Source organism: Arenibacter flavimaris, from assembly GCF_030291335.1.
GTDB lineage: Bacteria > Bacteroidota > Bacteroidia > Flavobacteriales > Flavobacteriaceae > Arenibacter.
This window is the reverse complement of sequence record NZ_JASWIM010000009.1, coordinates 53,326-156,182: the sequence shown is the minus strand read 5'-3', so window position 1 is coordinate 156,182 and position 102,857 is coordinate 53,326. Positions and strand designations below refer to the sequence as shown.

Annotated in this window: 66 protein-coding genes and 2 pseudogenes; 23 read left to right on the top strand and 45 right to left on the bottom strand. The window is 41.2% G+C overall.

Annotated features, from left to right (window positions below; all coding sequences use genetic code 11):
- Positions 1 to 153 precede the first annotated feature (153 nt).
- From QSE00_RS09845 to QSE00_RS09715, 28 genes and pseudogenes are all read right to left on the bottom strand, one after another.
- Positions 154 to 954, bottom strand: coding sequence for a type 1 glutamine amidotransferase (locus QSE00_RS09845; protein WP_286105802.1), 801 nt, complete (start codon positions 952 to 954; stop codon positions 154 to 156).
- 2 nt (positions 955 to 956) lie between these two features.
- Positions 957 to 2,129, bottom strand: coding sequence for an iron-containing alcohol dehydrogenase (locus QSE00_RS09840; RefSeq protein ID WP_286105801.1), 1,173 nt, complete (start codon positions 2,127 to 2,129; stop codon positions 957 to 959).
- Positions 2,130 to 2,169: 40 nt separating this feature from the next.
- Positions 2,170 to 3,555, bottom strand: coding sequence for an aldehyde dehydrogenase family protein (locus QSE00_RS09835; protein ID WP_286105800.1), 1,386 nt, complete (start codon positions 3,553 to 3,555; stop codon positions 2,170 to 2,172).
- Between the two features lie 3 nt (positions 3,556 to 3,558).
- Positions 3,559 to 4,935, bottom strand: coding sequence for a glutamine synthetase family protein (locus QSE00_RS09830; RefSeq protein ID WP_286105799.1), 1,377 nt, complete (start codon positions 4,933 to 4,935; stop codon positions 3,559 to 3,561).
- 232 nt (positions 4,936 to 5,167) lie between these two features.
- Positions 5,168 to 6,658, bottom strand: a complete 1,491-nt coding sequence (locus tag QSE00_RS09825; protein WP_110357058.1) for an amino acid permease — start codon at positions 6,656 to 6,658, stop codon at positions 5,168 to 5,170.
- Positions 6,659 to 6,836: 178 nt separating this feature from the next.
- Entirely contained in the window at positions 6,837 to 8,417 is a 1,581-nt protein-coding gene (locus QSE00_RS09820) for a SusD/RagB family nutrient-binding outer membrane lipoprotein (protein ID WP_286105798.1), read from the bottom strand.
- Between the two features lie 11 nt (positions 8,418 to 8,428).
- Positions 8,429 to 11,890, bottom strand: coding sequence for a SusC/RagA family TonB-linked outer membrane protein (locus QSE00_RS09815; protein WP_286105797.1), 3,462 nt, complete (start codon positions 11,888 to 11,890; stop codon positions 8,429 to 8,431).
- Positions 11,891 to 12,122: 232 nt separating this feature from the next.
- Positions 12,123 to 13,265: a FecR family protein gene (locus tag QSE00_RS09810; protein WP_110357060.1), complete on the bottom strand. Its 1,143-nt coding sequence runs from the start codon at positions 13,263 to 13,265 to the stop codon at positions 12,123 to 12,125.
- A 63-nt stretch (positions 13,266 to 13,328) separates the two neighbouring features.
- Positions 13,329 to 13,913: an RNA polymerase sigma-70 factor gene (locus QSE00_RS09805; RefSeq protein WP_181422907.1), complete on the bottom strand. Its 585-nt coding sequence runs from the start codon at positions 13,911 to 13,913 to the stop codon at positions 13,329 to 13,331.
- A gap of 297 nt (positions 13,914 to 14,210) precedes the next feature.
- Positions 14,211 to 15,221, bottom strand: a complete 1,011-nt coding sequence (iolG, locus tag QSE00_RS09800) for an inositol 2-dehydrogenase (protein WP_286105796.1) — start codon at positions 15,219 to 15,221, stop codon at positions 14,211 to 14,213.
- A gap of 43 nt (positions 15,222 to 15,264) precedes the next feature.
- Positions 15,265 to 16,170, bottom strand: a complete 906-nt coding sequence (locus QSE00_RS09795) for a sugar phosphate isomerase/epimerase family protein (protein ID WP_286105795.1) — start codon at positions 16,168 to 16,170, stop codon at positions 15,265 to 15,267.
- Positions 16,171 to 16,182: 12 nt separating this feature from the next.
- Positions 16,183 to 17,658 (bottom strand): CoA-acylating methylmalonate-semialdehyde dehydrogenase, encoded by a 1,476-nt coding sequence (locus QSE00_RS09790; protein WP_286105794.1) that lies wholly within the window; start codon positions 17,656 to 17,658, stop codon positions 16,183 to 16,185.
- Positions 17,659 to 17,695: 37 nt separating this feature from the next.
- Complete coding sequence (locus QSE00_RS09785) at positions 17,696 to 19,294, bottom strand: solute:sodium symporter family transporter (RefSeq protein ID WP_258364877.1); 1,599 nt, start codon at positions 19,292 to 19,294, stop codon at positions 17,696 to 17,698.
- 19 nt (positions 19,295 to 19,313) lie between these two features.
- A complete protein-coding gene (gene iolD, locus QSE00_RS09780; RefSeq protein ID WP_110357064.1) occupies positions 19,314 to 21,173 on the bottom strand; it encodes a 3D-(3,5/4)-trihydroxycyclohexane-1,2-dione acylhydrolase (decyclizing) in 1,860 nt (619 codons plus the stop codon).
- 100 nt (positions 21,174 to 21,273) lie between these two features.
- The gene (gene iolC / locus QSE00_RS09775; protein WP_286105793.1) at positions 21,274 to 22,287 is read right to left on the bottom strand and encodes a 5-dehydro-2-deoxygluconokinase; all 1,014 of its coding nucleotides are present in this window, start codon (positions 22,285 to 22,287) and stop codon (positions 21,274 to 21,276) included.
- A 6-nt stretch (positions 22,288 to 22,293) separates the two neighbouring features.
- Positions 22,294 to 23,169 (bottom strand): 5-deoxy-glucuronate isomerase, encoded by an 876-nt coding sequence (gene iolB / locus QSE00_RS09770; protein ID WP_286105792.1) that lies wholly within the window; start codon positions 23,167 to 23,169, stop codon positions 22,294 to 22,296.
- Between the two features lie 10 nt (positions 23,170 to 23,179).
- A complete protein-coding gene (locus tag QSE00_RS09765; protein WP_286105791.1) occupies positions 23,180 to 24,121 on the bottom strand; it encodes a class II fructose-bisphosphate aldolase in 942 nt (313 codons plus the stop codon).
- 250 nt (positions 24,122 to 24,371) lie between these two features.
- Positions 24,372 to 26,012, bottom strand: coding sequence for an alkaline phosphatase PafA (gene pafA, locus QSE00_RS09760; protein ID WP_286105790.1), 1,641 nt, complete (start codon positions 26,010 to 26,012; stop codon positions 24,372 to 24,374).
- 37 nt (positions 26,013 to 26,049) lie between these two features.
- A complete protein-coding gene (locus QSE00_RS25355) occupies positions 26,050 to 26,997 on the bottom strand; it encodes a phytase (protein WP_459076837.1) in 948 nt (315 codons plus the stop codon).
- 72 nt (positions 26,998 to 27,069) lie between these two features.
- A pseudogene (locus QSE00_RS25350) lies at positions 27,070 to 28,101 on the bottom strand (phytase); the annotation flags it as partial.
- A 4-nt stretch (positions 28,102 to 28,105) separates the two neighbouring features.
- Positions 28,106 to 28,528, bottom strand: a complete 423-nt coding sequence (locus QSE00_RS09750; RefSeq protein ID WP_110357069.1) for a PepSY-like domain-containing protein — start codon at positions 28,526 to 28,528, stop codon at positions 28,106 to 28,108.
- Positions 28,529 to 28,582: 54 nt separating this feature from the next.
- Positions 28,583 to 29,827 carry a sensor histidine kinase gene (locus QSE00_RS09745; RefSeq protein WP_146216335.1) on the bottom strand — a complete coding sequence of 415 codons (1,245 nt, stop codon included), beginning with the start codon at positions 29,825 to 29,827 and terminating at the stop codon, positions 28,583 to 28,585.
- Positions 29,824 to 30,501, bottom strand: coding sequence for a response regulator transcription factor (locus QSE00_RS09740; RefSeq protein WP_286105789.1), 678 nt, complete (start codon positions 30,499 to 30,501; stop codon positions 29,824 to 29,826). The genes QSE00_RS09745 and QSE00_RS09740 overlap by 4 nt, the downstream gene beginning before the upstream one ends.
- Before the next feature lie 138 nt (positions 30,502 to 30,639).
- The gene (locus tag QSE00_RS09735; RefSeq protein ID WP_286105788.1) at positions 30,640 to 31,632 is read right to left on the bottom strand and encodes a purple acid phosphatase family protein; all 993 of its coding nucleotides are present in this window, start codon (positions 31,630 to 31,632) and stop codon (positions 30,640 to 30,642) included.
- Positions 31,633 to 31,664: 32 nt separating this feature from the next.
- Positions 31,665 to 34,430, bottom strand: a complete 2,766-nt coding sequence (locus QSE00_RS09730; protein ID WP_146216336.1) for a TonB-dependent receptor — start codon at positions 34,428 to 34,430, stop codon at positions 31,665 to 31,667.
- A 1,011-nt stretch (positions 34,431 to 35,441) separates the two neighbouring features.
- Positions 35,442 to 36,461: a LacI family DNA-binding transcriptional regulator gene (locus QSE00_RS09725; RefSeq protein WP_110358401.1), complete on the bottom strand. Its 1,020-nt coding sequence runs from the start codon at positions 36,459 to 36,461 to the stop codon at positions 35,442 to 35,444.
- Between the two features lie 330 nt (positions 36,462 to 36,791).
- The gene (locus QSE00_RS09720; protein ID WP_286105787.1) at positions 36,792 to 38,534 is read right to left on the bottom strand and encodes a RagB/SusD family nutrient uptake outer membrane protein; all 1,743 of its coding nucleotides are present in this window, start codon (positions 38,532 to 38,534) and stop codon (positions 36,792 to 36,794) included.
- An 18-nt stretch (positions 38,535 to 38,552) separates the two neighbouring features.
- Positions 38,553 to 41,525, bottom strand: coding sequence for a SusC/RagA family TonB-linked outer membrane protein (locus tag QSE00_RS09715; protein ID WP_286105786.1), 2,973 nt, complete (start codon positions 41,523 to 41,525; stop codon positions 38,553 to 38,555).
- A 686-nt stretch (positions 41,526 to 42,211) separates the two neighbouring features.
- Here QSE00_RS09715 and QSE00_RS09710 point away from each other — a divergent pair.
- Positions 42,212 to 43,744, top strand: a complete 1,533-nt coding sequence (locus tag QSE00_RS09710) for a tetratricopeptide repeat protein (RefSeq protein ID WP_286105785.1) — start codon at positions 42,212 to 42,214, stop codon at positions 43,742 to 43,744.
- A 320-nt stretch (positions 43,745 to 44,064) separates the two neighbouring features.
- Here the strand turns inward: QSE00_RS09710 and QSE00_RS09705 are convergent, their stop codons facing one another.
- Positions 44,065 to 44,565 carry a hypothetical protein gene (locus QSE00_RS09705; RefSeq protein ID WP_110358398.1) on the bottom strand — a complete coding sequence of 167 codons (501 nt, stop codon included), beginning with the start codon at positions 44,563 to 44,565 and terminating at the stop codon, positions 44,065 to 44,067.
- Positions 44,566 to 44,837: 272 nt separating this feature from the next.
- Here QSE00_RS09705 and QSE00_RS09700 point away from each other — a divergent pair, with 272 nt between their 5' ends.
- From QSE00_RS09700 to QSE00_RS09690, 3 genes are read left to right on the top strand one after another with little or no spacing between them, the layout of a single operon-like run.
- Entirely contained in the window at positions 44,838 to 45,962 is a 1,125-nt protein-coding gene (locus QSE00_RS09700) for a sialidase family protein (RefSeq protein WP_286105784.1), read from the top strand.
- 17 nt (positions 45,963 to 45,979) lie between these two features.
- Positions 45,980 to 46,861: a phytanoyl-CoA dioxygenase family protein gene (locus QSE00_RS09695; RefSeq protein WP_286105783.1), complete on the top strand. Its 882-nt coding sequence runs from the start codon at positions 45,980 to 45,982 to the stop codon at positions 46,859 to 46,861.
- Positions 46,862 to 46,911: 50 nt separating this feature from the next.
- The gene (locus QSE00_RS09690; protein ID WP_110358395.1) at positions 46,912 to 47,685 is read left to right on the top strand and encodes a creatininase family protein; all 774 of its coding nucleotides are present in this window, start codon (positions 46,912 to 46,914) and stop codon (positions 47,683 to 47,685) included.
- Between the two features lie 78 nt (positions 47,686 to 47,763).
- Here QSE00_RS09690 and QSE00_RS09685 read toward each other — a convergent pair whose 3' ends face one another.
- Both QSE00_RS09685 and QSE00_RS09680 read right to left on the bottom strand, forming a co-directional pair.
- On the bottom strand, positions 47,764 to 48,657 hold the full coding sequence (locus QSE00_RS09685) for a lysophospholipid acyltransferase family protein (RefSeq protein ID WP_110358394.1): 894 nt from the start codon (positions 48,655 to 48,657) through the stop codon (positions 47,764 to 47,766).
- A 63-nt stretch (positions 48,658 to 48,720) separates the two neighbouring features.
- Positions 48,721 to 49,251, bottom strand: coding sequence for a lipid-binding SYLF domain-containing protein (locus QSE00_RS09680; protein WP_110358405.1), 531 nt, complete (start codon positions 49,249 to 49,251; stop codon positions 48,721 to 48,723).
- 247 nt (positions 49,252 to 49,498) lie between these two features.
- On the opposite strand from QSE00_RS09680, the gene QSE00_RS09675 reads away from it, so the two are divergent.
- A complete protein-coding gene (locus tag QSE00_RS09675; RefSeq protein WP_286105782.1) occupies positions 49,499 to 49,684 on the top strand; it encodes a hypothetical protein in 186 nt (61 codons plus the stop codon).
- 31 nt (positions 49,685 to 49,715) lie between these two features.
- Entirely contained in the window at positions 49,716 to 50,159 is a 444-nt protein-coding gene (locus QSE00_RS09670) for a hypothetical protein (protein ID WP_110358392.1), read from the top strand.
- 391 nt (positions 50,160 to 50,550) lie between these two features.
- On the opposite strand, the gene QSE00_RS09665 is transcribed toward QSE00_RS09670, so the two are convergent.
- From QSE00_RS09665 to QSE00_RS09630, 8 genes are all read right to left on the bottom strand, one after another.
- Positions 50,551 to 51,447, bottom strand: coding sequence for an IS982 family transposase (locus tag QSE00_RS09665; protein WP_198319134.1), 897 nt, complete (start codon positions 51,445 to 51,447; stop codon positions 50,551 to 50,553).
- Between the two features lie 97 nt (positions 51,448 to 51,544).
- Positions 51,545 to 52,834 (bottom strand): sulfatase family protein, encoded by a 1,290-nt coding sequence (locus QSE00_RS09660; protein ID WP_286105781.1) that lies wholly within the window; start codon positions 52,832 to 52,834, stop codon positions 51,545 to 51,547.
- A 403-nt stretch (positions 52,835 to 53,237) separates the two neighbouring features.
- On the bottom strand, positions 53,238 to 54,041 hold the full coding sequence (locus QSE00_RS09655) for a 3-keto-disaccharide hydrolase (RefSeq protein ID WP_286105780.1): 804 nt from the start codon (positions 54,039 to 54,041) through the stop codon (positions 53,238 to 53,240).
- 3 nt (positions 54,042 to 54,044) lie between these two features.
- A complete protein-coding gene (locus QSE00_RS09650) occupies positions 54,045 to 55,217 on the bottom strand; it encodes an FG-GAP repeat domain-containing protein (protein WP_286105779.1) in 1,173 nt (390 codons plus the stop codon).
- Positions 55,218 to 55,276: 59 nt separating this feature from the next.
- Positions 55,277 to 57,958 (bottom strand): c-type cytochrome, encoded by a 2,682-nt coding sequence (locus QSE00_RS09645; protein ID WP_286105778.1) that lies wholly within the window; start codon positions 57,956 to 57,958, stop codon positions 55,277 to 55,279.
- A gap of 33 nt (positions 57,959 to 57,991) precedes the next feature.
- Positions 57,992 to 59,485, bottom strand: coding sequence for a RagB/SusD family nutrient uptake outer membrane protein (locus QSE00_RS09640; protein ID WP_286105777.1), 1,494 nt, complete (start codon positions 59,483 to 59,485; stop codon positions 57,992 to 57,994).
- A 58-nt stretch (positions 59,486 to 59,543) separates the two neighbouring features.
- A complete protein-coding gene (locus QSE00_RS09635; RefSeq protein WP_286105776.1) occupies positions 59,544 to 62,639 on the bottom strand; it encodes a SusC/RagA family TonB-linked outer membrane protein in 3,096 nt (1,031 codons plus the stop codon).
- A 382-nt stretch (positions 62,640 to 63,021) separates the two neighbouring features.
- A complete protein-coding gene (locus QSE00_RS09630) occupies positions 63,022 to 64,062 on the bottom strand; it encodes a GntR family transcriptional regulator (protein WP_110357361.1) in 1,041 nt (346 codons plus the stop codon).
- Positions 64,063 to 64,266: 204 nt separating this feature from the next.
- Between QSE00_RS09630 and QSE00_RS09625 the strand changes: the two genes are divergently transcribed.
- The 4 genes from QSE00_RS09625 (at position 64,267) to QSE00_RS09610 (ending at position 70,661) form a co-directional block, all read left to right on the top strand.
- Positions 64,267 to 66,387, top strand: a complete 2,121-nt coding sequence (locus QSE00_RS09625; protein WP_459076836.1) for a bifunctional aldolase/short-chain dehydrogenase — start codon at positions 64,267 to 64,269, stop codon at positions 66,385 to 66,387.
- An 84-nt stretch (positions 66,388 to 66,471) separates the two neighbouring features.
- Complete coding sequence (locus QSE00_RS09620; protein WP_286105775.1) at positions 66,472 to 67,752, top strand: TIM barrel protein; 1,281 nt, start codon at positions 66,472 to 66,474, stop codon at positions 67,750 to 67,752.
- A 9-nt stretch (positions 67,753 to 67,761) separates the two neighbouring features.
- On the top strand, positions 67,762 to 69,135 hold the full coding sequence (locus QSE00_RS09615; RefSeq protein ID WP_286105774.1) for an FGGY-family carbohydrate kinase: 1,374 nt from the start codon (positions 67,762 to 67,764) through the stop codon (positions 69,133 to 69,135).
- 113 nt (positions 69,136 to 69,248) lie between these two features.
- A complete protein-coding gene (locus QSE00_RS09610; RefSeq protein WP_286105773.1) occupies positions 69,249 to 70,661 on the top strand; it encodes a purine-cytosine permease family protein in 1,413 nt (470 codons plus the stop codon).
- A gap of 217 nt (positions 70,662 to 70,878) precedes the next feature.
- Here QSE00_RS09610 and QSE00_RS09605 read toward each other — a convergent pair whose 3' ends face one another.
- The 3 genes from QSE00_RS09605 to QSE00_RS09595 form a co-directional block, all read right to left on the bottom strand.
- Complete coding sequence (locus QSE00_RS09605; RefSeq protein ID WP_286105772.1) at positions 70,879 to 71,601, bottom strand: head GIN domain-containing protein; 723 nt, start codon at positions 71,599 to 71,601, stop codon at positions 70,879 to 70,881.
- A gap of 329 nt (positions 71,602 to 71,930) precedes the next feature.
- On the bottom strand, positions 71,931 to 73,382 hold the full coding sequence (locus QSE00_RS09600; RefSeq protein ID WP_286105771.1) for a SusD/RagB family nutrient-binding outer membrane lipoprotein: 1,452 nt from the start codon (positions 73,380 to 73,382) through the stop codon (positions 71,931 to 71,933).
- 11 nt (positions 73,383 to 73,393) lie between these two features.
- Complete coding sequence (locus QSE00_RS09595; RefSeq protein WP_286105770.1) at positions 73,394 to 76,471, bottom strand: SusC/RagA family TonB-linked outer membrane protein; 3,078 nt, start codon at positions 76,469 to 76,471, stop codon at positions 73,394 to 73,396.
- Between the two features lie 500 nt (positions 76,472 to 76,971).
- Between QSE00_RS09595 and QSE00_RS09590 the strand changes: the two genes are divergently transcribed.
- Positions 76,972 to 77,838: an AraC family transcriptional regulator gene (locus tag QSE00_RS09590; RefSeq protein ID WP_286105769.1), complete on the top strand. Its 867-nt coding sequence runs from the start codon at positions 76,972 to 76,974 to the stop codon at positions 77,836 to 77,838.
- Between the two features lie 96 nt (positions 77,839 to 77,934).
- On the opposite strand, the gene QSE00_RS09585 is transcribed toward QSE00_RS09590, so the two are convergent.
- Together QSE00_RS09585 and QSE00_RS09580 are read right to left on the bottom strand one after the other, a co-directional pair.
- Entirely contained in the window at positions 77,935 to 79,626 is a 1,692-nt protein-coding gene (locus QSE00_RS09585) for a DUF885 family protein (protein ID WP_286105768.1), read from the bottom strand.
- A gap of 138 nt (positions 79,627 to 79,764) precedes the next feature.
- The gene (locus tag QSE00_RS09580; protein WP_286105767.1) at positions 79,765 to 81,456 is read right to left on the bottom strand and encodes a DUF885 family protein; all 1,692 of its coding nucleotides are present in this window, start codon (positions 81,454 to 81,456) and stop codon (positions 79,765 to 79,767) included.
- Positions 81,457 to 82,491: 1,035 nt separating this feature from the next.
- On the opposite strand from QSE00_RS09580, the gene QSE00_RS09575 reads away from it, so the two are divergent.
- The 12 genes and pseudogenes from QSE00_RS09575 to QSE00_RS09520 all read left to right on the top strand — a co-directional run bounded on the left by QSE00_RS09575 (position 82,492) and on the right by QSE00_RS09520 (position 99,518).
- Complete coding sequence (locus tag QSE00_RS09575; protein WP_286105766.1) at positions 82,492 to 83,988, top strand: sodium-dependent transporter; 1,497 nt, start codon at positions 82,492 to 82,494, stop codon at positions 83,986 to 83,988.
- 20 nt (positions 83,989 to 84,008) lie between these two features.
- Complete coding sequence (locus QSE00_RS09570) at positions 84,009 to 86,621, top strand: WD40/YVTN/BNR-like repeat-containing protein (RefSeq protein ID WP_286105765.1); 2,613 nt, start codon at positions 84,009 to 84,011, stop codon at positions 86,619 to 86,621.
- A gap of 48 nt (positions 86,622 to 86,669) precedes the next feature.
- Complete coding sequence (locus tag QSE00_RS09565; protein WP_286105764.1) at positions 86,670 to 89,003, top strand: VPS10 domain-containing protein; 2,334 nt, start codon at positions 86,670 to 86,672, stop codon at positions 89,001 to 89,003.
- A 10-nt stretch (positions 89,004 to 89,013) separates the two neighbouring features.
- Positions 89,014 to 90,237, top strand: coding sequence for a M24 family metallopeptidase (locus tag QSE00_RS09560; RefSeq protein WP_286105763.1), 1,224 nt, complete (start codon positions 89,014 to 89,016; stop codon positions 90,235 to 90,237).
- 120 nt (positions 90,238 to 90,357) lie between these two features.
- A complete protein-coding gene (locus QSE00_RS09555) occupies positions 90,358 to 90,861 on the top strand; it encodes a Cif family virulence factor (protein WP_286105762.1) in 504 nt (167 codons plus the stop codon).
- Positions 90,862 to 91,132: 271 nt separating this feature from the next.
- The gene (locus QSE00_RS09550; RefSeq protein ID WP_286105761.1) at positions 91,133 to 92,365 is read left to right on the top strand and encodes an ROK family transcriptional regulator; all 1,233 of its coding nucleotides are present in this window, start codon (positions 91,133 to 91,135) and stop codon (positions 92,363 to 92,365) included.
- A gap of 78 nt (positions 92,366 to 92,443) precedes the next feature.
- Positions 92,444 to 93,586, top strand: coding sequence for an arylsulfatase (locus QSE00_RS09545; protein ID WP_353477452.1), 1,143 nt, complete (start codon positions 92,444 to 92,446; stop codon positions 93,584 to 93,586).
- Positions 93,534 to 93,824 (top strand): annotated as a pseudogene (locus QSE00_RS09540) (dihydrodipicolinate synthase family protein); the annotation flags it as partial. The gene QSE00_RS09545 and the pseudogene QSE00_RS09540, both read left to right, overlap by 53 nt.
- A gap of 429 nt (positions 93,825 to 94,253) precedes the next feature.
- Positions 94,254 to 94,568 (top strand): L-rhamnose mutarotase, encoded by a 315-nt coding sequence (gene rhaM / locus QSE00_RS09535; RefSeq protein WP_286105760.1) that lies wholly within the window; start codon positions 94,254 to 94,256, stop codon positions 94,566 to 94,568.
- 226 nt (positions 94,569 to 94,794) lie between these two features.
- Positions 94,795 to 95,811: an L-glyceraldehyde 3-phosphate reductase gene (mgrA, locus tag QSE00_RS09530; RefSeq protein WP_110356056.1), complete on the top strand. Its 1,017-nt coding sequence runs from the start codon at positions 94,795 to 94,797 to the stop codon at positions 95,809 to 95,811.
- Between the two features lie 279 nt (positions 95,812 to 96,090).
- Positions 96,091 to 96,759, top strand: a complete 669-nt coding sequence (locus QSE00_RS09525; RefSeq protein ID WP_110356055.1) for an FAD-binding oxidoreductase — start codon at positions 96,091 to 96,093, stop codon at positions 96,757 to 96,759.
- A 212-nt stretch (positions 96,760 to 96,971) separates the two neighbouring features.
- Positions 96,972 to 99,518, top strand: coding sequence for a phosphocholine-specific phospholipase C (locus QSE00_RS09520; protein WP_286105759.1), 2,547 nt, complete (start codon positions 96,972 to 96,974; stop codon positions 99,516 to 99,518).
- A 139-nt stretch (positions 99,519 to 99,657) separates the two neighbouring features.
- On the opposite strand, the gene katG is transcribed toward QSE00_RS09520, so the two are convergent.
- Positions 99,658 to 101,916 (bottom strand): catalase/peroxidase HPI, encoded by a 2,259-nt coding sequence (gene katG, locus QSE00_RS09515; protein ID WP_286105758.1) that lies wholly within the window; start codon positions 101,914 to 101,916, stop codon positions 99,658 to 99,660.
- Positions 101,917 to 102,857 lie beyond the last annotated feature (941 nt).

The window sequence follows — 102,857 nt, the reverse complement described above, 5'->3', positions numbered from 1 at the left end:
ATACGTAATTAGGATAATACCCCGTTTTTAGAGCTGGAGACTCATATTCGGGGTTTTGTTTTATCTAAAATACGAATTAATATGCTGAATATCAAGTATTTAATCTACCTCTGAAGGTGCCTATTAAAATCCATCCGTGTATAAAGATTCTTACTATTGTTTTCCTGCTATCAACTTTAACCAAGCCATTATTTCTTGGGTATGGAGTTGGTAATCGCTAATTTCGGGAGGAATTCCTTTCTGCTCCCTCAAGGATAAACAGAATTCCTGCACCTCCTCCAAAGAATTAAAAGCGTCACTTTTGACTAATTTTTCGGCCAAAAATGAACCGATCAAAGCCATATCCGAGCTACTAAATTCAGGGTGGTACTGCACCCCAAAAAACGATCCTTTTTTATAATCAAATGTCATTGCCTGTACCTTGGAGTGGGAATTACCGGCCAAAATAAGGGCGTTTTCGGGCACTTTTGTTACTTCATCATAGTGGATACATAGGGCTGAATACGTCCCCTTACGGTGGGAAGTCAACGGGTTTTGCCTTCCCAATGGTGTGAGGTCAATTGGCTTGGAAATACCAAACTCCAAACCGTTCTTACTTAACGCCACTTTGCCGCCAGCCACAACCGTGGCAACCTGCATCCCCCAACAACTACCATAAAACGGTACACCACTCTTAAAAACCTCCTCGGCAAAATTTAATTGTTGTTCAACATCAGGACTCTCATCCAAGACACTAAGGGAACTGCCTGTCCACAATACCCCATCATATTTTTTTATTTGTCCAGCTGTTGGCAATTCACTAGCCACATCCGCCGGAAAGGCAAAATCTGTCTGCGCCTTTGGAACCAACCCCCCCAACATTTCTTGGAACATAAGATGATAAGGCTTTATTCCAAAAGCTCCCCTTTCCAGGCGTGTTTGTTCGTTATTGCCTTCTACTATTAATAATCTCACGCTTACAGTCCATTTAAATCTCCAGACACAGCAGCCCTAAAAAGCTGCTCCAAATCTTTTGCGTTAACCGGTTTTGCATTGGAAGGTGTTGATGGATCTTTAAAGGCCATTTCCCCAATTTCCTTGGCATTATCAGTATCAATATCAATTTCCTTTAATGTATGTGGAATATTCAATTCTTTTCGCAGAGCGATTATATAATCGATAATAGCATCGGTACCCGAATTTTCCAGTCCGAGAACTTTGCTTAAATGCACCATTTTATCCTCAATTGCCGTCTTATTCTGTTTTAAGGCATAGGGCAATATTATGGCATTGAGCAAACCGTGTTGTTTATTGTAAATGGCTCCCAATTGATGGGCCACGGAATGCACCGAACCCAATCCCTTTTGAAAGGCGGTTGCCCCCATAGAGGCCGCAACCAGCATTTGTCCCCGGGCCTCCAAGTTTTTTCCATCTTTTACCGCCATTGGCAAATATTTGGCTATAATGCGAATAGCTTCTATAGCTATCCCTTCGGCCATTGGATGATATCCAGGAGCACAATAAGCCTCAATAGCATGTACCATGGCATCCACTCCCGTCCAAGCGGTGATATGAGGAGGTAAACCCAAAGTCAATTCAGGATCGGATATCACAATTGCTGGTAACATCTTAGGGTGAAAAATAATTTTCTTGGTATGCAATTTTTCATCCAAAATCACCGATGCCCTACCTACTTCAGATCCAGTACCTGCCGTAGTAGGGACCGCAATTATGGGTGCTATTCCGTCTAGGTCGGCATAACTCCAATTATCGCCCACATCTTCAAAATCCCAAAGCGATCTGGTCTGTCCGGACATAAATGCGATTGTCTTGGCCGCATCAATAGCAGAACCACCTCCAAAGGCTATAACCCCATCATGCTTATTTTTTTTAAAATGGGCCACGCCATCTACCACATTTTTTTCTGTAGGGTTTCCTTGTACATCACTGTATACCGTGAAATTTAGTCCGTCTGTTTTTAAAATGTTTACGGTATTTTCAACAATTTCCAATTTTACCAAGCCCTCGTCTGTAACAAATAAGGGGTTCTTTATTCCCAATTTTTTACATGCCTGTGAAATTTCATTTATTCTACCATTTCCAAACCAAATGGTGGTAGGATAATTCCAATTTGTATTTGCTAACTGCATTAATTCTTATTTTTTAAATTCAATAAATTGATCTATAGTTTTATTTGCCTTTTCGAAAATTAAACGACTTCACCCGTGTTACATGGTCGTAGCCAATTCTCGAGAGGGTAACGCCCTTGCCCGAATTTTTAACCCCTGTCCATGCCAGAGCCGGATCCAAATAATCGCAGCGGTTCATGAACACGGTTCCGGTTTCAATTCTCCTTCCCAAATCAATGGCCCTATCCATGTCCTTGCCCCATATGGAAGCGGTTAGTCCGTATTGGGAATCGTTCATAAGCCTCAAGGCTTCCTCATCGTTCTTTACTTTCATTATTCCAACTACAGGTCCAAAACTCTCCTCGCTCATTACATCCATACTATGATCCACATTGACCAACACATGCGGAGATAAATACGGGGTATCTTTTTTGGAAGCTGCGAATAGGGATTCCGACACCAAAGACTTGGCCCCCTTGCCCAATGCCTGCTCTATTTGCTTTCTTACGTAATTGGCGGCATCAGTCTTCACCATGGGTCCCAAATTGGTCCCCGTATCCAAAGGATTTCCCAATTTGTATTGCTTTGTTAAGGCTACAAATCCATCAATAAACTTATCGTACAAAGCCTCATGGACATAAATTCTTTCTATACCACAACAGGATTGACCACTATTAAAGAACGCCCCATCCACCAAATTTTCCACACTATTCTCCAAATTGGCATCGGCCATTACATAGGCAGGATCCTTCCCTCCCAGTTCCAGTCCACAGGGAATAAATTTATTGGTCAAAGAATTTTGAACGGCTATTCCTCCTTGTACCGATCCCGTAAAGTACACACCGTCTATCCGGCTATCGGCAATTAATTGGGCCGTATTTTTATGGTTTAAGTGGAGTATTTGAAAAACGCCCTTCGGAAGTCCGGCCTTGGCAGCTGCCTTCGCGTATCGCTCCGCCACCAGAGGCGTTTGAAAGGAATGCTTTAAAACAACCACGTTTCCTGCCATTAAAGCGGGAACAATAGCATTTACAGAGGTCAGGAAGGGATAGTTCCAAGGACTCAGCACACTCACTACGCCAATGGGAACACGTTCTACCCACCTTTTATCCGGATTGGCACTATCCTCTACTTTATAGTCGGTTAAAGCCTCTTCGGCTACACCGATCATATAATGGGCACGGTCTGCAAACCCTTTTATCTCGCCTGGGGATTGACCCAAAGGCCTACCCATTTGCCAGGTAATTTCGAGGGCTATGTCATTTATATCTTGGACAATGGCTTCTACGAATGATGTAATATACTTTGCTCGTTCTGCAATAGTTAAATCGGACCACGCTGAAAAAGCACTTTGGGCCTTGCTTAAGGCCTGCTCAATATCCTTGGGGCCATGTTCTTCGGCAGTATAATAAATAGTGCCGTCTATAGGTGATATGGTATTTATCATTTCTTATATTATTTCAAAATAGCGTTGTAATTGCCAGTCTGTTATGGCTCCAAGTTGTTGTTGATCCTCCCATAGTCGTGTATAGGCATAATGATCCACAAATATATCACCAAACAAGTCTCGTGCAATTTTTGAATTCTTAAATTTCTCGGCAGCATGGGATAAGGTCCTGGGCAACTGAAGTTCCTGGGAAAAATCTACATCATAGGCATTGCCGGCCACAGCTTTGGTGGGTTCAATTTTATTCTCTATACCCCATAATCCAGAGCCAATAGCGGCTGCAAGGGCCAAATAGGGATTAATATCGGCTGCCGAAACCCTGTATTCCACCCTTTGTGATTTTTCCGATCCCGGGATGGCCCTAAGTGCACAGGTTCTATTGTCCATGCCCCATGAGGCTGCCGTAGGGGCCCAAAAACCTGGAATGAGTCTTGTATAACTATTACAAGTAGAAGCAACCATGGCCAGTAATTCGGGCATTAATTTTTGTTGCCCTCCTAGAAACCACCGCATAACGTCTGACATTCCATGCTCCTTACCTTTGTCGTAAAAAGCCGAAGAACCATCCTTATTTTGTAATGAAATATGGATATGTCCGGATTGTCCTGGATAACTGGAAGACCATTTGGCCATAAATGAGGCCATTAGACTACGCTGCTGGGCCCATACCTTTACAAAGTTTTTAAACAACGCTCCATTATCGGCAGCCCTTAATGCCTCGGAATACTCAAGGGCCCCTTCGAGCACTCCGGCCCCGGTTTCGGTATGCAAACCTTCCAAAGGCATTCCCATTTCTTGGGAAAGCTCCATTATTTCGTGATAAAAACTGGCATGGGTAGAGCTTCGCAATATGGAATATCCAAAATTACCCGGCGTCATAGGTTCCAAATTATGATAGTTCTTATCGCGAATAGATTTAGGCGTTTCATTGAATAGAAAAAATTCGAATTCAAAAGATGCACTTGCCGTGTAGCCAATATTCCCCAATCTATCCAATGTTTTGCGCAGAATAGATCTGGGACAAACACTGGAAGCGCTACTCTCGGAAAAATCAACTAAAAATATTACGGATTTATAGTCTTCCGTAGGCAACATTCTCATACTTGAAGCATCTATAGTAGCGTTGGCATCCGTAAAACCATCTGCCCAACCCGTAAAGGAATCGTTCTTATATAAAACATCGTTGGAATCCCAACCAAAAATAACACTGCAAAATCCGAATCCCTTATCGAGGGCGGATAGGAATTTTTTGGAATTCACATATTTCCCTCGGAGCACCCCATCAACGTCGACCACGGCCAGCTTTATATTTTCAATTTGATGTTCGTTAATATAACTTCTGACCGATTCAGGTGTAATTTTAGAATCTTCCTTTTTCATAGGTTTATTTTATTTTTTTCAATGGGTCCTATGACAGCTACGTCATGGACAGTTTGGTTTAACTTAACTTTATTATGGTCGATTTTTCAACTTTTGTTCCAATGTCCTGTTTCAAAATACAGCAATTTTCACATAATGGGCATGTTGACAAAACCATGTTTCAAACCCACACATACTGACAAGGGCAGCTTCCATAAAAATATAGATTTATGCCCAGCTAAAACTATAAAATCTAGTTTTTTCCCTGTGCTTTTTTAAGGTCGTGCTCCAAGGCAAATTCTTCCTCTGGGGAGAGGATTAATCGGTGTCTCCCTTTAAGTCCAAAGTATAACAACCCTATTAACAAATAGCCCATAGAAATAAAAACTGCAGTTCTATAGGATTGGTCCTGTAACTGAAAATATATAATTACACTGGCCAGAAAAATGGTGACCCAGGCACCTGGCTTCCCAAAAGGACTAACATAGGGCCTTTCCAGATCGGGTTTATGTTTCCTCAACAATAAAAAGGAACCGCACTGTAGAATATAGGACAACATGGCGCTAAAAACAGCAATGTTCAACAAGGCCCCACCAATAAAGACCTCACTTTGGTTTCCAGCCAAAAGTTTGGTGATCATTAAAACCGTAAAACCAATTACTGACCCCAAAATTAAAGCGGTATAAGGTGTTTTTCTTTTACTGTGCGTAAGGGACAGCAAAACAGGAAAATAACCTGCCCTTGACAAGGAATAGATTTGTCTGCCGAAGGCAAAAATAATGGTATGGAATGATGCCAATAGACCAATGGAAGCTACCAAGGCCAAAAGCTTGGCTATATTATCCCCAAACAAAACCTTAAATCCGTCCAATAAGGGTTCTCCAGATTGCGAAAGGGCATAGGACCCCAAAGGTATTGAAGCATTTAGCCATAGGATTAAAAAAGCCGAAATGATCAAGGTAATAATCCCATAGGTGAGACCTTTGGGCATATCTTTCTTGGGATCAACGGATTCTTCAGCAGCCAAGGGCAATTGTTCAATGGCCAAGAACAGCCATACAGCAAAGGGCATCGCTTTGAGGGCTCCTTCCCAACCCAATGGGAAAAGGGAGCCTCCCCCTCCTGGCAAATGTTCGGCAGTACCATCGGCACCAGCCTTTATATCCAACGCATAGGTAGTAAAATCGGCACTACCAATGCTCGACACCCAAAAAATACCCAAACATCCCAATGCCAAAAAAGTAAGTGTAACGGTAAATTTAAAGGATAACTCTACTCCAACAATATTCAACAAGGTAAAGACGGTATAAAATCCGAACCACCAAAAAGGCAACAATTCCGGTGCCGTTTCAAAGATTCCCTGCATATAATTACTAAGAAAAAAAACGATTACGGCCGGGGTGAGTATAAATTCCAAATTCTCGACCAGGCCAGTAAAAAAACCGCCCCAAGGACCCATGGCCGATCTGGCAAAAGAATAGGCACCACCGGTATGCGGCAGGGCCGGAGACATTTCTGCAACGCTCTGTGTAAGTCCAATGTACATTACGGCTACAATACAGGTAGCAACGAACATTCCTCCCCATCCCCCTGATGCCAAGCCCAGGTTCCATCCGGAAAAATGCCCCGATATCACGGCCCCTACACCCAAAGCCCATAAGGACCAAACACCGGCATGGCGTTTAAGTTCACGGGATTCAAAATAGGATTTGTCCATTTTCTTGTACTTAACGCCTTTGCTCATAGCTCTTCTCTTGGTTTAGGTTTGATTATGTATTTCCAACTTAGGTAACTAATATACCATGAAATAAAAAAAATATCACCCTTTAAACTTGAAGGATTCATATTATTAATAAAAAGACCATGGGGAAGAATCCCCATGGTCCGTAAGATTCACAGTACTTATCTTATTGATTTCACATTTAATTATTACTGGCCACATCCCACCACAGTCTGGTGTTTAAGTCGTCTCCTCCCATACGGGTAACGGCCTGCTGATAATTGGCATTATTTGTTGATTTCACCGAATTGGGATACTGAAACCTTACGGGTACCTTTTTATCATTTACGGCATCCGGACCAGGTATTACTTCTGGCATTCCGGTACGCCTCCAATCGGACCAAGCTTCAAAACCTGTATAAAAGAGGGCTATCCATTTTTGTAAGGCTACTTTTTCCAGCTTTTCAGCGGCTGTACCTGTATAGGCCACTGTAGTCTGGGCAATATACGCATCCAGGTCAAAGGCTTGTAGGTCGGCAGCGATCTCGTTCCATCCACCGGCAACGATCCTATCCAAATAGTACGAAAAGGAGGCTCGGATACCATTTTCATAGTAAGTGGCGGCATCGCCAACGGTTATAAAATTTCTTTCCCTTGCCTCGGCCAGGATAAACTGGAGCTCTGAATAGTCCATTATAATGGTTTGGGAAGCGGTTGGTGAAGCAAGTTCCACATTACAGGCCCTACAGGCCATTAGAATTCCTATTCTAGAGATGAAGTTGGATCCCACCTCATCGGGGTTTCCAGTAGGGCTATACCCTAAGGCGGCCTCATCATCCAAGCCATTCGGCATGCCTACATAATCATCCAGATTATCAGAATAGATCCCTTTTCCGGAATTGGAAGTGGGTTGGGCAAAAACGATAAGCCTTCTATCATTTAGGTCCTTTAGCCTGGTTTCCAAGGTAAGGCTCAACCTAACCTCATCAAAACTACCAGATCGGGTATCGTATTTGGGTTGGGGGTTATCGGAATTCCATTGCAACAGGGCGGCATCCCCATTACTTTCAAATATGGGATAGGTTGTAGGGTCGCCCATAATCTCGGACATACCGGCTATGGCCTTGGCTTGGTCCACATCACTGATCCTCATTAAGAGACGAAGCCTTAGCGAGTTGGCAAACTTCCTCCATTTAAGTACATCCCCACCGTATAATATATCCCCTGATATATTTTGTGTACCTGTCAATGCGGTATTGGCAGCCTTCAGGTCGGCCAAAAGACCGTCGTATATTTCCTGCTGGGGCGTAAATTCGGGTGTAATATTATCATCGCTTATTCCCTTTACAGCATCCGTGTAGGGAACATCCCCATAGGAATCCGTTAAATAGGAATAAATCCATGACTTAACGATCAAGCCTACGCCGTAATAGTTTTGGCGATCCGGATTCTCTTGGGTATCACGAACAATATTCATGATATCACGCAGCCCGTCATAGGCATCGTTATAAGGATCGCTAGTTGGGGACCATTGGTAGATATCCCCAGAAGTAAATTGTAATCGTGCTCCATATTGAACGACCGTAAAGCCTTCCTCCCATCCTTGGTTTCCCCAATTATAGGCCATCTGTCTTAAAACCCCGGGCAAAAGCAGTTCCGAGGAAGCCTGCTCCGGAAAGTTGGGATTTTGATTTATTTCTTCAAAGTCTTCCGTACAACCCATAAAAGCTGCCAAAAGAAACATCATGAAAAAACCCTTTTTTGTTATATGTATGTTTTTCATCTTTTATGCTATTAAAAATCGATTTGTAAATTTAGCGTATATGTTCTGGTGCTGGGATAGGACATATTCTCTATACCGGGCTGCAGGGTACCACCAGCAACCGATACCGTTTCCGGATCAAAATGGGGGTTGTCCGTCCATAGTGCCAAATTCCTGCCTGTCAAGGACAATCTTGCCTTACTGATAGGAAGCTTGTCTATAATTTTATTGGAAAGGCTATAGCCCAATGTAACTTCGCGCAATTTGGTATAGGAAGCATCGTATTTGGCCGCCTCTACATTATCCCGCTCATAGTAACGGTTATTATAGGTTCTAACATCCACGTTTATTGTGTTGGGTGTATATACCCCTGGGGATGTCTCCAAAACCCCTTCAGCAACAATTCCTGTTTCCCTTCCTTCCAAGGTCTCTTTTAATTGCCCGGAAGTGGAACCTATGGTTTTGGTCCTGGACACTACTATTCCTCCCTGTCTAATATCGAACATAAATCCAAAATCCACGGACTTATATTTGAAGCTATTAAGTATCCCCAAGGTATAATCCGGGGCATAATCACCTTGGTACACCAAATCGTCCGTCCTAATGGGGATACCACTGTTATTTACGATCATTTGACCATAATACTCACTGTTCTCGTCTTCTACACGTTGAAATCCCCGTCCGTAAATAGCACTAATGGAGCCACCTTCCCTAGCTTGGATAAAAACGCTGTTCCTTTCGGTAAGCGTATAATCTATACCCCCCAGATCGGTAACCTCACTCCTATTCCTTGAATAGTTGAACATGGCATTCCAACTGAAATTCTCAGTCCTAACGGGCACAACGTTCAACATGGCCTCAAAACCATAATTCCTTACTTCTCCCGCGTTGATCAACTTACTGGTATATCCACTGGAGATATCCGTACTTATGGGTATGATCTGATTTTTGGTACGCCCATCATAATAGGTGGCATCCAAATTAAGCCTACTTTGAAACAAGCGGATATCGGCACCAATCTCATAAGATGATGTAATCTCCGGTTTCAAATTGGCATTGGGGATCAAGGAGGATTCCGTTAAAATTGGGTTATCCCCAAAAGGTGTTTCGTTGGTAAAGAAACTGGACAACTTATAGGGGTCCGTATCATTACCTACCTCGGCATAGGCCGCCCTTAATTTTGCAAAAGAGACAAAATCGGGCATTTTAAACATATCACTAGCTATGGCACTTAAAGTAACCGAAGGATAGAAATAGGAATTATTATCGGTAGGTAGGGTACTGGACCAATCGTTACGGCCAGTTACATCCAAAAAAAGTAAATTATCATAGGCGAACCTGGCAAAACCATAGAGACTGTTGATTCTCTTCTGTTCATTGTTGGTATATACCTCCAACGGTCTCCTCGTATTATTAAAGGAATATACGCCAGGGTTGATCAACTGGGGGGCAACGGTCTGGGTGTACTCCTGCTTCTGACGAAATTGATTTCCACCGGCCGATATATTCAGGTTCCACTTTTCATTAAAGGTTTTATCATAAGATAATAGGAAATCTGTATTGGATTCCTCAAAGAACACATTGTCTTCCCTATAATAACCTAGAGGGAAGCGCTGGGTACTAAACGCTCTTTTTTTGGTCCTGAGATCGCGATAAAAATCCCTTCCGGTCCTTACCATTAAGTTCCAATTATCATTGATCTCGTAATTGGCACTAATATTCCCGTATACCCTGTCCTTGTTCTGTGAATTGGTATTCTCATACACGTTGAAGAAAGGGTTGTCATGATAATTGTAATTATAGTTGAACTGTTGCAGGTCTTCCCTACCAGGCATCCAATAATCCCTCATACTGTTGGTGTTCAATTGCCTACCGTACCAAATAAAGAGATACATGATACTTTCCGTACCATAGCTTAGGGAAGGCCTATTGTCACTGTCGGATTTTACATAATTTACATTGGTATTGATCGTTAATTTGTCGGTCAGGTTTAGACCTGTATTCAAATTAAAAGTATTTCGCCTAAGGTCTGTATTGGGTACTATGCCCTCTTGGTCCAAATTTTGGTAGGAGAACCTTATATTGCCAAGGTCCCCGGATTTGGAAATGGCTATACTATTGGTCTTGGTGTACCCTGTATTAAAGAAGTCCATGGTATTGTCCGGCATGGACACCCATGGTGTTGGGGTAATTGGCGAATCGCTCACTAGATAGTCCCCTCCTCTTGTTCCATCCGCCCTGGGGGAATCAAACTGTGGGATCATCAGTCCGGTATCCAACCTGGGGCCCCAACTTTCGTCAACACCATCGGCGATACCGCTTCCACTTCCATCGACAAATGCAAACTGTTGGTTGTTGCCTTGGCCGTATTCGTTTTGCCAATCGGGCAATAACAAAACACTTTCCATGGTTATACCGGAATTAACGGAAACTCCCAATTGACCTTTTTTGCTATTCCCTTTCTTGGTCGTTATAATAATGGCCCCGTTTGCCGCCCTAGCTCCGTACAAAGCCGCTGCAGCCGGTCCTTTTAGAACGTTTATGGATTCTATATTCTCTGGGTTTATTTCCGAAGCCCCATTTCCATAATCCACATCCTGTGTTCCAGAACCGCTGGACCCTACAATTTCATTGCTAATAGGAGTACCATCCACAATGAACAAAGGGGAATTCCCATTAATGTTCAGCGAGGCATCGCCCCGTATGGATACTCTGGCAGAACCTCCCAATCCGGAAGGGCTGTTGGTAATCTGTAGACCGGCCACCTTTCCAGAAATGCCATTTAAAAGATTGGGTTCCCTAGCCCCGGATACCTGATCGCCATCGAGCTCCTGGGATGCATATCCTAGGGATTTCTTTTCCCTCTTAATGCCCAAGGCAGTTACTACCACTTCACTTAAACCCGTAGCACTCTCTTGCAAAGTAATAGAGACATTGGTCTGCCCATTTAGTGCCATTTCTTTACTGGTAAACCCTATATAGGAAACCACTAAAGAGGCGTTTGGCCCATTTACATCCAAGGAGAAATTACCGTCAAAATCGGACTGGGTACCATTGGTTGTTCCCTTTTCCAATACATTGGCTCCAGGCAAGGGACTACCATCACTGTCCAAAATAGTACCATTTACCTTAAAAGGCTGGTTCAAATCCACCTTTTTTTCTTCCTCTTTACTGGTGGAAGGGATATTTTTTTCAGGCTTGAGTACAATTTGTTTATCCAATACCTGATAGGCTATGTCCATATTGGAAAACATTCTATCAAGAATTTTGGTAACCAATTCTTTGTTAGCCTTCACAGAGACAATCTTTTTATAATCCACCTCCTTATCATTATACATGAATTTGAATTCTGTAAGCGACTCAATTCTGTTCAACACACTTTCAATACTTACATTTTCGAGGTTCAAGGTAACCTTGGCCTTTTGACCATAAGTTTCGTTTGCATGAATTTGAAAAAGCGAAACGACAAGTAACAGTGAGGTAGTAAGTTTCATTTTCAAATCATATTGTAGCCGAAAACGGGATTTCCTCCCCGGCTTGATCAGGTTTTTCATATTTTTGTAATGTTTTACGTGGTTAATTAATTTAATCACAGCTTATCGGGAAGTGTTGGCGCACTTTCCGATTTTTTTTTGCCTTTACACCTTGTAGTTAAAGTGTCCGAAAAAAAATTGTGATCTGTTTAAATTTTGAAAAGTCTAATTCATTGGCAGTTGGTTTGTTTTGTTAGTTGATAATTATTTGTCTGTTGTTGATTTTATAATCCATTTCGTAGGTGATATTGAACGTTTTAAATACTTGATCTATAGTTTCAACATCAAAACTTGCCGTAAACAATTCTTCATTGAGTTCAAGGTTATTGTTCACTATCTCTACATTATAATGCCGCTCCAATTTTTTTACAATGTTCTTAAAGGGCACATGTCTCAAAATAATTTTTCCATTAAGCCAATCGGTGTGCATAGCTACATCCGCTTCTTCCACCAAAATTTGATTATTGTATTTGTTCCATTCAGCTTTAAATCCAGGTTCCAATAAAGAAGCATTGGCAGAATCAAAAGTGTCCTTTTTATTATAAACTGAAACCGACCCCTCCAAAAGGGTCGTATTGACAAATTGATCTTCCGGATAGGAGGATAAATTAAATTTTGTCCCAAGCACACGTACATTAAGCTGGTTTGTATTTACTATAAATGCATTTACCGAGTCCTTGGTAACATTAAAAAATGCTTCCCCATCCAGAAAAACCTGTCTGTTCATCGCTTTTAAAAAATGTACTGGATACTTAAGGGATGTTCCGGAGTTAAGGGTTACCTGCGTACCATCGGAAAGCAATAAATCAAATCTTTTGCCATAAGGTACGGTGAGGGTATTATAAACCAATTCCTCTGTGAAACCACTATTGTTTTTATAGACCAATTGGGATCCTTGCTGTGCTCCTACCAAATTTCCTTCGGAATCCACAACTTTGGCCTTACCATTTTCCGAAATAACCTCTACGGTTCCATCATCCAATTGCAAGGTAATGGCATCCTCGGAAATTATTGGGGCAGAAGTGGAATCGATAATATTGTCCTTAAAAATATAGGTTACCCCTACAAGAAGTGAAAGAACAGCGGCGGATTTCAATATTGCCACTGGAATGCGACGTTTATTTTTGGGGCTAGGATTTTGGGTCTTGACAATACCGTGGTAGGAAGCATCCAAATCCCCATCCACATCATCCATGGTGGATGCCATATATTCGGCTTTGGCCTCAAAGTATCTTTTGGTATTTTGATCGGAAGAAACAATCCAATCCTGAACTTCCTTTTCCTCCTTTGAAGTAGCAGTACCCCTTAAGTATTTAGATATTTTTTGATCTAGCATCTTCCTGTGTTCTATTAAAAAGACGACTCAAAAAAGACTTACACCTAGTGCTGGATCATAATTTTATTGGGAAACAGAGATAAATTCCCTTAAATGAAGCCTCATATGCCTAAGGGCACTGGCTATATGGCTATCTACCGTTTTGTGTGAAATGCCCATCTGCTCTGCTATTTCACTATGCCTTAAACCTTCTAGTCGGCTCTTTTTAAAAATATTTTTACATTTTTTCGGCAACAAATCTATGCTCTGTACAATTTTGCTTTCCAATTCATTTTCAAGTAACAGGGAGGCAGTTTCATCCTGAATAAAATTATATTGGATTTCAGATTTTATGCGATAACTATTATCTATATAATTCCTTTTAACCCTTTCGTGCTTCAATTGGTCCAGGCACAAATTCTTGGTCATGGTATATAAGTAACCATTAATATTGGTCACTTCGCCCAAAGATTCTTTATTTTCCCATATTTTAAGGAATACGTTCTGTACTATACTTTCGGCTTCCTGTTGGTAGAGTAGATAGCCTTTTGCAATTTGCACCAGTTTTTTATAGTAGAGTCTGAACAAGGTCTCAAAAGCATATTTCTCTCCCTTTTCCAAAAGGGAAAGAAAAAGCTCATTGTTGATATTAGGCTGGCCTTTTTTCAACTTATTTGTGGGTTTTAATATTCGGATATTCGGCTGTATCAAATTACCAATTCGGAAAGCATCCACTTCCCATGAATTTGGCCTACCGATAGCCCTAAATTTTCCCCATCACCATCCTGGTCATTTTAAATTTATTAGGTAATGCCCTCCAGCCCGATTTTTTTTCCCAGTAGCATCCCAACCATTGATAAATACAAATTCACCACAATTTAACAAAAAATTATAATTTAACCAAGAATCAATTTTTTTTACTCTATATATAATTATCGATTTTAGAATTTCTTAGTTTTAAAGATATTAATGGCCTATTTCTGCAATTTTTACCGGCCTATTTTCCTTTAATGATTTTATGGCCGCCAAGCCTATTTGCAGTGAACGAAGCCCATCGGTACCATCTACGGCCATGGTCTTGCCGTTTTTTAAACTGGCTACATAACTGGCCATTTCGCATTTGTAGGCTGCCGCATACCTTTCCAGGAAGAAATGGAGGGGCAGTGATCCAACTATTCCCTGTTTGGTATACAGCCTATGTGAATCTTCATAATTGTTATCGGCCTGAGCCATTCCTTTGGAACCAAATACTTCTATTCTTTGGTCATAACCGTAGGCGGCTTCCCTGCTATTGTCTATTACGGCCATGGTACCGTCGGTATAGGTCAAGGTTACAATTGCCGTGTCTATATCCCCGGCCTCACCTATAGCGGGATCGACCAATACAGCTCCTTTGGCATATACTTCCACTACCTCCTTGCCCACCACAAATCTGGCCATATCAAAATCGTGAATGGTCATATCCAAAAAAAGGCCTCCGGATTGTTGTATATAACTTACCGGTGGTGCACCTGGATCCCTACTTGTAATCTTTACCAAGTGGGGCTCTCCAACAGCTCCTTCTTTTACGAGCTCATGAACCTTTCTAAACTCTTTATCGAACCTACGGTTAAAACCCAACATCAATTTAATATTGGTTTCTTTGACCACTTTTAAAACCTCTACCACTCTCTTAATGGATAGATCCAAAGGTTTCTCACAAAAAACATGGATTCCCGCTTTGGCGGCCATTTCCACATAATCGGCATGGGTATCGGTTGGGGAACAGATGACCACGGAATCGAAAGCGGCAATAGCCAATAGCGCTTCATAGGTATCGGTTATATGAGGTATGTTCTTTGCTTTTGCATATTCCCTACATTCTTCCATGGGGTCCATTACGGCTACCACTTCCACATCTTCCATCTGTAGTAAATTTTCCAAATGGATCTTTCCTATCCTGCCCAACCCTGCTACGGCGAATTTAACTTTTGTCATCGTTTTATATTTCTTAATGATAGTTTTCTCATTGTTTATTTAACTAAAGCCCCAAGGATTTTATATAATCCCTATTGGCCTGCGCACATATCTTTGGGTTTCCCATGCCGGGTAAAATATCCTGCTCCACTACGATCCAATCGTTGTACTTCATATCTTCCAACAATTTTACAATGGATTGAAAATCCACCGCACCTTTCCCCAGTTCACAAAACACCCCACGTTTAATGGCATCAAAATAATCCCCATTGGCCTCTTGGGAAGCCTGTGCCGCATCCGGACTGTAATCTTTAAAATGGACATGCCATATTCTATCCCCGTACTTTTTCAAGGCATTTGCCGGATCTCCTCCGCCAAATGCATAATGCCCCATATCCAAACACAGGCCCAACAATTTCGGGTCGGTCAATGCCATAAGCTTATCAATTTCCGCGGGAGTTTCTACATAACCTGCACAATGATGGTGGAACACCGTCTTAATACCATAGGCATCCTTCACGGCCTTGGCAATCCTTTCCGCACCACCGGCATATACTTTCCACTGTTCTTCAGTGAGGCCCATCGCGGGGGTAATCCTCCCTGCATTTTTGGTGCGTTCCGGTACGGAACCATTATCATCTGCCAATACAATAAAGGAATTTTTATAACCGGCATTGAACATAAGCTCCGCCACTTTAAGAGCCGAACTTACCCCGGCTTCATGACGGTCTGTCTTGGCCAAGGCTACGGGCACGAAGGCACCCAAAAGCTCCAAATGCCTTTTATCCAACTCTGCTTTCAAAAGACCGGGAGTAGTGGGCATATAGCCCCAATCTCCCAATTCCGTACCTATATATCCTGTTTCCTTAATTTCGTCCAGTACCTGTTCAAAACCTATCTCTTCAGATTTTTCTTCCAGGTCAAATTCCAAGGCGCCCCATGAACAGGGAGCATTTGCGATTTTCATCATGTTATGATCCAATTAAAATTTTCTTGACCAAATGTTCGGCCATCTTTCTATAATCACCTTGGTCTGTGTAAAGAACTCTATGGCATGTTTGCCCTGACCGTGCAGGTCGCCAAAGAAGCTATCCTTCCAACCACTAAAAGGGAATTGTGCCATGGGAGCCGCTACCCCTATATTGATCCCTATATTTCCGGCATCGGCCTCATTTCTAAACCTTCGCGCATTGGCACCGCTACCGGTAAACAAGCAAGCCATATTGCCGTAATTGCCTCCATTCACAAATTTCAGGGCATCCTCTATATTTTTCATGGATATCAAACTCATTACCGGACCAAAGATCTCTGTTTTGATCAATTCCTTGTCCAAGGCTACATCCTCCAAAATGGTAGGATTTAGGAAGTTTCCTTTTTCATAACCCGAAATTGAGGCATTTCGGCCATCCAAAAGCACTTTGGCACCTTCATCTATGCCCTTTTGTATCAAGCCGGTTATCCTTGCCTTGCTTTCCGGAGTAATTACAGGTCCCATATTTATTTCCCTATCCAGACCATATCCGGTAGTACGGGATTTAACGGTTTCATAAAGGGCCTCTTTAATCTGTCTTTTTTGATCATCAACCGTAATGATCGTAGAGGCGGCCAAACATCTTTGTCCCGCACATCCATAAACAGAATCCGCGATTATTCTGGTGGACATTTCTATATCCGCATCGGGTAGGATCACTACAGGATTTTTGGCACCGCCCTGTGCTTGGACCCTCTTGCCATTGGCTGTTCCTTTGGAGTATATATATCTGGCAACAGGGGTACTTCCTACAAAACTCACCGCCTTAACGGTCGGATGTTCCAAAATGGCATCCACAGAGTCCTTACCACCGTGCACTAGGCTAACAAGACCCTTTGGAATATCCAATTGATCAATAAACTCAAAAATCTTCATCATGGTTATGGGCACCTTCTCCGAAGGCTTTACCACAAAGGCATTGCCCGTGGCAATGGCATATGGCAGGAACCAAAAAACGATCATACTTGGAAAGTTGAACGGGGTTATACAAGCTGCCACGCCAATGGGCTGCCTTATCATCATCTCATCTATTCCCGTAGCAATATCCTCAATAACGTCGCCGGCCATTAGCATTGGTGTCCCACAGGCCACCTCGATATTTTCGATGGCCCTTTGTATTTCCCCCACAGATTCCCCATAGGTTTTCCCGGACTCCTTGGTAATGATCTCTGCCAGCACTTCGGTGTTCTCTTCCATAAGGGCCTTAAGGTGATAAAGTACTTGAACCCGTTTTATTACAGGTACTTTACTCCATTCCTTATAGGCCTTGGAGGCGGTTTCTACGGCCAAATCAACATCCTTCCGGGTATCTTTTCCATAAGGCACCTTGGCCAAAACTTCCTGTGTGGCCGGGTTTACAATGTCAATAGTCTCTTTAGAGGTACTTGGGGTCCAAACACCATCGATATAATTTTTTAGAATTTCCATTTTTTTGTTGTTTATAATTTTTTTGAACATAGCAATGCTACTGGTTGTTCCAGAGCAAAACATAGATTAGAATAGTAACAGCACACAACCCAATGGACATGGGAATGGTATACTTCCAAGTAGTCAGGTTTACGGCGCCAACATCGGTAATTTCGTACTTGTTCCTGTTGGGATAAAAATGGGATACCGAATACATAATAGCTACGTTCAGCAAGAATTCTATTCCCCATAAATGAACAAAATGAATACCGTGGCTGGTATAGCCCCAAGTCATGAAAATGTAAAAACAGAGCCCAAATATCAGGGCCACCTTAGCCCCGGTTGCCGAGACTTTTTTCATAAAGAAACCTGCCAATAAAATAGAAGCGATGGGAATGAAAAATATCCCGTTAAGTTCTTGCAGCAATTGATACAATCCGTCGGAGGCATTGGCTACCATAGGCGCGGCAAAAATTGCCATTACCGCTAAAATGGCGGAAGTAACCTTTCCTATCCTTACAAGTTTGGTATCACTGACATCTTTTGCAATATGTTTTTTATAAATATCCATACTGAACAGGGTAGCCACAGAATTCAATACCGAATTAAAGGTACTCAATACCGCCCCCATGATTACGGCTGCAAAAAAACCTATCAACCAAACGGGCAATACCTTTTTCACCAATTGTGGATACACAGTATCCTGTTGGTCAAAGTAAGTGTCCTGAAAATAATAGTAGCATATTACCCCGGGCAACACAATTATCAAGGGAATCAAGATCTTAAAAAGACCGGTTATCAGAAGTCCCTTTTGGGCCTCCTTCAGATTTTTTGCCCCTAAGGCCCTTTGTATGATCGTCTGGTTCATTCCCCAGAAATACAGCTGATTAATGATCAGGCCTGTAAACAAAACTTCAAAGGGCAATACAGAATCCCTTGCCCCTACCACATTGAATTTCTCGGGGGCATATTCGTATACCTTTACCAATCCGTCCCAGATATTGTTATCCCCTATGGCCATCAATGCCAATATTGGTATTAAAAGACCTCCCAACAGGAGTCCAAATCCATTAATGGTATCGGAATAGGCAACAGCCTTTAACCCCCCAAAGATGGCATATATAGACCCTATGACCCCAATAATGACCACTGTTATCCACAACCCCTCGGATTTACTGACCCCTAAGGTTTCCGAAACACCAAACAGACTTTCAATGCCTATAGCCCCGGAATACAAAACGATAGGGAGTAGGGTCACCACAAATGAAAATATAAGAATAGCGGCCACCATGGTCCTTGTCATTCCGTCAAATCTACTTTCCAAAAACTGGGGTATGGTGGTCAATCCCATTTTTAAATACTTGGGTACGAAAAAAATAGCTGCAATAACAAGGGCTATAGAGGAGGTAACTTCCCAGGCTATTACAATAAAACCGTTTACATAGGAATTACCGTTCATCCCGATAAGATGTTCCGAAGAAATATTGGTCAGCAACATAGAACCTGCAATGACGATCCCGGTTAGACTCCTACCTCCCAAGAAGTACCCATCGGACGATGTTAAATTGGTTTTCCTAAGACTGTACCACGTAAAAAAGGCAACTCCTCCGGTAAAAACCAAGAATGAAGTTAAAATAATGATGAGTTCGGAATTCATAAGATTGGTTGGTTATGGTCTATAAATAATATTTCTGGGTCTTCTTGTTCTCCCTATAGGTTTCCAAAGATTTTTTAACCTCATCCTTCTCGGATACTTCGGCAACCGCAACATCCCACCAGGCAAATCCAGGAACCGCTTTTTTACGGTCCACCTCAATGTATATTACCGTGGTCCTGTCTATAGTCTTGGCCTTTTTAAGGGCGGAATTCAACTCTTTGGCATTGGATGCTTTAATAACATGGGCCCCCATACTTGCAGCATTGGCCGCATAATCTATAGGCAACAGGCCTCCGTCCAATTGATCGGTCTCTTCATTTCTATACCTGTAATAGGTCCCGAACCCTTCACTACCAAGGGAACTGGATAAGCTTCCTATACTGGAATAGCCATCATTGTTCAAAAGAATAATGGTCATTTTCTGTTTTTCTTGGATCGAGGTTACAATCTCCTGGGACATCATTAGGTAGCTACCATCACCGACCATTACATATATCTCGCTATCCGGGCGGGCCATTTTGGCTCCTAGGCCACCTGCAATCTCATAGCCCATACAGGAATATCCATATTCCAGATGGAAGCCTTTGGGATTTCTGGTCCTCCATAATTTATGAAGGTCCCCAGGCAAGCTACCTGCGGCACAAATAACGATATCTTCTGGCTTGGAAAAGGAATTTACCGCTCCGATCACTTCTCCTTGAAATGCCGGCACCTCATTCTTTTCTGCATAGATATCCGCAACAAATTGATCCCAGCTTTTATTGAATTTTTCTACTTTTTCACGATAATCCGTGCTTACTTTAAAATTGGACAGTTCATTATCCAAAGTTTCCAATATGGCTTTGGCATCACCTACCAATGGCAGTGCACCATGCTTAAAGGAATCGAATTCAGTAATATTTATATTGATAAAACGCACATTGGGATCTTGAAATGCCGATTTGGAGATGGTCGTAAAATCACTATATCTGGTACCTACCCCTATGACCAGATCGGCTTCCCTTGCCATTTCAATGGCACCCGGTGTACCGGTTACCCCTGCTGCCCCCAAATTTTGCGGTTCGCTATAATCCAAGGATCCCTTCCCCGCAAAGGTTTCGGCAACGGGAACCCCCGTTCTATTGACCAATTTTTTCAATATTTTAGTGGCATCGCTATAAATAGTGCCACCTCCTGCTATGATGATAGGTCTTTTACTATCCTTTATTTGTTGTACCGCCCTGGACAAGAGTGTTTTATCGGGCATAGTCCTTCCTATATGCCATACGCGTTTCTGAAACATTTCCACAGGGAAATCGAAGGCTTCGGCCTGAACATCTTGTGGAATGCACAAGGTTACGGTACCCGTTTCGGCCTGTGAGGTCAAAACACGCATCACCTCGGGCAAGGCCGTAATCAACTGTTCCGGTCTATTGATCCTGTCCCAATATTTGGATACTGGTTTAAAACAATCATTGACGGATATATCCTGACTTATGTTCGATTCCAATTGCTGCAAAACCGGGGCAACCTGTCTGGTAGCAAAAATATCACCGGGAATTAGGAGGACAGGAATCCTATTAATGGTTGCCGCTGCCGCTCCGGTGAGCATATTGGTAGCTCCTGGCCCAATAGAGGATGTACAGACCAAGGTCTGCAACCTATTCTTTACTCGTGCAAAGGCCGCAGCCGTATGCACCATACCTTGTTCATTCCTGGCCACATAAAATGGAAAATCGAGATTTTGATGTAAAGCCTGTCCTATTCCCGCTACGTTTCCATGTCCCAAAATCCCCAGACAACCGGCAAAAAATTTGTTCTGAATACCATCGCGTTCTACATATTGGTTCTTTAGATATTCAATGGTGGCCTGGGCCACTGTAAGTCTTTTTGTTTTCATCTGTTCTTCTTTATTTGTTTTAATAGGTCAGATGGAATGCCCTGAGAACATATCGGTTGACTTGATAAAGCCGTTAATGGGCATTTCATTGCTTATTGAATTAAAATCCTCCCTTTTGATTGATAAAGTCCATGGATTCCTCCAGAGTGGGCATAAAGTTGGCACAACCTTTTTTAGTGACTACCTGGGCGCCACTGGCATTGCCCATTCGGCAAGCCTTTTGCAAATCCCATCCTTGAAGGATCCCATATAAAAAACCGCTGGCAAAGGCATCCCCTGCTCCCAGAACATTCAAAACCTCAACTGGAAACCCGGGAACATCCTCCCTGGATCCATCCTTTTGGTATATACTGGCTCCTTTTTCCCCACGCTTCACGATCAGGGTCTCTATGCCGGAAGATAGTAGTTGCTTAATAGATACATCTATGTCACCTTTGATTTCCGGGGCGGAAATCTGTTGTTCCTTTATAGTCACTTGGGAGGCATTGATCAGGGTGGCGGCCAGAATCTCCTCTTCCGTTCCAATGGCCATTTTAACCCTAGGCAAAATAGCCCTAACCGTCAGCCCAAAGGCCCTGTAATCGTGCCATTGGTCCGCCCTAAAATCCAAGTCGAGCACAACATCAACATCATTTCTATTGGCTATTTCAGTGGCGTAAAAAGTAGCACTCCTAGTGGGCTCTATATTAAGTGCGGTACCATTGATCAACAATATTTTATAGTCAGGAATATTGGCTTTGTCCACGTCATCTATATCTACATGGCTATCGGCCGCATTATCCCTGTAATAGACCAAGGGAAATTTATCCGGAGGTTCAATTCCCAACACTACCGCACTGCTCCTAGTCCCATTTTTTACGGGAATACAATGGGTGTTTACCCCTTCCCCATCCAGGAAGTTCAGGATAAACTCGCCAACCTTGTCATTGCCAACCGCGGTCAAAAGACTGGCATTGACACCCAATCTTGCACATCCCACGGCTATATTTAGGGGCGACCCCCCCACAAAGGCATCGAAGCCCTTTATATCATTGAAGGGAGCGCCAATATTCTGTGAATAAAGATCTATACTGGATCTTCCAAACGTGATTACATCAAATTTTTTATTGCTCATTTCCAATTATTGTTTATTCATTTCCGCGGTTACCAAGGGCAATCTTTTATCTTTCGAAGTCCATGAATTGTAGATCCATTCATGATCAGGATCTGTGGTATTGGCCAAACACTGATCGGTGCCGGCCAGAAAATTTAGATAGTAGCAATGAAATCCGTGTTCCGCTACTACGGGATGAAAACCTTTGGGTATCAGCACCACATCGTTATGTCTTGGCCTAACGATCTCGTCCAACGACCTATCCTTTGTATATACCTGCTGTATGGCGTAGGCCTCCGGCTTTTGAAACTTATAAAAATAGGTCTCCTCCTGAATTGGCTCCAAAACGGTTCCTTCTGCATCTACAAGGCGCTCATCATGTTTGTGGGCGGGAAAAGAACTCCAATTGCCAGAGGGAGTATATACTTCCCGCACTACTATTTTACTACAACCAAATCCTGGGGGTACCAGATCATTGAACTGCCGTGTGGCATTATCCCCTCCAAAAATTACCACGGGGGTATCCTCAGGGGTCACAAACTTGGCCGGAAAGTCCTCATCTACCTGGCACCAACCGTATCCAATATCCAAGGTATCGCTCAGGGCCGTCAATCTAAATTGGCTATTGCGCGATAGATACAAGGTATGTGCCACTCCACTAAAAACATCCTTTCGGCCATTTTTGGTTTCCCAATTGCCCTGATTACTTTCCACCTTGTAATTACCGCTCAAAAGCACTATCACCATTTCGTTGTCCTGGGTATCATATTCCCAGGTTTCACCCTTGGACATTATCCTGGCCTCAAAATTGAGGTATTTCCAATTGGCCGATTTAGTTGTGATCTGATGGTATATTCCTGTTTCTGATTTTGGCTTTATCTGCAAATGTGAGTTGTGTTCCATAATTTTTATCTTAAATGTTCATGTCGCTTACTTTCCCCGTGGCGCCCAAGAGATCAAACTTTTCCAGCATAAATTTTTCGTATTCTGCCATATAGGTCTTCCCTGGAATTACAGGATCGAAGAGTTGGGGCGTATCCCTAAAAAATTCCCTATGCACCCGTGTCCACAACAATCTGGTATCTGTGGCGATATTGATCTTGCACACCCCATAGGCAATAGACTTGACAATCTCCTTGGGCGAAACCCCGGAAGCGCCTTCGTTCAGGCTTCCCCCTGCCCTGTTGATCCGTGCTATTTCCTCCAAATTAACGGCAGAGCCACCATGTAATACTATCGGAAATTTTGGCAACCTCCTTTGGATCTCCTCCAAAATTTTAAACTGAATACCACTGCCTCCAGAAAATTTGTAGGCCCCATGACTGGTACCTACGGCGACCGCCAAACTATCACACTCTGTTAATTCCACAAATTCCTGTACTTCTGACGGCTGGGTGTATTTGGCATATTTTTCGTCTATGGACAGATCATCTTCCACCCCGCTCAGCACTCCAAGTTCGGCCTCAACAAATATGTTTTTTTTATGAGCTTCCTCCACCACTGCCTTAGTTCTTTTCACATTATCCTTAAAACTATCATGGGAAGCATCGATCATTATAGATGTATAATCATTGGATCGTATCGCGTCAAAAGCATGTTCCTCGTTCCCATGGTCCATATGTACGGCATACACCGCTTTGGGATATATTTTGGATGCCGCATTGATCATGGCAATAAGCATGGCAGGATGGGCGTAGTTCCTTGCCGCTGGCGTTATTTGGACAATAAAAGGGGCCTTGGCCCTTGCTCCCGCACTAAAGAGTCCGAGAACCTGTTCCATGGTAAAAACATTGACGGCTGCAATGGCATATTTTCCATAACAGTGTTCAAAAAATATCTTTGGTGATAGGTGCATAAATATTTGAGTATTAAAAGTACCAAAGCATCAAGCTACTATAAATAAACGATAAAAATTACCCTTTAGAAAACAATTAATACCAAAAAAACATGCAAAGGTTTGCATTATATGCAAAATTACCTTACCAAAGGGTATTGGATTGGCAATAGCCGTCCTGAAGAGGTTAAGGACAAATACATTAAGAAAAAGCCTTTAAGCCAAACTGAATGCAATTACTCTTTAAAGCAACCAATAAATCAGCTTTTACCTACTCTTTAAACAACTCCTCGATAGGTATACCAATACAGGCACTTGGAAATTTTATTCCCAACAACATAGATATGGTTGGAGCTATATCCGTAATACTATATTTTCTTGTTGAGGAGCCTTTGGGAATATTATTTCCATACCATAACAAGGGCACATGGGTATCATAGCTATAACCCGTGCCATGCTCGGTACCATATTTCCTTTCCTTGGCCCAGGAAGGATTAAACAATACAACAATATCGCCAGATCGTTTCATATGAAAACCCCGCTGTACCATGCCTTTCTCGTCCGATGTATATTCCAGCTTTTCAAGATCATTGCGTAGCAATACCTGAAAAACACTCTCTATTTTATAAAGTTCCTTTTTACTCTCTTCCAAAACAACATTGAAATCAAGTTGATTGGACGCTATCTTCCTCATATCCAAAAACAATTGCCCATTGGACATATTTTCAACCAAACCTTCCACCTTGAAAACTGTCTCCAATCCTTTGTTTACTTTAGCTACTATGTTTTCCGAACTGTAATATCCTGCAGGTACTTTATTATTTATTAGATATTGGGGTACGTCGGTGGCAGCATGATCTGCAGTTAAAAAGAAGGTGTAGTTTCCTTCGCCCACTTGTGCATCCAATTTACGTAATAAGGAAGCAATATCTTGATCCAATCTTAAATAGGTATCCTCTATTTCAATAGAATTTGGACCAAAGGCATGGCCAATTTTATCAGTACTTGAAAAACTTATCGCCAAAAAATCGGTTTCCGCTCCCTGACCCATTTTTTCGCTTACCAGGGCTTCACCGGCCAACATAGCCAATATTGTATTTCCAAATGGAGTTTCTTGAAAAATGTCGAATTTATCTTCATCGGATAGTTTTCTGAATTCATAAGGGAAAGAGGCGTTGTTTTTATGATGAAAAACTTTTTCATAGGCTTGCTCATCAATAGTGCTCTCAGTATAGCTACCTATGGGCCGTATAGTTTTCCAACCATTTTTCAACAATGATTTTACATACCCTTTCTTATTGAATTTTTCAACCCATGCCGGAAGTTCTTGTTTGTAATAAGTACTTGATATAAAGTTTCCAGTTTGAGCATCATACCAATATGATCCATCTGACATATGTCCGCCCGGTAAAATGGCACCTCTATCCTTTAAAGAAATGCTTATTACCTTCGACTTACCATCATTTGACAATTGCAATTCATCCGTAATTGTTGTCGACAACATTTTTTGCGGCGAACGTTGCCCACTAGACCCTTCCCCTCCTATCGTTTGTGTGCTATAATCGTCTACATTATTAATTTCCTTTTTTAAAGTTCTATCATACCATTCATTTGCAATGATACCATGGTACTTTGGGGTAGTACCTGTATAAACTGATGCATGACCTGGGGCTGTTTTAGTGGGAATGTAATTGTAATGTGTATTTCTACATACAAATCCACCATTCATTAAGCGTTTAAAGCCATCATCGGAAAATTTATCTTGAAATCTATTTAGATACTCTGCTCTCATTTGATCAACAATAACACCAACAACAAGTTTTGTTTTTGCTTGAGGTTGTTGCGAAAAGCTGTTTACTGAATAGAGGCAACATAATACTATGAATAAGGTATGTTTAGTTAGTCCATGCATGTTTAAATGAGGTTTAATATTATTTAAATGTAATTGATTATTTTAAATCGTCTCCAGCTATATCGCGCCAGTCGTATATATGAAATGTTTTATCTGTAGACATTGCAACAAACATTCCTTTGGGGAATTCATCCCCCAAACTAACGGAAGTTACTTCTGAACCATCGCTTTCAAGTGTCATTAATTCTACGGATTTAATATACTTGTGATTATGTGGGTTCCCTTCAGAACCTTCTCTAGAAAATATATTAAAGGTATTTTGTTGTTGGTCAGATATTAAAATATAGCCCGTTCCATTGTCCTTCTTATAAATGCTAATGCCTTCAATATCCCTACCAAATTCCTTTGTTCCAAATAAGGCCAATTCTTCATCTCCTTTGGCAGGATCTGCATGGTATTTACGAATCCCGAAATTTTCGTCCGAACAATACACATAACCTAATTCATTATCTACCGCAATGGCTTCAATTTCTTTTATTCCACTGTAGTTGCCAAAATCCCTGATTTTAGTAAGCTTCACTTTCCCTTTACCGTCATTATCTATACGGTACTGACATAGATAACCCTTTGAGGGTCCATCTTTAGGCCCTACAATAGCATATAATATTCCATCTTTGGGATTCTTGAACAAAGCAACTCCCATTGGATCTTTCTTTTCTCTGTCCTCAAAAACAGCCAATCCACCACCATCAATGGGCTTCATATCGGGCACACTAAAAATCCGTAGTTGATTTTTGCTCCTTTCCGTCGTTACAGCAATATCTATAGATTTACCATTTAAATTGTATCCATAAGCAATATCTACGTTGTTTGGCCTTTGAAGATCTGTAACACCTTTATCTTTAATGATTTTTCCCTGCAAATCAAAAACGTATAAACCACCACCATCTTCTTTGTCGGTGCCAATTATTAAGCTTTGGGAAGGATCGTTTTTATTTACCCAAATAGCAGGATCATCTGTATCAAAAACTACTTTTGCCGTTATATACTTAGGTTTTATAGCGTTTTTGGTATGCTGGGGCAGACCATCGGGTGCAATTATTAAATCGTCACCAGCAATATCTTCCCAAGCATATAGCTGAAAGGTTTTATCATCTGACATAGCCACGAACATTCCCTTGGGAAACAAATCGCCCAAGGATGCATTTGTAACCTCGGAGCCATCACTCTCCATAGTTGAAACATCAATAGATTTTACCAATACATGATGGTGTGGATTATCTGCTTTTCCTTCCCTAGAGAATAATTGAAATTTATTGGCTTGTTGATCGGAAACAATTATATAACCTGTGCCAATATCCGTTGTATAAATACTTATCCCCTCATGGTCTCCAGTAAAACCTTCTGTCGCGAAAAGTGCCAACTCCTCATTGCCCTTGTCCGTATCAGCATAATATTTACGTACCCCTACTCCTTCATCGGAATAATAAACATAACCCAATTCATCATCAACTACTATGGCTTCAATTTCCTTTTTTCCACTATATTTTCCAAAAGCCCGTACTTTTTCGGCAATAATATTTCCGTTTTCATCTCCCTTTAATTCGTATTGCCAAATATACCCATCCAGTGGCCCAGACTTTCTTCCAACAAAGGCATATACCTTGTCTTCCGGATTTTTATATAATGAAACCCCCATAGGGTCCCTTTGCCCTTCACCTTCAAAAACTTCAATGCCCCCATTGTCCAAAGGTGTCATTTCTGGAAGCCTAAATATTCTTATTTTATTGGTAAGGCGTTCCGTAACAACCGCAATGGAAAATTCTTCCTCACCCAGTTCAAACTCTTCAATGTCCACATTGTTTGGGCGCTTTAAACCTCTTACCGTTTTATCCTCAAGGATATTACCTTTTAAATCGTAGACATACAAGGCGCCGTCCTCATTTTTATCCGTTCCCAGTATTAAACTTTGGGAGGGATCCTCCTCATTTACCCAAATGGCTGCATCATCTGTATCATGTTTTACAGCCTGCGTAGTGATTTTTGGTTTTATCGCGTTCTCTGAAATAGTTGGTTTTGACTCACAAGCACTAATCAACATAGCGCATATTAAACTTAAGAGACTGGCTGCTGGGTTTGTTATCCTCATAATGTTAAATCTTTTTTCTTAAAATTTTTCCTGAATCGTTAAAAAGTATATCGTAAATTTTATCTCCTTTTTTAAGATCTATTTCATAAAATATCTGGTCATCCGCTGTTTTCACCAACTCGATATCTATAATTGAGTAATCACTTAATTTTTCAGCTATCGTATTGGATATGGCTACTGGAAGTTCACTTTTACCTATTTCCAATTCAGTTTCAAGCCAGTTCCCCGCTTTATCAAAATAAGAGGTGTAATTGAAGCCGTCCAGGGTGTAATGCAACCTGTATAGTTCTCTTTTCAGACTCCATTCAATATTGTGAGCTGAAGGCTCGAGTTCCAAGAATTTAAGTTGAACCTCTCTTGGAACGGTTTCCTTGTTACATGAACAAACCATAAACCCTATAAATACTATTAAAATTACTTGCTTCATATTTTATGTTTAGTAAACTTATGGGTTAATTCTGTAGAGAATCTGTCTATAATATTAAAAGTTCAAGTCAAAATTATGTAGTCCATTTTCATAGCTATACTTTAGCTGAATATTATATGCTAAACAAATTTTATTTATTATGGATAGCCCTAAGCCCAATGAATTTTTGTTTGATCTATTAAACCTTCTAAATTGATAGGTATCTATTTTGGATTGATTTCCGCTATTTGAAAACCTAATACAATTTTGCAATGTAATTATGTGTATTTTACCATTTGCAGTATTATGTTTAATGGCATTTCGTATCAAATTTGACACTAAAATCTCTATAAGGTTGGGATTAATATCAAAGTATATTTGTTGTTCTAATTCCGTTTCTATCATTAGCCCATTAAGCTCAATGACTTCTATATAGTGCTGAACTTGGCTCTTTACCACTTCCGTTATATCTATTTTCTCTGAATTATCATAAGCACCAGATTCAATTTTAGCCAACAAGGTTAGGCCGTGGTTTATTTTTGATAACCGCAAGCAACTATTATAAATTGATTTTAGAGGCTTCAACTCAACATCCGTTAGCTTTTCAGACTGCAAAAGAATTTCGCATTTGTTACGAATTATGGCCAAAGGGGTCTGGATCTCATGTGCGGCATTCTCGGTAAACTCTTTAAGATTAAGGTAATCATAATGAATTTTTTCAATCATAATATTCAACATATTATTGAGCTGATTGAATTCTTGCGTATTCGTCTTGCTGAAGTCTATAGATTGTGTACTTCCAAGTTCATAATTCTTTAAAGTGATAAGTGTTTCCTTAAAAGGCCTCCATAAACCTCTTGAAATAAAAAGGTTACCCAATATAAGAAAGGCTAGCAACCCTAAAAAAACCATTAACATTGGTTTTAATATCTCTACCACCAAAAGGTTCGATTCTATTAACGATTTGAAGATGGAGATGTCATAATAAGCTGTTCCTATTTTGCGAATGACATTTAATTTTCGGTAGGAATGGAATTCATCATCAATAATATCATAGACTATGGTGTCCGTGAACATTAAATTATCTATTTCTTCCTGGTTCGTTGAAATCTTAATTATTTGCTCATAGTTGTTCAAGGCTTCAATAGGAATATCATTGACTAATTGTGTAGTGGCAATTTCTTCCCTGTTTACTAGAAAATCATTGATATCGTTATCAATAACATTATTAAAATTAATGAGGATAATAAAACCGGCAACGGCAAAAAAAAGCAACGAAGCCATGGCATAATAAAGCGATGTTTTAACTAATAATTTCAAACTTTTTGGAATTTGTACCCCACGCCATAAATGGTAGAGAGATAATCGTTACCGCCTGCATTGACAATTTTTTTTCTTAAGTTTTTTATATGACCATAAATAAAATCGAAAGAATCGAACATATCCGTATCATCGCCCCATAAATGCTCCACTATTGATTCCTTGGTTATGACCCTGTTCTCATTACTTATAAAATAAAGTAACATTTGATACTCTTTTTGGGTCAGGGTAATGTTTTTATTGTTTACTACAACTTCATGAGAGACTGTATTTATTTTAATGTCTCCAAAGTCTATAGTATTGTTGCCGTGAAACTGTTTTCTTCTAATTATCGATTTTATTCTGGCATTCAGCTCGTTAAAATCGAAAGGTTTTGTAAGATAATCGTCTGCTCCTATATTTAAGGCAGAAATTTTGTCATCTATGGCACCATGGGCACTTAAAACAATGACTCCAGTATTTTTATTTATTTTTTTTAGATATTCCAAAACTTCAAGCCCGCTGCCATCTGGAAGACCAATATCCAAAATAATGGCGTCATATTCATGCATATATACCTTTTCTTTGGCCAATGACGCTGTGGATACCGCCTCGCATAGAAAGTTTTCCCCTTTAAGGAATTCGATTAAGTCATCCTGAACTTCTTGTTCGTCCTCTATAATTAATAATTTCATGCTAGTTTGTTACCTCTTATTTTATATAATGTTGATTAGAAAAGTATGAAATAATTCCACCCTTATGAATAATAGGTAAAGAAAAAAAAGGTTAGATATCCATCTAACCTCTTGGTCACTGACAAAACTAATTAAACTTCACTCCTTTTTTATTTCCGTGGTATAGATTACATTGCCTTTATAGTTGATGACTTGCACCAACATTCGACTTTTGGTTATAGAAACCGCCATAAACCCCTGAACAGAAGCGGCAAACTTTGATATGCCATCTATCATACCCGTTTTTCTAACTTCTGAACCTGCTCCTGAAATAAAATGATGGGTCTTTCCTTGCGGTTTAATATATTGTAAATCGTGCTCATGTCCTGCAAAATAAACATCTGCATTGCTTCTCTTTAGAATTGGTTGCAGTGAATTTCTTATTTGTTCCGTGTCCTCTATCCGTTTTCCTCCAGAATATAATGGATGATGGCCCGAAAAAATTGTCCAATCTGCTTTTGGCTTTGAGGTAATGATACTATCTATCCATTTTATCTGTTGAGTAGAATCCTGGGTCTTAACATTAACATAGGCCTCTTCCGAATAATATTTCTTTTCGAACGGACAGGTATCCAAAAATAAAAAATCAACATTCAACCCAGTGTCTTCATCATTAAAACTATAGTCATAATATCGTGATGGCATATTCCACCGTTGGCTTTTATAGGTGTATTCTATTTGGGCCTGAGGGTTCCCCCTATAATCGTGATTGCCCAACACTACATGCCACGGAATTTCAAGATGGTATCCTTTATAAATATTTTCAAAGGAAGCCACCCAGTTGGGGTCGTCTATACTTGCCACACCATTAGGGTAAAAATTATCGCCCAAGGCTATAACAAATTCCGAATCTAGGGCCTCTGCAACCTCATCCATTCTATCAGCCACATGTTGTTGGTTATAATAGCCTTTTCGTCCCCAATCCCCAATCACTAGGAAATGTAAAGCATCCTCCAAAACCACTAGACTATCTGTTACTTTATAGTTGTCGACCAAAGGCATCTCATTCCTATCTACCTTTGTGGCGCTACAACTATAACCAAAAAGGAATAGTAGAAATATCGCGGTAAGCTTATTCCAAATGTTTTTCATAGAATATAAATTAAAAATGGCGGAGAATATTTTTAGAAATTAAACCTTATACCCAACCTGCCCCAAGACCCATATCTTGTCCTAAAACTGGGAGTGTTTTTGGTATTGTAAAATTCCCTTTCGTCCTCATCAGTTAGGTTTACCAACTCCAGAAAAGCTGTCAGTTTATTTTTACTAAATGATTGGCTCATGGAAAAATCCCACTGATGTCTACTTTCCACATTAATTATATCCCCACCATCAAACTCACTGATATAAGATCCATTATAATTAAATGACAATCTTGCCTTGAACCCACCAATATTGTAAGCTAGAGCTGCATTACCAATATTATCCGCTTGCCCTGGCAGGTCTATCTCGCTTAAATCTGCCCCTTGTGCAAAATTGGCAACATTGGCTTCAGATGCCGTATGCGTATAATTTAAATATACCACGAGGCCCTTAAGTACGCCGGGCAAAAAGCTTAAATTCTGTTGATATCCTATTTCAAAACCTACTAAGGAGGCATCATCCCCATTCACGGATTGGGTAACCTCTATGTCCGGTATGCCCCTAAAGGTCTGATCTGTAGTTTGCTGATAAATGAAATCATTTAATTTTTTATAAAAAACGCCTCCGGACAGTAGTCCTAGAGTACCAAAATAGTGCTCCCCATAAATATCGAGGTTCGTAGCCCTTACCGGTTTAAGGTCTGGATTAAAAATTGATGCTTCTTCACCGTTAAAAGTTGCTCCTTGAACAAGATCTTGGAAATTAGGTCTGGAATAGGATTTGGTTATGGAAGCACGCAAAATGTCGTTATCGCTTATGTTGTATTTAAGATGAAACATGGGCAAAAGAAAACCATAATCATTGGTCCCACTTACCGGCACAGCTTCTTCGGTCTCTTCGTCCCATTGTCCGGAAGCATAATCAAAATTGGTTTTTTCGTACCTTACCCCGGCTAGGAGCATAAGTCTGTTCAATTGTATTTTGCCCTGTACATAACCGGCAAACACATTTTCTGTTGCCTTGTATTCCTGTAAGGCCTTTTCTTCGGCCGCCTTTGCAAAATCCCCCTCAAAGTCCCCTTTATTACTGTTGAAGTAAGAATTGAATTCATTTCTGTCCGTGAAAGGGCCTACATCCTGATTAAATTCACCATCCATAAACCCAGAATACACATGATTATCCGCAAAATCACTCAAGAAAAGGTCATCATCTCCCTCATACCCATAACTTTCAAATTTGTCCACAATAAAACGTTTGTCCTTGAACCTAAGCTTACCTCCAATTTTCAGCTCGCCTTGCCTTTCAGAAATATTTAAAGGAAAAGCTGCATTTATTTTAGCGGTAGTGTTGTGGTCTTTAGCAGTTGTAACCTCATTTTCCCACTCATCCAATGCTAAAAGGGCCGCATTGCCTACCTGGGCATTTTGCCCATCGTAGGTGAAGCTATTGAGCTTTGGACTATAACGATCGGCGATGTCAAGGCTCCATGTAACATCCTCCGCGTTTTCAAACACCGATTTTTCGTTTGCCTCCGTTTTCTGAAATGCCTCGGAATAGGCTACTTCATAATCCAAAATTACCTTTGACCCAGAGTAATTCCCCCCAAGATTAAAGCTGTACACCCCCTGATTCTCTGGACGATATTTGAGTTCCTTGGAAACCCCATATTCCAAGACATCATCGTCCTCCTCGGATTCCAATTTAAGTCTTCTTCTTTGCTCAACTTCCCTTAATTCACTGTACAAAGTCCTAAAATAAATCTGACTTTTTCCATTAAATTTATAATCCAATGTTGCATTGGCCCCAATGCGTTTTCTAGAGACCTCATAACTGGTAATTTCCACCTCATCCAACCCTTCAGGATTGTCCTTATCCCAACCATCAAATGAATATCTCTCCGAAAATTTTTCGCTAGGCGCGTAACTACCCCCAACTATAAAACCAAACTTATCGTTGTTGGTTCGTTTGCTCAAGGTAACATTCCCTTGAGCAGTTGTCTTCTCCGAAGAATTATTATACTCTCCGCCCAAGGAACCTGAAACCTCCAATTGCTTTTTGTAGGCTGTTGGGGTTTTTAGGTTGACAGAACCTCCAACTGCATCTCCATCCATATCCGGAGTAATGGATTTTGTTATTTCTATTGACGCCAACTGATTGGAAGGTATGGCATCCAAAGCAACAAATCGGGAATCGCCCTCAGGAGAAGGAATTTGTTCTCCATTTATACTAATATTGGTAAACTGTGGAGCCAATCCGCGTACCAATATAAAGCGTCCATCACCTTCATCGCGCTGAAGATTCACCCCAGTTACCCTTTGTAGGGATTCCGCTGAATTCTGATCAGGGAATTTTCCCATTTGATCTGAAGAAACAACATTTTTAAGGTTATCGGCTGACTTTTGCTGGTTTAGTGCCTTAATTTGTCCGTCCAAGGAACCTGCCAAGATTATTTCGTTTAATTGGGTCGCTTCCATTTCGAGTTCAAAATTGACCACCTTGGTTTCCCCTGCTTTAACTTCAACGCTTATAGTCTTAGTTTTTTCCCCTATATAACTAACTTCCAATTCAAAATTACCAGAATTAACAGCAAGGGAATACTCACCATCAAAATTTGTGGTTGTGCCAATATAAGAGCCTACTATTTTTATATTTGCACCTGGCAGTGGATTTTGTGATTCCAGATCTTTTACCGTGCCCCTAATTAATCCCTTGTTCTGAGACTGGGAATAAGCAAAATGGGAAGAACAAAAAATACCGGTCAACAATAGAATTAAAAATATCTTATTTTTACAGTACTTAGATTTCATTTTTGTTGATTTTAGTTGGTTGATATTTAGAATATAAAAATAGGTTTCAATTCTGTTTAAAATCTGTACTGCCAATATTAATAAGTTATTGTTAACTATATTTTGCCGACAAGTAATGTTTTTGTAAACAAAAGGGGGATATATTTGGGTCTTGACCAATTGTTGTGTTTATACAAATATTGTTGGTAGCCTAATTAGGAAGAATTCCGTGTTTTTGACTCCTCTGAACTGGGCCCTCAATGGGTAATGATTTATCGACACTATGTTAGAGTAGACATAATAAAGAACCGGCCTATTTCATAGAGCATTTCACCCAAGTGAAAGCGGCCTGGACGCCGGGGCCGTGGAAAGTGCGTAGATTTAAAGAAATTTAAAATCAGCTTGGCCATGGCTACAGCTGGCTCCTCCTAACCAAGGTACATCTTACCTTGGTTATTCGGCCCTGGTCGTTTTTTATTCATCGGCTGGTCTATTGATTTTTAATGGTATTCATGAATGCTGCGCATTTGGGCGATGCAAAAAATGAACAGGACACAAACTTGAGATAGTAAACTATATCTTTTTTAATTCACACACAACTTTTAGGATTGATCCATATAGGATCAGGAACAATTGTTGTGTTTATGCAAAAATTGTGGTCGGTCTATGAAGGAAGAATGCTACATTTTTCAATCCCTTCCGTATTCTCCTCCTTTGGTCGGAGAATCCACCTTCCCTTAACCAAGGGAAGGAGCTTTTTACTTACCGCATAACGCGATGGTCTGGATATTAAAGCAGATGTTGGATACTTGACTGGACTTACCTTGAATTTTAACTAAAATGCGATCCAGTTTCTAGATTCTATACTCTCGGCTATCCTTCTTTGAATCTTGACCAATTGCTGCGTTTTCCCTGCCAATTCACACACAACTTTTGAGATTGATCCGTGAAGTGCCCCATAAAACCATATTATCGATTATTTTATGAAGGTTACCTCCCTAGTAAGTGTCTGTATTTCTTATAAGCATCAAATCAATTGGAAGAAGCCCTGATAACCAGTTCCGGTTTAAAGACTTCCTTTCTAAACTCCAAAATGTTATTCTTGTTCTTTAAATGACTCAATAAAATTCTGGCAGAGAGCATTCCCATACTGTAAACCGGTTGCCAAACAGTGGATAAGGCAGGGGTGATAAATAAAGAATGGGGTTCATCATCAAATCCCAAAACGGAGACGTCTTCCGGAATTTTCAAACCCATTTTTTTGGCGATATGCATGGCCGAAATGGCAATATTATCGTTGTAGGCGAAGATTGCATTGGGACGCTCCTTGAGTTCCAATATTTTTTTTGTGGCCTTTGCGCCATCTTTATGTGAAAACCCCGGCACATGAACAATATAATCCTCATTTATAGGGATTCCATTCTTCTCAAGAGCATCCAGATACCCCTGAAGCCTTTGTTCGGTGGTACTTAGGTTTAAAGGGCCTCCAAGGTGTGCTATGTTTTTACAGCCAGTACCAATGAGATATTCAACGGCCTGAAAAGCTCCAAAATAATCATCCACCAACACCTTGTCCGCCTCCAATCCTGGACAATCCCTATCAAAAACCACTACGGGAATACCACTCTTTTGAAGCCTGCGGAAATGATCGAAATTCTTGGTCTCGGATGAAGGTGCTACCAGGACCCCATCTATCTGGATTTTGGACAACCTCTTTACAATGGTCATCTCTTCTTCGTAAGATTCATTGGACAGGCAAATCATAATATTGTATTCCGAGTCAACAATTACATCCTGAATACCGGTAATTATTGCCGAAAAAAAGTGTCCCGTAATTTCTGGTACAATGACCCCAATAGTATTGGATTTTTTTTGCAAAAGATTTAAGGCCAAGAGATTTGGTTGATAGTCCAATGCTTCTGCCAATGCCTTTACTGCATCCTTGGTTTCTTTTTTAATAGCTGGGTGATCGTTCAAGGCCCTGGAAACAGTTGAGGGTGCTATATTAAGCTCACGTGCTATGTCTTTAATGGTAACGCGTCCCTTCTTCATAATAAGCCTCTATTTACAATCCTTACTTCCCTTATCATATTCACATTGATTATAAAATGTAGCCACGGCGGGCTCCAACCTACAAAAATCACCATTAAAAGTACAAATTATGGAATTGAACATTTTAGACAAAATACAATAAAAAATTTACACGGACCAGATATGTGGAACACAAGATGAATAAAGTGGAAAGATAGATGAAAGTACCGTTAAAAGGGAAATTGCCCCCGGATTTTTGTCACCAATTACAACCGCATCCAAATGCCACAAAAGATTGGGGCGGACAATTAATTGTCCGCCCCATATTAAAATCAGATCTATTATATTTTATTAATAACCTGGGTTCTGCTGAAGGAAACCATCAATACCCGAAGCTGCATCAACTGCACTTTGTGGTATAGGAAACAATCGCTTGTTTACATCGGAATCCGTCTTTTCGGTCCAAGAATCCTCGTATTTACCAAAACGTATTTGGTCGCCCCTTCTAAAGCCTTCCCAATACAATTCAAAACCACGTTCACGGAACATAACATCCAAATCAATAGAATTTAAAGCCTCAGGGGTTTGATCTGGGCGCGATGTCCTGGATGCCCTCACAAGGTTCACATCCGCCAAGGCTCCTCCAGTATCGTTTTTCCTCAATTTTGCTTCTGCGCGCATCAAGTAAATTTCCCCTAAACGCATCATTACAAGATCTATACTGCTAAAATTATTGGCGTTGTTGGAAGTTCTACTAAATTGGTATTTGGCAACTCTATATCCAGTGTTGTGCAACGAACCTTCATTGGTAAAATCAATTTGCTCGGTATGATTAACATAACCTACATCCCTGTCCGGGCCATTTCCTTTAATTTGTTTAACAGGATAGATTCTTACCCCATCATCACAGGTAATAAAGGAACCGCCAGAATCCTTTCTTGGCCCCCATTGTACCCCTCGTAAAATACCTCTGTTCATTTCATAAGTAGCTACATCGGCACAATAATAATGATCTTCATCATTCAAAGGCGAAAGCCCTGTTAAATCCATTAACTCTGCTGGAATCTGTTGGTTTTGCTGATAGAATCTGGCGTCTGCCTCAGCAGGATCCACATCATCATAGGCTTCTACCCAAGTCTGATAGAAATCCGAGGTTATCGCTGGGCCATCTGTACCGTCAGAGCTAGGATATTCCAATCTCCCCCATACCGATCCGGCAATAGACCAATAAGACCAACGGCTTTCCTCATTTTTCAACACCCCTCGTTGATCCAAGGCAAATATGAGCTCGGAGTTACTATTGTTATCGTCATTGAAAAGATCGAAGTATTCCGGCGACAATGCAAAGTCCCCTGAATTGATAATATTATTTGTGTATTCTATAACCTTATCCATATCCGCATCCGTAAAGTTTGGCGTTCCGTATGGATCTCTATACACAGCGGCATTCAAATGAATTCTGGCCAATAACCCCCAAACTGCAGCTTGGGTCATTCTTCCCGGTCCTTTGTCCTTGTTAATGACATCTACCACAGACAATAATTCATTTTGTATATAATCTATGGCGTCCTGAGTCCTTAAGACCTCTGAAAGTTCATTGGATGCTTCCTTTTTTAAGACCATACCCCAACTATCCAGCATCAACATGTTCAAGTAGGCCCTAAGCGCTTTCATTTCGTATAAGGCGCCCGCTGCTTCCACATTGCCTTCATCTGCCAAGGGCGTCAACACCTCAATGGCCGCCAATGTTCTGGAAATATTGGTAGTCAGCTCATTCCAGCTACTGGAAATCAAATCATTACTCGGAGTGTAGGTATGCGAATGTGTGGCTAAGAATTTACCACCGTCAAACCAGTCGGTTCCCCCTCTGTAGGGAAGAATAGCCTCATCCGAGGAAATAAGCTGAAGTCCATAGTAATTGGTATGTCTCCAGGTCCATGAAACATAGCCGTAGGCAGGTGCAATTGCTCCACTAATTACTTCGGCCTGGGCACCCGTTAGGGTTTCATCGAATAATTCCTCTTCTAAGTCTGTACAGTTCCAGTTCAACAAGGAACAATACACCAATATTGTAATTATGAGTTTATTTTTCATTACTAAGCATTTTTTTTATTAGAATGATACGTTTAAGCCAAAAAGCAATGTTCTTGGAGATGGATAAGTAAATCGGTCTATCCCAAAAGTTTGAATACCGTCTATAGTACTTCCTGTGTTGATCTCGGGATCAAATCCGGAATAATCAGTAAGTACAAATAAGTTCTGGCCCGTTAATGTAAATCGGACATTGCTTATCAAATCTCCCAAGCCCAGGTCTTGCGGTTTTAAGTTATACCCTAAGGTGGCATTGTTTAAGCGGAGGAAACTACCATCTTCTAAATAGCGTGTGGACACTTCATTGGAGTTGCTGTTGTCCTCGTTGGAGAATTCCACAGCAAAATCGGTAGCGTTCAAGTTTCTGCTCAACTGCCCTCTTGAGAAAAGGGACATAGCCGTGTGGTTATATATCTTATTGCCCGAGACACCATTAAAGTTAAGTCCTAAATCAAAATCTTTATAATTGAATTTGAAATAGAAGGCATAGATGACATCCGGCAGGGCGCTTCCCACTACGATACGGTCGTTATCCAAAATCTCACCATCTCCGTTAACATCCCTGTATTGATTTAGGCCATCGGCTCCAATACCCATAAATTCCTTCATATAGAAAGCACCCACAGGTTCGTTGTTCAGGTATCCATTAATAGTGGCCCCAGTTTGCCCAGCTCCTTGGGCAGCACCGGTAGTAATCACTTCAAATTGGGAGTTTTCAACTTTATTATCCGTAAAACTCATATTACCTCCCAAATTAAACATAAAGTCCTGCCCAAGTAATATTCTATAATCCAAGGCAAATTCAATTCCTGAATTGATAATTTCCATATCAGGAATATTGGTCCAAATTTTTGGGGTAGGCTGTATTGGATCTATTCTATTGGCCAACAGTACTACATCACTGGTAACTTTGTGAAAATAATCCAAGGTACCTGTCAACTTACTATTGAAGAGACCAAAATCCAATCCAATGTTGGTTTGGGTAGAAACTTCCCATTTAAGATCAGGGTTGGCCGTTCTGGCGGGAACCGTACCAAAAGGATAGTCATCTATAGTACTGGCATTGGGATCAAGAGGATAGGTATCATTATCTGCCTTACTGTCTATGTAACTTGCTAGACTAACCTTATTATCAATCCCTTCCTGATTACCTGTTTGACCCCAACTGGCACGGAGCTTTAAATTATTGACAATATCACTTTCGGCCAATATATCTTCCTTACTAATATTCCAGCCCAAGGCAACAGATGGAAAATATCCGTATTTATTGTTGGCACCAAATTTTGAGGAACCGTCGGCACGCATGGTGGCCGTTAAAAGATATTTGTCCGCATACCCATAATTAAGTCTACCAAAGAAAGACTGAAGTTCATTCTTATAGGCATAGCTGTTAAGGCTGGTAGGATTCTCTTGACTACTGATCTGATCCTGAAATTTAGGATCTATATCATTGGTAGCAAACCCTCTAAGATCAAATCGTTTTTGCTGAACATAAATTTCTTGATAGGAATGCCCTGCAAGAAAGGTAAAATTATGTACGTCCTCATTATAAGTATAGGTTAAGGTATTCTCTATCAAGGAGTTCCTATTGTTGGTATAATATGAGCTAAGAGTGCCCTCTACCAAACTCTCCAATATGGGATACGGATTTGTCTGTACATCCCTATCGGTTGCCGAGTAATCTACTCCGAGATTGGCCCTATACGTCAGCCCATCGAAAATTTCCAAAGAAGGGGCGATATTCGCCAAGATACGGTTGCTATTGGAAACATCGCTATAAATCTTGTTACGGACAATAGGATTTAATCTGTCATCGAACAAAGTAGGCTCTCCGTTCGTATAAACAGGTATCGTAGGGTTCAATTGAAGCATATCCACCGTCATGTCACCAATATTCGGTCTATCATTCACAGTTCTTGAAGCCGTTAGATTTAAATCAACATTAAAACGTCCGTCCAATGCTTTCTGGGTCAGATTGACCCTTCCAGAGTATCGTTTTAAGGAACTGGTATTAAAAATCCCTTTTTGATCATCTACCCCAGTGGAGACATAATAGGAAAATTTATCTGCAGCCCCACCGCTCATGGCAAAGTTAACATTCTTTGAAATGGCAGTTCTAGTCAATTCATCCTGCCAATCCGTAGCAGCACCGCCATCCAACAAAACTCCTCCTACTGCAGGAACCTGCTGTCTAAATTCATCGGCACTGAAGACGTCCATTTTATTGGCCAAAGTGGCCATTGCTGTAGAAACGGATAAATTCATTTCAGATTTACCATCCCTTCCTTTCTTAGTAGTAATAACGATAACTCCATTGGCCGCACGTGCTCCGTAAATGGCAGCAGCCGAAGCATCCTTAAGAACATCCATTGAGGCAATATCCTGAGGGTTGATAAAGTTTAGTGGATTTGAGGCCACGCCGGTACCACTATTATCTATTACAAAACCATCTATAACAAAGAGTGGTGTAGTTCCTGATCGCAAACTTCCCAATCCACGGATAATAATGTTCTGTGATGCCCCTGGCTCCCCACTAACGGAAGTTACATTCACACCGGAGACTTTACCTTGCAATAGCTGTCCAGGGTTGGCCACTACGCCTTTATTAAAATCTTCACTTTTAACGGAAGCTATAGATCCGGTTACATCGGACTTCTTTTGAACGCCGTAACCAACTACGACCACCTCGTCCAATAAAGATGAGTCTTCCTGCAAAGCTACACTCACATTGGTCTGCCCGTTTAAAGGAATCTCATTGGTCGCATATCCCAAAAAAGACACCGCAAGTACTGCGTTTGCATCCGACACTTGTATGGTAAAATTCCCATCGAAATCGGTCGTTGTTCCATTCTTCGTTCCCTTTTCCAGCACTGTGGCACCTGGCAAAGGAACGTTCTGTTCATCGGACACCGTACCGCTAACCTTGGTCTGCGCCCATGACGTTGCTGAAATGCCCATCATAATGGCAAACATCAAAAATTTCAGTTTCTTCATATTTTTATGGTTTAAATTAGTTTTGTCATAACCAAATTAACACTTAATTAACGATATCGGAATTATTAGACTCTAAATTGCAATGCAAAGGTTTGCATATCGGGGGTTGGGCAGAAATTTCTTACAGTAAGGTGTCCCTAATCCAAATACAATTTACCTGATTGAAGGACAGACCGATTTTAAAACGAGACTCCAAAAATAAATTAAGATCAGAATCCCTTATTTTTAATAAAAACCATGCTCCTTACATCCCAAAAAAAAAAAGAACACAAGGGCCCATTGCCAAAGACCTACAATTACACTACCGATTAATTAACACTTGGTTGTTCAGGGCAAAACTATATAAATACAGTTACGAAAATGAGCCGATTTTATGATTTTACCTTAGCTTGACGTTTTAATAACAATGGCCTGGATTTGCTGCACGAACTCTTTATTGAATAACATATAGAGGTATAGGAAAGCATTGGATTTGCATAATAATCACTGCTGAAATCTATACTTTTTACCACTATATAGTTCATTCTACAGTATTTACAGTAACGATTTCTTAAGCATCAGCTTGGGAGTAATTCTTAGGCAGCAAACTGTATTCGCTTTATTGGTACGTTTGCGGGAAGCTAAAAAAACACCTGTAACAATCAGTGAATTATCGCATCTTTAAAATGAATGCCAGTACCAAAACAATGAGAACAATAATTATAGTAATCTTAGTTCTTTTTCAAGTATGCTTTGCAAAAGGACAGACATCGTTAAAAAAAATAAACCTGAAAAACGGAGAGTATAATGTAGGTTTTAAGCATTATGGAACAATCGATAGCACAAGACTTTATCAAATTGAAAATGACTTTAATAATCAACTCATATATAGGCCGATTCCAATTAGTATTTGGTATCCAACCATTAAAAAAAATAGCAATTCCAATCATCTAACAGTTTTGGAGTATTTGGAGGTTTTAAAAGAAGAGGAAGAATCGAAAAACCTGCCAAACGAATTACTGTTGGCTTGGTTTCCTGAATTAGGGGATACTCCTCAAAATAGAGTCCATTTGTCCGAAACCGTAAATGCTTTGTGGAATGCCCATTTTTTAGAAGGAAAATTTCCGGTCGTAGTTTATGCACCAAGCTATCAAGCCTCGTCAATTGAAAATTTTGCATTATTCGAATATTTGGCAAGTAATGGCTACGTAGTGATATCCAGCCCTTCAAGAGGAACAGAAACAAGATGGTTGGAAGGAGGAACGGCAAAAGATATGGAAACACAATCTAGAGATATAGAATTTCTTTTAAAAGAAATTCATAAATACGAATTTATAGACTTCGATAGAATAGCACTTATGGGTTATAGTTTTGGCGGACTATCCAATGTTTTAACGGTTATGAAGAATAAAAAAATAAGTGCATTGGTGAGCTTGGATGGAACTGAAAGATATAATTACCCTCTACTAAATAAATCACCTTACTTTAACTTAGATAGATTTAATATTCCCTATATTCATTTTGCTCAAAAAGATATTCCAGAAGAGGTTCTTAGCAGTGATAATATACCTGCCGAATTAAATTATAAATTCCAGCTGTACGATTCCATACACTTTGGCAATGTCTACAGTTATAAATTCCACGACTTAACACATTCCCATTTTGGCACTATTGGTGTTTTATTTTCATACAGAGATAAAAGACAGGATAAAAGTGATGATAAAATTATGGCCTCCTACAAACTTCTATCACAACACACCCTGCAATTTTTAAACGCTATTTTGAAAAATGAGGAGAGCGCAAAGGAATTCATTGAAAATAGCCCCGATAAAAATGGTATTTCGAAAACCCTGGTTTCGAAAAAAATGAAAAAATCACTTACAAAAGAGTTTGATCATAATGATTTCAAGGAATTGGCACTCAATCAGGGGCATCGGGATTTGATCCCTTTATATGAAAAAACAGTAGCGAAACATCCATCACTTAAACTTGAAGAAGGTATGCTGAACAAGCTCGGTATTCAATTATCATTTAACGCCGGAAAGATGGAGCAAGGTATAAAAGTATTTTTATTAGCTGTACATATCTATCCAAAATCGGCGAACTTATACGATAGTTTGGCCCTAGCTTATCTTTATAATCAAGATGATAAAAATGCCATTGCCAACTTCAAGAAATCATTGGAGTTAAATCCCGAAAATCAACATGCAATTGATAAACTTAAACAATTGACGGAATAATGCCAGCCACTAACAACACCTAGATGAAATGTAGATTTCAGGGCCAAATTCCATGGTCTGGCCATATTTATCAAGTCGCTAAACCAAAAATCACCCATTAGGGAAATATTCAATTTTAACTTTGGACAAAAAAAGAAAAATCAAAAAGCACCCGTACCTAAAAGGCACCTATGGGCGGGCAATAAGCTTTAGGTTTATGCTCAGAGGGAAACTGGTAACACTAACTTAACCATAGTGTATAGCCCATATTACTATGAAGGGGCCAATTTTCGTGCAATTAAAGCAACCATTCCCTTTGGGCTGTCATTGAAGATAAGTCTTTAAAAATCGAAAGTATAGAGTACCCCAAGGGTAAGGGTAGACCAAGTAGCACCGTCCAATTCGATACCGGTATAGGAAAAATTAACTTCCGTTTGGGCCCCCATTAAATAACCTATAGTTGGCCTATAGTACAAACCACCATCATTCCCCTCGTTAATTCCGATAGCCTGACCAACGTCGCCCCCAATAGAGAACGAATTGGATGTCCAAAATCTAACGGAAGCTGCCAGTGGCATAAATTGAATATTGGGCAGATCCTCTGCAAACAGGTCCCTATCGTATTTTTCAGGAAATCCATTTACAAACCCCACCATTAGCCCTAGATCTATAATTTCACTTAATCCCCATCTATATCCAAGGTCCACTCCCGCGACAAGACTAAGTTCTTCCTGGAATTCATTTAAAGGCAGACCGCCATGGATTCCCAGTTTCATGCCTTTTTGGGCAAACAAGCCCAATCCTAGGAGAGCAAAAACAAAGGTTATAAGCACTTTTTTCATAATTGTTGGTTTTTATTGGTTGGTATAAATCTAGAATCTTCCCTAGATCAGACCTCATTTTTGTTGTAAAAGCTGCAAAAATGGTTGTGGAAAAACCTATTTGTAATCAACCTCAAATAAATTTGCCCCCATTTAGAACCATCAATCGGCTTATAAAAGTCACAAAAACCGGGATGCAATAACCAAATTAGCAAATGTGATATTTTCAAAATATCTTTAAGGGATTAATTATTCGTCCAATTAGTTTGGCAATAAACCAAGTGATCCCTTTCATGAAAGTAATAACCACTATATTATATCTTTTTGTTGTTGCCTCTTTATATGGGCAGAACAGTAATTTCCATATTGCAGAGGGAGTTATAACTTCCCTGGATTTGTTTAACTCCTCCAATGACCCCAAGGTCTCCTGCTACCGAATTCCCGCGTTGGCCACCGCTCCCAACGGCGACCTGATTGTAGCTATTGATGAACGGGTACCTTCTTGTGCCGATTTGAAAGGGAACAAGGATATCAACATTGTAATTCGAAGAAGCAAAGACAATGGCAAAACCTGGTCGGATATCGAAAAAATAGTGGATTTCCCACTAGGAAAATCAGCCTCCGACCCCTCTATGATCGTGGACAATATTACCAAGGAAATATTTATGTTTTATAACTTTATGGATTTGGACAATGAGGAGGACGTATATTACCTACATGTTATAAAAAGTAAGGACAACGGAAAGACGTGGAGCATGCCGGAAGATATTACCCCACAAATTGCGAAACAGGAATGGCACAACGATTTTAAGTTTATCACTTCAGGTCGTGGCATACAGACCCGATCGGGTGTACTACTCCACTGCATGGTAAACCTAAATAGCGGGTTACGTGTTTTTGGCAGCAATGACCATGGTAAAACTTGGTTTTTTAGAGATTCCCCGCTTTTCCCTGCAGATGAATCAAAAATCGTGGAACTTGCCGATGGCAGCTGGATGGTAAATTCAAGGTCCAATAACACTGGTATTCGTCATATCCACATGTCCCAGGACCAAGGCTACTCCTGGACAACAAGGGAGGAACCTCTTTTGATCGACCCTGGGTGTAACGCCAGTATTATTCGTTTTACTGACAAGGCAGATGGTTTTAACAAAAATAGATTGTTGTTCTCCAATGCCAAAAGTGATAAAGATCGTGTTAACATGACTGTTAGAATAAGTTATGACGAGGGCAAAACCTGGTCCGAAGGAAAAACAATTTATGAGGGCGATTCAGCTTATTCATCAATGACCATATTGGACAATGGTGATATTGGTCTGTTTTTTGAAAAGGACGACCATACCGAAAATGCCTTTGTAAGCTTTTCATTGAAATGGTTGACCGATGGAAAAGATGCATACAAAAAACCTAATAAATAACATTTAATACCACATTTATGTCAGTAATAAAAGATTTGGCAGATAGGCATAGTCCTGTCTCGGATATGTTTCAACAGCCCAAAACAGTTGAGGAATGGGAACAATACAAATTATCAGATGAACAGCTGGCCCACTTTCACGAATTTGGCTATGTTTCCGGCATAAAACTTTTGGAGGAATGGCAGGTAGATTTGTTAAACCAGGAATTGGCAGAAATAATGGACCCAAATCATACTGCACATGATTTATTTTATGAATTTCACAGTAATGAATCCCAAGACCCAAATTCTGTCTTGTTCCATTCCCTGGGACATTGGCGTATAACTCCAGGGTTTCACGATGTATTGTGGAATCCAGCTTTTACAATGGCCGCACATCAATTATTGGAAAATAAATCCGTTAGGTTTTGGCACGACCAATTATTCTGCAAACCGGCACTCCACGGTGGCGTAGTGGCCTGGCATCAGGACTACTCCTATTGGACAAGAACCATAGCCATGCAACATCTTACCTGCTGGACGGGCCTGGATGATGCCACCACAGAAAACGGCTGCCTGCATTACATCTCCAAAAGCCATAAATGGGGCCTTCTGGATGCGCCGTCATTGGCCGGTGATATGGACGGACTAATGAAATATCTTAGCCCGGAACAAAAAGAGCAATTTAAGCCAACCCCTATCGAATTAAAAAAGGGGCATGCCACCTTTCATCACCCCTTAATGGTACATGGCTCCTATGAAAACAAGTCGGAAAGAAGCAGACGGGCATTTGTACTTAATGTATTTGCCGATGGTACGGTTAGCAATACGGACGATGAACTTTTGGCAGGAGTTCCCAGAGTACCCAAAGGCAATAAAATGGAAGGTAAATTCTTTCCAAAACTATATTCCGGAAAATAACGCTATATGTTCAATGATAAAATGCCCATCAAACCTTTAGCAATCAAATTATGAAGTCTAGCCCACGACCCTACGTTTTGGCAGAAACAAATTGGAAAAATGTAAAGACACAGGAGTACACCGTGGCCGTACTGCCATGGGGTGCTACTGAGGCCCACAATTACCACTTGCCATATGCCACGGATAACATTTTGGCAGAAAACGCTGCCATTACTTCGGCAGAAAAAGCTTGGTCACTAGGTGCCAAGACTATTGTTCTACCCACTATTCCTTTTGGTGTAAATACGGGTCAAATGGATGTTGATCTGTGTATAAACATGAATCCCAGTACTCAAATGGCCGTGTTAAAAGATTTGGTTCAAGTCCTGGAGGCCAATAATATTCGCAAATTGGTCATTGTAAACGGACACGGAGGTAATAATTTCAAGCAAATTATTAGAGAACTGAGCTTAAGATACCCCACTGTCTTTGTTTGCTCCCTAAATTGGTGGCAGGCTGCCAAGGCGGGCGACTATTTTGATGAGCCTGGTGATCATGCCGGGGAATTGGAAACAGCCGTTGCAATGCACCTAACCCCAAATTTGGTCTTGCCTTTGGACCAAGCTGGTGATGGAGATGCCAAAACTTTCAAAATAAAAGGTTTAAAGGAAGGATGGGTATCTGCGCAGCGAAAATGGACCACAGTAACCAAAGATACTGGTGTGGGAAATCCAAAAATGGCCACATCTAAAAATGGAAAGCAATTTTTTATGGCGGTCACCGATGCTATTTCTGAATTCTTTTATGAATTACACCATACGGACGTAAATGATATGTATGAATAATGAAAAATTAATTTTAAAACAGTAATACTTTATTCCAAAGAACACAGCCATTAAGGGACCATCCTATTTAGTAACATGTTACAATGTATCCACAATGGGAAAGTCCTCCTTTTTTAATTTCCACCGCCTATGGCTCCACAACCACAACTCGGGAGCACTGATAATGGCCTGCTCCAATTGTTGGGCATATTTTTCCAATATCTCAAAATTGTTCCTAATCTGTGGGTGATCCTCGATGATCCTGAATTCCAATTCGTAATATCCCCTTTTCAATTTTTTGAAGAATGGGAATAGGACGACCTGATCTGTTTTCTTGGCAATCTTATCGGCACCAACAAAAAAGGCAGTTTCCTGATTTAGAAAATTATACCAATATTTGGAACTCTTTTTAGTTGGACTTTGATCGCCGATCATACAATTTAAGGTAAGTACTTTCTTCTGATGATTATCTATAATCGTCCTAAATCCCTTGTCCGATTCCACACAATTTACCCCAAACCTTTCCCGCATATTTTTGAACAGTTCTTCAAAATATTTGTTTTTAATCGGTTTGTAAAATGTATTGGAACTATAGGGAAATATCAAGGGCAGGAACACCAACCATTCCCAATTGCCCTGGTGACCTGTGTACATTAGAATACTTCGGTCCTCATTCACATATTGCTGGATGAGTTCCGGATTCTTAATGAGCAACCGTTTGTTTATGGTCTTCTCCCCTATCGTCAACCTTTTAAAGGATTCCAAAACAATATCACAGAAATGCCTGTAAAAATCTTTGGCTATCCGTTTTATTTCATCATCACTTTTAGTGGGAAAGGAATTCCTTAAATTACTGAACACCACCTTTTTTCGGTAACCCACTAAATGGTACACCACAAAATACATAAAGTCCGAGACCATATATAAAGCCCACATCGGAAGTAGGGAAATGGCATAAAATGGAAGAAATTTAATTCTTGAGAGGTATTTCATCCTGTTTTTGATTTAAGTATTCCAAAAAACAACATGTAATTATAAAATACTTTGGTTAGTGCATTAAAATGAGTGAAAACTAAATTTCTGTCCTCCCACAGAAGCATCGGCCATAAGACCCGCCTTGGGCAACACGAACACTGCCACTCCTTCCTTGTATTTAGCGTTAAGGCCAATACCCGATTTTAGGGCTACTGCCGATACCTCGGCGGCAAAACTAAAATTTCCCTGTTTAAATTCGTTTAAAGCATTATTGTCCTCAAAAAAAATAACTTCAATAATCGCTTGCCCACCAGCTTGTAAACCAACATTCAATTTTTTGAGTCCGGCCATCCCCACAACCTCACCGCCCTCATAAACGGCTCCGTTGCCGGAGGCTGCCCCAACAACAAACCCTCCTTTACCGACATTTGGAAAGATTACATATCCTGCAGAGTTGTCAAAAAAGGTCTGAAGACCGGATTGTGCCTTTAACAAGGTTTTTTTAGCCTTGGAAGCATCACTTATAATTTGTTTCTCCTTTCTTGTCTGCGATGTTACTGAAACCGAGACCATCAGGGCCAATAGTACAGGAATTAATTTCAATATCTTCATTTTATTGGATTCGATAAACATTTGTACGTCAAAATTAAAAATAGTTACACATTCAGGTTAAATCCAAAACGGTAAGAATTTGTTAATACTGCCTTATATTATCTTAAATAATTGATTTTAAATTACTTAACAACAAATCGAAATTCACTTAGGAGCATAAAAGTGCTGGATATTTTATTCATTTCCTCAGTACCACTAACAAACTGACAGTCATAACCCTGCCATGACATGGCCAATAGGGAGGCTAATGGACAAGTATGAAAAAAAGTTAAGAACAATAGCTGAAAATGACCAATATCATTTAGCTACGCATCTCAATTTCCTAATTTTAGGGTTCAATTATAAATATTGGCAACTACCGACCATTTTTCATTATTTGCCCCATTTTGGTCTTTCCAAAAGGCCTAAAGAAATTGGGGGAATAGAATTTTGAGCATCAAACAATTAATATAAAATACAAAACTATGAGCGCTGCAATTAATAAAAACAAAATGATCGAATGGCTGGATCCCAATGAAATGCACGAGGCTAGTCTAAAATGGATGTCGGAATTAAAATTTATCAGGGACGAACAACTGTTCCTAAATGATTTGGTAAAATCCTATACTTCGCAGTTGACAGATTCGGCCGTTTTCAAGGAAAGTAAAGAAATCATTGGTGCCATCACCAGTGCCGAAAAAGAGGTAATCGCACTCATGAAAAAAGTCCAAGCCCATGAAAACCAATTGGAAATTATGTTGGATCAAATAGATCAGTTAAAAATGGAACAGGCATATACGGAAACTCATTGGGAATTGAATTCCGAAATGGCTAAATACTCTAACCAATACAGGGAACTTAAGTCGCGCCTTTTTAAACTGGTGACCAAAGTCATGAAAAAGGATAAAGGAAATAGGTTGCTGAACTAAATAGGGACCAAATAAAACACCCATTATTTTTTTAATCCTTTTGTGGGACCCTTATAGCAAGTGTCAATTTCATACTTGACATAATTTCTTTCCCTACCTCTGCCCAAACATTGTTAAAACACCTCTTACCTGAGTTTTAACAATGTTTGGGAATGTTTTTCAATTTATTTAAGAAGTTTTGGAGCAACCTTTGTACATATAAAATATCTAAGTAAAAAAATCGTTAATAGTTGATCTACTTGTTAGACAATCTGAAATCATTATATGTTATGGAAATAGTAGCTCCTATTGTAAAGCTCATAGACAATAACCCCTTCATCTCTATTGTGTTTTGTCTGCTTATAGCCTTAGCACTAATTACCTATAAAATAACGTGAGTTCGATATAAGGACTATCCAATTCTTTGAAGGTTGTCTATATTGATGTTTGGTTTTGTTGGGTAAAAGGCATATGCAATGAGTCCGGAAACCATATTTGTGATGAAGTTTCCAAAGCTTCTGTGCCTGGTGTGCTCGATTTGGCACTGGTTTTTCAGGATATCGTTGACGCTCTCCACAACGGCCCTTTTTCTGAGCAGTATTTTGTCATATAGGTGCATCAGGGTATTCTTCATGTTCTTTTTTATTTTGGTCACCAGATGGATCCCGTCCACAAATAGTTCTTCGAACAGATCCTTTCCGATATACCCCCTATCGGCGAATATCTTCCCGAACACCTTGTTGTGGAAAGTCTTGTCCTTGAGGGGCTGGCGGTCGTCCACATTGCCCTTGGTAATGAGAAAATCGATGATCTGCCCCCTTTCGTTGATAATGATATGGAGCTTGAATCCAAAGAACCACCCCATGCTGCCCCTGCCCTTTTCCGCTATTCCCTTGAATACCCTGTTCTGTTTTTCCCTTTTGCTATGGCATACCTTTATCAAGGTGGAATCCATAAAGGATATTCCCGAACATTGGCCCAAACAGCACATTTGAAGGAACAGTACCATAGGGACCACGGCCTTTTGCTGCAGCTCCACAAAACGGTTGTACGATACAGTGTCGGGAAAATCCTCCCGCATATGCTTACAGACATGGTCGAGATAAAAGTGCTTGAGGCAACGGTATCCCTTTTGGTGGAACAGTACCATAATGGTGATCACTTCGCTCTGGGACATTTTAGGGGCCCTGTTGCGTCTTTTTATTCCTGAGCCATCATCGATCCCGTTCCTGTCAAGAACTTGGTCCAATTCTATGCAAAAATCGTCGATAAGACAAAAAATTTCCGTAATTTTATCGGTAGAAATCATAAGCAGATAATTGGTTAAATATTTGAATGTCAATAACTTAAATATACCAATTTTCTGCTTTTCCTGCAATATAAAACACCCATTTCTTAAGTCGAACTCACGTTAAATTATAGAGCTCCTCATAGGATTGATCATTCACGTATCGGAAGTATTTCCAATCTTTGGTCCGTACCCCTTCACTGGGGGGAATGTTTTGAAACTCCCATAGATGTTCTATCAAAATAGTATCCCTCTCAAAATCTGTTTTGGGATTTCTAATGATGGGCATGAGACTTTTGCCCTGCCATCCCTCGGGTTGTTCCAATCCTGCCAAATCTAGAATGGTGGATGGTACATCAATGTTCAAGGCCAGGGCATCGTTGTCTTTTTGTTTTTTTATACGAGGGTCGAACACAATTAGGGGCACCCGTATGGAATTATCATATAGCAGCCATTTACCGGCAAGCTGACGTTCTCCCAGGAAATAACCATTATCGCCCATTAAAATGATTACGGTGTTTTTGTCCAGCCCTTTCTTCCTTAGCTCCTCCCTGATCTTGGCAATCTCACGGTCTATACCCGAAATCATCCTGTAATAGCCTTTTACGCTATGTTGGTATTTTTCGGGAGTATCGTAACGCCATGTCCACCGTAAGCGGTTAAACCCGTCCTGTACAAATTTTGGTTGCGCTTCAAAGTATTTGTTTTCGCCTAGGTCTGGTCCGGGCATATCCATGTTCCGAAGCAATCCATCGGACTCCTGTTGCCAAAAGTATTGGTCCTTGGCAGCGTCATGGGCATGGGGGGCACTGAAACTCAAGGAGAGACAAAATGGGGTGTCGGTATCGGCGTCCGCGATAAAATCTATTGCCTGTTGACCGGTATATCTTGTAAGGTGCACTGTGTCTTTGCCCAAAGTTTTGTAGTAATACCCACGCCTGTCCTTATACTTGTTGTTGCGGTCATAGGACTCATAAGTATCAAACTGCTTGTCAAGATCGTTATACCGTACACCGTACTTGCCATAAAAGCCCGTATTGTAACCATTTTGTTTCAGGATGGTAGGGTAGGAGTCGGCCATATAGGACTCACGGATGTTTCCTGTCTGAAAATTGAAGTTATGGGTACGTTCATATAGGCCGGTAAGTATACTGGCCCTACTGGCTGCACAGATAGGGGTGGTTACAATGGCATTTTTAAAATAAGTGCCTTCTTGGGCCAATTTATCCATTTCCGGAGTGGAAATAAGTTTGTTTCCGGCATAACCCAGGGCATCAAAACGTTGGTCATCCGTTAAAATAAAGATGATGTTCGGTTTTTCAGCTTGCTGTGCTTGTGTTGTTTTTTGTGCTGATAATGGAAGAGCGCAAACTGAGAGAAGTATTGCAACAATTATTTTTGTTTTCATCAATCCCTGATTTTTGTTACTAAATGATAGCAATAAAGTGCCTATTGTTATTGGATCCACCAATTGTGATTTTACCGTTCCTTCATCTAAAGTGAAAGTAGTTTCCAATGGATAGGAAGTGGTACTCCAGTTTAAAGGTACAAAGTAAAATTGCTTTTGAAACGGACCTTATCAAACATAAGCTTTATATGCCCATAACCTATCCTGTGCTGTCCTGTCCGTAATGAAAATATTTTTTGGTTGGAGGGTGGAGTGGGGCAGAGGAGGTCTTTTGGATGATAAAAAAAAGGGAAGAAAATTTTAATTTTCTTCCCTTTTCAATTGTTTCATTTTCAAGTTTATAAAAGGATCCAACAATGGTTGGTAAGACCGCGATCTTCTTGAAAAGAAGAAAACTCAAATACTATAAATTCTTCAATCTTATATTTCTATATTCCACCTTCATTGGTGGTCCTACATGCACCTGTACTCCCAAATACCCTGCAGATTTCCTGTTGACTGTATCATCATCGATTACCTCGCTCATTAGAATGCCATTGATGAAATGCTGTAGTTTGTTTCCCTTAATGATTAGGTGGGCTTCGTTCCAGTCTTCACTCTTGATTTTTGTTTTTAGTTCGTCGGAATCGCCTAGGGATTCAATAACCTCACGGCTCTGCCAAGAATTATTTGCCACATTGGCACGTAAAGACCCGGGAGCATCGGGGTTTTCTTGTGAAGTGATAATAGCCTTTTCACCACGATAGGCCAAGGTGGCGCGTTTTTTTTCTTCATAGTTCTGCCCGGTATATCTGATCTTCCCATCTATATCGGCCTGGTAGCCCCGTAAGGCATAGGGAATAGTGTCTATTTTTTCACTGCGATAATTGATACCGCTGTTTCCCGCTTCGGCGATACGGAACTCCAATTTTAATTCAAAATCACTGGGCTGACCGTCTTTCCAAATAATAAAGGTATTGTTCTTAAGCAAGGTGGTGGGGGTTACCTCTCCCACAAGATTGCCGTTCTCTACCTTCCAATAGTTGGGGTCCCCTTCCCAGTTATCCAGTGTCTTGCCATCAAAAATCTGTACAAATCCATCTTGATCCGTTGTGGCCACAGCCACCTCCTCTTGCGATTTGTTTTCTTTTTTCTCCTTACAGGACTGTAAGCCAACAATTGCAAACAGCACTAATATATGTGGCTTAAATATTCTTTTCAAATTCATGTTTTATTGTTTTATTGGTTTGTTGTAATAAATGTATAGGCCATCCTTTCCGGCCACGATAATATCTTTCATTCCGTTATTGTCCACATCGGAAACGCTAAAGTAGACTCCGGTTCCCTTTCCTTTACCATAGGTTCCATAATCAATCAGTTGTTTACTAAAAGTCTCCCCGTTCCACTTGAAATAGTACAGTCCAAGATCATCGTTGGAGCCAGGGTCATGTCCGTTATGGGCACGGTATCGCTTACCGGTTACTAGTTCATTTTCCCCATCTTGGTCAATATCTGCCCATTCCATACTGTGGTACTGCGAATTATAAGGGTCAATGGCATGCTTTATCCATTGGGTTTTTTGTTTCTTGGTCGCGGGTATTTGTTCGTACCAAAATAGGCCGTAATCATGTCCTTGGCCAACAATAAGGTCCGAAAGGCCATCCTTGTTCACGTCGGTAACTATGATAGGAACACTTGCCTCCACAAATTCAAATTCATGATGCATTTTCCATTCCCCTGCAAAGGTATCCTCGGGTGCTTCCAACCAACCCTTTGCTACTATAATATCGGTGCGTCCGTCGCCGTTTATATCACCAAAACCAAGGCCATGTCCATGTGCACCAAAAATGGGGTGTTTGCTGAATCTTCCTATACCTTTTTTGTTGCCATCCAATTGCAATCTATAAATAACCAAGGAGTCATTGGGAGTATTGGGAATGATTTCCGTGATACCGTCACCATCCAAATCCCAGGAACGGCTACTTTCAATATTACCCGCTTCGCCTATTAAGTGTTCCTGCCAAGCACCCCTACCACCAGGGTTTTGTTTCCAAATCAATTGTTTCCCAAACCAGCCGCCGGTGATGAAGTCCGTAAGGCCATCCCCATTCACATCCAATGGAATAGTGGAAAAATCATCATAATATTCCCCATATCTTTTTGCCGAACCCAAATAATGTTTTGTTCTAAAATCGGGTCCCTTATACCAATAGCCACCTGAAACAATATCGACAAGGTTGTCGTTGTCCACGTCGAACACGCCTACCGTTTCGTAACTTTCTGAAGCAATTTGCTGCTTGATAAATTTTAAGGGTTTTACCTGTGCCATTAGGAAAGCACCCATAAGAAAAAAGACGGCGTTTATGAAAAACGCTGCACCGTTTGTGCTAACCGGAGTTAACATAAACGGTGCAGGTCTTTTTAACCTGAATTGGCCAGTTCCTTTAATTGATCGGGCCATACTTAATTGTTGGCTTCCTTATCCGCATATATGGGATTTTCTGGATTTCCACCAGCAACCAAATAGGCCAATAGGTCCTTAACTTCTTCTTCATTAAGTCTATTGATGGTTCCTGGAGGCATCCAGGAAATGGTAGACAACTTGGTGTCTACCACTTGGTCTTTAGGAATCTCACGGGTTTGATCGGGTGCATAAGGATTTTGCGAGACGATATAATTTTGCTCGGTCTCGTTCATCAATCGTCCAGCAATCGATTTTCCATCCTTCAAGGTGTACACCGTGGTGTTGTATTGGTCCGAAATTACATCGTTCGGTTCAATAATGGCTTTGAGTATGTCCTGAGGTGAAAAACGGGTCCCCAATTGTGTTAGGTCCGGCCCAATATTCTCTCCTTCTCCCTGCATGGAATGACATGTGATGCAGGTGGTAGCTGCAAACATGCTTTTGCCGTACTCGTAATCCCTTCCCTTTAGGCCATCGGCCAATAAGGGTTCTATATCCTCTACTTTCCAATTGTGGCGTGGACCTTTGGGCTGTACGGTTGTAACGGCCAAATCGTTGCCTGAGCTGGATAATAGCTCGGCCCCGGACATTTTATCGTAAAATTCAAACTGGTCCTTAGGTACATGGGTCAGGGCTTTTTTCCTGGCCTTGTCTATAAAACCAATATAGCTTCTACCTGCCTTAAAAGAAAAGGCTTTGTTGAACCATTTGAAATATTTTTCACGAAGTTCTGGAGTCCATCCCTTGTCCACATCCTCGAGTACCAACCCGTAATAGGTGTGTTGGGCAGGAGGCATATTTTTCAGCGTAAGGGCTATATCCATTCCATATTGCGGATTTCTCAAGATCAGATCGGAAGCCTCTGTGGCCGTATTGGCCATGACATCCAAATTTTCCTCTGTTTTGGATTCCAATAACGCCAATGTTTTGCTTGCCACGGTTGGATCGTCCAAGTATGCCAGTGTTTTACTGAGCATTTGGTTCAATACATCCGTTGTTGCCGGATAATGTGGCGAAAGATACTTGATCACCTTGTTCTTCACGGATGATCCCGGAACCCCAAAACGGGATAAAGTTAGTTCAAAGGCACGTAACTGGGCCACCTGTTGTTGAGAGCTTAGCTTGGAGTAATCTACCCCTAAAAGGGCATTGAGCATCTGGTCTTGCTGCGATTTGTTACCGTGTCTGGCCAAGGCGATAATACCTTGCGCCAAGGCAACAGGATCCTTTTCCGAAAGGGCCTTGGCCTGCCATTCCTTAACGGGTTGGTGCTCTACGGCAATACGGGCCGCATATTGTATAAACCGGTCCGCATTGTTTAAATAGGGCCATGCAAAGTCCACCGCGCCACTCTTTGGGCCTGTATGGTATTCTTCCAACTGTCGTCTTATCTTGTTTCCTTCGGTGAGTTCGGATGCCTTGTTGGCAGCTGCTACGTCCTCATTACCGGTATAGTGTACCCTGTAAAGGTCAGAATCCAATCTACGTCCTCCGGTCATGAAATACATGGCACCATCCGGACCTATAACGCCATCGGTCAATGGCAGCGGGATTCCGGATAAAAACTCTTCCCTTTCTCCATCATAGGAAGACCCATTGGCCTTAAGATGAATGGCATAGATAATGCCAAAACTCCAGTCGAAGGCATAAATACTCTTCTGATATTTTTCCGGGAATTTAGCTCCCCTTCCGTAGACCACATTGGTAGGAGATCCCTGCCCAATATTTACAATGGCCGGAAGGTTGTCCGGATATGCCGGGGACCATTTTCCATTCCCCGTTCTCCAACCAAATTCGCTACCGCTGGTAACATGGCAGATACGGGTGGGGCGGTACCAGGGCATGCCCAAATCCCATTCCATATCGGAATCGTAGACAAACATATCCCCTTCATCGTTAAAGTCCAGGTCAAATGGATTCCTGAAACCGGCACTGATCAATTCCCACTGCTTACCTTCCGGGTCAATTTTTGCTATCCAACCCCCTGGGGCACCACGGTCATTGGCATGGCCTCGGGGATCCTTGATCTGGGGAAAGAGATTGTCGTCTTGCCAAACATTGGGCAGGCGATAGTTGTCCATTTCCGGAAGATCGGTATGGTTCCCAGCAATTACGTAAAGGGATTCCCCATCAGGGCTCAGTACTATACTATGAGGACCATGTTCTCCCGCACCGTTCAATGCCTTTAACTGTGTAATCTTGTCATATTGGTCATCGTTGTCCGTATCCTGCAAACGATATAGCCCACTGCTCTTTTCAAATTCGTCATCACCACGATGGTTCACCATGACATATAGACTGTTAAAAGCATAGAGCAATCCTTGGGCATAACCCATTTGGATTATCGAATCGGCCACGGCCTCCCCGGTTTGTATTTTAAGTTTTTCAATCTTCGGTGTTAGTACATCCGATCCAATGGCGGGGAGCTCCAGGCGATATAAGGCACCGTATTGATCGGCAGTGATCAGTCGGTCTTTATTGTCAAAGGCCATGGCCACCCAAGAGCCCTGGTCGTTATCGGCGGGACTGTACAGGTGTTCCGCCTCAAAGCCAGGTTGTAATTTAAGTTTGGCCAATTTTGGGTCGAGCTCTTGGCCACCTGCAGTCTCCATTTTCTTGGTATTTTCACAGGAAACGGTCAAAAGCATTGAAAAAATAAGTGCGGCAAATAGTTTGGTCATTATTGTTGGATTTTAATTTTGTGCCTAATATAATTAGAAATTAGGATTTAACGACGATTCTGAGGCAGGAAGTGCATACCGTTCGGAAATATTTGTGAAGACATTTCCTCTTGGTGCTACCCCTGCAGGATAATAATAATCAACCGGATTGGCCTTTATTTTATTTCCATGGGCGGTTATCACGTCTATGGCGCGACCTGTTCTTACCAAATCGAACCACCTTTTGTTCTCGAAAGCAAGTTCTACCCTGCGCTCATTAAAGATGGCTTCTCCCAAGTCCCCGGAGTAATCCCCTAATCCAGCACGATCACGTACCATTTTTAAATAGGTGTCCGCGCCGGCCTTATTTTGTTCCTCAAGCGATTCGGCCAATAATAGCAATACTTCCGAATAGCGATACACTGGCCAGTTCATACCGTGGTTTCCATTTAAGGCGTGTGGCTCCACATACTTTTTAATGATTGGATAAACACCATTTTCCCAAAAACTTTCGCTGGCGGTAATGTACATGATGGAGGCATCCTTTCTGAAATCCCCATCCTCATAGGCTTCAATGATATCCGGCGTGGGTATATTGTTGCCTTCCCCGTTAAGTGGTTGGGGATTGGAGGTTCCAGTTACCAAACCAACTTCGGCGGCAGTAAGTGGCCTTGGAAGAAAGTTGTATAAAAAACTACCATTCAGTCCGTCCGCACCTTCCCGATATTGGATTTCAAAGACCGACTCCATGTTGTTCTTGTTGTCGCTATTCCCGGAAAAGGCATCTTCATAATTGGGCATAAGCATATATTCTTCACTGTCTACCACTGCTTGTAGCACTGTTTCAGCCTCGCCCCATTGCTTGCGCACCACATAAACATTTCCTAAAAGTGTTTGAGCGGCACCGGAGGTTACCCTACCGGGCTGTTGCTCTGATTTAAGGGGGAGTAGGGGAATGGCCGCTTTGGCATCCTCAATAATCTGTCCATAAAGCTCATCTTCCGAAGCAAGTGGTAAAGCTGCCCCTTCACGGTCTACTACAGGCTCAAGATGCAAAGGTACCCTACCAAACAACTGTGCCAGGTCAAAATATGAATAGGCCCTCAAAAATAGTGCTTGCCCTTTTACGTTCGCTTTGGCGGCTGCATCAAATTCAGCATCATCTATGGTTGCCAAAATTTGGTTGGCCCGAGCTATAACTTCGTAATAACCAACATAAACATTGTTTACATGGTTGTTGGCAGTAATACCTCCATCGCTTGGTATGGAGTGGTCTGCAATATCCTCTTGGTTATCCGTAGCACCAAAGGCGGTGTTACGTGCAAAATAGGTATTGTCCGAGTGCATTTCGGCCAAATAGGGTTTGGAAGCATTGTTAATGCTACGCAGGGGTACATAGGTTCCATTGATGGCCTGTGTAAAATCCTCTTCCGTCTTAAAGAAAGTAGGTACACTTAACGAATCTTCTGGAAAAATCGTTAATTCCTCGTCACAACTGCTTGCTAGAAAACCTAGCAATACTGCGGTAAAATAGAATATTTTTTTCATTTTTTCATTTTTAAAATTTGTCGAAAGTGAAATATTTTTAGACGTCATAGTTTTCGATTTAGAAGTTTAAATTTAAACCTAAACTAAATATACGTGGAACCGGATATCCTGAAATATCTACCCCTGAGGCAAGGTTTCCACCATCTCCTTCTCCATTGTTCTGCACACTGATCTCAGGGTTGGGCCCACCCCAATACTTGGTAAATATATGCACGTTTTGGATGGAACCATATACGCGGGCAGATTTGAAATACTTGTCCATTTTCGGGATGGTATACCCTAAGGTAATATTTCGAATATTGAAGTAGGAGGCATCTGCCACAAAGCGGTCATTGATCCAATCCCTTTCTATACCGGTAACATTACCACCGCCTACAGTTGTTCCATAAAAGCCCCTACCGGGATTGTCAACGGATCTAAACCTGTATTTTACGTCTTTTAATAAATTGAATACCCCATCCAAGTTGGTTGTACTGTAGAGATGTCTAACCAACAGTTCATTGCCATAGGATCCAGTACCCACTACGGAAAAATCGAGGTTCCCGTAAGTGATGGTATTGGTAATACCGTAATTGAAATCAGGAAAGGGACTGCCCATAATGGCACGGTCGTCAAAATCCCCTCCATTTGTGATGATTCCATCACCATTAACATCCAATAATTTAATACTACCTACAGTGGAACGTCCAGGTACTTGGGGAGAGTTGTCTAAGTCTTGTTGGTTTAAATATACCCCATCGGATAAATGTCCGTAGAATTGACCAAAAGGTTTTCCTACCTGGGTAATATGCCATCCGCCCGGGCCATAGACCCTGTCAATTCCATCCGCCAAAGCTACTACCTCGTTTCTGTTGAACGATATATTGGCGTTGGTAGTCCATTGAAATTTACCGGTGGTATTAACGGTATTTATGCCAAATTCATGCCCCCAGAACTTTATCTCACCAATGTTATCACTGAAGTTGGTAAAACCAGATTCCCTTGGAACTTGCACATTGTATAGCAAATTGGTGGTGTTCTTGGTATAATAATCATATACGAGGGACACCCTGTCATTAAATAGGCTTAGATCCAATCCAATATCGAACTGTTTGGTGGTTTCCCACCCCAAATTGGAATTGGAGAGCGAGTTTACAGCCGACCCTGGTGCAAAATCATTGCTAAAAACCGCGTTCACAGTGTTGTCTATCAAGGCGTATTGGGTATAGTTACCTATATTGTTGTTCCCGGTAACACCATAACTTGCGCGCAGTTTAAGAAGTGAAATGGATTCCACATTTTCCAGAAAGGCCTCGTCCGAAGCAATCCAACCCGCAGAAACCGATGGAAAGGTACCCCATCTGTTATCGGATCCAAATCTGGAGGACCCATCACTACGGATAGAGCCTGTCAACAAATATTTTCCTTTGTAGTTATAGGTAAGCCTGGAAAGAAAGGAGACTAAACTCCATTCCTGTACCTGATCATACGTTCCATTTCTATTAATGTTTGCAGCTCCCTGGATATTGGGCAATCTATCATCTGCGAAATCACTGGCCTGGACCCTATTGCGGTCCAATCGATATTTCTGATAGGTAAAACCACCTAGGATGGAGAAAGTATGATCACCTACACTTTTGTTATAATTGACCGTGTTTTCGTTCAACCATGAAAAGGTTGTCTTTTTGTCCCAAACCGCCTCATTGTTGGTAGGAATAGGGCGATTGATGGCATAGGTGGCGTTGGTTGGACTGAAGTATTCATACTGCTCATTGTACAATTCAGCATTTAAACTGGATTTAATACTAAGCCCTTTTATAGGTTCGTATTCAATATAGGCATTGGACAAAAGATTGACCTCCTTGGTTCCGTCCTTAATCCTTTCGGCAGAATTGAGCCAGTTGGCATAGGAAAAGATGTTACCCGTATTTGCCGGAAAGCGATTGAATTCCGTTCTGGTCCCATCCTCATTGTAGATAGGCATAATGGGCCAGGTGTGCAAGGCGTTGAAAAGGAGTCCCGTTCCCCTGCTGCCATCTGTTCTTGGAATATTGTCCAAAATATAATTGGGGGCTATATTTACTCCAATCCGGACCTTATCCGATAGGCTGTAATCCAAATTTGCCCGTAATGAATATCGTTTGTAATCTGAACTTAGGACCACACCTTCCTGATCAAAGAAGCCTAGCACCACAGAGGTTCTCAATTTCTCCTTGTTGGAAGTGATGGTAAGGTTGTAATTGGTCATGGGGGCCGTTCTTAGCATTGCATCGTACCAATCATTGGTCTGGCCCTCATATTGTGAAGGGTTCTGGAAAATATCCGGCACTGGGCTGCCCTGATCTTCATAGTACTCTTTTTTAAATTGGGCGAATTCCACAGCATCCATCATTTCTATCCTTCCCCTATCGGGCACATTTTGCATACCTGTGGAAACATTGAAACTGATACTGGTTTCACCAGGTTTTCCATTTTTGGTAGTAATCAAGACAACACCATTGGCCGCCCTGGACCCATAAAGGGAAGTGGATGCGGCATCCTTTAAAATAGAGATGTCCTGGATTTCATCCGGATTAATATTGTTGATTCCACCAGAAATCGGGAATCCATCAACTACATACAGTGGATCGCTTCCTCCGGAAACCGATAGTTGCCCACGTATACGAACCGACATGCCCTGCCCGGGTTTACCTGTGCTCTGGTTAATCTGGACCCCAGGAATCCTACCCTGTATTTTTTGGGTAATTTGGGAGACTGGAATATCGGCCAGTTCATCTGCCTGTATGGTAGACACCGAGCCTGTTACCTGTCTTTTAATTTGAGTACCATAGCCCACAACAACTACTTCGTCTAGAGCAGCGGCATCCTCGGCCATGGTTACGTTCAATTGGCTTTTTCCGTTAATAGGAATTTCTTGGGCGGTAAAACCTATGTAAGTGAAGACCAAAGTGCTGTTCGCACTGGGGGCTACAATACTGTAGTTACCATCAAAATCTGTTACGGTCCCTGTGGTGGTACCCTTTACAACCACATTTACTCCAGGCAAGCCCTGTGAATCGTCTGCAGATACTACTGTACCGCTTACCGTTACATTTTGTGCCTGCATTCCGATGCCAAACAGCAGAGTTAATAGGAATAGGAATTTCCGGAAAATCCTGTAAATTCTTTTTTTCATAATCTCGTAGTTTTTAGGTTAGTTAATTGTTAAACCCTCGAAAATTTAACAAAAATTTTGAGGTACTATCAAATTTAAAGGAGCAGTTCAATTTAACTGTCCTGTACTATGCTGCTTTAAGATGATTAATTTTGTAGTCGGCAAATAATATATAAATGTAGGTATATTTTGTACAGAATACATGGTTTTTTCTGACAATGTAGGTGGTATTTATGGGATATGGACTGGTAGAACTGGTGTTGGTGTAGGGGGTTGAAAATCAGTTTCTTCAACTTTTGATCTTGTTACGAAACGGTTACTGTGGGATTGATCCGATCCATAATCCAATTAAAGTTGGTTTGGGAAGGGATCTTAAGGGTGGTATTTTAAGTTGCTGTGGACCCTAAATGGAATTTCTGTCTATAAAATTAAATGGGTTTTTAATCTTTCCCTTTTCCTTGTTCAAAATCATACGGGATGCAGTCTCGCCCATTGCCTTAAAATCTGTGGAAATAACGGTAATGCCGAGCAACTCCTTAAGCGGGGTGTCGTTATAGGAGATCACCCCTATTTCAAGGCCCAAAATAAACTCCTTATCACGGATCTGATTTACCAAACTTACCAGGTCGGTTTCTTCAATGGTAATAAATAGGTCGCCCTTTTTAAGGACTATGTCATCAAAAATTTCGTTTAGGACTTCGAAATCTATTTTGTGTTCCACGCAAAATTTACGAAAGCCTTGTAAAATTCTCCTGGGATAGGGGTAAACCGCATTTTCTGGATAGACCAGTATCATTTTTCCATATCGCGATATCTTGGCCAATCCCTCCTTTAAGGCATTATAGATATCATTCTCAAAATCTTGGTATATTTCAATGGTATCCCCTGGAATTTCAAGATTGTTATTGTCCATCAAAATAAGTTTATTCTTGGGGATCCTATTGATGGCCTTAATGGCCTCATCCGTATAATTTATGTGTTTTAGGTCATCCGTCTTAAAATGGGGCATGATGATGTAATAATCATAAGCGTTGATATTTTTCTCTATTAAACTCACAAAAAGGGAGTTGTCGCAATGGTAAATATGTAGGTCGGTATGGGAATTGCCCCCTATGGTATTTATAAACGAATTGTAAATACGCATTTTATAGGCGCTCAACTTATTGATGAGAAAAAGAATGCTGACTTTGGATATGAGTTTAGTCCTAGTGATGTAATATCCTTTTCCCCTAATGGAGGTAATTATCTTACGTTCCTTGAGTATTTGATAGGCTTTTTCAACAGTGTCCCGAGAAAGTATGAACTCTTCGCTCAAGCTATTGATGGAAGGGATTTTGTCGTCGATCTTTAGATTTCCATTGGAAATATTATTGATTATGGAATCTACAATCTGCCTATATTTAGGGATTCTAGAATTGTCATCGATCTTTATGTATTGAAACATATCCATAAAACAGCAAATTTACGGCTAAGATTAACACGTTTAAGGCAAATTTGGTAATTATTGCGCTATAAACTTAATATTATTGGCAAACTTTAGCTCATTTGGTGGGCACAATAATGAAAAACTAAAAAAAAATCACAGGATGCAGTACAGTACAGGATGCAAACAGGAGGACTCTGTAATACTTTAGCGAATATATAATTTATGAAGCTATTAAAAATGAATGATTCCGCAAAGAATTTTAAATATGTTAATTATCTCTGGGAAGAGAGCAAGGCAGAGGCGCTAGGTGATGATCAGGTAGAACTGTTTCTTTACAGGTCGAATATTTTAGGGGCCGATCTTCGAATTACCAATTATGGAGGGGGAAACACCAGTTGTAAGACCATTGAAAAGGATCCATTGACCAATGAAGAGGTAGAAGTAATGTGGATCAAGGGTTCCGGAGGGGATATAGGTACCTTGAACAAGGCAGGTATCGCCGGACTGTATACAGAACGATTGAGAAACCTGAAAAACGTTTATGGAGGGCTTGCGGATGAGGACCGGATGGTAGGGCTGTTTGAACATTGTATCTACGATCTGGAAAGTAAGGCTCCGTCCATAGATACCCCTTTGCACGGCCTACTTCCCTTTAAACATATAGATCATTTGCATCCCGATGCTTTAATAGCGGTAGCTGCGGCCAAGGATAGTGAAAAGGTCACCAAAGAGATCTGGGGAGATACCATGGGATGGGTGCCATGGCAAAGGCCAGGATTTGATCTAGGGCTGCAATTGGAAAAATGTTTGAACGACAATCCCGGTATTAGGGGAATTGTTTTGGGCAGTCATGGACTTTTCACCTGGGGGGATACCTCTTATGAATGTTATATGAACAGCTTGGAGGTCATAGAAACGGCCTCTGCGTATATTGCCAAGAAAATAGAAGAGAAGGGCAGCGTTTTTGGAGGACAGAAAGTTAAAAGTCTGCCGCAAAAGGAACGAGCCGAAAAGGCCTCTCAAATAATGCCGCTGCTCCGAGGACTTTGTTCTTCCGAAAATAGGATGATAGGACATTTTACGGACAGTGATGTGGTGTTGGAGTATATCAATAGCAAGGATTTGGCGCGTTTGGCCCCAATGGGCACTTCCTGTCCCGATCACTTTCTAAGAACAAAAATACAGCCCTTGGTATTGGGTCTGGATCCCGAGGAGAATCTGGACGATATTAAAGCTGTATTGAAAAAATTGGAACCGGCCTTTGAGGCCTACAGACAAGAGTATAAAGACTATTATGAAACCTGTAAAAGGGACAATAGTCCGGCAATGCGCGACCCCAACCCAGTGATTATCATCTACCCGGGTATCGGGATGTTCAGTTTTGCAAAGAACAAACAGACCACTAGGGTGGCCAGTGAGTTCTACATCAATGCAATTAACGTAATGAAGGGCGCTGAGGCCATAACGGAGTATACATCTTTGCCCAGACAGGAAGCCTTCGATATTGAATATTGGTTGCTGGAGGAGGCCAAATTACAGCGTATGCCGAAAGAACAGCCATTATCCAGAAAAGTAGCCTTGGTTACCGGAGCAGGTGGTGGTATAGGCAAGGCCATTGCCGATAAATTGGCAATGGAAGGTGCCAATGTGGTATTGACGGACATAGCCGAAGACCGATTGCAAGAGGCCGTAGGCACTTATAGACCGGATACGGCCAGTTATGCCGTTTGCGATGTTACCAAAAGTGAATCTATCCAGGAAGCATATAAGAAAGCATGTTTGGAGTTTGGAGGGGTGGACATAGTGGTACATAGCGCGGGACTTGCCATTTCCAAGCCTTTGGAGGAGACTACCGAAAAGGATTGGGACATTTTACAGAATGTTTTGGTGAAAGGGCAGTTTGAACTTGCCAAACAGGCCGTTGCCATATTGCGCAAACAAGGTTTGGGAGGAGATTTTATTAGTATTGCCAGCAAGAACGGTCTTGTGGCAGGTCCGAACAATGTGGGCTACGGAACCGCCAAGGCGGCACAGCAACATATGGCCCGCTTGTTGGCCGCCGAACTGGCCGCGGATAAGATCCGTGTCAACACCGTGAACCCTGATGGGGTCATCGTGGGCAGTAAGATATGGGAAGGCGATTGGGCCGAAGGAAGGGCCAAGGCCTACGGAATTACAGTGGACGAACTTCCGGCACATTACGCCAAAAGAAATTTATTGAACGAGATTATTTATCCAAAGGATATTGCCAACGGTGTTTTTGCCTGTGTTGCCATTTTGGATAAGACCACGGGCAATATAATAAATGTTGATGGAGGTATGGCCAACGCATTTGTAAGATAATTAGTAAGTTAGTTGAGTTAGTTTTTTAGGGCCTGTCAGGTAATGTACTAATTCCTGACAGGTCTAACTCTAATTGGAAATATTATGGGATTGGATAAAGCAAGAATACAGGAAAGGAACCAAAAGGATTTAAGTGCACACCGGGAAAAGTTCGATTTTTTGTCGAATGTCCTGGTAAAGGACGGTTGTAATGTACCCGATATCATCAATAAATTGGCCGAATTCCAAGTGGCAATTCCCAGTTGGGCCCTAGGCGCAGGTGGAACCAGATTTGGTAGGTTTTCCTTTCAGGGGGAACCGTCCAGTCTGGAACAAAAAATAGAGGACGTTGGTATTTTGCACGCCCTTACCCAAACGGCCGGTGCCATCTCCCTGCACATTCCCTGGGACATACCACAGGATTATGAAGCCATAAAGCAGTTGGCGGCCTCGCACAATATCGTTTTTGATGCGGTAAACTCCAACACCTTTCAGGATCAAAATAATGCCAAGGAAAGTTATAGGTTCGGTTCGTTGAGCAATAGGGAAAAGGCCATCAGGGACCAGGCGGTCCAGCACAATTTGGAGGTCATCGAAATAGGCAACAGGCTGGGTTCCAAAAGTCTTACGGTCTGGTTGGCCGATGGGTCCAATTTTCCGGGACAGAACAATTTTCAGCAGGCATTGCAAAATACCCAGGATAGTCTTAAGCACATCTACGGTGCCTTGCCGGAGGACTGGAAGCTGTTCATTGAATACAAGCCCTATGAGCCAAACTTCTACAGTACGGTAATCCAGGATTGGGGAACTTCGTTTATGTTGGCCAACGAATGTGGGGAAAAGGCGTATACCCTGGTAGATCTGGGGCACCATTTGCCCAATACCAATATTGAACAGATCGTAGCCACCCTGATGATGAAGGGCAAACTGGGCGGATTTCACTTTAATGACAGTAAATACGGGGACGATGATATTACCGTAGGGAGCATAAAACCTTACGCGCTCTTTTTAATTTTTAACGAATTGGTGTACGGGATGGAGAATAACCCCCAAAATCCATACCCGGCATGGATGATCGATGCCAGCCATAACATCAAAGATCCCCTGGAGGATTTGATCCAGTCCCTGGAAGCCATCCAGGAAGCTTATGCCAAGGCGCTTTTAATAGATCAGGCCCAATTGAGGACGGCACAAATGGAGAACGACGTAGTTCGCTGCCAGGAGATTCTTCAGAATGCCTATCGCACGGATGTAAGGCCTTTGTTGCAGGAGGCTAGGCGCAAGGGTGGGGGAGCCCTCTCTCCCTTGGATGCCTATCGTTCGCTTGAGGTCAGGGAAAATTTGATCAGGGTAAGGGGCAGGAACAGCAAAGCTTCGGGATTATAAAACCATCCAATGAAAGAGAAGGTAACGGCAGTATTTGATATAGGCAAGACCAATAAAAAATTCTTTCTATTCGATCAGGATTTTCAGGAAGTGTACAGGGAATATACGCGATTTGAGAATATTTATGATGAGGATGGCTACCCTACAGAAGATCTGGAGCAATTAAAAAAATGGCTGAAGGAGGTGTTTGACAGGATTTTGGAGGCTCAAAAATACGATATAACTTCCATCAACTTTTCAACCTATGGTGCCAGTTTGGTACACTTGGACGAAAATGATGAGGTGCTAACACCACTTTATAATTATACCAAGGAGATTCCTCAGGAAATTATAACCTCATTTTATAAAAAATATGGATCCGAACGGGATTTTGCCATAGCTACAGGTTCCCCGGTTTCAGGATTATTGAATTCTGGGATTCAACTGTACTGGCTGAAGTATACAAAATCCGAAATTTTTAAAAGAATAAAATATTCCTTGCACTTGCCCCAATATATAAGTTTTGTCTTTACGGGTATTCCTGTATGTGAATATACCAGTATAGGCTGCCATACGGCATTATGGGATTATACCAAAAAGGATTATCACCATTGGGTCTATAATGAGGGGATAAACAAAATATTGCCACGGATAGTTTCTACCGAGACCAGTATTAATATGAACTATAATGGCAAACGTATTAAGATTGGTGTAGGGATACATGATAGCTCTGCCGCACTACTGCCCTATATCCGCAGTGTAAGAAAAAAGTTCATATTGGTATCCACAGGGACCTGGAGTATAGCCATGAACCCATTTTCGGAAGAAGTGCTGACAGATTCTGATATTGATAAAAAATGCATCAATTATATGAGGATCAACGGTAAGGCGGTCAAGGCTTCAAGCTTGTTCCTTGGCAATGAATATAAGGAACAAGTTAAAAGACTTTCCGAGCATTTTAAGGTTTCCAACGAATACCATAAAACCACTCGGTTCAACCATGACATCTATTTGGAGATTGTCAGGGATTTTGAATATATGTACCGATGGGTTAGTTTTAGTGATGAAAGAATGCCAGAGTCCACTAGAATTCCTTACGACCAGTTTGAACATGCCTATCACCAATTAATGGTGGAGTTGGTGTTGTTACAGGTAGAGAGTATAAAAATGGTGAATGGGAAAGATAACATCGAGAAGTTATATATTGATGGAGGTTTTTCGGATAACGACGTTTATATTCAACTTATATCTCACTATCTAAGAAACATGAAACTAAGTACCACGGATTCCTCCCTGGGATCTGCCCTTGGTGCGGCACTGTGTATATCGGATGTAAGACTGAACTCCAAATTCCTTAAAAAGAATTATGCATTAAAGAAACATGTGCCATTCATTATACAATAATCATGAATACCAAACCATAAAAAAAATGAACGTGCCCAGTTTTAGACCCTAAGCGACCAATAATAATTAAATGTTTAGCTGTACACTATAACCCAAAATAATAACCAACCATTATGAGCCAATTCAACATAGAAGAAGAGATAGAAGATATAGCAGGTGGGGAATTTGAACGTGTACCCGTGCCCACCTCCAAATTAAAAAGCTGGAAGAGTTTTCTTGGGATGTATGCCGGGGAACACGCTGCAGGTACCGAATTTGTAATTGGCCCTTTGTTTTTGACAACGGGGGTAAGTGCCTTTGATCTAATTGTTGGCCTGCTATTAGGGAATTTATTGGCTGTGTTAAGCTGGCGGTTCCTAACGGCGGAAATTGCCGTAAAATATAGATTGACCTTGTATTATCAACTAGAAAAGATCTGCGGAAAAAATTTGGTTACCGGCTATAATTTGGCCAATGGAGTGCTCTTTTGTTTTTTGGCAGGTTCCATGATTACGGTTTCGGCCACTGCGGTGGGGATTCCCTTTAATATGGAAATGCCCAAGCTTACCGATACCATGCCCAACGGCATGACCTGGGTTATTATTGTTATTGCCCTTGGAGTAGTAATCTCATTGATAGCATCCAAAGGCTATGAAACCGTATCCAAAGCGGCCAACTGGATGTCCCCTGTAATAGTGTTGGCCTTTTTGGCCTGTGGCATTGTGGCTCTTAATCAATTGGGGGTAGGCAGTCTATCGGAATTTTGGAATATATGGGGCGAAGGTTCGGAACCTTTTCCCGGACAGATCAAATATACCTTCTGGCATGTTGTTATTTGGTCCTGGTTTGCCAATGCGGCCATGCACGTAGGAATGTCCGATTTATCGGTATTCCGATTTGCCAAAAAGGCAAGTAGTGGATGGACCACGGCAGCGGGAATGTATGTAGGACATTATATGGCCTGGATAGCGGCAGCACTGTTGTATGCCGTTTATTTAAAATCACCGGAAGCCCAAGGACTTCTTTCAAACGGGGAGGCACCCACGGTAGCCCCGGGACCTTTGGCGTACAATGCCATAGGTATCTTTGGAATAATTGCCGTGGTTTTGGCCGGGTGGACCACTGCCAACCCAACAATATATAGGGCAGGATTGGCCTTTCAGGCCATAGTACCCAAATTATCCACTTTTTGGGTTACCATAATTGCCGGGACCTTGGCCACAGTAGCTGGTCTATTTCCGGCCTTTGCCATGAAATTACTTGGCTTTGTAGCCCTATATGGTTTTATTTTGGCGCCTTTCGGTGCTATAATAGTGTTCGAACATTTTTTCCATAAGCAGGCGGGTATCGTTAAGAATTACGCCGAGGTGGCAAATTTAAAATTTAATAAGGCGGTGTTTTTCGCATGGGCCATCAGCTTTGGATTGTTCTATTTCATATCCGTTCAATTCGATGTATTCCTATCCTTTGTTACCTTGCCGGCCTGGCTCCTTTGTGGTGTGCTGTTTTTGGTATTTAGCAAAAGGATTCAAAAGAGTTCAAAATAGGTTATAGGGGAGTCCCAATAACTTGGAGTGTGGTCTTTGTTATAAGGAAACACATGTAATCCCCCTGATAAAGGGCATTAGCTAGCCATTGGATTTATTGACTATAACAATTTTAAAGGCCAAACTAATCGGTTCCGGGACACTTGGTGTAGGTAGGCCATATACAAAAACACCCTTGGTTAAGTGTGCTATTTGGCACACTTAACCAAGGGTTCTACTATGGTTTCTTAATTATTTCCGAAGCTCCCGATAGTTTTAATTTATTGATAACGGGACTTCCCTTATATCTTAATTTACTGGCACCTGATGCGTCGATATCGATGGTTTCGGTTACCGAAAGATAGGCATCACTTGCTCCGGATAATCGGATGTCCAATGCCTTGGACACTAGGTCGTAATTCTTAAGTGTGCTGGCCCCAGATAGGGAAGCCTCCAATTTGTCAACTTGCCCAAAAATGTCTATATGTGCGGCCCCCCCTGCTTCCAGTTCCAAATGCTCCAAATCCAACTCCCCGGTAAATTCGGAAGCTCCCGTAAGTTCAATGGAGACGTCGGACGCTACCAATTCAGAATCCAGGATTACTTTGGAAGCACCTGATAATTCAAAATCTGTAATCCTTTTGGTAACAATGTATGCATTCAAGGTTGGATTTCCCCTTATACTTGTGTGGTTCTTCACCTTAATGCGCAGGGTGCCTCCAACCATTTCAACTATGATCTTATCATGTAGATTTTCATTGGCCTCAATTTCTATTTTTTCTTCCGTATCTGAAAATTGGACATAGGTGCGAAACGCATCCGAGACATCCAAAGCGGAATACCCCGTTAAATTTACCTCCCTAGTGGTAATATCTCCCCTTACCCTAATAATTTCATGGTCACAGGATGAAATAAGACAGCATAATAAAATAAGACTTATGTAAAAAGATTTTGTTTTCATTTACTCAAGATTTTATGATTGATGTTTTAAAGACAACGGAACTGTCAAAAGGTTGCATTTTTTTAAATATTTATTTCTTCCATCCCAATGGAATTCCGAACTATAGTTATGCTCTAAATAGAAAAATATTGGAACAATTGTTCCAGTGGGCCATTCATTGGTTAGAACTATCCACTTCATGTTGATGCTGTTCCTTACTTTGGAATCAATTTTACCAATTTAGGGAGGTGACCATATAAAAAAAATCAAGGCAATGCGTTAACATTGCCTTGAAAGTAATTTTAAGATAACCGGTCAAAAAACAAATTGTTCTTTGGCAGATGTGCCCATTAAGGCTTGTTGTCCCATGTGGTGCCTTTACTGAACCAATCTGACTGGCCAATTGCTTTCACATTCGGGTTCTTTTCAATTTCATCCAGTGGATAAGGGAATCTTCTTGGAAAGGTTACGGTATTATATACATTTTCAATCATATAGTCAAAGTCAAATTCTGGATACCCGGTCCTGATAAAATCGAAATAGGATTCGTTGGTCCTAAAAACGTTGGAAATGTATTTTTGTTCTATAATTAACTTCTGGGCATCTTCTTCATTGGTTGGCATAGTCAAGGAAGGTTGTGCCAGAAAGGTAGCAATATCTACTTCGCTTACCCCTACATAGGTCATTTCGGCACTGGCGCCATTTTTCATGGCAGTCTCTGCCAAAGCCCATTCCCCTTTTAAGGCATATGCCTCGGCTTTAAGAAATTGTGTCTCCGAATATAACATGATATAATCTGGATAGGATTTGGACAGATAGGTAAATTTATAATGACTGGGGGTTTTGCCGGTCTCCACTGGGGGTCCTGCCCTATGCCCTACAAAACCAGTGGGGTCCTCCTCGGAGAAAGTGAACATAATCTCTCTTCTTGGGTCGTTATAGAAGTTCATTTTATCTATCAGAAAGTTTCCTGGGGTTAAGCCAAATCCCCCAGAATAGGCCCTGTTCATATAATCATTTATAATATTGGCATTTGCCAGGTCATCCAAATGTTGCCAAGCTACAATATCATCATTTGAAGTCATACCGTTTTCTAGATAGGACAATACCAAATCTGCCTGTGCTGTTTTGGTAGTATTGGGTGAATAAGCAAGTCGCATTGCTTGTCGTGCCATTAAGGAATAGGCAAACTTGGACCATTTGGAAATATCGCCCTGTAGCATATAATCGTCAGTGCCTGGTGATTTTTCCCCGGCACTGCCTTGGAATAGACCAATAGCTTCATTCAAAAGGCCATTGGCATGGGCATATAACTCTTCTTGTGACGCCAAGGTTGGTTGAAGTTCCTCCAAGCCCAATAGTGCATCGTCAAGGGGGGCCATGTCATAGACATCTGCAATATAGAACCAATGGGATGCTGCAATAACACCTGCAATTCCCTGATAATGGTTATTGCCATTTTCCTTGGCTTTGTCGTAAAGTTGCATAGCGTGCTTTAGGGAACCTGCGTATGAATTCCACACTTCATTGCCAAAACCTGGGCCAATGTTCATATCGGCCGAAGTAGATCCTTCAATGGCATGCCAAGATAACCATGAGGGAAATCCGCTCCAAGTTTCAAATTTGGCATTCATAGTCGTAAACCATTCGGCCTCAACGCCTATAAGCATGATATCTTCAGTAATTGCGGGTCCGTCTGTAATACTGTTCGGGTCAATATCCACATCTATCCAGTTATCACAGCTTGTAGTAAAGAGTGCGGAGACAAATATTAAAATAAGACATTTGTATAAACTTTTCATGTTATGTGTTTTTAGAATTTAGCAGTCAATGTAAGTGAATAGGTTTTAGTGGTTGGAAGACTATACCCCAGATATCCATTGCCATTATTAATGCCATCAGTATTTATTTCAGGATCGGCACCCTCAAAGTCGTCGTTGAATTTTCTCCATAGGTTTCTGCCGGAAAAGGCAACCTCCAGCCCCTGTAAAAAGGTTTTTGAAAGAAATTCATGGGGTATTTTATAGGACAGTTGTACCTCCCTTAATTTAATATAGTCCTTAGGCATTATGTTCTCTTCCATAACCCCTTGGGTCACTGTTTGATAATAGAGGTCATACCTGGTGGGTTGTGCCGTTTCATTGGTTATCACCACCTGTTGGTTTGCAAAATCGTAGTGTCCCATAACCCCGTCAAATGTGGTCATATTATTGGCGGGTCTATTTTCTTGATGCTTGGCCATGCCATAATAGGTAAGGTAATGATCGTTAAGATTAAACAGATAGCCACCCTTGCTTACATCAAGTTGGGCGGTCAATGCAAAATTTTTGTATTTGACGGTATTCCTTAAACTACCCATCCAATCTGGAGATGTTTTACCAAAAACCTTGTTTTGGGTATTGTCGGCCATTGGTCGGCCGAATCCAGTACCAGCAGTATCATCTAGTACCAATCTACCTTGGTCATCACGTAAAAAACCGGTGCCATAAAGAACGGGATAGGGTTGTCCTACAATGGCCGTTCCATAGGAGCCTAGATCAATAGGTTCGTCATTGGTGCCAAGTTTGTCTACCATGGAATCGTCCGTGGACCAGTTTATGCTAATATCCCATGAAAAATTTTCTGTTGAAACAGGCGTTCCATATACTCCTACTTCAAACCCCTTATGGGTGATACCTCCAATGTTCACATCACCATAGGTATATCCTGTAGAAGGAAGAAATTGTTCACTGAGAATCTGATTCTCGCTCCAGTTGTGATAATAGGAGAAATCGATACCTAATCTGTCCATAAAAAATTTCAGCTCGGCCCCGAGTTCAACCTCACTTTTAAACTCATTGCTTAGTCCCTCATTCGGAATTTTATTGGTTGACAGATAGCTCCTTTGTCCGTTAAATGGCCATGTTACCCCATTTACGGTACCACCTCCACTGCCTGCTTCGGCCAATACCGTATTTCTTGCATACGCCGATGCAGGAGATCCCACTTTGGCATAACTAGCCCTAATTTTACCAAATGAGAGTGTATTATTTTTGGGCAGTAACTCGCTAAAGACAAAACCTAAGCTATGACTGGGGTAAAAGAAGCTGTTGGCCACACTGGAGGCCCAATCATTTCTTCCAGTTACCGTGTAATATAAATATCTTTTAAACCCAATCATCACCTGACCGAACAAAGAATAGGATCTATAAGTGTTTTTAAAATCAAAGGCTTCATAACTACTTACATTGGTGCTGTTATAGATTCCCGGAATAATCAAGCCGTTACCATCATATTCCGCTCCCCTCCATTTGTTTTCAACTATATTATGTCCTACCAGTGCATTTAGGCTGAAATCGCCAAAATTGTCGTCATAGGTAAGGGTTTCTGTGGATTCCAAATCCCTATTAAAATGCTCCCAGGAACTATAGCTACCTTCAACCGACGAATAACCACCTTTGTTCGAGGATGATTCGTTGCGGGCACTTGTTGTACTTATTCCCGTTACGGATCTAAACTTTAATTTTGGAATAATTTCGTATTCGATCGTGATCGTGGATGCAAAGCGATCCCTGATATTGTTCTCGCCAGAATTATCAAGAACCCACAGATACGGATCTCGAGATCCACCCCGATATGAACGCAACTTACCGGTTTCATCATATATTGGATATGGATTCCAAGTATTGGGGCCGGCCAGTACGGTATTCATAAACGATGAATTGTCACTACTCTCCGCCAAGCGATTGGCATTCTGCTTGGAATACATGATATTGGACGATATGGTCAGTTTAGGGGTAAACCTAAAGGAAGTATTGGCATTTAACGTATTTCGCTTAAAATCCAGTGGGTCAAGAATCCCATTATTGCTTAGATTGCCATAACTTACAAAATATGATGCATCCGCGGTTCCTCCCGAAACACTTAAATTGGTCTCATTGGTAATACCGGTTTTGAATACGTCCCATCGGTCATAATATTGGGCTTCTGGCGTTTCCGCTATTTTTGGACCCCAGCTTGTAGAGGTAAATGAAGTTACCCCATCTATGTAGGTCCAATCACCGGCACCTGCGTCCCAATACCCTTGTGACCATTTTTTTTGTAATGGAATCTCATGTATTTCATCAAAACTGGTGGAATTGGAAAGGGTAATTACCGGTTTGGAGTTGAACGATCCCGACTTTAAAGTAATAAGGATAACTCCGTTGGCGGCTTGGCTGCCATAAAGTGCGGAGGCCGCTGCACCTTTAAGTACGCTTAAGTTTTCTATGGCATTGGGGTCGATGTCGGCCAATCCGGAAGATCCGCTTCCATTGGCAGCATCGAAAGGTACGCCATTGACCACAATTAGTGGCTGGTTGCTGCCGGTAATGGATGAACCGCCACGTATAACAATTCTGGTACCACTGCCAGGTTGGCTAGAGGTACTGGATATATTTACTCCCGGAACTTTTCCGCTTAAGGAGTTTACAAAGTTGTTGGTGGCTTTTACCGCGGCAATCTCTTCGGCATCAACTTGGGCAGTAGCATAACCTAGGGCCCTTTTGTCACTCTTGATACCTAAAGCGGTTACTACGACCTCGTCCAACTCCGATACATCTTCCTGTAACACTATGGAGATCTCGGTCTGATTGCCCACTGCTACTTCTTGGGTGGCAAATCCGAGGTAGGAAAATACCAAAACATCCCCAGAAGAAGCCCGCAAGGTAAAGTTTCCATCAAAATCCGCAGAGGTTCCTGTAGTTGTGCCTTTAATGATAATACTGACTCCGGGAATGGGTTGGTCCAAATTGTCGGTTACCGTACCTGTAATCTGCTTGTCCTGGGCAATAACGTTATTAATTACAAAGAGCAGGCCTGCCCAGAAAAGGAGTCTTTGTGTAAATGTCTTTCTTTTCAGTTTTGTATTCATGGTCATTACGGTTTGATTAAATTATTACAGGTGTTTCCTTTTCACCTGTTACCAAGACCAAGTTAATTATAAAGTGAACTATTCCTAAGGGAATTTACTTAACACAGTAAAATATGCAAATAATTTGTTAAAATACAATCATAATTATGTATGTATAGCGGAATTTCATTAAAGAATCTCCATTTTAAAACATTTTAAATGTCGTCATTATCCCAATTAACGAGTTTTAATCAAAAAGGAAAGTTAGGATTGTATGGAGTCAGGACCTTATAACCATTGACCTGTAAGTTGAGTTGATGATTTCTTGGCGATGTAGGAAAAAAGATTTATCAGGGTTGGACCAATTCGTTAAAAATAGTTTGCCAACTGGTGCAGCTGTGAAATTCCAAAGGGTCCATTACATTTTTTTATGGAATTATGTTAATATACGCTAGATATTGGGTAACATTATTTAGTGCTTTCTATTCAATTTTTTTTACTTTAGGGTAAACTTATTATATATGAAAGTGTTTCCATATCAAATTCTTAGGTCAAAGGATGAGAATATTTTTGTTAAGATAGATAGGGGTGATATTTTTTATGATAAGCTACATCAACACGAGGAAATACAGATTGCCCAGATTGTCAAGGGAGAAGGGCAACTGTTGATGTCGGAGACAGTTAGCTCTTATCGCCCAGGAGATATATTTGTTATAGGCGGGAATAGTCCCCATCTTTTTCAGAGTTTGGAACGGCAGGAGGATTCTTCCCACATGATTTCGGTGTTTTTTACCAAAAAGAGTTTTGGGGATAATTTTTTCAATATTTCCCAACTCCAACAAATTGGGAACTTTTTTGAAAAATCCAAAGCGGGTTTCAAACTAAAAAGGAGGACGCCCACTGTTGACAAAATAATGCAACGAATGCCTGAGGTAGATAAATTTTCGCAGTTTCTACTTTTTCTAAAACTTTTAAAGATATTAAGTAGTTCCGAGTCCGAGTTGCTAACGGATTATGTGTATGGTCAAAATATCTCAACCAATGACAGTAATCGTTTAAAGGTGATAATCGATTATGTTATGGACAATTTTCACAATGATATTACCCTTGAAAAAATCGCTGATCTGGCTTGTATAACCCCTAATGCCTTCTGTCATTTTTTTAAACAGCGGACCGACAAGACATTTTTTCAATTTTTGATCGAAATAAGAATAGAGCATGCCTGTCACTTAATCATTAAGGACCATGATCTGACCATGGCGGATATATCTGCAAGGTCGGGCTTTAAATCAATTTCAAATTTCAACCGTAAATTCAAGGAATTAAAAGGAATGACCCCTTCTCAATACTACCGGAAGAAGAATAGGACCATGGCTGGATCATATTAAAACCTCAATATCCACTGGACTCCCATAGTGGCCACATATGGCTGGGGCAAAGAGCCAATAGTATGTGGGTATTTTGACCTCCCTTCCTTTCCAACATTATTTGAAGTCTGTAGAGAATTTCCATTTAGTTTTATATCCCTTGGAAACAGGGAGATCTAAAAGTAGATTTCGCAACATTTCTATGGGCATTTTGTTTTCGTGCATTACCCGGTCATGGAATTCCTTTTCGGTCCACCCCTTAGCCAGTATTTCGTTCCTAAGGGCGTAAAACTGAAGTCCCCCCATCATATAGGCCAATTGGTATAGGGGTGGATAGGTGGAAGTAAATGATCTGCGTACCTCGGCCTCGGCATTGGCATATTCATGCCCTACCTCGTTGACCAGCATGTCTATACATTGTTGGGGCGTCATTTCCTCCATATGAAATTTTAAGGAAAAAATGATACGGGCACATCGATGTATCCTCCAAAATAGTGTTCCCATTTTTTGTTCCGGGGTCTGGGGGAACTCCTTGTTCCATAGTATAATTTCCCAATATAATGCCCATCCCTCGGACCAAAATGGCGTACCAAAGGCACCTCTATAATTCTTATATCTAGAATTCATGAAGAATTGCAGGTTATGGCCCGGTAGAAGTTCATGTTGTACGGTGGAAAAGGAGAAATTGGGATTGTTGCCGCGCATACTCATCAACTTTTCTTCTTGTGGCATTCCTTGGGTAGGATAGGAAATAATAATATCCCTGCCCCCTAAAAAAAAGGGACTGATCTTTTGTCGCTCTGGGGACATCATTTTCATTCCCCAATTTTCCTTGGCCATTTCAGGAAGGGTAATAAGGTCGCGCTCCTCTATAAACGCGATGGACTTATCATAAAGTTCCATAATGGCTTCCGGTTGTTTTCCAGCTGGCACATAGGTGTTTTTAACATGCTCCAAAGCGGCTTTCCAATCCTTGCCATAGCCCAATTCCTCGGAAGCTTTGATCATTTCGGCCTTGCACCAGTCAAATTGTCTTTGGGCCGTTTTAAGAAGGTCGTCCGGGGTATAGGGGATAAACTCTAGTTTGAGGTTCTCTATTAGGGCTTCTTTGCCAATTGGTTGCCCAATAATACCACTGCCATCGTCCTTTATACTATTGTTGGAGTAGTTTTGCCTTAAAAATTCCTCATAGGTGTCCAGCTTTTCCTCTAGGCCAGCGTAGGGCACCTTCATCCACCAGGTAAATTCCGGGTCATATCCATTATAAAAGAAATAAGCCTCCTTTAATCCCTCACGGAGCGATGCAATACTCTTCGCAGCCTTTTCGGCCTGTTTCCAATCTATAAAGGGACTTTCTTTTAATGCAGTTATTTTTTTGTCTATATTCTTTTCCGCCTGGTTAAAAACATCCGCCAGTTTATTCGATTCCGGTTGTTTGCCCCGCCTTCTTTCCTTTATAAAAGTATAGAGGTCGTCAGCGAAATGGGTTACATGGGCTATTTCCTTAAACGCATTGTAATCCAATGAAAGTAAGTAGCTTTCCTTGGCTATCAAGTTTTTTAAAAGGACATAATCTATTTTTCCCTGTTGGGAAAGGGCCTTGAAATCAACCTCTTCAATTTTTTTGTCCCAATCTTTGTAAAAGGCAGTGAACCTTGTATAAAACTCCTGGGACTCCTCCATGCCATAGGTTCTTTTTAAAGTATAAGTGTCTGCCCTGAAAGTATTGATTAAATCGATAAGTTCGCTAGCGCTGGCCGAGGCAGCTCCACAAAACAGAAACACTAATAAAATCCATTTTTTTCTCATTTCTTATGGGTTAAATTGAGGGCCACGGCCCGGTTGAAACTCTTTTTCTTTTTTAAAATAAAATCGCTTACCAAGTTTTGGTTACTATGCCAATGGATATGTTTATGTTATCCATTTATTTTTTTATGCATTTGATAATTATTTAAACTCTGTTGAAAATTTCCAGTTGGTTTTATAATTTTCGTATACTGGAATTTCCAATAGCAGGTTTCGAAGTAATTCTACAGGTATCCTACCTTCCTGCATTACCCTATCGTGGAATTCTTTTTCGGTCCATCCCTTGGCCAATATTTCATTCCTTAATGCATAAAATTGCAGTCCGCCCATCATATAGGCCAATTGGTACAACGGTGGGTATCTGGTAGTGAACGATCTTCTTACCTCGGCCTCCGCATTTGCATATTCATGTCCTACCTCATTGACCAATAAATCTATACATTCTTGAGGCGTTAATTCTCCCAAGTGGTATTTAAGGGAGAATATGATACGCGCACATCGATGTATTCTCCAAAAAAGGGAGCCTATTTTTTGCTCGGGGGTTTGCGGAAACCCTTTGTTCCAAAGTATAATTTCCCAGTACAAAGCCCAACCCTCTACCCAAAATGGGGTGCTAAAGGCATTGCGGTAGTTCTTCTGCCGGGTGGTCATGAAAAACTGTAGATTATGCCCGGGCAATAGCTCATGCTGTACGGTGGGAAAGGAAAAATTGGGGTTGTTGCCCCTCATACTCATTAACTTGTCATCATGGGACATGCCTTCGGTGGGATAGGAAATACTAATCTCCGTACCTCCGGTAAAAAAGGGATTTACTTTTTGCCGCTCTGGGGTCATCATAATCATGCCCCAGTTTTCCTTGGCCATTTCCGGTAAGGTTATGAGGTTTCTGTCTTCAATAAATTTTATGGATTTATTGTATAATTCCATTATGGCCTCAGGTTGTTTCCCTGGGGGTACATAGGTGTTTTTTACATGTTCCAAAGCAGCTTTCCAATCCTTGCCATATCCCAACTCTTCGGAAGCTTTTATCATTTCGGCCTTACACCATTCGAATTGTTTTTCGGCTGTTTTTATCAGTTGCTCTGGGGTATAGGGAATGAATTCCAGTTTAAGGTTTTCTATCAAGGCATCCTTGCCTATTGGTTGTCCAATGATACCGCTACCGTCATCTTTTACACTGTTTTCCGAGTAATTTTGGCGTAAAAATTCCTCATAACTGATTAATTTTTCTTCGAGCTTGGCATAGGGCATTTTCATCCACCAAGTAAATTCAGGGTCATAGTCATAGTAAAAGCTATATGCTTCTTTTAGTCCTTTTCGTAGTGATGCAATACTCTTGGCAGCCTTTTCTGCCTGCATCCAGCCTTTAAAAGGAATTTTCTTTAAAGTGGACATCTTATTGTCTATCGTTTTTCCAGCCAAGGTAAAAACATCTGCCAGTTCATTGGATATGGGCCGTTTTCCCCTCCTTCTCTCCTTTATAAATTTATAAATGCCGTCTGCAAAATCCGTTACATGGGCTATTTCCTTAAACGCATTGTAATCCAAAGAAAACAAGTAACTATCCTTCTTTATTAGGTTTTTTATAAGTACGTAATCAATTTTACCCTGTGGGGAAAGGGCTTGGAAGTCGATACCTTCAACTTTCCCTTTCCAGTCTTTGTAGAAGGTGGTAAACCGTGAATAATATTCTTGGGACTCCTCCATGCTGTAGGTCCTTTGCAAAGCTCTGGTATCTGCCTTGTAAGTATTTACCAAATCGATAAGTTCACTGGCCCTGGTTTGGGATATTCCGCCAAATAGCATTATTATAAAGATAACCTTGATTTTCATTTTAATTAGTTGTTTAGTTAATATTAAGGCCAATCGCGAGCCTTTTGGAAATTATGTGTTTATTATTTAGTATCGAACGACCTAACCGATAGGAATGTTGAAAAGGCAACATTTCCCTGTTCCTTGGTAACTTTTTATAGGCAATTATAGCTAATAATTGAAAATCTCAATTGTCCTTGATGGTAAAATTGACATTTAGCGCCCATACATCAATTATACTCTTAAAACTTCCCAGTAATCCTGCTGCCTAAAAATACCACCTTCCCGTCTTCCCCGATATTTCCAATTTCCCTTTTATAAAGAAGGCAATGTTATATTACATTGGTTGGCACTATAAAAATTGATAAACAAGTAGGGAAATAATCTAATTGGAATTTCCTTTTGAATCCTGTCTAAAAGAATCGTTGTGTAAGGTTTTTAAGTTTACAGCAACCAGAATTACAGTACTATGTAGACAAAATTAACTCCGATGGCTTAAAAGTTGTTAGTGGATTTTCATGAATATTGGTACTATTTTACGCTATGTTAAGCAGTTTTGTGTAGAGGAACCATTGAATTTAGTAGTTTTAAAAATAGGAATTTTTTTGGGTATTCTAAATACTGTAGGATTGAATGGTATTTTGTACAATACCATAAACGTGGGTTTGGAGTTAGCCCCCGTTATTACCGGTTAGGTTGTTATAGATTGGTTAAGGCCTGATTTTCCGTAGGTAAAATGAACCAAGGGTTATGGTTTGGTAAGGGTTGTCTGCCGTGGCTCGGTCATAACCATAGTTGGAATATATGTACCGGTTGGTATGGTTTAGGGAAAACGAAGGGAAGTGTTATCCAGCAATCTCCCACTTAATAATAATAGGTTGCTGAAAACAAATTAACCTTCCGGATTGGAGGACATTGCAAAATATTGAAAAGTGTATAGGAGCCAAACAGCTACTGTATTGGAATCGTTCCAATAAAGAAAGGCAATTGGCTCTATCCATATCCCACAAAAGTGTATTGTGGATATAGCGGCAAAAGTGTTAATTAGTATTTTTTATGGCAGGATCCAAAAAAAGTGAACAAAGATTTTCAACCCGTTGGGGGTTCTTATTAAGTGCCTTGGGAATAGCTATCGGAACGGGCAACATCTGGCGCTTTCCCAGAATAGTGGCCCAGAATGGAAGTGATGAAGGAGGAGGGGCCTTTATCTTGGTCTGGGTGTTATTTCTTTTTCTATGGAGTGTTCCGTTGATTATTGGGGAATACGCCGTAGGCATAAATAGTAGGAAGGGGGTAATTGGATCGGTAATGGTTACCGCGGGCAAGAAATTTGCCTGGATAGGATCTTTTATGACCTTTGTGGCGACGGCCATAACTTTTTTTTATTCGGTAATTGTGGGTTGGTGCGTATTTTATTTTATTCACACCCTCTTTAATGAATTGCCAACTTCTACTGAAATTGCCCTTTCCACTTGGGAAAACTATCAAACAGGGGGGTGGCCATTGGTCTCCCATGCCGTGGTAATGCTTTTGGGCGGTCTCGCTATTTGGAAGGGGGTTAAGGGCATTGAAAAAATCAATAAATTGCTGATACCTATATTGTTGGTAATTATCTTGGTAGCCCTCATCCGGGCCCTTACCCTTGAGGGTTCTATGAAAGGCATCAGCTACCTATTCACTATTGATTGGAAACAGTTAAGTGACCCCAATATTTGGGTGGCAGCACTGACCCAAAATGCTTGGGATACCGGTGCTGGTTGGGGAATGTTCATTACTTATGGTGCTTATATGCAAATGCGTTTCGGAATTGTGAAAAATGCCTTGATTACCGGATTAGGGAATAATGTTATTTCATTGGTATCCGGGATAATGATTTTTGGGACTTGTTTTGCCATTATGGGTTCCCAAATGGGCAGTTCGGACGGTGAAATTTTGGAGGTTATGAAAAATAGTGGTCCAGCATCAACGGGTCTAACATTTATTTGGATACCCCAACTTTTTGAGAAAATTCTTTTTGGAAAACCGCTGACCATTCTATTTTTTTTAGGTCTGTCCTTGGCGGGTTTTTCATCCCTTATTTCCCAGTTGGAACTTACGGTACGTACCTTTATAGATGGAGGGATGAAGAGGTCTACCGCCATATTGTTACTGGTTGCCATTAGTTATCTTTTTGGAATTCCTTCGGCCATGAACCTAAATGTACTCACCAATCAAGATTTTGTCTGGGGGTTGGCATTGCTTTTATCCGGCGGGCTTTTTGCTTTTGTGCTCCTCAGGTTCAAAGCCTCAAGGATTAGAAGTGAAATATTGGATAGGAATCCCTTGGATATCAAGCCAGGGAGACCATGGGACTTTGTTGTTACTTATTTTATACCTGCGGCTTCAATTTTACTTCTTTCCTGGTGGTTGATCAGTGATGGGATGAACGAGAATTGGTATGATCCATTTGGTCAGTCGAGCCTGGCAACTTCACTCTTTCAGTGGGGAATTGTAATAACCGTCCTGGTCGTCATGAATAAATGGATAGCCCGAAAGACGGATGAAAATTCATAACCTTGAGAAAATACCAACGGATGAAAAGACACTTTTACCTCGCTATCAGTTTGCTGCTTTCTTTTGCACCAATAATAGGAAATAGTCAACAACCTGCTTCACCTTTGGAAGCATCGTATGTGCAGCATAGGAAACTTCGGGAAAACAAAACCTTGGGATTGCAATGGGAGCGTCTTGGACCTGTACTTAATTCTGCAAGAGTGGAATCCGTACAGTTAGACCCCACCCATCCAGGAACCATGTATGTGGCATTTGGATCAGGCAACCTTTGGAAGACCACCGATAATGGACTTACTTGGCGGACACTTTTTGATGATCAACCGGTTTTGGGAATAGGGGATATAGCGCTTGCACCTTCCAATCCTGATATTCTCTATGTGGGAACGGGGGAGAGCTTAAAGAAAGCTAGGAATTTTACGATGCCCGGGAACGGTGTTTATAAGTCTGTAGATGGTGGGAATACTTGGAAACATTGCGGTCTGGACGACTCATGGCATATAGGGGAGATAGCTGTGCATCCTACAAATCCCGATATTGTAGTGGTGGCCGTATTGGGACATTTCTGGTCGACTAACGAGAATAGGGGTATTTATAGAACCATGGATGGTGGCGATACTTGGGAGCATGTACTATACGTAGATGGGAAAACGGGAGCAAATGATATAGTTATTTCCTCCTCGGACCCCAATGTAATGTATGCTTCCATGTGGGAGAATAATCCAGGTATTTCAGGCAAAAAGAGCGCCATATATGTGAGTACGAATGGAGGTGGGACCTGGGATAAATCTTCCAATGGCTTTCCGCAAGGACCTCATGTTGGGAGAATAGGGGTTGCGGTATCCTACACCAACCCCTTAAAGGCATATGCTTTGGTGGATAACAAGGGGCAAAAAGAAACGGCTGAAATATATAAAACCTTGGATGGGGGAAAAAATTGGGTGCGGACCCACACGGAAGATTTAATGATCAATTCTGTAGTGGGCTGGTATTTTCAGGATATCTATGTAAACCCAAAGAACGATGAAGAGATTTTTGGTCTTGGTGTGCGAATGGCCCATAGTAGTAATGGAGGCCAGGATTTTAGTTTAATTGGAGGCGATGTGTACCACCTATTTCCAAGTGATGCGGATCGGCTTCATCTGGATCAGTGCGAGCTTTGGATCAACCCAGAATTTCCGGATCACATGGTGGTTGGTAATGATGGTGGTCTCTATGTTACTTACAACAAAGGGAAATCATGGATGCACCACAACAATATTCCTGCAGGGGAATTTTACGATATTGCTGTGGACAACCAAAATCCGTATTTGATCTATGGCGGCACACAGGACGATGCCACTGTATATGGCCCCGCAGCGGAGTGGGATCCAAAATATGCGGATCAGTGGAAATACCTTTGGGTGGATGCCTGGAGTGGAGGCGATGGCTGCATTACCCAAGTAGATCCAGAAGACCCCAATACGGTATATTTCAGTTCGCAGAACGGGGCTGCTAGAAGGAAGGATATGCAGAAGGACCGATCCATATCCATTAAACCCAAATTGCCCAAAGAACATAATGGGACCTTACAATATAATTTTGTGACCCCATATGTCATTTCCCATTTTGATTCCAAAACACTCTATCATGCAGGAAATTATGTCTTTAAGACTACAAACAGAGGTGATGATTGGCAGCTTGTTAGTAGCGATCTGAGTAAATCTTCCGATCCTGCAAAAGCGTCTTTTTCTGCTGGAGCTTTTGCCGAGTCCCCAATAAAACCGGGAAATTTGTACGTAGGTACGGATAAAGGTGCTTTTTGGGCTACCAATAATGATGGCGCTACATGGAAGGAATTTTCAAAAGGTCTGCCCAATGGGTATATACGAAGTATTGTTCCTTCAAAATACGATGACTCCAGAATCTATATTACTTTGGCAGGGATAAATTATGACGACCATTCCAATCATATTTATGTGACAGAAAACGGAGGTAAAGTGTGGCGTAAATTGCAGGCAAATCTACCGGACGAAACAGCATACGTTATCTATGAAGACCCCCAATTTGAAAATGTAATTTACGCCGGGCTCTTACGTGGGGTGTATATTTCCTCGGATAGGGGCGCCTCTTGGTCCTTATTGGGAGAAAATATGCCGATTGTTGCCATTGCAGATTTGGAGATCGAAGAAAACACAAGGGATCTGGTGGTGGCAACTCATGGCAGGGGTATTTATAAAACAAACCTGAAGCCACTGCATGAGGCATTGGAGTTGGGGCTCCCCTTGAAAAAGAACTATCTATTCGCCACTCCTCCCGTAAAAAGGCCATGGGTAAACGATACCCATAAGGATATTGACTACAATTCCATCAATAAGGTGCCCATTACATTTTGGACAACAAAAAGCCAGGACGCAATCATTAAAATTTACAACCAAGGGGGAGAATTGGTCTGGGAACATACCTTGGACGCAAAGCAGGGCATGAACCAATTTAGATGGAACCTTATCACCAAGAGCCAAAGTAGCCCTTTGCCATATTTTATCCATTATGATAAATTCATGGAGAAAGGGACTTACAAAATAGTGTTGGAAATTAATGGAGAGAATTTGATAGGAACCTTAAATGTGGAGGAAGGAATAAAACCGCGGAATTAATCAACGGGATTAATTGACAAATATTAAATAAACAAAACCCTATATGATATGTTCGGATTAAATAGAATAAAAAATACCCTAAAGGTAGTCTTGGTTAGTTTGATGATATCAATGACAGCCAGTGCCCAAACCCATTCATCACCAGAATTTAGGGAAAAAGCCTGGCAAGATCACGTTCAGCTAAAAATGAAATCTCCATACACCAATTTGGAATGGAAAACCGTTGGTCCTGAATTTATGGGAGGTAGAATAGAAACGATTGCGGGCCACCCGAATAGGCCCAATACCCTCTATGTGGGCGCTGGGTCTGGAAACCTTTGGAAAACAGAAAATAACGGAACAACCTGGAAACCCATTTTTGATGACTATTCCACAGCGGCAATGGGTTGTATTGCCATAGCTCCTTCGAACCCTGATATTCTGTGGTTGGGGACAGGGGAAGTTTTAATGGCCCGGAGTTCTTTTGCCGGAACAGGTGCATTTAAATCATTTGACGCGGGAAAAACATGGGAACATATGGGTCTTTTGGGTACCAACCACATTGCGCGTATTGTAATAGATCCAGAGGACCCCAATATAGTTTACGCCGCGGCAATAGGGCGGAATTATGGTCCCAATGAGGAACGGGGAGTATATAAAACCGTGGATGGGGGTGCTACATGGGAGAAGGTACTATATATATCAGAAAATGTAGGCGTGGCCGAAATAGTAATGGATCCTTCAGATAATAAGACCCTCTTGGCAGTGGCCTGGGAAAGGGATAGGAAACCATGGAACAACAAAGTTTCGGGTGCGGGAAGTGGAATTTATAAAACAATTGATGGTGGTAAAAATTGGAAAAAGATTACGGCCGGACTACCTGTTGGCGAGAAGGTAGGACGCTTCGGGCTTTCTTTTTCCACCTCAAATCCTGATATTGTTTATGCCGTACTGGATAACCGCAACCCCAAGCCGGACGATGCCAGTGACACTCGGAAAAATAATCATAGGCCCCAACTAATTCGCGGGGAACTATATAAAAGCCATGATAAGGGGGAAACTTGGAGAAAAACGCATGAGGGTAGCATTCCAACGGGTATTGGCGATGATTTCTGTCTTATTCGCGTGGCGCCCGACAATGAAAACGATGTCTATATTTTAGGGCAGAAATTAATGCGCACTGTGGATGGTGGCAAAACCTTTCTGCCTACGGGTGAAACTATTGTCCATTTACTTTCCCATGAAATCAGGGGCATGCATTTGGATATGCACGACATGTGGATCGACCCGATCAATCCTGATAAAATAGTGTTGGGTAATGATGGGGGAGTATATATATCCTATGATAGGGGCGATAGCTGGCTGCACCATAACAATTTTCCAATTGGAGAGTTTTATGCCGTTACCGTAGATAATGCGGTCCCCTATAATATTTACGGGGGCACCCAGGACAATGCTGCCCTTATAGGTCCAGGAACGCATAATGTTGGGGATAGACTTACCAAATTTGGAGTGGAAGATCCATGGAAACATGTGTATTTAGATAGATGGGGCGGGGGAGATAGTTATTTTACGGAAGTGGACCGTTTGGATCCAAATATTTTATATTATGAACATCAGTTTGGTGAATTAAAGAAAAAGAATATGACTACTGGGGAGACCTTGAGTATAAAACCTAAGGAATCTTCCGGCGAACCTCCCTTAAGAAGAAATTGGATGACCCCATTTGCAATTTCACACCATAATGCACGTACTATGTACTACGCGGCCCAGAAATTATTTCGATCAAAGGATAATGGGAACAGCTGGGAGACCATGAGTCCTGACCTAACCACAGATCCGGGTCCTGAAAAACAGGGCAATGTTCCCTATGGAACTATTACATCCATTTCAGAATCGGTATTGAATGCAGGGCTTATTTATGCCGGTACCGATGATGGCAATGTTCAGGTGACCAGGGATGGGGGTAAGAGTTGGAAACTGGTGAACAAAGGTTTGCCCAAAAAGTGGGTTTCGCGTGTACGGGCCTCACAACATAGCGAGCAAACCGTTTATGTAACCTTAACGGGGTACAGGGAGGATGATTTTGATAAATATATATACAAGTCTACCAATTATGGCAAGAATTGGCGATCAATTTCAGGTAATTTACCTGCCGAACCCATCAATGTGGTAACTGAAGACCCAAGAAACCCCAATATCCTATATGTAGGTACGGATCTGGGGGCATATGTAACTACAGATGGAGGGGAAAATTGGCATATATTGGCAACAGGATTGCCCACAGTGGCAGTCCATGACCTGGTTGTACAGGAAAGGGAATTGGACTTGGTGGCAGGTACTCATGGGCGCAGTATATTTGTTTTGGATATTGAGGAAATCAAAGGTTTAATTAAAGATTGATAAGGACTATATGAAGGCTTATGGTATAGGAGGTTCAAGTATGGAAGAGGAATTGGCTGCTATTACGCCAAGGGCCCAAATGGCTTTGCCCATACAGATAGAAGAATACAATGCCCGTATATTGAAGGCATGTCAATTAATGGAGCAAAACTGCGTTAAGGTCATGTACTTGCATGCGGGGACCAATTTATTGTATTTTACGGGGATGCGATGGAATTCCAGTGAACGCATGGTTGGGGCCCTGTTGTTTGCAGATGGATCTTTGGAATATATTGCCCCTGAATTTGAAAAAGGGACCCTATTGGATTTTATGATCGTTGATGGTCATATTAATTGTTGGCAGGAACATGAAAACCCTTATAAATTATTTTCATCTGTAATAGTTGAAAAAGGTATCGATGAAGGTCAGGTCTTTTTGGACGAGTCAACTCCTTTTTTTATATCAAATGGGATACAGAAGGCCAATTCAAACCTTGGTTTAATTGATGCAAAACCAATTACAGCCGGTTGTCGGATGATAAAATCCCAAGCGGAATTAGATCTTATACAACAGGCCATGGATATCACTATGGAGGTACAAAGGGCAACTGCTAGGATTTTAAGAATAGGAATTAGTGCCAACGAGGTAACCAATTTTATTAATGAAGCGCATATTCGATACGGTATTCCCTCGGGATCCTATTTCTGCATTGTATTATTTGGAAGGGATTCTTCCTTTCCCCATGGTGTTAAAGCTCCCAAAAATTTAGAGGCGGGGGAAGTGGTTCTGATCGATACGGGTTGCATGTTGCACGATTATATTTCCGATATAACACGGACTTATGTGTTTGGGGAACCAACTAGTTTACAAGGCCGTATTTGGAACATAGAAAAGGAGGCCCAACAAGCGGCTTTTAAAGCGGCGAAGTTAGGGGCCTCATGTGCCTCCGTGGATATGGCGGCCAGAGCGGTCATAGAGGCACATGGTCTGGGGCCGGATTACGGACTTCCGGGGCTTCCCCATAGAACAGGTCATGGCATTGGATTGGATATACATGAATGGCCGTACATCGTAAAAAATGATAACACTCCCTTAAAACAAGGAATGTGCTTTAGTATTGAGCCTATGATTTGTGTTCCTGACAATTTTGGTATTCGCCACGAGGACCATATTTATATGACCGAAGAAGGGCCAAAATGGTTTACGGAACCCATTCATTCCATTTCAGATCCTTTTAAGGTCCTAAAGCAATAAGCACGGGTTTTGTATACCCAAAGTGTATCTTTGATCTTGCGGGAATATTCATAAAATGCCCATTATTTTAGATACATTGAATTGAAATCAACTATTTAAATGTTTTAAAACTATAATTAAATGAAAAATAAAAAGGAAGTCAGGGCATTTTTAAAAGTAATGTTTATAGGCTTGTTCTTCAGCTGTAATGTCATTGCCCAGAACAGAATAACCGAATTGAATACCTATTGGAATGTGGTAAAGGAAAAAGTGGAAGCCGGGGATGTTTTGGGATATGGGACAACATTCCATGAAGATGGGATTTTGGTTTCGGATAGGGGAGAGGTGTGTTATCCTTTAAAGGAGGCATTGCATAAATGGAAGGAGGGACTGGAAAAAACCAAAAAAGGCCTAACCAAGGTGAAATTGGATTTTCGATTTTCAGAACGGACAGGCGACAGTACCACTGCTTTTGAAAGAGGTATATTTAGGCATGATTTATTGGACGAGAATGGCGAACGTGTGGTGAGGTTTATCCATTTCGATGCACTTTTGACCAAAAAGAAAGGAAAATGGCAGTTAATGCTCGAGCACCAAAAATTACCCGCAACTAAGGAAGAATGGCTGGGCATGGGGAAAATGTGACCTTAATCCCAATAATTGGCCCACAATCAAGTTCAGATTCTTTCACCACTCTGGTACGTTATAATCCGTGATTCTTTTTAATACTTATATTATAAGTTAGTTGCAATAGGGGTAATATCCACTGTTTGGGTCGTTAGGCGGGTGATTTGTATTAAACTAGCAAACATCTGGTATTTACTATTTAAATTGGATACATTTTTTTAAAAAGTTTTAAGAGAAAACCATTTATGAAAGGTATTTTAATATCTTTGGTTTAGTTAATATCCAAAGAATGAAAAAAGAATATGCAAAAATGGATGCGGCCTCTTTGCATCTTGCCAATAAAAAAGTTGTTTTAAAACTTATTAAGCATAACAGTCAAATTAGTCGCTCTGCCCTGGCCAAAGAGTCTGGGTTGACTCCTCCATCCATAACTCGTATAGTGGATGAATTGATAAATGTAGACGGTTTGGTTGAAAGTCTAGGAGTGGGCAATTCCAGTGGAGGAAGGCCCCCCTTGATCGTAAAATTCAAAAACGACAATAATTATATCATAGGGATAGATTTGGGTGCCACCTATATCAGGGGGTGCATGGTGGATTTAAATGCAAATTTCGTATCCGAGATCCAAGTTCCTACAGAATTGGAAAAGGGTTTTGCGAGTATTGTAGACAAGGTGGTCAAATTGATTCATAAGCTTCAAAGTAGGAAGGAAGTCGAGGCTACTATCTGGGGAGTTGGTATTGGTGTGGCCGGTTTGGTCAACAGTGAAACTGGAATTATTGAATCTTCCCCCGATTTTGGTTGGACGAATATAGATTTAAGGAAAGAGCTGGGCAAACATTTGGATCTTCCATTTTTTTATGATAATTCCACTCGATTGATGGCATTGGGCGAGTTGAAGATGGGAGTAAAGGAAAATCAGAAAAATTTTGCAGTAATAAATATTGGATACGGTATTGCTTCAGGGCTTGTGGTTGAAGGAAATCTTTTAAAAGGGTTTTCTGGATTTGCGGGAGAGTTTGGGCATATTCCTGTAGATACGGATAGTGATGTTCAGTGTAAATGTGGTATGTATGGTTGTCTTGAGGCATTGGCTTCGGGTCATAGGATAGCCTCGTTGGGCAAGCAGGTCTTGGCCGGGAACAGGTCGGAAATGTTGAAGGAACTTTGTATGGGGAATGAAGATCTTATTACGGCCGAGTTAGTGGCTAGGGCAGCTAAAAAAGGAGATCCGGCATCTATGAAGATTTATGAGGATGTGGCCGAGTATCTGTGCAAGGGAATTGGGACTATCGCTAATTTATTAAATCCGGAAACCGTTTACATAGGTGGGGGAATTTCACTAAACGGGGATCTGCTCTTTGACTTGATTGATCAAAAAAGGGACAAGTATTTGTTGGCAGGTAATGCAAGGGTAAATATTCAGCCTTCCACCTTTGGGGATCAAGCAACTTCAATTGGTGCGGTTTCCGTGGTTTTGAATAAAATTTTAAACTTGGAGTTGTCGAGTAATATGATCTAAAACAGGCGTATATCCAATACATGGAAACAATCTCTCTCCTTATTCTTCCAAAGGAATATAAATAATCAAAAAAAATAAATGGGAAAATTAAAAAATATTCTTTTAGTGCCTGTATTTGTTATGGCACTATTTAGTTGTAAGGAAGCCGTTAAAAGTAAGGTGTCAAAAGCCGACGGACCCAAGAAACCCAATGTTATACTTATAATGACAGATGATCAGGGTTATGGGGATCTGGCAAGTCTTGGAAGTCCCTATGTAAAAACACCCAATTTGAATAAATTCTATAATGAAAGTGTGCGGTTTACCGATTTTCATGTAGACCCTTCCTGTTCCCCTACAAGGTCTGCCTTGCTCACGGGTAATTATTCTGCCAGGGCGGGGGTGTGGCATACTATAGGGGGTAGGTCTTTGTTAAAGGAAGGTATGGTAACCATGGCCGATGTATTCAGTGACAATGGGTATAAGACCGCTGTCTTTGGAAAATGGCACCTAGGTGAGAATTATCCCTTTAGGCCAAATGACCGAGGCTTTCAGGAAGCTGTGGTACATGGAGGGGGCGGAATAGGCCAATCCCCGGATTATTGGGGCAATGACTATTATGACGATACCTATAAGCACAATGGTAAATTTCAAAAATATAAGGGTTATTGTAATACGGTTTGGTTTAATGAGGCCATAGATTACATTGAGAAAAATAAGGATGAGCCATTTTTTTGTTATATCCCTACCAATTTACCGCATGCCCCATTATATGTAGATGAGAAATATGTTGAGCCGTTTAAGGGTAAAGTTCCGGAGCGTTTGGCAAAATACTACGGGATGGTGGAAAAAATAGATGAAGATGTTGCAACCCTATTTCGCAAAGTGAAGGAATTGGCCTTGGAGGAAAATACCATCATCATTTTTATGACGGATAATGGACCGTGTCCGTGGTTTGGGGGTGTTGAAATGGATTTTGAAACCGGTTATGTGGAGGAAGGGTATACTGCCGGTATGCGAGGAGCCAAAATATGGGGTTATGAGAATGCACATAGAGTTCCATTTTTTATTCGATGGCCCAATGGAGGGATACAAGGCGGAAAAGACATAGATGCCCTGTCGGCACACATAGATGTGTTGCCTACACTAATAGAGTTATGTGATTTAAAAGGAGCAGATAGTTTAAAGATGGGTGGCAGGCTTGGTTTGTGCCTATCCTGCGGAAACAGTGGCCATTTATAATTTGGTAAAAGCTGCTAAGGTTGATGAGGCCTTGGAAATCTATCGCTGGTTTATGCCTCTATTGGAGTTGGATATTAGCCCGCAGTTGGTCCAAAATATTAAGCTGGCGGAAGTAGCCACAGGTATTGGAACGGAAAATGTTAGAGCCCCTAGGCTGCCCTTGCAGGGAGCGGAAAGGGAACGTGTTTTGAAAATAATTGATACCGCTATGAAAAACAGACCAATATTGTCGGCTTAAAGAGCCCAATAAATGGTTCTGGCGCAGGTAATCATAATAATACAGGAATGAATAAAGGCTTTCAAATTATTGAAAGCCTTTATTTGTTTAAGGGGAAGAATAAGCCTGAATGAACTAATCATGACCCATCCTAATTGGAGTAAACTTTATTTGGTACCATAATTATTCTTATGGTTAATCCTGCTTGGGTTATAAGTGAACGGCCTTCGGCAATACTATTAAGTCTGTTATAATGGAAAACAAGGGTTAAAAACATCGTTCACGAATGTCTCCCGCTAATAGTGTTACAGTTTGCTTTTATAGTTTTGAGGTACTTGTCATTTACAATAGCAGTACTGTGCAGGATACATTTGTCTACCTCATGGTTTAAATTTGTAAAGGTCCCCATTGGTTATAATTTGATTGCACTAACCCCATAAGAAAATAATCATGATGAGAAAGGCATTTAAAATGAAGCTCTATCCTAACAGTATTAAAGCATATATGCAAAGACACAATCCAATATGGAAGGAGTTGGAAGAGGTGCTAAAAATACATGGGGTTCACAATTACAGCATTTTTTTTGATAGTGAAAGCCATATATTGTTTGGTTATGCAGAATTGGAATCGGAAGAAAAGTGGAATGCCATAGCCAATACCCAAATATGTCGGGATTGGTGGGCACATATGGCAGACCTCATGGAGACCAATGAAGACAACAGTCCACTCTCGTTAGATTTAGATGAGGTCTTCCATTTGAAGTAAAGTTAAAAATAGGTTTGGCAAACAGGGAATATTGTTATGCCCTTGTCCATACCGTAATAAATGGACCACACCGGGCCTTAGGCCGGTATGGATGGAATTTTTGTTGCCAAGAAATAACCAAAAGCAAGGCATAGTATTATTTACCATTACTCTACAAGGTCTTCCCAAACTTAAAAGATTTGCTAACTTAGGGCTCTATTCAAATTCATAAGATAATTATAGCAAAATGAAAATAAACGACTCTTTCGATCCTGGCCTATATAAGGCCAATGATAAACGTTACGATACTATGCAATACCGTCGCTGTGGAAACAGTGGTATTCTTTTGCCCTTAATTTCGTTGGGGCTTTGGCATAATTTTGGCCATACCGACAATTTGGAGATGGGCCGCAATCTTTTGCGCTGTGCCTTCGATAATGGGATAACCCATTTTGATCTAGCCAATAACTATGGTCCCCCGTACGGCGCTGCTGAAGAAAATTTTGGACGCATTTTTAAAAAGGATTTTCAACCCTATCGGGACGAACTTATTATTTCCAGTAAAGCGGGTTGGGATATGTGGCCGGGACCCTATGGTAATTTTGGGTCTCGCAAATATTTGATTGCCTCGGCCGATCAAAGTCTTCAAAGAATGGGACTGGATTATGTTGATATTTTTTACCACCATAGACCGGATCCGGACACACCTTTGGAAGAGACCATGGGAGCCTTGCATCATTTGGTACAAAGAGGGAAGGCGCTTTATGCGGGTATTTCCCAGTATCCTGCGGAACTTACGTCCAAGGCGGCGAAAATCATGAAGGACTTGGGCACGCCATTATTGATCCACCAACCTAGATATAATATGTTCGATCGTTGGGTGGAAGATGGATTGCTTGATGTGTTAAAAGAAGAGGGGATAGGCTCCATTGCATTCTCTCCATTGTCACAGGGCGTATTGACCAAGAAATATCTAGAGGGTATTCCAAAAGATAGTAGGGCAAGCAAGGATGGCCGTTATTTGAAGGAAGACCAGATTACACCGGAAGTTTTGAACAAGGTAGGTCGACTCAATAAACTGGCAGGGAAGCGTGGCCAAAGCCTAGCCCAAATGGCCATTGCCTGGTTACTGAAAGATCCAAGGATTTCTACCGTTCTCGTTGGTGTGAGTAGAACAGAACAACTGCTGGATAATTTGGAAGCTCTCAAAAATATTAAATTTAGTGAAACAGAACTAAAGGAGATAGAAAGTATTTTGGGGTAATAGGGAATTTTTGTTTATTGGGCCTGTCTACATTGGATTGGGCCGAAGAACATATATTTTATTAGTGAAACTCAATTTTGAGAAGTCCGTAAGACGCACTTAAAATTGCAAGTTGAACTAATCCCGCCTTTTTCGGCGGGATCTAGGTTCAAGACCTCGACCCTAGGGTCGATTCCTATTATTGGGTTCAGGGCTTGCCTTTGTCGGCAGGATTGCTCTGAGGTTTAATACTTTTTATTAACTTGATCCCTGTAATTAAATTAGCACTGTTTATAATCAATGAAGCAACATATTGTTAAGATTTTGGAGGCACATTATATTACCCATGATGTAAAACGTTTTGTAGTGGAAAGACCTGCGGGTTATGATTTTATTCCGGGACAGGCAACCGAGGTCGCCATTAATCTGCCCGAGTGGAAAGACCAATCGCGGCCCTTTACCTTTACCTCCATAAGGGAGCATGGGTTCCTGGAATTCATGATCAAGATCTATAATGATCATGAAGGGGTGACCAAAATGTTGGGACGCACCCACGCCGGGGCGGAACTTATTCTTCATGAAGCCTTTGGGGCAATACAATATAAGGGGCCTGGTGTATTTATTGCAGGGGGAGCTGGCATTACGCCCTTTATATCCATATTTAGACATTTATATACCCATAAGAACCTACATGGCAATAAATTGATTTATTCCAATAAAACGTCGGAAGATGTTATTATGGAAGAAGAATTGCAAAAGATGCTGGATGGTAGTTTTATAAAAATATTTACCCGCGAAAATGTGGTGGGATTTAGGGGAAATAGGATAGATAGAAAATTCCTTATTGAAAATATAGTCGATTTTGGCCAGAACTTTTATTTATGTGGTCCTAAAAAATTTGTACAAAATATCACCGAACTACTATTGGATCTCGGCGCCACAGCGGAGACCGTCATCATTGAAAAATGATGGATTATTTCGCCGAAATGGCAATTCATTTTAGAATCCATATTTATTGTTTGTTTTTGTGAAAGATACCTTGGATTATTTTTTAACATAGTGAGATGTACTCCATTACGGGCAACGGGAATTTACACCTGGAAAACATTTAATAAAAAAGTAAAAAGGCTATATTTAAATGCTTTTTTTATACGCACAAAACTTAAACCAATAAATATATTATGGATACCAGAAGGGATTTTTTAAAGAAGGCAAGTATGTTGGCCGGAGGAATGGGCTTAACGGCAAGTCTGCCACCCTCCATTCAACGTGCCTTGGAAATTGACCCCGAAAATGGAACTACCTTTAAAGACGCCGAGCATGTGGTCTTTCTAATGCAGGAAAACCGTTCGTTTGATCACTGCTTTGGAACTTTGCAAGGAGTTAGGGGCTTTAATGATCCAAGGGCCATTTCATTGCCGAACAAAATACCTGTATGGCTACAAAGTAATAAGGACGGGGAAACCTATGTGCCATTCCGCTTGAACCTGAAGGAGACCCAGGCCACTTGGATGGGAGATTTACCCCATAATTGGGAAAGTCAGGTAGATGCCCGTAATAATGGAAAATACGACCAATGGCTCGTAGCCAAGAAGGCGGATAAGGAATACGGAAATATGCCACTTACCTTAGGCCATTATAACCGTGAAGACCTACCTTTCTATTATGCCTTGGCCGATGCCTTTACCGTATTTGATCAGCATTTTTGCTCGGCGCTCACAGGAACCACCACCAATAGAAGTTATTTTTGGACTGGTAAATCTTTCGATACAGAAGGCAATAGACCTTGTGTCCGAAATTCTGAGGTAAGCTATAATAGTGAGGCCAGTTGGAAAACCTATCCGGAAAGACTGGAAGAAAATGGCATTTCTTGGAGGGTTTATCAGAACGAGATCAGTTTGCCGACCGATGTGGAAGATGCATCCCTGTTGGCCAATTTTACCGATAATAACCTAGAGTGGTTCTCTCAATATAATGTTAGATATAGCTCCGGTTTTCAAAAATATATAAAAGGGAGGCTCAAGGAGTTGCCGTCGGAAATAGAGGTTTTGGAAAAGGGGTTGGACAAGCAAAAAGAGGAAAGGAAGGCCGAGCATTTAAAAGAATTGCAAAAAAAAAGACAGCAACTGGAACAAATCAAAGAGGTTCTTAAAACTTGGAATTCCAATGATTTTGAAATACTTTCGGATTTTCAAAAAAACCTTCACCAGAAGGCCTTTACCACCAATATTGGAGATCCTGATTATCATAAGATAGAGGAACTTAGCTATAATGATAATGGTCTGCAGCGCACCTTAAAGGTACCCAAGGGAGATATCCTGCACCAATTTAGACAAGATGTGGACCAAGGGAAATTACCAACCGTTTCCTGGTTGGCGGCGCCTCAGAAATTTTCGGACCATCCGAGTGCTCCCTGGTACGGGGCATGGTATGTCTCCGAAGTACTGGACATCCTCACCAAAAATCCTGAGGTATGGAAGAAAACGATTTTTGTGCTAACCTATGACGAGAACGATGGGTATTTTGATCATATACCTCCTTTTGTAGCCCCCAATCCCAAGCATACCAAGAATTTCACCATAGGGTTGGATACCTCGGAGGAGTATGCCACTTTGGAACAGGAGATGGCAAAAAAAGATATGGATCCGGAGGATCCTAGGGAAAGTCCAATGGGACTGGGGTATAGGGTTCCAATGGTAGTAGCCTCACCATGGAGTAAAGGCGGATGGGTCAACTCTGAGGTGTGCGACATAACTTCTACCTTAATGTTCTTGGAAGAGCTGATACAGAAAAAAACGGGCAAAGTTGTAAAGGAAACCAATATTAGTAGTTGGCGCAGGGCCATTAGTAGCAACTTAACCTCTGCCTTTAGGCCTTATAACGGGGAGCCTTACACCATTCCCAAAGCTATAGAACGCAACCATTTTATGCAGGAGGTCTACAATGCCAGCTTTAAGGGATTACCCAATGACTTTAAACCTCTGACCGGTGATGATATAGCCAATGCCAAAAGGGATCTTTATAAGAATTCGTTTATGCCACAACAGGAACCTGGAATTAGGGATTCCTGTGCATTGCCCTACGAGTTATACGTAGATGGACACTTGAATGCGGATAAAAACTCGTTTCGTATTCAGTTTACGGCTGCCGACGCATTTTTTGGTGATGCGGCCAAGGGAGCACCTTTTAATGTATATGCCCCAGGAAACTATAAACAGGAATCTCCTAGTGGTGATTTGCAATTTTTGCCTGTACAAACATGGCCCTTTGCAGTAGGGAAGGGTGATAATCTGGATTATGAATGGCCTCTGGACCATTTTGAGGGCGGAGAATACCATTTAAGGGTATATGGTCCCAATGGTTTTTTTAGGGAATTTATGGGGGCTGTCTCCGATCCGGAATTGCAATTAAGTTGTGGTTATCAAAAAAAGAGGGGATTGATAAAAAAGTTATCGGGCAATATAGAGATTCAAATTACCAATACTTCCAAGAAAAAGGATATCGATATTATAGTGATAGACCATGCCTATGGTAATCCTGAACAAAAAATTCAGATCAAAAAGGGTACGGTAGGGACCATGGTGGTCAATAGTTCCAAAAGTTATGGATGGTATGATTTTTCGGTGCAGCTCCCAGAATATTCTGGTTTTGTAAGGAGATACGCAGGGAGGGTAGAAACCGGGAAAGCGTCCAAGAGCGATCCCTTTATGGGAAGAGTTGTTTCTTAGCTTACCTGTGATTTGTACTTAAGGTTTTAAAATAAAAATCCCATCCTGAATTTTAGGATGGGATTTTTTAATCAATTCCACTGTTTGTGTAAATCTTCCTGCGGTTTTGCTCAGCAAATGATTTCCTTAATCTTATGTCTTAGTTTACAAGGTCAAATCTATCAAGATTCATCACCTTGGTCCAAGCGGCTACAAAATCCTTCACAAACTTGTCCCCTGAATCTTCGCAGGCATAAACTTCGGCAATGGCTCTTAATTCGGAATTGGATCCAAAAATAAGATCCGCACGGATCCCGGTCCATTGACGTTGGCCTGTTTTGCGGCTATATCCCTCAAAGATGTTTTGGTCATCTGAAATGGCCTTCCAAGTGGTATCCATATCCAATAAATTTACAAAGAAATCGTTGGTCAAAGCACCAGGGCGTTTGGTGAAGACCCCGTGCTGGGACCCGTCAAAATTGGTGTTAAGAACTCGCATCCCGCCAAGGAGTACAGTCATTTCGGGAGCGGTCAAGGTCAATAATTGGGATTTGTCCACAAGTAATTCCTCCGCTGTTACCTCGTAAGTGTCCTTTACATAGTTTCTAAAACCATCGGCACGTGGTTCAAGGGGTTCAAAAGATTCCACATCGGTTTGCTCCTGACTTGCGTCGGTACGACCAGGGGAAAAAGGAACCTTCACGTTCTTTCCGGCATTCTTTGCAGCATTCTCTATAGCGGCGTTCCCTGCCAAAACAATAAGGTCTGCCAAGGAAACCCTTTTATTTCCGGATTGTGCGGCATTGAATTCTTTTTGTATGGCCTCCAACGTATTCAGAACTTGGGCCAATTGCTCGGGGTTGTTTACCCTCCAATTTCTTTGTGGCGCCAATCGCACACGTGCTCCATTGGCACCCCCTCGCTTGTCGGATCCCCTAAAAGTAGAGGCGGAAGCCCAGGCGGTAGAGGCCAATTGGGCAATGGAAAGGCCAGTTGCCAAAATTTTGGATTTCAGATCGGCCATATCCCTATCATTGATCAATTCATGATCTACGGCGGGTACAGGATCTTGCCAAATCAATTGTTCTTTGGGTACTTCTGGACCTAGATAACGTGATACTGGCCCCATATCGCGGTGAACCAATTTGAACCAGGCACGTGAATAGGCATCGGCAAACTCTTCAGGATTTTCCAAAAAATGCCTTGATATTTTCTCATAGGCCGGATCCATCCGCAGCGAAAGGTCCGTGGTCAACATAAAGGGTGCATGCTTTACCTCTGGATTGTGGGCATCAGGCACCGTACCGGCACCAGCATTGTTTTTAGGTTTCCATTGGTGTGCTCCAGCAGGACTCTTGGTCAGTTCCCATTCGTAGCCAAAAAGATTTTCAAAGAAGGTATTGCTCCATTTTGTGGGAGTATTGGTCCAGGCGCCTTCTATACCACTGGTAATGGTATCGGCACCCTTGCCGGTCCCGTAGTTGTTCTTCCATCCTAGGCCTTGCGCTTCAATACCTGCCGCTGCAGGCTCTGCTTCCACATATTTGGTAGGATCTGCGGCACCATGGGTTTTGCCAAAAGTGTGTCCCCCCGCTATAAGTGCTACCGTTTCATAATCGTTCATTGCCATACGGCCAAATGTATCCCGTATATAATGTGCGGACTCAACAGGGTCCGGATTGCCATTATGACCTTCCGGGTTTACATAAATCAATCCCATGTGGGCAGCTCCAAGAGGAGTTTCCAATTCCCCGTTTTCGGAATAACGTTCCTTGTTTCCCAGCCATTCCGTTTCCGAACCCCAATATACATCTTGTTCGGATTCCCATATATCCTCACGGCCTCCAGCGAAACCAAACATTTTTAATCCCATGGACTCGTGAGCACAATTTCCGGCCAATATCAATAGATCGGCCCACGATAACTTCTTGCCATATTTCTTTTTTACAGGCCATAGCAATAAACGCGCCTTGTCCAGGTTGGCATTGTCCGGCCAACTATTTAAGGGGGCAAAGCGTTGTGATCCGGAACCGGCACCACCACGACCATCTTGTATACGATAGGTTCCGGCACTATGCCAGGCCATACGGATAAAGAAAGGGCCATAATGGCCGTAATCTGCAGGCCACCAATCCTGACTTGTCGTCATTAATTTGTAGAGGTCGTTCTTTACTGCTGCCAGATCCAGCTTTTTAAACTCTTCGGCATAATTGAAATCGGGCTCCATAGGATCCACCAATGAAGAATTTTGACGCAGTATATTTAACTTTAATTGATTTGGCCACCATTCGCGGTTGCTGGTACCTCCACCCGCTACTTGATGCAATTCGCCATTTAAAAAAGGGCATTGTGCGCTTGACTCGTTTACATCCCATACTTTTCCGTTTGAGGATGGGCTTGAATGTGATTTATTTTCCATTTTATATAGTTTTATAGGTTTTGGATTAGTTCATCCTTAAATTTACAATAATTTTTTCTGATGGATTTTAAAGATTCATCAATAAAACTTATAGGTGTTAGGGAAAACTTATGGCCCAATACAGGCAGGGCTTTAACTCCCTTGGTAGAATTTTACAATGGATAGATCAAATTAAGCTCAGATAGAAAATAATTTTTAGATGAAAATAAAAGATTTAATAACTTTAAATGTTACAGATTTATAATTCAATGTCAATGGTAATTGTCGTTCTAAGATTTATTAGTGAAACTCAATTTTGAGAAGTCAGTAAGACGCACTTAAAATTGCAAGTTGAACTAATCCCGCCTTTTTCGGCGGGATCTAGGTTCAATACCTGGACCCTAGGGTCGATTCCTATTATTGGGTTCGGGGCCTGCCTTTGTCGGCAGACTTGGATCTAGGGCGGCTTTTTCCGCCCTAATCAAGTTGAACGTTAAAATTCACGCAGAATGACTGAAGAGTTTTAACTCAAAGTGATTATTTAGAATCTTGCTGTTAATGGTAACTGTAACTTAATATTTAGACATTGTAAATTTCAATAATTTAGAAAATAAAAGTAGATTTTTAATAAAAGATAGACTCGAATTAAACTAGATAGGTAACATTTTAAGATGGTTCCCTCAATTTCGGGACGGACATAACCCGGTATTCAAAAGGGATTGTGGATATTCAAAATAACTACTTAGAAATTTTAGGTAGTCTTTTTTAATAACATTTAAATTCCTACTTGATTAGGTTTTGGATATTTTGATATATTTTACCTTTTATTTAGTGTAAGTTCGGGTAGGAGTTTGCCTTTTCATACCCTACATTTGCTCAGTTCGCGTGTTACGGGAAAAAATTTACCGCTTAACGTAGTTCATCGCCCACCTCCATGGTCGTTGGCGCTTACCACCGGTTTA

What these genes read in the sequence shown, in the direction of transcription:
- QSE00_RS09835 (WP_286105800.1), bottom strand. Translation starts at nt 3,555, where the DNA reads ATGATAAATACCATATCACCTATAGACGGCACTATTTATTATACTGCC.
- QSE00_RS09700 (WP_286105784.1), top strand. Translation starts at nt 44,838, where the DNA reads ATGAAAGTAATAACCACTATATTATATCTTTTTGTTGTTGCCTCTTTA.
- QSE00_RS09725 (WP_110358401.1), bottom strand. Translation starts at nt 36,461, where the DNA reads ATGAAGAAGGGACGCGTTACCATTAAAGACATAGCACGTGAGCTTAAT.
- QSE00_RS09820 (WP_286105798.1), bottom strand. Translation starts at nt 8,417, where the DNA reads ATGAAAAACATACATATAACAAAAAAGGGTTTTTTCATGATGTTTCTT.
- QSE00_RS09555 (WP_286105762.1), top strand. Translation starts at nt 90,358, where the DNA reads ATGAAAAATAAAAAGGAAGTCAGGGCATTTTTAAAAGTAATGTTTATA.
- QSE00_RS09765 (WP_286105791.1), bottom strand. Translation starts at nt 24,121, where the DNA reads ATGCACCTATCACCAAAGATATTTTTTGAACACTGTTATGGAAAATAT.
- QSE00_RS09650 (WP_286105779.1), bottom strand. Translation starts at nt 55,217, where the DNA reads ATGTTAACTCCGGTTAGCACAAACGGTGCAGCGTTTTTCATAAACGCC.
- QSE00_RS09810 (WP_110357060.1), bottom strand. Translation starts at nt 13,265, where the DNA reads ATGCTAGATCAAAAAATATCTAAATACTTAAGGGGTACTGCTACTTCA.
- QSE00_RS09685 (WP_110358394.1), bottom strand. Translation starts at nt 48,657, where the DNA reads ATGAAATACCTCTCAAGAATTAAATTTCTTCCATTTTATGCCATTTCC.
- QSE00_RS09600 (WP_286105771.1), bottom strand. Translation starts at nt 73,382, where the DNA reads ATGAAAAGTTTATACAAATGTCTTATTTTAATATTTGTCTCCGCACTC.
- QSE00_RS09605 (WP_286105772.1), bottom strand. Translation starts at nt 71,601, where the DNA reads ATGAAAACAAAATCTTTTTACATAAGTCTTATTTTATTATGCTGTCTT.
- QSE00_RS09710 (WP_286105785.1), top strand. Translation starts at nt 42,212, where the DNA reads ATGAGAACAATAATTATAGTAATCTTAGTTCTTTTTCAAGTATGCTTT.
- QSE00_RS09790 (WP_286105794.1), bottom strand. Translation starts at nt 17,658, where the DNA reads ATGGAAATTCTAAAAAATTATATCGATGGTGTTTGGACCCCAAGTACC.
- QSE00_RS09705 (WP_110358398.1), bottom strand. Translation starts at nt 44,565, where the DNA reads ATGAAAAAAGTGCTTATAACCTTTGTTTTTGCTCTCCTAGGATTGGGC.
- QSE00_RS09580 (WP_286105767.1), bottom strand. Translation starts at nt 81,456, where the DNA reads ATGAAAATCAAGGTTATCTTTATAATAATGCTATTTGGCGGAATATCC.
- QSE00_RS09625 (WP_459076836.1), top strand. Translation starts at nt 64,267, where the DNA reads ATGAAGCTATTAAAAATGAATGATTCCGCAAAGAATTTTAAATATGTT.
- QSE00_RS09640 (WP_286105777.1), bottom strand. Translation starts at nt 59,485, where the DNA reads ATGAAAAAAATATTCTATTTTACCGCAGTATTGCTAGGTTTTCTAGCA.
- QSE00_RS09550 (WP_286105761.1), top strand. Translation starts at nt 91,133, where the DNA reads ATGAAAAAAGAATATGCAAAAATGGATGCGGCCTCTTTGCATCTTGCC.
- rhaM (WP_286105760.1), top strand. Translation starts at nt 94,254, where the DNA reads ATGATGAGAAAGGCATTTAAAATGAAGCTCTATCCTAACAGTATTAAA.
- QSE00_RS09675 (WP_286105782.1), top strand. Translation starts at nt 49,499, where the DNA reads ATGGACAAGTATGAAAAAAAGTTAAGAACAATAGCTGAAAATGACCAA.
- iolB (WP_286105792.1), bottom strand. Translation starts at nt 23,169, where the DNA reads ATGGAACACAACTCACATTTGCAGATAAAGCCAAAATCAGAAACAGGA.
- QSE00_RS09680 (WP_110358405.1), bottom strand. Translation starts at nt 49,251, where the DNA reads ATGAAGATATTGAAATTAATTCCTGTACTATTGGCCCTGATGGTCTCG.
- QSE00_RS09645 (WP_286105778.1), bottom strand. Translation starts at nt 57,958, where the DNA reads ATGACCAAACTATTTGCCGCACTTATTTTTTCAATGCTTTTGACCGTT.
- QSE00_RS09620 (WP_286105775.1), top strand. Translation starts at nt 66,472, where the DNA reads ATGGGATTGGATAAAGCAAGAATACAGGAAAGGAACCAAAAGGATTTA.
- QSE00_RS09695 (WP_286105783.1), top strand. Translation starts at nt 45,980, where the DNA reads ATGTCAGTAATAAAAGATTTGGCAGATAGGCATAGTCCTGTCTCGGAT.
- QSE00_RS09615 (WP_286105774.1), top strand. Translation starts at nt 67,762, where the DNA reads ATGAAAGAGAAGGTAACGGCAGTATTTGATATAGGCAAGACCAATAAA.
- QSE00_RS09785 (WP_258364877.1), bottom strand. Translation starts at nt 19,294, where the DNA reads ATGAATTCCGAACTCATCATTATTTTAACTTCATTCTTGGTTTTTACC.
- QSE00_RS09750 (WP_110357069.1), bottom strand. Translation starts at nt 28,528, where the DNA reads ATGAAGCAAGTAATTTTAATAGTATTTATAGGGTTTATGGTTTGTTCA.
- QSE00_RS09525 (WP_110356055.1), top strand. Translation starts at nt 96,091, where the DNA reads ATGAAGCAACATATTGTTAAGATTTTGGAGGCACATTATATTACCCAT.
- katG (WP_286105758.1), bottom strand. Translation starts at nt 101,916, where the DNA reads ATGGAAAATAAATCACATTCAAGCCCATCCTCAAACGGAAAAGTATGG.
- QSE00_RS09545 (WP_353477452.1), top strand. Translation starts at nt 92,444, where the DNA reads ATGGGAAAATTAAAAAATATTCTTTTAGTGCCTGTATTTGTTATGGCA.
- QSE00_RS09665 (WP_198319134.1), bottom strand. Translation starts at nt 51,447, where the DNA reads ATGATTTCTACCGATAAAATTACGGAAATTTTTTGTCTTATCGACGAT.
- QSE00_RS09590 (WP_286105769.1), top strand. Translation starts at nt 76,972, where the DNA reads ATGAAAGTGTTTCCATATCAAATTCTTAGGTCAAAGGATGAGAATATT.
- QSE00_RS09720 (WP_286105787.1), bottom strand. Translation starts at nt 38,534, where the DNA reads ATGAAAAATAAACTCATAATTACAATATTGGTGTATTGTTCCTTGTTG.
- QSE00_RS09740 (WP_286105789.1), bottom strand. Translation starts at nt 30,501, where the DNA reads ATGAAATTATTAATTATAGAGGACGAACAAGAAGTTCAGGATGACTTA.
- QSE00_RS09795 (WP_286105795.1), bottom strand. Translation starts at nt 16,170, where the DNA reads ATGATGAAAATCGCAAATGCTCCCTGTTCATGGGGCGCCTTGGAATTT.
- QSE00_RS09520 (WP_286105759.1), top strand. Translation starts at nt 96,972, where the DNA reads ATGGATACCAGAAGGGATTTTTTAAAGAAGGCAAGTATGTTGGCCGGA.
- QSE00_RS09655 (WP_286105780.1), bottom strand. Translation starts at nt 54,041, where the DNA reads ATGAATTTGAAAAGAATATTTAAGCCACATATATTAGTGCTGTTTGCA.
- pafA (WP_286105790.1), bottom strand. Translation starts at nt 26,012, where the DNA reads ATGCATGGACTAACTAAACATACCTTATTCATAGTATTATGTTGCCTC.
- QSE00_RS09690 (WP_110358395.1), top strand. Translation starts at nt 46,912, where the DNA reads ATGAAGTCTAGCCCACGACCCTACGTTTTGGCAGAAACAAATTGGAAA.
- QSE00_RS09825 (WP_110357058.1), bottom strand. Translation starts at nt 6,658, where the DNA reads ATGAGCAAAGGCGTTAAGTACAAGAAAATGGACAAATCCTATTTTGAA.
- QSE00_RS09735 (WP_286105788.1), bottom strand. Translation starts at nt 31,632, where the DNA reads ATGAAAAACATTTGGAATAAGCTTACCGCGATATTTCTACTATTCCTT.
- QSE00_RS09570 (WP_286105765.1), top strand. Translation starts at nt 84,009, where the DNA reads ATGAAAAGACACTTTTACCTCGCTATCAGTTTGCTGCTTTCTTTTGCA.
- QSE00_RS09635 (WP_286105776.1), bottom strand. Translation starts at nt 62,639, where the DNA reads ATGAAAAAAAGAATTTACAGGATTTTCCGGAAATTCCTATTCCTATTA.
- QSE00_RS09660 (WP_286105781.1), bottom strand. Translation starts at nt 52,834, where the DNA reads ATGAAAACAAAAATAATTGTTGCAATACTTCTCTCAGTTTGCGCTCTT.
- QSE00_RS09595 (WP_286105770.1), bottom strand. Translation starts at nt 76,471, where the DNA reads ATGAATACAAAACTGAAAAGAAAGACATTTACACAAAGACTCCTTTTC.
- QSE00_RS09630 (WP_110357361.1), bottom strand. Translation starts at nt 64,062, where the DNA reads ATGTTTCAATACATAAAGATCGATGACAATTCTAGAATCCCTAAATAT.
- QSE00_RS09840 (WP_286105801.1), bottom strand. Translation starts at nt 2,129, where the DNA reads ATGCAGTTAGCAAATACAAATTGGAATTATCCTACCACCATTTGGTTT.
- QSE00_RS09575 (WP_286105766.1), top strand. Translation starts at nt 82,492, where the DNA reads ATGGCAGGATCCAAAAAAAGTGAACAAAGATTTTCAACCCGTTGGGGG.
- QSE00_RS09730 (WP_146216336.1), bottom strand. Translation starts at nt 34,430, where the DNA reads ATGAAATCTAAGTACTGTAAAAATAAGATATTTTTAATTCTATTGTTG.
- mgrA (WP_110356056.1), top strand. Translation starts at nt 94,795, where the DNA reads ATGAAAATAAACGACTCTTTCGATCCTGGCCTATATAAGGCCAATGAT.
- QSE00_RS09585 (WP_286105768.1), bottom strand. Translation starts at nt 79,626, where the DNA reads ATGAGAAAAAAATGGATTTTATTAGTGTTTCTGTTTTGTGGAGCTGCC.
- QSE00_RS09830 (WP_286105799.1), bottom strand. Translation starts at nt 4,935, where the DNA reads ATGAAAAAGGAAGATTCTAAAATTACACCTGAATCGGTCAGAAGTTAT.
- QSE00_RS09715 (WP_286105786.1), bottom strand. Translation starts at nt 41,525, where the DNA reads ATGAAGAAACTGAAATTTTTGATGTTTGCCATTATGATGGGCATTTCA.
- QSE00_RS09610 (WP_286105773.1), top strand. Translation starts at nt 69,249, where the DNA reads ATGAGCCAATTCAACATAGAAGAAGAGATAGAAGATATAGCAGGTGGG.
- QSE00_RS09670 (WP_110358392.1), top strand. Translation starts at nt 49,716, where the DNA reads ATGAGCGCTGCAATTAATAAAAACAAAATGATCGAATGGCTGGATCCC.
- iolC (WP_286105793.1), bottom strand. Translation starts at nt 22,287, where the DNA reads ATGAGCAATAAAAAATTTGATGTAATCACGTTTGGAAGATCCAGTATA.
- QSE00_RS09560 (WP_286105763.1), top strand. Translation starts at nt 89,014, where the DNA reads ATGAAGGCTTATGGTATAGGAGGTTCAAGTATGGAAGAGGAATTGGCT.
- QSE00_RS09565 (WP_286105764.1), top strand. Translation starts at nt 86,670, where the DNA reads ATGTTCGGATTAAATAGAATAAAAAATACCCTAAAGGTAGTCTTGGTT.
- iolG (WP_286105796.1), bottom strand. Translation starts at nt 15,221, where the DNA reads ATGACAAAAGTTAAATTCGCCGTAGCAGGGTTGGGCAGGATAGGAAAG.
- iolD (WP_110357064.1), bottom strand. Translation starts at nt 21,173, where the DNA reads ATGAAAACAAAAAGACTTACAGTGGCCCAGGCCACCATTGAATATCTA.
- QSE00_RS09815 (WP_286105797.1), bottom strand. Translation starts at nt 11,890, where the DNA reads ATGAAACTTACTACCTCACTGTTACTTGTCGTTTCGCTTTTTCAAATT.